At 62.3% G+C, this 115,343-nt stretch carries 91 protein-coding genes, 1 tRNA gene and 2 pseudogenes (2 of these 94 running past the window's edge); 44 read left to right on the forward strand and 50 right to left on the reverse strand.

The window, feature by feature from the left end; translation table 11 throughout:
- From METAC_RS0110845 to METAC_RS0110970, 20 genes are all read left to right on the forward strand, one after another.
- A protein-coding gene (locus tag METAC_RS0110845) for an ISL3 family transposase (protein WP_026606791.1) crosses the window boundary here: on the forward strand, positions 1-1,056 show its 3' portion. Its footprint begins 498 nt before the window's first position; only the last 1,056 of its 1,554 coding nucleotides appear in the window; its start codon lies beyond the left edge, outside the window; it ends in the stop codon at positions 1,054-1,056.
- 434 nt (positions 1,057-1,490) lie between these two features.
- Positions 1,491-3,218 (forward strand): hypothetical protein, encoded by a 1,728-nt coding sequence (locus tag METAC_RS0110850; protein ID WP_051335521.1) that lies wholly within the window; start codon positions 1,491-1,493, stop codon positions 3,216-3,218.
- Between the two features lie 50 nt (positions 3,219-3,268).
- Positions 3,269-3,970 (forward strand): response regulator transcription factor, encoded by a 702-nt coding sequence (locus METAC_RS0110855; RefSeq protein WP_026607051.1) that lies wholly within the window; start codon positions 3,269-3,271, stop codon positions 3,968-3,970.
- Positions 3,963-5,318, forward strand: coding sequence for a sensor histidine kinase (locus METAC_RS23240; RefSeq protein ID WP_036255470.1), 1,356 nt, complete (start codon positions 3,963-3,965; stop codon positions 5,316-5,318). Before METAC_RS0110855 ends, METAC_RS23240 begins: the two co-directional genes overlap by 8 nt.
- Before the next feature lie 364 nt (positions 5,319-5,682).
- Positions 5,683-5,964: a hypothetical protein gene (locus METAC_RS0110865; protein WP_026607052.1), complete on the forward strand. Its 282-nt coding sequence runs from the start codon at positions 5,683-5,685 to the stop codon at positions 5,962-5,964.
- A gap of 1,445 nt (positions 5,965-7,409) precedes the next feature.
- Complete coding sequence (locus tag METAC_RS0110875; RefSeq protein WP_156898185.1) at positions 7,410-8,117, forward strand: hypothetical protein; 708 nt, start codon at positions 7,410-7,412, stop codon at positions 8,115-8,117.
- Between the two features lie 135 nt (positions 8,118-8,252).
- Positions 8,253-9,218 (forward strand): hypothetical protein, encoded by a 966-nt coding sequence (locus METAC_RS0110880; protein WP_026607055.1) that lies wholly within the window; start codon positions 8,253-8,255, stop codon positions 9,216-9,218.
- A gap of 1,506 nt (positions 9,219-10,724) precedes the next feature.
- Positions 10,725-13,919: an efflux RND transporter permease subunit gene (locus METAC_RS23245; RefSeq protein WP_051335522.1), complete on the forward strand. Its 3,195-nt coding sequence runs from the start codon at positions 10,725-10,727 to the stop codon at positions 13,917-13,919.
- Between the two features lie 9 nt (positions 13,920-13,928).
- Positions 13,929-15,143 carry an efflux RND transporter periplasmic adaptor subunit gene (locus tag METAC_RS0110895; protein ID WP_051335523.1) on the forward strand — a complete coding sequence of 405 codons (1,215 nt, stop codon included), beginning with the start codon at positions 13,929-13,931 and terminating at the stop codon, positions 15,141-15,143.
- Between the two features lie 590 nt (positions 15,144-15,733).
- Entirely contained in the window at positions 15,734-16,591 is an 858-nt protein-coding gene (dapD, locus tag METAC_RS0110905) for a 2,3,4,5-tetrahydropyridine-2,6-dicarboxylate N-succinyltransferase (RefSeq protein ID WP_026607057.1), read from the forward strand.
- Complete coding sequence (locus tag METAC_RS0110910) at positions 16,591-17,070, forward strand: hypothetical protein (protein ID WP_026607058.1); 480 nt, start codon at positions 16,591-16,593, stop codon at positions 17,068-17,070. The genes dapD and METAC_RS0110910 overlap by 1 nt, the downstream gene beginning before the upstream one ends.
- Positions 17,071-17,149: 79 nt before the next feature.
- Positions 17,150-18,019 (forward strand): chorismate mutase, encoded by an 870-nt coding sequence (locus METAC_RS0110915; RefSeq protein WP_026607059.1) that lies wholly within the window; start codon positions 17,150-17,152, stop codon positions 18,017-18,019.
- A gap of 165 nt (positions 18,020-18,184) precedes the next feature.
- Entirely contained in the window at positions 18,185-19,294 is a 1,110-nt protein-coding gene (gene hisC / locus METAC_RS0110925) for a histidinol-phosphate transaminase (protein ID WP_036256344.1), read from the forward strand.
- On the forward strand, positions 19,287-20,234 hold the full coding sequence (locus METAC_RS0110930) for a prephenate/arogenate dehydrogenase family protein (protein ID WP_026607061.1): 948 nt from the start codon (positions 19,287-19,289) through the stop codon (positions 20,232-20,234). The genes hisC and METAC_RS0110930 overlap by 8 nt, the downstream gene beginning before the upstream one ends.
- A 151-nt stretch (positions 20,235-20,385) precedes the next feature.
- Positions 20,386-23,067, forward strand: coding sequence for a magnesium-translocating P-type ATPase (gene mgtA / locus METAC_RS0110940; protein ID WP_084143581.1), 2,682 nt, complete (start codon positions 20,386-20,388; stop codon positions 23,065-23,067).
- A 108-nt stretch (positions 23,068-23,175) separates the two neighbouring features.
- Complete coding sequence (gene lptM / locus METAC_RS23250; protein ID WP_156898186.1) at positions 23,176-23,484, forward strand: LPS translocon maturation chaperone LptM; 309 nt, start codon at positions 23,176-23,178, stop codon at positions 23,482-23,484.
- A 15-nt stretch (positions 23,485-23,499) separates the two neighbouring features.
- The gene (gene lysA / locus METAC_RS0110950) at positions 23,500-24,771 is read left to right on the forward strand and encodes a diaminopimelate decarboxylase (protein WP_026607063.1); all 1,272 of its coding nucleotides are present in this window, start codon (positions 23,500-23,502) and stop codon (positions 24,769-24,771) included.
- 94 nt (positions 24,772-24,865) lie between these two features.
- A complete protein-coding gene (locus tag METAC_RS0110955) occupies positions 24,866-27,511 on the forward strand; it encodes a TIGR02302 family protein (protein ID WP_036255475.1) in 2,646 nt (881 codons plus the stop codon).
- Positions 27,512-27,720: 209 nt separating this feature from the next.
- Positions 27,721-27,909, forward strand: a complete 189-nt coding sequence (locus METAC_RS0110965; protein WP_026607065.1) for a twin transmembrane helix small protein — start codon at positions 27,721-27,723, stop codon at positions 27,907-27,909.
- Between the two features lie 129 nt (positions 27,910-28,038).
- On the forward strand, positions 28,039-28,626 hold the full coding sequence (locus tag METAC_RS0110970) for a cob(I)yrinic acid a,c-diamide adenosyltransferase (protein WP_026607066.1): 588 nt from the start codon (positions 28,039-28,041) through the stop codon (positions 28,624-28,626).
- Positions 28,627-29,105: 479 nt separating this feature from the next.
- Here the strand turns inward: METAC_RS0110970 and METAC_RS0110980 are convergent, their stop codons facing one another.
- Both METAC_RS0110980 and METAC_RS0110985 read right to left on the reverse strand, forming a co-directional pair.
- Positions 29,106-30,623: a peptide ABC transporter substrate-binding protein gene (locus METAC_RS0110980; RefSeq protein ID WP_084143976.1), complete on the reverse strand. Its 1,518-nt coding sequence runs from the start codon at positions 30,621-30,623 to the stop codon at positions 29,106-29,108.
- Between the two features lie 110 nt (positions 30,624-30,733).
- Positions 30,734-31,561 carry a carbon-nitrogen hydrolase family protein gene (locus METAC_RS0110985; RefSeq protein WP_026607068.1) on the reverse strand — a complete coding sequence of 276 codons (828 nt, stop codon included), beginning with the start codon at positions 31,559-31,561 and terminating at the stop codon, positions 30,734-30,736.
- A gap of 889 nt (positions 31,562-32,450) precedes the next feature.
- On the opposite strand from METAC_RS0110985, the gene METAC_RS26470 reads away from it, so the two are divergent.
- Together METAC_RS26470 and METAC_RS23255 are read left to right on the forward strand one after the other, a co-directional pair.
- Positions 32,451-32,624: a hypothetical protein gene (locus METAC_RS26470; protein ID WP_156898187.1), complete on the forward strand. Its 174-nt coding sequence runs from the start codon at positions 32,451-32,453 to the stop codon at positions 32,622-32,624.
- Positions 32,625-32,823: 199 nt separating this feature from the next.
- Positions 32,824-33,066: a hypothetical protein gene (locus METAC_RS23255; RefSeq protein WP_156898188.1), complete on the forward strand. Its 243-nt coding sequence runs from the start codon at positions 32,824-32,826 to the stop codon at positions 33,064-33,066.
- Between the two features lie 29 nt (positions 33,067-33,095).
- On the opposite strand, the gene recN is transcribed toward METAC_RS23255, so the two are convergent.
- The 10 genes from recN to METAC_RS0111055 form a co-directional block, all read right to left on the reverse strand.
- Complete coding sequence (recN, locus tag METAC_RS0111010) at positions 33,096-34,760, reverse strand: DNA repair protein RecN (RefSeq protein WP_026607071.1); 1,665 nt, start codon at positions 34,758-34,760, stop codon at positions 33,096-33,098.
- Positions 34,761-34,801: 41 nt separating this feature from the next.
- A complete protein-coding gene (locus METAC_RS23260; protein ID WP_245257466.1) occupies positions 34,802-35,713 on the reverse strand; it encodes an outer membrane protein assembly factor BamD in 912 nt (303 codons plus the stop codon).
- Positions 35,714-35,959: 246 nt separating this feature from the next.
- On the reverse strand, positions 35,960-37,702 hold the full coding sequence (gene ftsZ / locus METAC_RS0111020) for a cell division protein FtsZ (protein WP_026607072.1): 1,743 nt from the start codon (positions 37,700-37,702) through the stop codon (positions 35,960-35,962).
- Between the two features lie 122 nt (positions 37,703-37,824).
- The gene (gene ftsA / locus METAC_RS0111025; RefSeq protein WP_026607073.1) at positions 37,825-39,135 is read right to left on the reverse strand and encodes a cell division protein FtsA; all 1,311 of its coding nucleotides are present in this window, start codon (positions 39,133-39,135) and stop codon (positions 37,825-37,827) included.
- Entirely contained in the window at positions 39,132-40,070 is a 939-nt protein-coding gene (locus METAC_RS0111030) for a cell division protein FtsQ/DivIB (RefSeq protein WP_245257467.1), read from the reverse strand. Before METAC_RS0111030 ends, ftsA begins: the two co-directional genes overlap by 4 nt.
- 5 nt (positions 40,071-40,075) lie before the next feature.
- Complete coding sequence (locus METAC_RS0111035) at positions 40,076-40,999, reverse strand: D-alanine--D-alanine ligase (protein ID WP_026607075.1); 924 nt, start codon at positions 40,997-40,999, stop codon at positions 40,076-40,078.
- A 144-nt stretch (positions 41,000-41,143) separates the two neighbouring features.
- The gene (murB, locus tag METAC_RS0111040; RefSeq protein ID WP_051335525.1) at positions 41,144-42,103 is read right to left on the reverse strand and encodes a UDP-N-acetylmuramate dehydrogenase; all 960 of its coding nucleotides are present in this window, start codon (positions 42,101-42,103) and stop codon (positions 41,144-41,146) included.
- Positions 42,100-43,509, reverse strand: coding sequence for a UDP-N-acetylmuramate--L-alanine ligase (murC, locus tag METAC_RS0111045; protein ID WP_026607077.1), 1,410 nt, complete (start codon positions 43,507-43,509; stop codon positions 42,100-42,102). Before murC ends, murB begins: the two co-directional genes overlap by 4 nt.
- Positions 43,506-44,618: a UDP-N-acetylglucosamine--N-acetylmuramyl-(pentapeptide) pyrophosphoryl-undecaprenol N-acetylglucosamine transferase gene (locus METAC_RS0111050; RefSeq protein WP_026607078.1), complete on the reverse strand. Its 1,113-nt coding sequence runs from the start codon at positions 44,616-44,618 to the stop codon at positions 43,506-43,508. The genes murC and METAC_RS0111050 overlap by 4 nt, the downstream gene beginning before the upstream one ends.
- A complete protein-coding gene (locus tag METAC_RS0111055; RefSeq protein ID WP_026607079.1) occupies positions 44,611-45,759 on the reverse strand; it encodes an FtsW/RodA/SpoVE family cell cycle protein in 1,149 nt (382 codons plus the stop codon). Before METAC_RS0111055 ends, METAC_RS0111050 begins: the two co-directional genes overlap by 8 nt.
- A gap of 78 nt (positions 45,760-45,837) precedes the next feature.
- On the opposite strand from METAC_RS0111055, the gene METAC_RS25200 reads away from it, so the two are divergent.
- The gene (locus METAC_RS25200; RefSeq protein WP_051335526.1) at positions 45,838-46,650 is read left to right on the forward strand and encodes a glutathione S-transferase family protein; all 813 of its coding nucleotides are present in this window, start codon (positions 45,838-45,840) and stop codon (positions 46,648-46,650) included.
- 167 nt (positions 46,651-46,817) lie between these two features.
- On the opposite strand, the gene murD is transcribed toward METAC_RS25200, so the two are convergent.
- The 11 genes from murD to METAC_RS0111135 form a co-directional block, all read right to left on the reverse strand.
- A complete protein-coding gene (murD, locus tag METAC_RS0111075) occupies positions 46,818-48,212 on the reverse strand; it encodes a UDP-N-acetylmuramoyl-L-alanine--D-glutamate ligase (RefSeq protein ID WP_026607081.1) in 1,395 nt (464 codons plus the stop codon).
- Positions 48,213-48,214: 2 nt separating this feature from the next.
- Positions 48,215-49,297, reverse strand: a complete 1,083-nt coding sequence (mraY, locus tag METAC_RS0111080) for a phospho-N-acetylmuramoyl-pentapeptide-transferase (RefSeq protein ID WP_026607082.1) — start codon at positions 49,295-49,297, stop codon at positions 48,215-48,217.
- Position 49,298: 1 nt separating this feature from the next.
- A complete protein-coding gene (locus tag METAC_RS0111085; RefSeq protein ID WP_026607083.1) occupies positions 49,299-50,756 on the reverse strand; it encodes a UDP-N-acetylmuramoylalanyl-D-glutamyl-2,6-diaminopimelate--D-alanyl-D-alanine ligase in 1,458 nt (485 codons plus the stop codon).
- Positions 50,753-52,210 carry a UDP-N-acetylmuramoyl-L-alanyl-D-glutamate--2,6-diaminopimelate ligase gene (locus tag METAC_RS0111090; RefSeq protein WP_026607084.1) on the reverse strand — a complete coding sequence of 486 codons (1,458 nt, stop codon included), beginning with the start codon at positions 52,208-52,210 and terminating at the stop codon, positions 50,753-50,755. The genes METAC_RS0111085 and METAC_RS0111090 overlap by 4 nt, the downstream gene beginning before the upstream one ends.
- A complete protein-coding gene (locus METAC_RS0111095; protein ID WP_026607085.1) occupies positions 52,210-54,018 on the reverse strand; it encodes a peptidoglycan D,D-transpeptidase FtsI family protein in 1,809 nt (602 codons plus the stop codon). The genes METAC_RS0111090 and METAC_RS0111095 overlap by 1 nt, the downstream gene beginning before the upstream one ends.
- 15 nt (positions 54,019-54,033) lie before the next feature.
- The gene (gene ftsL, locus METAC_RS0111100) at positions 54,034-54,423 is read right to left on the reverse strand and encodes a cell division protein FtsL (RefSeq protein WP_026607086.1); all 390 of its coding nucleotides are present in this window, start codon (positions 54,421-54,423) and stop codon (positions 54,034-54,036) included.
- A 1-nt stretch (position 54,424) separates the two neighbouring features.
- On the reverse strand, positions 54,425-55,465 hold the full coding sequence (gene rsmH, locus METAC_RS0111105) for a 16S rRNA (cytosine(1402)-N(4))-methyltransferase RsmH (RefSeq protein ID WP_026607087.1): 1,041 nt from the start codon (positions 55,463-55,465) through the stop codon (positions 54,425-54,427).
- Positions 55,462-55,953: a division/cell wall cluster transcriptional repressor MraZ gene (locus METAC_RS0111110; RefSeq protein WP_026607088.1), complete on the reverse strand. Its 492-nt coding sequence runs from the start codon at positions 55,951-55,953 to the stop codon at positions 55,462-55,464. The genes rsmH and METAC_RS0111110 overlap by 4 nt, the downstream gene beginning before the upstream one ends.
- Positions 55,954-56,654: 701 nt before the next feature.
- A complete protein-coding gene (locus METAC_RS0111125; protein WP_026607090.1) occupies positions 56,655-56,954 on the reverse strand; it encodes an ArsR/SmtB family transcription factor in 300 nt (99 codons plus the stop codon).
- Between the two features lie 87 nt (positions 56,955-57,041).
- A complete protein-coding gene (locus tag METAC_RS0111130; RefSeq protein ID WP_026607091.1) occupies positions 57,042-57,791 on the reverse strand; it encodes an SDR family NAD(P)-dependent oxidoreductase in 750 nt (249 codons plus the stop codon).
- Positions 57,792-58,064: 273 nt separating this feature from the next.
- Positions 58,065-60,791 carry an ATP-binding protein gene (locus tag METAC_RS0111135; protein WP_026607092.1) on the reverse strand — a complete coding sequence of 909 codons (2,727 nt, stop codon included), beginning with the start codon at positions 60,789-60,791 and terminating at the stop codon, positions 58,065-58,067.
- Positions 60,792-61,091: 300 nt separating this feature from the next.
- Between METAC_RS0111135 and METAC_RS0111145 the strand changes: the two genes are divergently transcribed.
- Positions 61,092-61,168 (forward strand) — tRNA-His (locus METAC_RS0111145).
- Between the two features lie 342 nt (positions 61,169-61,510).
- Here METAC_RS0111145 and METAC_RS0111155 read toward each other — a convergent pair.
- Complete coding sequence (locus METAC_RS0111155; protein WP_026607094.1) at positions 61,511-61,957, reverse strand: hypothetical protein; 447 nt, start codon at positions 61,955-61,957, stop codon at positions 61,511-61,513.
- Between the two features lie 82 nt (positions 61,958-62,039).
- Here METAC_RS0111155 and METAC_RS0111160 point away from each other — a divergent pair, with 82 nt between their 5' ends.
- Together METAC_RS0111160 and METAC_RS0111165 are read left to right on the forward strand one after the other, a co-directional pair.
- Positions 62,040-62,273 (forward strand): helix-turn-helix domain-containing protein, encoded by a 234-nt coding sequence (locus METAC_RS0111160; RefSeq protein WP_026607095.1) that lies wholly within the window; start codon positions 62,040-62,042, stop codon positions 62,271-62,273.
- Positions 62,270-62,524 carry a hypothetical protein gene (locus METAC_RS0111165; protein ID WP_026607096.1) on the forward strand — a complete coding sequence of 85 codons (255 nt, stop codon included), beginning with the start codon at positions 62,270-62,272 and terminating at the stop codon, positions 62,522-62,524. The genes METAC_RS0111160 and METAC_RS0111165 overlap by 4 nt, the downstream gene beginning before the upstream one ends.
- A gap of 518 nt (positions 62,525-63,042) precedes the next feature.
- On the opposite strand, the gene METAC_RS0111180 is transcribed toward METAC_RS0111165, so the two are convergent.
- From METAC_RS0111180 to METAC_RS0111265, 13 genes and pseudogenes are all read right to left on the reverse strand, one after another.
- A complete protein-coding gene (locus METAC_RS0111180; protein WP_026607098.1) occupies positions 63,043-65,622 on the reverse strand; it encodes a coiled-coil domain-containing protein in 2,580 nt (859 codons plus the stop codon).
- A gap of 2 nt (positions 65,623-65,624) precedes the next feature.
- A complete protein-coding gene (locus METAC_RS0111185; protein ID WP_156898189.1) occupies positions 65,625-65,903 on the reverse strand; it encodes a hypothetical protein in 279 nt (92 codons plus the stop codon).
- A 332-nt stretch (positions 65,904-66,235) separates the two neighbouring features.
- Positions 66,236-67,633 (reverse strand): phage major capsid protein, encoded by a 1,398-nt coding sequence (locus METAC_RS0111195; protein WP_026607101.1) that lies wholly within the window; start codon positions 67,631-67,633, stop codon positions 66,236-66,238.
- A gap of 16 nt (positions 67,634-67,649) precedes the next feature.
- Complete coding sequence (locus tag METAC_RS0111200) at positions 67,650-69,221, reverse strand: phage major capsid protein (protein ID WP_026607102.1); 1,572 nt, start codon at positions 69,219-69,221, stop codon at positions 67,650-67,652.
- Positions 69,218-69,985 carry a hypothetical protein gene (locus METAC_RS0111205; protein ID WP_026607103.1) on the reverse strand — a complete coding sequence of 256 codons (768 nt, stop codon included), beginning with the start codon at positions 69,983-69,985 and terminating at the stop codon, positions 69,218-69,220. The genes METAC_RS0111200 and METAC_RS0111205 overlap by 4 nt, the downstream gene beginning before the upstream one ends.
- Before the next feature lie 49 nt (positions 69,986-70,034).
- The gene (locus tag METAC_RS0111210) at positions 70,035-70,532 is read right to left on the reverse strand and encodes a hypothetical protein (protein WP_156898190.1); all 498 of its coding nucleotides are present in this window, start codon (positions 70,530-70,532) and stop codon (positions 70,035-70,037) included.
- A gap of 81 nt (positions 70,533-70,613) precedes the next feature.
- Positions 70,614-70,802: a hypothetical protein gene (locus METAC_RS26815; RefSeq protein ID WP_026607105.1), complete on the reverse strand. Its 189-nt coding sequence runs from the start codon at positions 70,800-70,802 to the stop codon at positions 70,614-70,616.
- A gap of 380 nt (positions 70,803-71,182) precedes the next feature.
- Positions 71,183-71,779: a hypothetical protein gene (locus METAC_RS26480; RefSeq protein ID WP_156898192.1), complete on the reverse strand. Its 597-nt coding sequence runs from the start codon at positions 71,777-71,779 to the stop codon at positions 71,183-71,185.
- Between the two features lie 1,638 nt (positions 71,780-73,417).
- On the reverse strand, positions 73,418-74,131 hold the full coding sequence (locus tag METAC_RS0111235; RefSeq protein ID WP_026607106.1) for a hypothetical protein: 714 nt from the start codon (positions 74,129-74,131) through the stop codon (positions 73,418-73,420).
- Complete coding sequence (locus tag METAC_RS0111240) at positions 74,128-75,000, reverse strand: tyrosine-type recombinase/integrase (RefSeq protein WP_245257558.1); 873 nt, start codon at positions 74,998-75,000, stop codon at positions 74,128-74,130. Before METAC_RS0111240 ends, METAC_RS0111235 begins: the two co-directional genes overlap by 4 nt.
- 171 nt (positions 75,001-75,171) lie before the next feature.
- Positions 75,172-75,366 (reverse strand): annotated as a pseudogene (locus METAC_RS27115) (Arm DNA-binding domain-containing protein); the annotation flags it as partial.
- A 744-nt stretch (positions 75,367-76,110) separates the two neighbouring features.
- Entirely contained in the window at positions 76,111-76,335 is a 225-nt protein-coding gene (locus METAC_RS0111245; RefSeq protein WP_026607108.1) for a hypothetical protein, read from the reverse strand.
- A gap of 1,342 nt (positions 76,336-77,677) precedes the next feature.
- A complete protein-coding gene (locus tag METAC_RS0111265) occupies positions 77,678-77,857 on the reverse strand; it encodes an HK97-gp10 family putative phage morphogenesis protein (protein ID WP_198017204.1) in 180 nt (59 codons plus the stop codon).
- A 367-nt stretch (positions 77,858-78,224) separates the two neighbouring features.
- On the opposite strand from METAC_RS0111265, the gene METAC_RS27450 reads away from it, so the two are divergent.
- The 9 genes and pseudogenes from METAC_RS27450 (at position 78,225) to METAC_RS0111310 (ending at position 87,913) form a co-directional block, all read left to right on the forward strand.
- Complete coding sequence (locus tag METAC_RS27450) at positions 78,225-78,512, forward strand: STAS domain-containing protein (protein ID WP_198017205.1); 288 nt, start codon at positions 78,225-78,227, stop codon at positions 78,510-78,512.
- Positions 78,513-78,525: 13 nt separating this feature from the next.
- Positions 78,526-78,891, forward strand: a complete 366-nt coding sequence (locus METAC_RS0111275) for a response regulator (RefSeq protein WP_026607111.1) — start codon at positions 78,526-78,528, stop codon at positions 78,889-78,891.
- Positions 78,888-80,969 (forward strand): chemotaxis protein CheA, encoded by a 2,082-nt coding sequence (locus tag METAC_RS0111280; protein ID WP_026607112.1) that lies wholly within the window; start codon positions 78,888-78,890, stop codon positions 80,967-80,969. The genes METAC_RS0111275 and METAC_RS0111280 overlap by 4 nt, the downstream gene beginning before the upstream one ends.
- Before the next feature lies 1 nt (position 80,970).
- A complete protein-coding gene (locus METAC_RS0111285) occupies positions 80,971-81,417 on the forward strand; it encodes a chemotaxis protein CheW (RefSeq protein ID WP_036255483.1) in 447 nt (148 codons plus the stop codon).
- 36 nt (positions 81,418-81,453) lie between these two features.
- The gene (locus METAC_RS0111290; RefSeq protein WP_026607114.1) at positions 81,454-83,646 is read left to right on the forward strand and encodes a HAMP domain-containing methyl-accepting chemotaxis protein; all 2,193 of its coding nucleotides are present in this window, start codon (positions 81,454-81,456) and stop codon (positions 83,644-83,646) included.
- A 66-nt stretch (positions 83,647-83,712) separates the two neighbouring features.
- Positions 83,713-84,201 (forward strand): chemotaxis protein CheW, encoded by a 489-nt coding sequence (locus tag METAC_RS23280; RefSeq protein ID WP_051335529.1) that lies wholly within the window; start codon positions 83,713-83,715, stop codon positions 84,199-84,201.
- 5 nt (positions 84,202-84,206) lie between these two features.
- Complete coding sequence (locus tag METAC_RS0111300; RefSeq protein WP_051335530.1) at positions 84,207-85,070, forward strand: CheR family methyltransferase; 864 nt, start codon at positions 84,207-84,209, stop codon at positions 85,068-85,070.
- Positions 85,071-85,085: 15 nt separating this feature from the next.
- Positions 85,086-86,182: pseudogene (locus tag METAC_RS23285) on the forward strand (protein-glutamate methylesterase/protein-glutamine glutaminase).
- A gap of 6 nt (positions 86,183-86,188) precedes the next feature.
- Positions 86,189-87,913, forward strand: coding sequence for a methyl-accepting chemotaxis domain-containing protein (locus METAC_RS0111310; protein WP_026607116.1), 1,725 nt, complete (start codon positions 86,189-86,191; stop codon positions 87,911-87,913).
- A gap of 84 nt (positions 87,914-87,997) precedes the next feature.
- On the opposite strand, the gene METAC_RS0111315 is transcribed toward METAC_RS0111310, so the two are convergent.
- Both METAC_RS0111315 and METAC_RS0111325 read right to left on the reverse strand, forming a co-directional pair.
- On the reverse strand, positions 87,998-88,504 hold the full coding sequence (locus METAC_RS0111315; protein WP_026607117.1) for a hypothetical protein: 507 nt from the start codon (positions 88,502-88,504) through the stop codon (positions 87,998-88,000).
- Positions 88,505-88,630: 126 nt separating this feature from the next.
- Positions 88,631-89,266, reverse strand: a complete 636-nt coding sequence (locus tag METAC_RS0111325) for a hypothetical protein (RefSeq protein ID WP_156898193.1) — start codon at positions 89,264-89,266, stop codon at positions 88,631-88,633.
- Between the two features lie 350 nt (positions 89,267-89,616).
- Between METAC_RS0111325 and ppc the strand changes: the two genes are divergently transcribed.
- On the forward strand, positions 89,617-92,388 hold the full coding sequence (gene ppc, locus METAC_RS0111335; protein ID WP_156898194.1) for a phosphoenolpyruvate carboxylase: 2,772 nt from the start codon (positions 89,617-89,619) through the stop codon (positions 92,386-92,388).
- Between the two features lie 23 nt (positions 92,389-92,411).
- On the opposite strand, the gene METAC_RS0111340 is transcribed toward ppc, so the two are convergent.
- The gene (locus METAC_RS0111340; RefSeq protein ID WP_026607120.1) at positions 92,412-95,816 is read right to left on the reverse strand and encodes an acyl-[ACP]--phospholipid O-acyltransferase; all 3,405 of its coding nucleotides are present in this window, start codon (positions 95,814-95,816) and stop codon (positions 92,412-92,414) included.
- A gap of 152 nt (positions 95,817-95,968) precedes the next feature.
- Here METAC_RS0111340 and METAC_RS0111345 point away from each other — a divergent pair, with 152 nt between their 5' ends.
- Positions 95,969-96,592: a TetR/AcrR family transcriptional regulator gene (locus tag METAC_RS0111345; protein ID WP_026607121.1), complete on the forward strand. Its 624-nt coding sequence runs from the start codon at positions 95,969-95,971 to the stop codon at positions 96,590-96,592.
- Here the strand turns inward: METAC_RS0111345 and METAC_RS23290 are convergent.
- The 7 genes from METAC_RS23290 to METAC_RS26485 all read right to left on the reverse strand — a co-directional run bounded on the left by METAC_RS23290 (position 96,554) and on the right by METAC_RS26485 (position 102,948).
- Complete coding sequence (locus METAC_RS23290; RefSeq protein ID WP_084143587.1) at positions 96,554-97,552, reverse strand: efflux RND transporter periplasmic adaptor subunit; 999 nt, start codon at positions 97,550-97,552, stop codon at positions 96,554-96,556. The genes METAC_RS0111345 and METAC_RS23290 overlap by 39 nt on opposite strands.
- Positions 97,539-97,763 carry a DUF1656 domain-containing protein gene (locus METAC_RS0111355; RefSeq protein WP_026607122.1) on the reverse strand — a complete coding sequence of 75 codons (225 nt, stop codon included), beginning with the start codon at positions 97,761-97,763 and terminating at the stop codon, positions 97,539-97,541. Before METAC_RS0111355 ends, METAC_RS23290 begins: the two co-directional genes overlap by 14 nt.
- Entirely contained in the window at positions 97,760-99,829 is a 2,070-nt protein-coding gene (locus METAC_RS0111360; RefSeq protein WP_156898195.1) for an FUSC family protein, read from the reverse strand. The genes METAC_RS0111355 and METAC_RS0111360 overlap by 4 nt, the downstream gene beginning before the upstream one ends.
- 25 nt (positions 99,830-99,854) lie before the next feature.
- Entirely contained in the window at positions 99,855-101,420 is a 1,566-nt protein-coding gene (ubiB, locus tag METAC_RS0111365; protein WP_026607124.1) for a 2-polyprenylphenol 6-hydroxylase, read from the reverse strand.
- Between the two features lie 14 nt (positions 101,421-101,434).
- Positions 101,435-102,184 (reverse strand): bifunctional demethylmenaquinone methyltransferase/2-methoxy-6-polyprenyl-1,4-benzoquinol methylase UbiE, encoded by a 750-nt coding sequence (gene ubiE / locus METAC_RS0111370; RefSeq protein ID WP_026607125.1) that lies wholly within the window; start codon positions 102,182-102,184, stop codon positions 101,435-101,437.
- 144 nt (positions 102,185-102,328) lie between these two features.
- Positions 102,329-102,793 (reverse strand): hypothetical protein, encoded by a 465-nt coding sequence (locus METAC_RS0111375; protein WP_026607126.1) that lies wholly within the window; start codon positions 102,791-102,793, stop codon positions 102,329-102,331.
- The gene (locus METAC_RS26485; protein ID WP_156898196.1) at positions 102,790-102,948 is read right to left on the reverse strand and encodes a hypothetical protein; all 159 of its coding nucleotides are present in this window, start codon (positions 102,946-102,948) and stop codon (positions 102,790-102,792) included. The genes METAC_RS0111375 and METAC_RS26485 overlap by 4 nt, the downstream gene beginning before the upstream one ends.
- 156 nt (positions 102,949-103,104) lie before the next feature.
- Between METAC_RS26485 and METAC_RS0111385 the strand changes: the two genes are divergently transcribed.
- From METAC_RS0111385 to METAC_RS23295, 4 genes are all read left to right on the forward strand, one after another.
- Positions 103,105-104,487: a TAXI family TRAP transporter solute-binding subunit gene (locus METAC_RS0111385; protein ID WP_026607127.1), complete on the forward strand. Its 1,383-nt coding sequence runs from the start codon at positions 103,105-103,107 to the stop codon at positions 104,485-104,487.
- Between the two features lie 102 nt (positions 104,488-104,589).
- Positions 104,590-104,790, forward strand: coding sequence for a hypothetical protein (locus METAC_RS26490; RefSeq protein WP_156898197.1), 201 nt, complete (start codon positions 104,590-104,592; stop codon positions 104,788-104,790).
- Positions 104,791-104,938: 148 nt separating this feature from the next.
- Entirely contained in the window at positions 104,939-105,706 is a 768-nt protein-coding gene (locus tag METAC_RS0111395) for a DUF4339 domain-containing protein (RefSeq protein ID WP_156898198.1), read from the forward strand.
- Positions 105,707-105,992: 286 nt separating this feature from the next.
- Positions 105,993-106,568 carry a Spy/CpxP family protein refolding chaperone gene (locus tag METAC_RS23295; protein WP_051335531.1) on the forward strand — a complete coding sequence of 192 codons (576 nt, stop codon included), beginning with the start codon at positions 105,993-105,995 and terminating at the stop codon, positions 106,566-106,568.
- Positions 106,569-106,642: 74 nt separating this feature from the next.
- Here the strand turns inward: METAC_RS23295 and METAC_RS0111410 are convergent, their stop codons facing one another.
- From METAC_RS0111410 to METAC_RS23300, 3 genes are all read right to left on the reverse strand, one after another.
- Positions 106,643-107,902: an NAD(P)/FAD-dependent oxidoreductase gene (locus METAC_RS0111410; protein ID WP_036255484.1), complete on the reverse strand. Its 1,260-nt coding sequence runs from the start codon at positions 107,900-107,902 to the stop codon at positions 106,643-106,645.
- 232 nt (positions 107,903-108,134) lie between these two features.
- A complete protein-coding gene (locus METAC_RS0111415) occupies positions 108,135-108,998 on the reverse strand; it encodes an MBL fold metallo-hydrolase (RefSeq protein WP_026607131.1) in 864 nt (287 codons plus the stop codon).
- Between the two features lie 960 nt (positions 108,999-109,958).
- The gene (locus tag METAC_RS23300; RefSeq protein ID WP_245257468.1) at positions 109,959-111,044 is read right to left on the reverse strand and encodes an AI-2E family transporter; all 1,086 of its coding nucleotides are present in this window, start codon (positions 111,042-111,044) and stop codon (positions 109,959-109,961) included.
- 238 nt (positions 111,045-111,282) lie between these two features.
- Between METAC_RS23300 and METAC_RS0111430 the strand changes: the two genes are divergently transcribed.
- The 3 genes in view from METAC_RS0111430 to METAC_RS23305 are tightly spaced (each overlapping or abutting the next) and all read left to right on the forward strand, a layout consistent with a single transcriptional unit that may run on beyond the window.
- Positions 111,283-112,155: an ImuA family protein gene (locus tag METAC_RS0111430; RefSeq protein WP_026607132.1), complete on the forward strand. Its 873-nt coding sequence runs from the start codon at positions 111,283-111,285 to the stop codon at positions 112,153-112,155.
- Entirely contained in the window at positions 112,064-113,761 is a 1,698-nt protein-coding gene (locus METAC_RS0111435; RefSeq protein WP_342446949.1) for a Y-family DNA polymerase, read from the forward strand. The genes METAC_RS0111430 and METAC_RS0111435 overlap by 92 nt, the downstream gene beginning before the upstream one ends.
- On the forward strand, positions 113,758-115,343 hold the start of the coding sequence (locus tag METAC_RS23305; RefSeq protein ID WP_084143591.1) for an error-prone DNA polymerase. 1,804 nt of this gene lie beyond the right edge of the window; only the first 1,586 of its 3,390 coding nucleotides appear in the window; it begins with the start codon at positions 113,758-113,760; its stop codon lies off the right edge, out of view. The genes METAC_RS0111435 and METAC_RS23305 overlap by 4 nt, the downstream gene beginning before the upstream one ends.

Below are 115,343 nucleotides of genomic sequence, written 5' to 3' on the forward strand. Positions count from 1 at the left end.
AATCATCGCTACGGAACCATCGTGTGCGATCTTGAGAGGCGCCGTCCGGTTATCCTCCTGCCGGATCGCGAGCAGGCGACGGCCGAAGCCTGGCTTGCCGACCACTCCGGGATCGCCATCGTGGCGCGTGATCGCGGCGGCGGGTATGGCGAAGCTGTCGCCAAGGCGTTGCCCAACGCCATTCAGGTCGCCGACCGTTGGCATCTGATGTCCAACGCCAGTCAGGGCTTCCTCGCAGCCGTTCGCAAATCTATGCGCGAGATCCGCAGCGTCATTGGCGCGACCACGATCAATCCCGAGCTCCTGACCTGCGCCGAGCGGATCCAGTACGAAGGTTATCTACGTCGCGAGGAGACCAACGCAGCCATTCTGGCGCTCTCGGCAAGCGGCATGCCGCTCAAGAAGATCGCCCGTCAGACGGGCTATCATCGGCAGACGATCCGCCGCGTCGTCCGCGGCGAACGGTCGGACGTATTCAGGCCACGCCAGAGCTCGCTCGATCCGTACTTGCCGTGGCTGGACGCTCAGTGGACGACCGGCAAACACAACGCCTCGGATCTGTGGCGGCGACTTCGATCAGAAGGATATCGCGGCTCGGCGCGCATCGTCTGCGAATGGGCGACACGCCGGCGCAGGTCGGAGAAAGCCAACATCGAAAGTCTGCAGCGCTTGCCGTCAGCGCGAACGATCGCGCGACTGATGACTTCTGGCCGCGATGCGTTGTCGAAGGCGGAAACAGTCGTCATTGCCGCAATCGAAAGCGGTGTGCCCGCGCTCGTCCAGGCACGCGAGATTATTGACGCCTTTCACAGGATGCTTCGACAAAACGGGACTGCAGTTCTCACACCCTGGATCGAACGAGCGCGAGACAGCCTTGTCGCTTCATTCGCCAACGGCATCGCGCGCGACGAGCTAGCTGTCCGCGCCGCCATCTCGTCAACCTGGTCAAACGGCCAGACCGAAGGCCAGGTCACTAAACTCAAGCTCGTTAAGCGACAGATGTATGGACGCGCAAAGATCGATCTTCTCCAGGCGCGCCTGATCGGCGCAGATTGAAACAGCCATCATCAAATTTGCGTCAGACCCAAAATTCCAAGCCGATTGACACGTCGAGCATTCTCGCACGGCCTCTTAGGCATCGCTTCAAGCAGCCCGCGACGACAATCGCGCAAGCAACGACCTTTTATAAAATTACTTTTATAAAATATATTTTAGAGTACTGCAGAACAAATCGCGCTAAATACGTCAAACGGCCACAGTTCCAGGCAAATTATACGGGTTATGGTGTTATAATGTGACTTAGTAGACACATACAATATGAATATATGTTAGCATTGAATCATTCAGTTGTGGGCGACAACTTATTTTTATAGCTACATCGTAGGTCACTAGAGATGCACAAGAAATATAGCTATGTAATATATCTGTCATATAGCTAGAGTCGTTCGACGTGTTGCTCTTTATGACCAATCAAAAAAGGGGAGCCACCCATGATGTCGCAACATTACAAAGCAGCCTTGATGGCGACTGCCATGAGCGCTTTGTTCATCTTCCACGGTCCTGCGCGAGCGGATGATACGGCCGACGAAATTCGCCTGCTTAAGGCGCAGCTGCGAAAGCTCGAAGAGAAGGTCAGCGAGCAAGCGCGCAAACAGAAAGAAACCCAGGTTCAGATCCGCGCCGTCGCGGCGCAACCCGCTCCGCAAGCGCCGCCGCCTGGGTCGCCGTACGGAAACATCGGCGTGGCGATCGCGCCGCTCGGCGGCGCTCCGCAGCAGGGCCTTACCGCGACGCAATCGGCCGTGCGCGGCCTGCCGGAGGTGGGATCGCCAAGTCTTTATATAAATGGCGTCAGCATCACGCCTGGCGGGTTCCTGGCGCTAGAAAGCGTCTTCCGCAACCGCTTCGTCGGCGCCGACATCGGCACGCCCTATCAGAATATTCCCTACTACAATAACCGCGTCGGCTATTCCAACGAGTTCCGCTTCAGCGCCCGCCAAAGCCGGGCTTCACTGCTCGTCCAAGGCAATGTCTCGCCGACGCTGCATCTCGCCGGCTATGGCGAGTTCGACTTCCTCGGCGCCGCTCAAACCGCCAATTCGAACGAAAGCAATTCGTTCAATCTGCGGATTCGGCACCTCTACGCGACAGCCGATGAAGATTATTTCGGCGCTCATCTTCTCGCCGGTCAAACCTGGTCCTTGTTGACCATGAATAGCAAGGGCATTATCCCTCGGAAGGAAGATATTCCGCTGTCGATCGACGCGCAATACGTGCCGGGGTTCGCATGGGCGCGCCAGCCGCAGATCCGGCTCGTGAAGGATTTCGACCAAACCTTCTGGGCCGGCATTTCGGTGGAAAACCCCCAGACGACTTTCGGCTGCTCATCAACCACATCCGGCGCCGTCGTAACAAACAATTGTACGACGGTGTCGCCCTATGTCGCAGGCGTGTTGCCTTCGTCCCTGACTTATAACGCTCCCTCCGTCGGCGGCGGCTTGTTCAACTCGGTCAATACGCTCTCGCTCAATCACGTCCCGGATGTCATCGGCAAACTCGCCTGGGACCCGAATCTCGGCGACCGCAGCATCCATATGGAAGGCTTCGGCATCTTCCGCGACTTCTATAGTCAAGTATACAACAACAATCAGGATGTCGCCGGCTGGGGCGTCGGGGGTTCGATCCTCGTGCCCGTGGTGCCGAAAACGCTTGACCTTCAGTTCTCGGGCATGACCGGGCGCGGCATCGGCCGTTACGGCAGCGCGCAACTCCCCGACGTCAGCTTCAATTGGAATGGAACAATCTCTCCCTTGCCGGAAACCATGCTGCTCGCCGGGGCCGTCTGGCATGCGCTGCCGCAGCTGGACATCTATACCTATGCCGGCGAGGAATTCCAGAAGCCGAGCTACTCCAACCTCGTGAGCTCGACCGGGGTCGTGTCCGTCTATGGCAATGGCAATCCTCTGTACAATAACTTGGGCTGCAGCACCGAAGCGGCTACGACAACCGCCGTCACGCCCACTTGCACCGGCAACATTAAATTGATCCGGCAATTCACGGCTGGTTTCTGGGATAAGCTCTATGATGGCCCCTTCGGCAGCTTGCGCGCCGGTCTCCAATATTCCTTCACGCAGAAATATTCCTTCGCCGGCATCGGCGGCGCGGCGAAGACGGAAGACAGCGCGTTCTTGACCAGCCTTCGATATTACCCATTTTAGGACGCCGATGACGGCGCCAAGCAGCAATTGAAATTTTAGGACCCAAAAAAATGTCAGCTGCGAATTCGATTGAACATCCGCGTCTGCTCCTCGTCGAAGATGAGACTAAGATGGCTTGGGAAATCGCAGCGGAGCTGAAGAGCCTCGGCTACCTCGTGCGCATAGCAGCGACCGAGGAAGCCGGGCTCGAGGCGATTCGCTCCGAACCGGCCGCGCTCCTGATCCTCGACAGAATGCTGTCCGGGGCGGATAGCTTGTCCATGATCGACACATTGCGAAGCGAATGCATTCGGATTCCGGTGCTTGTGATTAGCGCTCTCGCCGGCGTCGACGAAAGGATCCGCGGGCTTAAGGCAGGCGGCGACGACTATCTCACCAAGCCTTTCGTCATGGAAGAGCTCGCGGCGCGCGTCGAAGCCCTCCTGCGCCGGTCGAGCGACGCGCGCGCCACGAGCTTGAGAGTCGGTCCGCTCGAGATGGATCTCCTCGAGCGCAAAGCATCCCGCGGGCAGCGCGTTCTCGACCTGTTGCCCGCTGAGTTCAAGCTATTGGAATATCTTATGCGCCATCCCGGGCAGACGATAACCCGCACCATGATCCTCGAGGACGTCTGGCGCTTTCGCTCCGCGCCACAGACGAATTTGGTCGATGTGCACATCGGGAAATTGCGGCGCAAAGTGGATGAACCCGGCGAAGCGCCGCTCATTCGACGCATCCGCAGCGCTGGCTTTGTGCTTGACGTGAATGACTGAGCTTTTCAAGGCCGGGACTTTCCGTCTGGCTGTCCTGTTTGCGCTCGCCGTGACGGCCGCTACCTCCGTGGTGTTCTTGTTCATCTACTGGCGAGTAGCGACATTTGACGTCAAGCGGGTGGAAGTCCGGCTGGTTGACGAAATCACCAAGGCCATCAGCGACCCCGAAGATCGGGTCAAGCGCGAGATCGACTTGCGGCTGACGAGCGACTTGCGCCGACTCGATTACGCTGGGTTTTTCGACAAAGATGGGAAAGTGGTGACCGGCAACGTCGCCGCCTTGCCGAAGGGGCTTCCTATAGATGGCGCAGCGCATTCGATGGAGGTGCTGCCGCTTAGGCAAATGGATGCGGGAACGGAACCGGCCCTACTCGTCGCCGGCCGACGCGCGGATGGCGGCATCGTCCTCCTCGGTCGCAGCCTCTACGAAGTTTTTGCCTTAAGGCAACTAGTCGGCGAAGCGCTCCTGCTCGGCGTCGCGCCGACAATTATTCTGGCGCTCTTTACGGGGGTGATATTCAGCTTGCGCAGTGCGCGACGGCTGAAAGCAATCAACCAAACGATCATGCGCATAATGCAGGGGGATCTGAACGAGCGGCTCCCAACCCGCGGCAAGATGGACGACATTGAATTTGTAGCAGGCGCCGTCAATCTCATGCTCGACGAGATAGTCCGACTGCTTGGCCAGATCAAAAGCGTCGGCGACAACATAGCTCATGACCTACGCACGCCTCTAGCTGTCATGCAAGCCCAGTTGGAGCGAGGTCTTGCAGGAAATTCCGAGCAGGACGTACGCATCGCCGCAAAACGAGCGCTGGTGGAGCTGGACCGCGCGATGACGACTGTCACGGCTCTTCTACGAATCTCAGAGATTGAATTCGGGCGTCGGCGCAGCGAATTCACGCATATCGAACTCGACGAAATTTGTAGGAACGCCTTCGAACTCTACGCTCCTTTTGCTGAGGCCAAATCGATTGGCTTTACTCTAGAGGCGCCAACGACGGTTCCATTCTTCGGCGATTTCGACCTTTTGATGGAAGCGGTCGCGAACCTTATCGATAACGCCATCAAGTTTACGCCCAGAGGCGGCGCGGTCAAAGTCACGGTGAAAATGGCCGACGACGGACCTTTAATTCGCGTCTCTGACACGGGGCCCGGGATCCCGCCGAACGAACGAGCCGAAATATTTAAGCGCTTCTACCGATCAGAGAAATGCCGACACATTGCCGGCACCGGTCTTGGCTTGAGTATGGCGTCTACGATCACCCATCTGCATGGGCTCGATCTTCACGTCGAGGATAATAATCCGGGCTCTGTTTTCGAGATCTCATCACGTCAAATGAGCTGACTTTCAGCCTTTAGACGACACACGCCAAGAGTGACATTAAGCCAAGTTGTATTGTCTATCTAACACTTCGCCTCTCTCTGTTTAAATCCCTTCATCCAATCAAAAATGCATCTCTCAAACTCCGAAGAGGTCTATGATGCTCTCGCAAGGCGTCGTGCACATCACAGCTCCAACTATATGTACTATCAATTGTTGCTCTTGGCGTAGACGTTAGCATTTTACATAAAGCAATTTTTATAAACTCGCCGATATGAAACATATTTTAAATAAAAAGCATACCCCCACGCCTTTAAAGCTCATATATTATTGGCATATGCAACAGCATACAAATAGTTCGATATCTCGCCAAGAATAGGAGCTGCCTATGTCTAGCTCGATCCGCAATGTCGTCATCAGCCATAGGATGCAGAAAATTGGGCTTACCGTCGCGGTTTTGATCGCATCTATCGGGACGGTCTCGGCGCAAGATCATCAATCGCAATCTGCCTATCCGACTCAATATCAACGTCCTAGCGCAGCCGAAAGCCAAAACCTGGCTGTTTCGCGCTGGGACCGGGCGCGTTTCGATCATTCCGGAACGCGCGGTCGGGAAGGTCTGGGCGCCTCCCCCATGCATCCCGAAGGACCCGGCGACCCATCCTATTAAGTTAAGCCGTTGCCTGTCGCCTGCAGTAACCAAAGCATCTGTTTCGACAGCTACGAGACGACCTGCCGGTCGAACCGACAGTCCATAAATAAGCGACGGAGGCGGAAGCCGCCGTCGATCGTCTTCCACCAGCGACTCGGTCAGTTCAGCGAATCCCGGCAATCTCCAAACGTATGGAGAGCGCGATGATGAGCAAAGCGGCGGAAATCCTTCTCCTTGCAGTTTTCCTCGTGATGTCCGCGGCTAATGTCGGCATGGCGAGCGCTCTGCATGCTCCAAGCGTCAAAAATTGCTCAACACAAATGAGCCGCGCGCTCAGAATGAGGGGCTGGCACGCTTACCTCGGACCAATGCCCAGTCCGGCGCCACGCATCCCCGACTTTACTGTCCAATACGGCTATATCGCAAATCCCGAGATGGTCAGCGGGAGTCTCGGGGCCATGCTCCAGGGAAAGAATCCTGCGGCGGGAGCAATCCCATGATTGCGCAGCTGTCGTTTCAAGGCAACTGCTACCGCGCGCGCGGCCACGCTATGCTGACGACCGCGAAAGTCGCCACGCTAGTCGGCCTTATTATTCTGGCGCCAGCAGAGGCCGCCAGCGCTTGTCGCAGCAAATGTCCTGCGGCGCAGCCAGCGCACGCCTATCCGCAGTATGACCTTCCCCCGCACCTACGTCCTTGCTATTCGCTCGACGATTGCGATCGCAAAGCCTTCGACGAGTCGGGCACAAGAGGCAGAATGGGCTTAGGAGCAGATCCAGCCCATCCCGAAGGCCCCGGCAACCCTTCTTACTAGCCAACAAGTGATGCATAGGCCGCCTTGGTCCTGCGGACCTTCCGGCCTTCGACCTCACGACCGAGTCGGCTCATCCGACCAGCTTTGAACAAATGCTTAGCTCCATCGCGTTCATGGCGCTTGTCGATGCGTGTCCTCGCCTCAATTGCGAGACGCCACATACTCGCGACGGTATATAGGCGACTTTGCAGGCCTTACGTCCCTAAATACATAAATATAAATTTATTTTTCGTGACATAATCGACACTGCATCGTCAAACGTTGACCTGACAGCCCGCCGCCACTTGTCACAAGCCGTATCGTATTATTTATATCTTATCACTCGATGAGAGAAACACGTCCGCTGTGCGCCATGTTGTATGCAACACGTCGCGCATGACTCCGAATGCAAATCACAATCATCAGAAGACGCGCTAGTTCCGTCGCGCACGGAGCATAGCGGCGTGACGAAGATGCTTACTCTTTGAGGACGCCGTCGCTCGCACATCGCGTCGATCGGAAACCGGGCGTCAAGAGGATGGCGTCCAAACAACGCTGAACCTGACCGCCATGTATATCGCATATAGGAAAACAACCATCCGGCCGAGCGCAGGATTGCGCCGCTACATTGGAGGCTATCGTGACATCGCCATTTGAACGAGAGAGAGCCATGCCGCCTATAACTCGCCGTAACCCCAAATCGCTCACTCATTATTTGCCGTTGGGCCTCACGGCTAGTCTTTTGATGACCTGCTCGCCAGCAGCGCTACGCGCAGAACCCACCTTGGCGGAACTCGCTGCGGAACTCGCAGCGCTGAAGGCGGAGAATCGCGAGATGAAAGCTGAAATAAGCAACATGCGCGCCGATACGCGACGCACGCGAGAGCAGGTTCGCCAGGTCGCCGATCAGCCCAAACGCCAAACCGCCTCGGCGCCCGCTTATGTTCCGCCGCCGTCAGCGCCAGCAATCCCCGACGGAGCGACTCCAGCCTTTGTCACTGCAGATAAGAAGCTCGTGTTCGGCGGCGTCGTCCTCACGCCAGGCGGCTTTATGGCCGGCGAAAGCGTGTTTCGGTCTCGGACGACGAATTCGGACATCAATAGCGCATGGGCAAGCATTCCACTGGGCAATAATCCCATCTCGCACACAAACGAGTATAGGATGACCGGACGTCAGAGCCGCCTTTCGCTATTGGCCGAAGGCGTCATCACGCCGACAACCTTGGTGTCTGGCTATTCTGAATTTGACTTTCTGGGCGCCGGTACGCCGTCCAATGCAACAGACACAAACGGTTATGCTCCCCGTGTTCGTCAACTCTATGCAGCGCTCGATTGGAACGACTACGGTCTGCACATGATGGCCGGCCAAATGTGGTGATTAACGACGCTCAATAGCCATGGAATTACGCCGCGCAATGAGGTTCCTCCACCCACGATCGACGGCCAGTTCCTCCCCGGCTTTATTTTCGCGCGACAGGCCGGCGTCCGTCTCACAAAAGACTTCGACCGAAAATTGTGGATTTCGATCGCCGCCGAAGAGGCCGCGACGACATTCCCGGGGGGAGCGACCGCGGCGTGCCAGGGCACCGCGGCGACCCTTGGCGCAGGAGCCTCGCCAATCACCGTCCCCGTTTCATCGTATGTCAACGCCATATGCGCCGCGACCGGCAGCGGCGCGGGCTTCAGCCAATATGGTCAGCCCTATTCGTTAAACCACGCGCCAGACGTGATCGGCAAAGTCGCCTACGAGGCGGATTTGGGCGACCGCGATATCCATCTGGAGGCCATGGCTCTCTACAAGGATCTATACGACGCTTCCGCGGCAGCCGTCGGCGGCGTCTCGCTTCCAGGAAGCATATCCACGCATGACACTGCGGGATATGGCTTCGGCGGCGGCGTGATCGTGCCGATCATCCCAAAGATGCTCGACTTCCAGGGAAGCGCCATGGTGGGACGCGGAATCGGCCGGTACGGCGCAGGCCTTCTCCCCGATTCAACAATAAATTGGAACGGATCGTTGCGGCCGATCGGCGAAGTGATGGGAATGGGTGGTTTCACTTTGCATGCGACTCCAGCGTTCGATCTTTATTTGTTCGCCGGGATGGAGAAAGAGAATCCAGCCTATAGCATAGTCGGGTACACGTCCGCCGGGCCAATCTATTTTGGGTATGGGACCCCAAACGCATTGAATTCCGGCTGCGGTATCGTCAATGCGCCGTCGTCGACGTGCTCGGGTCAGACGCAAAGCCTTTGGCAGGTTACCGGCGGCTTGTGGGATAAGGTCTACAAAGGAGCGTTTGGCGAAGTGCGCGTCGGTCTGCAATACTCATTTACGCAGCGCGATGTGTTTACGACGCAGTACACGGGAGCACTCGTGTCAGGACTGGGGCAAACGCTCGCGCAGCAGCACGCCGTCTATTCTCCAAAAGCAAACGAAAGCACAATTATGACGAGCATCCGCTACTACCCCTTTCAGTAGCGATGCTCCTACGTAAGGCGCTGAAACTTGACCACGCTGGAAATTTATTAGCGTGGTCAATTTTCGTCAAAGGGCCGGCTGAAAGGAGAACTATGATTTCAAGAGCACGCAGTTCGAGCGACTTCCCGTCGAATGAATGAGCCATTTGGCTGGAAACCGGTCTAGAATGAAACCATACAACCGCATTGTTCGGGTAAAGCCGGCCGCTATGCAAGTGGCTTGACAATCTGGCTCGCCCATAGGCATGGCTAGCTCGACCTTAATGCATAGAGCGCCGACAAAACCCTCGCAGGCGAGGCGGGAAATGCGTGCAATTGACCATGATCGTCGCCATAGGCGCAATTGATCAACGGATAGACCAAAACTAACTCAATATTTAAATTGTGGGTCGGAACTTGCGCTCCGATGCAAAATTGTAATGAGGCGCAAGCCGAGAAGCTGCGACGTCGTGATTCGACATGGGAAATTTTACCATGAAAAAGGTCCTATCTCCCTCTTTGGCTCTTGCCGTTATGATATTCAGCTTTGTCCACTCTCCCGCGATCGCGGGGCCGAAGGATTACGCTAACATGTTCCAAACGCCCCCGGCGATGCCGGTAGCGCCGCCCGACAATTATCAAGGACCCGACGGCGGCTATGATAGCACGTCCGATTTCATACGGTCGCTCAATGGAACGCCTTGTGGGTTAGAATGCTCCCAGAGAGCTCAGCTTCGCTGGGGATTGTCTAGTTCCAACCGGTAGCGTTAAGGACGTCCTGCCCTACGCTTGCGATACATCAGGAAACCCGCGCCATTCAACCCCAATCCATCGCGCACCAAGACTAAACATGTTGGCGGCGGTCCACAAAAGCTCAATGGGATGAGCCGGCCTGGCCGCAGAGGACGCACAGCAAGCATCTGGCCGCCTCTGGTCGGCGACGATTTCGACCTCTTGAACAAATCGGCGGCGAACGCATCGATAACGCGGTCAAGTTCACGGCGAGTTGAGGCCCAGTCAAGCTCTTCGTGAAATTAAACGCAAATCGGGCAGTCTCTCGGAGCTCCGACGCCGAGCCGGCATCACAGTGATTGAACAGAGCGATCGAGAAATTCCGGCCTAGTACAGAGCGCGACCTTTGCGTAAACCGGTCGAACGCGATCGGCGATCTCGCCGGGGCCGCTTTTCGAGCCGAAAGCAATAATCCGGGCTCGCCTTTTAATATCTCACGTCGCCGAGCGCCCTTAATTTTGCACCCTTACGACAAAATCGGTCAATTCTGTCGTCAACGCTGCCGCATTGTCGTCGCACATAACCTCTGTATGACCTTGGTTAATAAGTAGGGCACAATAGTGTCGCGACGTCTGGCGAGCGTACGCCATTTACATAAAACTTTTTATAATATTCTCTGCGCGGCTTTTGCTGTATTCAACGATCTGGCGCGGTCGGCGATCACCGGCGCCCATGGGACATATATTACCTAGCGCCGCATCTCAGGGCGAACCACACGCATTTAAGGCCGTTGCTTATGCCGAACATTGTGGCGTTAGCGCTTCGACGCCCCTACACGTTCTTCGTTCTTGCGATCCTTATTCTAATTTTTGGATCGCTCTCCGCGATTCGCACGCCGACTGATATTTTTCCGAATATTGGCATACCGGTAATCAGCGTGATTTGGAGCTACAATGGACTGCCTCCAGACGACATGTCGGGCCGGATCGTCTATTTCTATGAGCGCGCCCTGACTGCGACGGTCAATGATATCGAACATATCGAATCCCAATCGCTGGCCGGCTACGGCATTGTGAAGATCTTCTTTCAACCCACCGTGAACATCAATGCGGCCCAGGCTCAGGTGACCGCCATATCGCAAACGGTTCTGAAAACGCTTCCGCCAGGCGTCACTCCGCCGCAAATCCTGAGCTACAACGCATCAAGCGTCCCAATTATCCAGCTGGCTCTTTCGAGCGACACGCTTTCCCAGACAAAGCTCAATGATCTGGCGAGCAATTTCATCCGGCCGAACCTCGCGACAGTCGCCGGCGCCGCGGTCCCGTCACCCTACGGCGGCATGATGCGGCAGGTTCAACTGGATCTCGATCAGCGCGCATTGCATTCCTATGGTCTATCGGCGCAGGACGTGGTCAACGCCCTTTCCGCGCAAAATCAGATCACGCCTGTGGGCACCGAGAAAATCGGCAAGTTTGAGTACACAATAAATTTAAACGATTCGCCAAAGCGCATTCGTGATTTCAATAATATGCCGATCAAAGTCGTCAATGGCGCCGTCGTTTACATGCGCGATGTCGGCTTTGTGCATGATGGAAGCCCGCCGCAAACAAACGTCGTCCAGTTGGACGGACGCAAAGGCGTGTTGATGACGGTGATGAAAGCCGGATCCGCATCGACTCTGGACGTTATCGAGGGCGTGAAGAAACGCTTGCCGACCATAGCGGCGACGCTTCCGCCGGGCGTGGATCTGAAACTTGTCGGCGATCAGTCCGACTTCGTCAATTCCTCGGTCGCCAGCGTCGTCCGCGAAGGCGTGATCGCGGCGGCGTTGACTGGCCTAATGATCCTCCTTTTTCTTGGAAGTTGGCGTTCGACGCTTATAACAACTGTATCGATTCCTCTTTCTGTGCTTGCTTCGCTAACCGTTCTTTCGACCTTGGGGCAGACAATCAACGTTATGACGCTCGGCGGCCTCGCGCTCGCCGTCGGCATCCTGGTCGACGAGGCGACAGTGACGATCGAAAACATCAACTGGCACCTTGAACATGGCAAGCCAGTGGAAACGGCGATTCTCCATGGCGCAGAACAAATCGTTGTGCCGGCCACTGTGTCGCTGCTTTGCATCTGCATCGCTTTCGTGCCGATGTTTGGACTTGGCGGCGTCGCCGGCTTTCTCTTTTGCCCGCTCGCCGAAGCCGTCGTCTTCGCGATGATCGCGTCCTACATCCTGTCCCGCACGCTTGTGCCAACAATGGCCAAATATCTCCTTCGTCCCCACGTTCACCATGCTCACGGGGCAGGTGAAGCGCCCGATGGGCCGCCGCAAATTGGAGGCTTCTTCTCGCGCTTCCAGACGGGCTTCGAGTCTTATTTCTCCAGAGTTCGCGACGCATATGTCGATCTTTTGGAGGCCGCGATCAATTGCCGTTGGCGGCTCGTTGGGGGATTCGTCGGCGTGACTGTTCTTTCGTTCAGCCTCGCGCCTTTTCTGGGCCAGACCTTCTTTCCGGATATAGACGGTCGCGCAATCAGAATTCATCTTCGCGGGCAGATCGGAACAAGAATTGAGGAGACGACGCGTCTAGCTAGTCAGGTCGAGCAAGAGATCCGCGCCATCATCTCCGCGAGCGAACTGACGAGCGTCGTCAATAACATCGGGATGCCTATCAGCGGGATCAATCTTTCCTATGGAAACTCCGGGACGATTGGCGTCGAGGACGCGGATATGTTGATCTCTCTGAAAGAGGGGCCGACGCCCACAAGCCATTATGTCGAAGTCCTACGGGGCAAATTGCCAAAGGATTTTCCGGGGACGACATTCTCATTTCTACCCGCGGATATCGTGAGCCAAATCCTGAATTTCGGGGCGCCGGCGCCCATCGACCTTCAGATCGCCGGGGTCGATCAAAACGCCGACCGAGCCTTCGCCAATAAATTGCTCGCCAAGATTCGCCATGTTCCCGGCATTGCAGACGCACGCATTCAGGAGGCATTCGGGGCGCCCGCCTTGAAAATCGACTTTAATCGCTCGCTTGCAGGCCTGGTGGGGCTCACCGAGCGCGACGCCGCTACAAGCATTCAAGACACGCTCGCAGGCAGCACCCAAACAACGCCGGCCTATTGGCTGAACCCGAAAAGCGGGGTGTCCTACCCGGTTTCGATCCAGACGCCGCAATATGACATGGACGCGCTCGACGCTTTGAAGAATATTCCCGTGGCCGCCGGTTCATCAACACAGCTTCTCGGCGGCGTCTCGACAATATCGCCCGAACCCGCCGATGCGATCGTGTCCCACTATAATATTCGGCCGACGATCAACATTTACGCGACGACGCAAAGACGAGATCTAGGCGCCGTCGCCGCCGATATTCAAATAATCATCGACGCGGCGCAGGCGGATCTGCCGAAGGGAGCGACCGCGGTGATTCGCGGGCAGGTGGTCACCATGACCAGCGCCTATCAGCAGCTCTATTTCGGCTTAGCTTTCGCCATTGTGCTGATCTACCTCCTGATCGTCGTCAACTTCCAATCCTGGTTCGACCCATTTATAATTGTAATAGCGCTGCCGACAGCTCTCGCGGGAATCGTGTGGATGCTGTTCTTGACGCATACAAATTTATCGGTGCCCGCGCTAACTGGGGCGATCATGTGCATGGGCGTCGCAACGGCGAACAGCATCCTCGTCATCAGTTTCGCCCGGGAACAGCTTGCCGATGGAAAAAATGCAAGGACCGCTGCGCTTGCAGCGGGGAGCACGCGCTTTCGGCCCGTGGTCATGACCGCTCTCGCCATGATCATCGGCATGGGGCCTATGGCTATCGAACAAGGGCAGAACGCGCCGCTTGGTCGGGCCGTTATCGGCGGCCTGATTTTCGCCACTTGCGCCACTTTGTTCTTGGTGCCGACATTATTCAGCATAGTGCATGGACGGAAGCGAAGCGAGGCCCATGACGCGGGCGCGCGGCTTTCTGATAGACCTTCCCAAGCCTGAAATGTGGAGATGATGACGTCCAAACCCAATCCAACCGCAACACGCCGGCGTGTCCTTCTCATCAGCTCCGTCATTGGGGTTGCGGCGCTGGGGCTTGCGATATCTGGCATCGTCGATCGCGCAAGGAGCAAACAGGAGCTTATCGCCCTGACCAATGAACAAGCGATTCCCACGGTCCGACTCGTGCAGCCGGCGCACGGACCGAGCGAACAGCAACTTGTTCTCCCCGGCGATGTAAGCGCCTTCAACACAGGAGCCATCTATGCGCGCGCGAGCGGCTATGTGACAGATTGGTTCCAAGATATTGGGACCCATGTAAAAAAGGGCCAAGTGCTCGCCACGATTGACTCTCCCGAGCTCGATCAACAACTCGCGCAGGCGCGCGCCGACCTAGCGAGCGCTCGGGCAAATGAAAAGCTCGCTCAGGTGACGTTGGAGCGGTGGAAAAGTCTTGCGGCGAAAAGCATCGTTTCACAACAGGCGAAGGACGAGAAGGACGGCGACGCCGTATCCAAAGCTGCCGCCGTCGCAGCGGCTGAGGCCAATGTCGCTCGTCTCGAAGCATTGACCTCGTTCAAAGCGCTCACGGCGCCTTTCGACGGGATTGTCACGGCGCGGTCCGTCGATATCGGCGATCTCGTCAGCGCGGGCGGCACAATCGGCAAAGCCTTGTTTCAAGTCTCGGACATCCACCGCGTCCGGATTTATGTCAACGTTCCGCAGGCCTATCTCCGCGAAATGAAACCCGGTCTACGGGCTGTGCTGGAACTGCCGGGGAGCGACGAAACATTCGAGGCGACTTTGACCTCTACGTCGAATTCAATCTCGGAGAATTCCCGTACGGGGCTGGTCGAACTACAGGCTGACAATCCCAACGGCAGGCTATGGCCCGGCGCATTTGCCGAGGTTCATTTTCACATTCCGTCCGATCCGAGCACGCTGCTCATACCCGCCACTGCTCTGGTCTTCAGCCCTGATGGCATGTCTGTGGCGACGGTCAGCGCGGACGGGAAAGTTATGTCGAAGAAAATACGCATTGGCCGCAATCTAGGCAATGACGTCGAGGTCATAGGCGGCCTGTCCGCGTCCGACCAAATCATCGACAGTCCGCAGGAATCGATCATCCCGGGCGACATCGTCAGGATTGCGGAGTCGAAGCGCGCGATCCCGGCAGCACAAGCTGTCAAGGAGGCTTCGGACAGCGTCGCCCGATCCGGCATTTGAACGGAAGTCAGCGTCGCTTTTCGTGATCGAAGCCTGCGAGGCTGTTAAGAAGTTGAGGGTCGATTAAGGGTCCGGTCGCCTCATATCGGCCGAGGCGCTGCGAGGGGTCGGCGGATGCGGGCCTCAGCAGCCGATTCCCTCCGGCTGCGATCCATCGCTAGCTCGGAAGCCGCGATGGCGCGTCGGCGACGGCCAAGGATCTTTCCTGCCTCGGCCTCCAAGGCCTGCCAGTCGCAGGTCTCGGCGACGATTAGGAGCCCAGCCGCCTTGCCTCCTCGGCGAGCCGGGCGAGGCTCTTCGATGGGGCGATGCGTTTCTCATGTGCGAGGATGCGGAGTTCCTCAACGGTCGTAAGCCCATAGCGGCCGATGACGACACGGCGCGACCGAGTCCAGAGGCTGCGAGAGACTGGATAACGAAGCTCAGCAGTCGGACCCAGGTTCCTGGACCGGTCGCGCGCCGCCTACCCCGCCCAAATTATGCGGTGCTCGGCTTTCTCGACGGCCAGTTGATTCCGCCGCCCGAAGCTCGTACCCCCTGACGCGCGAGCCTCCGCAGCATCGAAGAGAATTAAGACGAAAGAGCGAAACATGCCGCATACCGCACTCGAAACGATCGTCGACGCCGCCTTCGAGGATCGCATCAACGTCAATGCGCAGACCCAGGGCGACATCCGCAAGGCGGTCGACGCGACGCTTCATCTGCTCGACGCCGGCAAGCTTCGCGTCGCCGAGAAAATTCCGGGCGCCGAGGGGCCGGCCTCCTGGAAAGTCAATCAATGGCTCAAGAAGGCCGTCCTTTTGTCCTTTCGCCTGAACGACATGGCGCCGATCTCGGGCGGCCCGGGCGGCGCTTTCTGGTGGGACAAGGTGCCTTCCAAATTCGCCGGCTGGGGGGAAAAAGAGCATGCCGAGGCGGGCTTCCGCTCCGTTCCCAATTGCATCGTGCGCCGCTCGGCCTATATCGCGCCGGGCGTCGTGCTGATGCCCTCCTTCGTCAATCTCGGCGCTTATGTCGATACAGGCACCATGGTCGACACTTGGGCGACCGTCGGCTCCTGCGCCCAGATTGGCAAGAACGTCCACCTCTCGGGCGGCGTCGGCATCGGCGGGGTTCTGGAGCCGCTGCAGGCCAATCCGACCATTATCGAGGACGATTGCTTCATCGGCGCGCGCTCTGAGGTCGTCGAAGGCGTGATCGTCGGCCAGGGGGCGGTGATCGCGATGGGCACGTTCATCTCGGCCTCGACCAAGATCATCGACCGCGGGACCGGCAAGATCCATGTCGGCTATGTCCCGCCTTATTCCGTCGTGGTCTCGGGCAATTTGCCGGGCAAACCCCTGCCGGACGGCTCGCAAGGCCCCTCGCTTTATTGCGCGGTGATCGTGAAGACGGTCGACGCCCAGACGCGCTCCAAGACCGCGATCAACGAGCTTTTGAGGGATTGATGGCTCCGTTCCTGGCCGACGGCCACGCCCGCTTCCTGTTCCGCACCGATGACGGGCGCATCGACGCGAAGACCTGGCGGCGCGGCACGGGATTGCTTCTGGCTGTTCTAGCTGTCCTCACGGCGATCTGGATTCCGCTGGAGCCGCTGACCCACCGCGATCTCGCCTCTTCGCCCTTCTTTGCCTGGGCGACCATCGCCGCCTTCGTCTATCTCGTATTCTACGCCTTCGCCGTCCTCCTGATCGCGATTTGCCATTATAATTTGAGCGCCAAGCGCTGGCGCGACCGCGGCTGGCCCTCGGGCCTCGCGGGCCTCCTGCCTTTGTTCGCGCTCTTCAGCGGCGCCGTCCATTGGCTGCAACCGCGGGTCGCAGAGGACGTCCCCTATTTTTACGTGGCGGGCATAGATCTGCTGCTCGTCGGGATCATCCTCTGGAATATTTTGGAGCTCGGCGTTTTCGACGAGCGATCCTCATGATTTTCCGGCGCGAAGCAGGTCCCGCTTCGCGCGAATATGGCCTAAGACTGATTAAAAATCCTTGCGAGCTGGCGCGACCATGCCTCAACCATCCTGTCAGGAGACGCTGGCCGATCTCAGGGTCGAGATCGACCGGATCGACGCCGATCTGCATAAGCTCCTCATGGAGCGCGGCGAGATCATCCATCGCCTGATCGAAGCCAAGGCCCGGCAGGGCGGCGGCTCGGCCTTCCGGCCGGGGCGGGAAGCTGACATGATGCGCACGCTCGCCTCCCGGCACGAGGGGCTGCTCCCGCTCGACACGGTCGAAAGCATCTGGCGGATCATCATTTCGACCTTCACCTATGTTCAGGCGAATTACAGCGTTCACGCCGATATTTCCGCCGGCGACGCGGCGATGCGCGACTGCTGCCGGTTTCATTTCGGCTTCACCGTCCCCTATGTGGTCCATCAAGGCGCAAGCGCGGTGATCGACGCGGTCGCGAAATCGAACGGCGACCTCGGCCTGGCGCCGGTCAAGGGCGGCGCAGCCTCCGGCCCTTGGTGGCGCGGCCTTATCGGGCCGGGCGCGCCAAAGGTCATCGCGCGGCTTCCGTTCGTCGAGCGCCCGGACCACCCTGCCGGGACGCCGCTTTTCGTCATTGCTCAACCCCTGGCGGAAGCGGCGGCGCGCGATGTGGTCGTCTATTCCATCGCGCTCGAGCGCTGGCTCGACGAGGGGCCGACGCGCCTCGCCGCGCTTGGAGCGGAGATCCTCGACAGCGCCGCCGACGGATTTGGGCTGTCTTTGATGGTCGCGGCGAGCGGGGCGGTCGGACCCGAACAGCTGCGCGAGGCCTTGATCCAAGCCGGGGCGGTGGAGCCGAGGATCGCTGAGATCGGCAGCCATGCCGCGCGATTCGATTTTTCCTCGGCGCAGCGACCGGAAACGCAAGACGAGGCCGCCTGAGGCGCCGCTGATCCGCAGCCAAAAACAAACTCCCGAAATCAACGGGTTGAACGGAGGCGGCGCCGAGTCGAAAGCGAAAATGCCGATCAACTTTTTCGCCGATATGCTCTAAGCAATGTTGAAATTTTGGAGTTGTCTTTGGTGACGAGAACCGCCGTGACCGACATCGAGCCTATAACCCCGCGCCCGCGGGAGGGCGTTTTCCGCATCGACCCTTATGTTCCGGGCAAAAGCGCGGCGCCGGGTGTCCCCAGGATCTTCAAGCTCTCGTCGAACGAGACGCCGCTCGGCCCTTCGCCGCGCGCGCAAGAAGCCGTACGCGCCTATGCCGACCATCTCGACGCCTATCCCGACGGGGCCGCGAAAGCCTTGCGGACGGCCATCGGGGAGAGTTTTGATCTCGATCCGGCGCGGATCATCTGCGGGGCCGGATCGGACGAACTCATTCATCTCCTCGCCGCCGCCTATCTCGAGCCCGGCGACGAAGGCGTTTTCACCGAGCACGGCTTTCTGGTCTATAAAATCGCCATTCTCGCCGCCGGTGGAACGCCCGTGGTCGCGGCGGAGAAGAACCACACGGCGAATGTCGACGCGATCCTCGCAAAGGTCGGCCCGAAGACCAAAATGGTCTTCATCGCCAATCCGAACAATCCGACTGGGACCTATCTGCCGGTCGCCGAGATCGAGCGGCTGGCCGCGCGCCTGCCCGCCCATGTCATTCTCGTTCTCGACGCGGCTTATGCGGAATATGTGACCGCCCGAGATTATTCAGCCGGCGTCGAGCTCGTCGGCCCGAGCGAGAATGTGGTGATGACCCGCACATTCTCGAAGATCCACGGCCTCGCGGGCCTCCGCCTCGGCTGGTGTTACGCTCCGCTCGCGGTTGCGGATGCAATCAATCGCATCCGCCCGCCGTTCAACACCAATGGCGCGGCAATGGCCGCGGGGATCGCCTCGCTGCAGGACCAAGGCCATATCGACAAGGCGGTCGCCCACAACAAAAGCTGGCTCGATTGGCTTGCGGCGGAACTCGGCGCGCTTGGACTTGAGACAACGCCGAGCGTCGCCAATTTTCTGCTGCTGCATTTCAAGGATGCGCAGGAGGCGGCGGCCGCGGATCATTTTCTGACGAGTCGAGGCCTCATCTTGCGTGCGGTCGCCGCCTATGGCCTGCCGCATTGCCTGCGCCTCACCGTCGGCTCGGACGAGGCCAATCGCCTGGTCGTCGAGGCGCTGCGTGATTTCCTCAAGCCTACGAGCGCGGCGCGTGCCTGACCGCCTCGGAGCGCCGCTGAACGAGCCGCTCTTCGAACGGCTCGCGCTGATCGGCATTGGGCTCATCGGCTCGTCGCTCGCGCGGGTCGCCCGCAGCAAAGGGCTCGCCCGCACGATCGTCGCCGCGGACGCTTCGGGAGAGGTTCGCGCCAAGACCGCCGAACTCGCGATCGCGGACAAAGTCGCGGAGACGGCCGCAGCGGCGGTCGCGGGCGCCGATCTCGTCATCCTTTGCGCGCCTGTCGGCGCGATGGGAACGATCGCGCAGGAGATCGGCCCATATCTCGCGCCGGGGGCCATTCTGTCCGACGTCGGCTCGGTCAAGGCCTCGATCATATCGGCGGTCGCGCCGCATCTGCCGGCCGGGGTTCATTTCGTCCCGGCCCATCCGGTAGCGGGCACCGAATATTCGGGGCCGGAAGCCGGGTTCGCGACGCTTTTCCTCAATCGCTGGTGCATCCTCACGCCGCCGGACGGCGCGGATCCGAAAGCCGTGGAGCGGCTCTCAGCGTTTTGGCGCGCGGCCGGCGCCAATGTCGAGATCATGCAGCCGGCGCATCATGATCTGGTGCTCGCAATCACGAGCCATGTGCCGCATCTCATCGCCTATAACATTGTCGGGACCGCCGCCGATCTCGAGGAAGTGACGCGATCGGAGGTCATCAAATTCTCGGCCGGCGGATTTCGCGACTTCACCCGCATCGCGGCCTCCGACCCGATCATGTGGCGCGATATTTTCCTCAACAACAAGGAGGCCGTGCTCGAAATGCTCGGCCGCTTCACCGAGGATCTGACTGCGCTCCAGCGCATGATCCGGCGCGGCGACGGGCAAGGCCTGTCCGATCTCTTCACCCGGACGCGGGCGATCCGGCGCGGCATCATCGAGCAGGGCCAGGAAACCGCCGCGCCCGATTTTGGCCGGAGAGCCGGCGAGCGCTGATTTCGTTTTTGGAGGCAATCACCAGCCTTCGCAACGCCGCCGAACCCTGTTTGATCTAAAGCATCTCCTTGTCGCAATAAGTCGGCAAGATCTCGAACGCCGCAGCGACTTCGCGGCGCGACTTTGATTGCAGACCGAAAAGGCAGCTCGCATGAACGGCTCGACGCTTCTCGACCGGCTGAGTTTTCGCCATCCGAAGCCCGCGCTCCATCTCAAGACGCATGGCGCCAATATCATCCTCTCGGACGAGATCCTCGCGGTGAGCCGAGCGGAGGAAGCCGAGCTTTGGCCTCTGCTTCGGACCGCGCCCGAGGGGCTCGAGCCCTCCGAAGCGGCGACAAGGCTCGCCGCAGCCGGCCCCAATCTCGTGACCCGCGAAGGGCGGCCGAGCATCCTGCGGGAATTATGGGGACGGGCCAAGAATCCCTTGAACGCCCTGCTGCTGAGCCTCGCGGCGATTTCCTATTTTCTCGGCGACATGCGCGCGTCCGTCGTGATCGCGATCATGGTCGTCCTCGCCATCGCGACGGCCTTCGTCCAGGAACATCGCTCCAATGACGCCGCAGCCAAGCTTCGCGCCATGGTCAAGACCGCGGCCAGCGTCAAGCGCCGGGGCCTCGCCTTGGCCCAAGCCGACGATTCATCCAACGGCTTCGTTGACATTCCGATGGAGCAGCTCGTTCCGGGCGACATCGTGCGCCTTTCTGCCGGCGACATGATTCCCGCCGATCTGAGGCTCCTCAGCGCCAAGGATCTGTTCATCAATGAGTCGGCCCTCACCGGCGAGGCCATGCCCTCGGAAAAATCGCCGGGGCCAGCGGACGGCGCCATCACCGACCCCTTCGACCTTCCCAATATCTGCTTCATGGGCGGCAGCGTGGTCAGCGGATTTGGGACCGGCGCAATTGTCCATACAGGGGTGAAAACTTATTTCGGCCAGCTTGCAGATCAGATCGCCGGACGGCGCGAGCTGACGAGCTTCGACAAAGGCGTCAACCGCTTCACTTGGCTGATGATCCAGTTCATGGCCGTGATGGTTCCGGCGGTGTTCCTAATCAATGGCTTCACCAAGGGCGATTGGCTCGAAGCTCTATTGTTTGCCGTCGCCGTCGCGGTCGGCCTGACGCCGGAAATGCTGCCGATGATCGTCACCGTCAATCTCGCCAAAGGCGCGATGGCGATGGCGAAAAAACAGGTGATTGTGAAGCGACTCAACGCGATCCAAAATTTCGGCGCAATGAATGTCCTCTGCACCGACAAGACCGGCACGCTCACGCAAGATAAAATTATCTTGAAGCTCAATCTCGACATTCGCGGCGACGACAGCGAGCGCGTGCTGGAATACGCCTATCTGAACAGCCATTATCAATCCGGGTTGAAGAACCTGCTCGACCTCGCGGTCCTCGAGCATATCGAGCTCGGCAAGAACCTTCATTTGCATCATCGCTACGAGAATATCGACGAAATCCCCTTCGACTTCGTGCGCCGGCGGCTTTCCGTCATCCTATCCAGGGAAGACGGGACCCATGTGCTGATCTGCAAGGGCGCGGTGGAGGAAGTTTTCGCTGCCAGCAAATTTTACGAGATCGACAATGAAAGCGGAACCCTCGACGCCTCTCATCTCGCGAGCGTGCAGGATCAGACGCGCAAGCTCAACGAGGATGGTTTCCGCGTCGTCGCCATCGCCTACAAGGAGCTCACCGATCTCAAGCAGAAGGCCTATTCGGTCGAGGATGAACGCGACCTGACCCTGCTCGGCTTCATCGCCTTTCTCGATCCGCCGAAGGAGAGCGCCGGAGCGGCGATCGCCGCGCTCGAGCAATCTGGCGTCGCGGTCAAGATCCTGACCGGCGACAATGAAATCGTCACCCGCAAGATCTGCCACGAGGTCGGCCTCGCGGTCGATCGCATCGCGCTCGGGCCAGAGATCGAGAAGATGGACGACGCGGCATTGGCCGATCTCGCCTCTTCCGTCACCGTCTTCGCCAAGCTCTCGCCGACCCAGAAGGCGCGCGTGATCGGCGCGCTTCACGCCAGGGGCCATGTGGTCGGCTTCCTCGGCGACGGCATCAACGACAGTCCCGCGCTCAAATCCGCCGATGTCGGCATTTCAGTCGACACGGCGGTCGACATCGCCAAGGAATCCGCCGACATCATCCTGCTCGAGAAGAGCCTGATGGTGTTGCAGGAAGGCGTGATCGAGGGCCGCAAGGTCTTCGGCAACATCACGAAATACATCAAGATGGGCGCGAGCTCGAATTTCGGCAATATGTTCAGCGTGCTCGGCGCCAGCATCTTCCTGCCCTTCCTGCCGATGCTGCCGATCCAGGTGCTCACCAACAACCTGCTCTATGATTTCTCGCAGACCACTATCCCGACGGACAATGTCGACGAGGACTATCTCGAGGTCCCGCGCAAATGGGACATCGGCAATATTTTCAAATTCATGATCTTCATCGGGCCGATCAGCTCGATCTTCGATTACGCGACCTTTTTCACCATGCTTTATGTGTTCAACGCCTGGACCAATCCGACGCTCTTCCAGACCGGCTGGTTCGTCGAATCTATTCTGACCCAGACGCTCATCATTCACATCATCCGCACCGCGAAGATCCCATTTTTTCAAAGCCATGCAAGCCCGGCCCTGATCGCGACGACTGTCCTCATCTGCGCGATCAGCATCTCACTGCCCTATGTGCCGATCGTCGCGGACGCCCTGAAGTTCACGCCCTTGCCGCCGCTCTATTGGCCGATCGTCGCAAGCTTTCTCCTGAGCTATGCGGTGCTGACCCATCTCGTCAAAAGCTGGTTCGTTCGCCGCTGGGGCATGTGACCGTCGGACTCCTGCCCTTTGCGCCGGCGCGGTCGCTGCTCCGATCAAAAAATTCGCTTGGGCCAAAACCTCGTCTATAGTGGCGTTCCATCCGGGAGCCCCTTCGCGATGTTTTTTGTTCGCCCAAATTTCGGCGCCCTGCCTATTCTTGGCGCGCTAGCCCTTTGCGCGCTCTGCCTCAGCGGCTGCGGGCGGCGCGGGCCGCTCGAGCCTCCCCCGGGAGCGGCGGCCTCGAACGCGCCTTTGACCGGCACGCCGGACGCGGTCCAAGGGCCTAAAAATTCGCCCGACCCGTCGGCGCCGAACCCCGCCGTGGCCGCTGAAGCCCAAGCTGAGGGCAAGACAGAGCCTGCAAAGGCCCTTCCTCCACGCGCGACGGTCCCGCCGAAACCCTTCTTCCTCGATCCCCTGCTCTGACGCGCCGCCAACTCCATGCACCATTTTGAAATGAAGAACGGCGTGCTGCACGCCGAAGACGTCGATCTCGCCGCTCTCGCCGCCGAGGTCGGCACGCCTTTCTATTGCTATTCGCTGGCGACGATCGCCCGCCATTACGACGTCTTCAAATCCGCTTTTGCCAGCCTCGATTCGCTCGTCTGCTACGCCGTCAAGGCCAATTCCAATCAGGCGGTCCTCACCGCATTGGCGCGGCGCGGCGCCGGCATGGACGTTGTGTCGGAGGGCGAGCTGCGGCGCGCGCTCGCGGCGGGCGCGGACCCCGGCAAGATCACATTTTCCGGAGTCGGCAAGACCCAAGGGGAAATGGCCTTCGCGCTCGATCGCGGCATTTTCTGCTTCAACGTCGAATCGGAACCGGAGCTTCACGCTCTATCGAGCGTCGCGGCCGGCAAAGGCGTGGTCGCCCCGGTCGCAATCCGCCTCAATCCCGACGTCGACGCGAAGACCCACGCCAAGATCTCGACAGGAAAGGCGGAGAATAAGTTCGGCATTCCCGTGAGCCGCGCGCGGAAGGTTTTTGCCGAGGCGGCGGCGCTGCCGGGACTGGAGGTCGCCGGCGTCGATCTCCACATCGGCTCGCAAATCACCGATCTCGCCCCCTTCGACGACGCTTTCAGCCTCGTCGCCGATCTCGTGCGCGAGCTACGCGCCGACGGACGCGCGATTTCGCATGTCGACCTTGGCGGCGGCCTCGGCATTCCCTATAGCGACCGGGACGACCCGGAAACCTATCATCCCGACCGCTATGCAGCCATCGTCAAGGCAAGGCTCGGCAATCTCGGCTGCCGACTGATTTTCGAGCCCGGCCGGCTCATCGTCGGCAATGCCGGGGTTCTCGTGACCCGCGTCATTTTCGTGAAGCGCGGCGAAGCCAAGACCTTCGTGATCGTCGACGCGGCGATGAACGATCTGGTCCGCCCGACCCTTTACGAAGCGCATCACGACGTCGAATCCGTCCGCGCCGCGCCTCCGGGAACGCCAGAGATCGTTGCCGACGTCGTCGGTCCCGTCTGCGAGACCGGCGATTTCCTCGCGCTTGGGCGCAAGCTGCCGGAGCCTTCGCCGGGCGATCTTCTGGCGGTCATGTCCGCCGGCGCCTATGGCGCGGTCCAAGCCGGGACCTATAATTCACGGCTGCTCGTTCCCGAGGTTCTCGTCAGCGGAGCGCGGGCGGCCGTCGTGCGCCCGCGCAAAACATACGAGGAATTGATCGGACTCGACAGAATTCCGGCTTGGTTGGACTAAATAATCTGCGCCATTCTCTGGCGCTCTGCCGTTAAAGTGCTAGCTTTTCCGCTTTGTCGCCGCGGCCAGGTCTGAGGAGATAAGTCAGCTGGCGTTGGAACAGCCACTTTCATCGCGGTCCGAGGCCTCGCCTCAGGGTCCCGCAAGACGACGTCTCGATCGCCTCGCGGCGAGGGGCCGCCTCGTCCTTTTGCTGGAGCGCGTCTGGCGTCTCGTCACGCCGCCTCTTCTCGTGATCGGCCTGTTCATTTGCGTATCCTGGACCGGGATTTGGCTCGGAGCTCCGAGCCTCGAGCGAAGCCTCGGCGTCGGTCTCTTCGGCCTCGGATTGCTCGTTTCCCTCCTTTCCTTGCGCAAGTTCCGCTTTCCCTCGCGCGCCGAGGCTCTGGCGCGGATCGACCGAGTCTCGGGCTTCGCCCATGGTCCCGCCCGCGTCCTCGAGGACCGGCTCGGCAATGGCGAGGACGACGCAGCGACCCGCGCCTTGTGGGGCCTCCACCAGCGCCGCGCGGAGCAAAAGCTCGGCTTGCTTAGAACCGGCGCGCCCTCGCCGCGTCTGGTCGATCTCGATCGCTACGCCTTGCGCGCCGCCATACTCGCGAGCTTGGTCGCCATGGCCTTCGTCGCGGGCCCGGAAAGATACGCTAGGCTCGCCGCCGCTTTTGAGTGGCGCTTCGAGGGCATGTCGCGTCCGGGCGCGCGTCTCGACGCCTGGATCGATCCACCCGCCTATACAGGCAAGACGCCGATCATTCTCGATCTCGGCGCCGCTCGGGCAGAGGCTGCCCAGAAAGTCGAGGCGCCGGCCGGCTCTCTCGTCATTGTCAGTGCATCGGGCGGCGCGCCGAGGCTAGAAATAAAAGGCGCGCTCGCCGCGCCGGAGAAGGATAAAGCCGACACTGCCGTACCGCCGCCCTCTCCTCCGGCGGCAAGAAGCGGCGCGGCGACGCGGCTTGTCCTGCGCGGCGACGCCCACCTTACGCTCGGCCTGCCCGACGGGCGCACCCGCGCCTTCGATCTGATCGCAATCCCCGACCAGCCGCCGACCATCGCCCTCACCGACGTCCCCCGGACCAATGCGCGGGGTTCGCTGACGCTCGCCTACCAGCTCGCCGACGATTATGGCGTCGTCAACGCCGAGGCCGGATTCGCCCATCCGACCCTGCCGGGCGGACGGCCGGCGACGCGCTCCCTCGTCGATCCGCCGCGTATTTCGCTCACGCTGCCGCCGGGGCCCCAGTCCGGCGGCGAAGCCGAAACCACGGCTGATCTCTCCGAGCATCCCTGGGCCGGCGCGCAGGTCGAGATGACCCTGATCGCCCACGACGAAGGCGGCAATGAAGGCAAGGCTCAGCCGATCGAAATCGTCCTTCCGCAAAAGCCTTTTGTGAAGCCTCTCGCCCGCGCGCTCGCGGAACAGCGCCGCAACCTCGTTCTCGCGCCGGACGACAAGGCGAGGGTCGAAAACGCGCTCGAAGGGCTGATGATCGCGCCGGAGGCCTTCGGCACGAGCGCTAGCATCTATCTCGGATTGCGGACGGCGCTGACTCGGCTGCAAACTTCCGGCAATGACGCGGATCTCGTCGCGGTCGCGGATTTCCTCTGGGAGATGGCGCTGCGCATCGAAAACGGCGATCTCTCCGACGCCGAGCGCGATCTTCGCGCGGCCGAACAAAGCCTGCGCGAGGCCCTGGAGCGCGAGGCGCCCGAGGAGGAGATTCGCAAGCTCAGCGAAAATCTCCGCGCCGCTATGGACAAGTTCCTCAGCGAGCTCGCAGGACGGAGGCAGGAGCAGGCGGACCGGAACGATCGCGGCGGCGAGGCTGGTCGGACGATCAATCCGAAGCAATTGCAGGCCATGCTCGACAAGATGGAGCAAATGGCGCGCTCCGGCGACCTTGCCGACGCCCGGAAAATGCTGGAGCAGCTGCAAAATATTCTCGAAAATCTGCAGGCGGCGCGGCCGCACAAGGCCGATCCGCGGACGCGGGAAATGAGCCGCGCGCTCGACGAGCTTGGCGAGATGAGCCGCGACCAGCAGGATTTGCGCGACGAGACCTATCAGAACGGCGAGGAAGACAGGCGGAGGCAAAGGCGCCAGCAAGAGCAAATGGGCCTGTCCGGCCAATTCGGATCAGGCGATCGCGCCGACGACGGCGACGAGGCGGACCAGCGAAACGCCGCGCCCAAGAAATCATCGCCGCAGAGCGACGCCAAGGCGGGCGAGCTCGCCAAGCGCCAACAGGCGCTACGCGAGCGTCTCGACAAACTCGAGCAGCGGCTGCGGCAGTTGGGCCAGGACGAAAAGGATCTCGACGAGGCGCAGGACGCGATGAATGACGCCGCGAAGGCGCTGGGCCAAGGCGCGCGGAGCGGCGAGGAAGCGGTCGAGGCGCAGGGGCGCGCCGTCGACGCCTTGCGCGAAGGCGCGCAAAAGCTCGCCGACGCCATGCGACAGCAAGGTGAGGGCGGCGCTTCGGGCGAGGCGCAAGACGGCGATGGCGAAGGCGAGGAAGGCCAAGGGGGGAACGGCCGTTTCGGCCAGGAGGACTCAGACCCGCTGGGGCGGCCGACGAGCGGCGATCGGGTATTCAATCCGCGCGCTCGGTTCGATCCCATGGGGGCGCCCGCGGCGCAACGCGCCCAGCGCGTCCTCGAGGAATTGCGCCGTCGCCTAGGGGAGCCCGCGCGTCCGCAAGAGGAGCTCGATTATCTGGAGCGCCTTCTGCGGCGATATTGACCCTCGAGCGCGCTCCAATTGGACGAAATCTTCCAATCGAGAAGAACGCGCTCCGGATCAAAGAGTTGGACCATGTTCCAATCGAAAAAATCGATCAGTTTTTTCGGAACATGCCGTTATCGATCGCGCCCGCTGCGGCGTCGCGCGCCTAATGGCGAGATTTGATCACGATCTCGCCGCGCCACAGCTTTCTAGAGGAACAGCCCTTTATGAGATTAGCTTGCAATCTTCTCGTCGCGACCTCTCTGGGCGCCGTGGTCGTCGTGCTTCTGCTGGGCCTCTACAACACGTTGCGCGGCGGTCCCGCGAACCGGTCGCAGCTCTTCATGCGTTGGCGGATCGGACTTCAATTTTTCGCCATCGTCCTCATCATGGGAGTCCTCTGGCTGCGCGGCTGAAATTCAGAGCCGGCCCTTAACGACTGCTCGAACCCGCGCGACGGCACCGTTTCGGCTCGGCGCACCGCAGGCTCGCCGGCGCACGATTGAGAAAATCCAGTCGGGAATCTCCAAGACAGCGGAACAGCCATGGTCGTCTTGAACAAGATCTACACGCGGACCGGCGACAAAGGCGCGACCGCGCTCGGCACCGGCGAACGCCGCCTGAAAAACGATCTCCGGGTCGAAGCCTATGGCGCGGTCGACGAAACCAATTCGGCCATCGGCCTCGCCCGCGTCTCGACCACGATGGACCCCGAATGCGCCCGGGTCGACGCTATGCTGCTCTGCGTGCAGAATGATCTCTTCGATCTCGGCGCCGACCTTTGCGTCCCCTCGTCGGACGCTGCTCCGGGTCGCGAGCCTTTGCGCATCGTCCAATCGCAGGTCGATCGGCTCGAACGTGAGATCGACGAATTGAATGCCGATCTCACGCCTCTCTTGTCTTTTGTGCTGCCGGGCGGCTCCCCTGCGGCGGCGGCGCTTCATCTCGCCCGCGCGATCGCGCGACGCGCAGAGCGGCGGATCGTCTCCCTCGCGCAATGCCCCGGCGAGATCGTCGGCGAGCCCGCGCTCAAGTATGTCAATCGCCTGTCCGACTTTTTGTTCGTCGCCGCGCGCCACGTCAATCGCAAGGGAGAAGGCGATATTTTATGGGTGCCGGGGCAAAATCGATAAGGCGCGATCGGCTTTACGGCGGAGTTAATCTCGATCCGGCGATCCGCCGATCGGAACGCGCTCAAGATGCGCGAAGGACCCCGGCGCTTTGGAGCGGCAGCGGGGCCCTGCTTCGGCGTTCCGAAGCGATCTGTACTGTTGCAGATGATGTCGTCTGAAGGAGACGCCCGCCTTAGCGAACGCTCCAATTTGAAGATTTGGCTTGTCCGACGCTACCGATGAGGCCTAGCCTTCAGGCCTTGGCGACGTCGTGACCCTGTCGCCTCAGGGTCAAATAATCCGACCAGGTGGAGTCATGGCTCCTCGCTTGACGTGACGTTGGAGATTGACGTGACGTAGACGCGTTCCTGACGAGACCTTTCTTTGTCGATCGCCGTTCCCATTAACGGCGAAAGCAACGTTAACGTGCTCTTGTCATGCCTCTATGTCAATTGTGACACACGGTCGCTGGCCACGGGGATCGAAGCCGGCCTCGGCGCTCAATCCGGCGCGATCGAGACATAACGGCCATAATGGGCGGCGAGCGCATTCGGCTCCCAGCCGCGCAATTTCGTCGAGACGAGATACGCGGATTTATAGGTCAGGAGAACGAGATAAGGCTGTTCGTCGAGCAGCAGGGCCTCGGCCTCGCGCAGAAAGCGCCGGCGGCGCTCCGGCGAGGGCTCCGTCGTCGCCTCGCGCATCAGCGCGTCATAGGCTGCGTTGGAAAAATTCGACGAATTAAGGCTCTTATTGTCGCTCTCGGCGAGAAAGAGAAAATTCTGCGCGTCAGGATAATCGGCGAACCAACCCGACCGCGCGACGTCGAACGCGCCCTTCTCGCGCATAAACGCGTAATGGCTTGCGGCGTCGGTTCCGAGAAGCCTAGTCTCGACACCAAGCGTTTTCCACATATCGGCGATCGCGACAGCCGTCGCACGATGATTTTCCGAATTGTTGAAGCGGATCTCGACCTCGAGCTTTCGTCCGCCTTCGCCGAAGCCCGCCTCGCGCAGCAGACGTTTGGCCTCATCCTCACGATCGAAAAGGCTCGTGCTTTTCCAGGCGACGGCACAGGGCGGACCGTAGCTCGAAATGCCCGGCGGCACGAAGCCATAGGCGGGCTCCATCGCGCCGCGCCAAATTTTTTCTGCGAGAAACTCGCGATCGACGGCCATCGAGAGGGCTTGGCGAACCCTTCGATCATTGAAGGGTTCGCGGCGCGTGTCGAAAACGTAAAAATAGCTGGCGAGGCTCGGCGCGATCCGCAGTTGCGCTCCCAAATGCGCCCGTACGAAAGCCAGCTGCTCGGCCGGGACATCGTCATAGGAATAGATCTCGCCCGCCATGAAACGACGCAGGCCGGCGGCGCGGTCTTCAATGGGTATAAAGATCTCGCCGTCGAGCGCGACTTGCGCCGCATCGTGAAAATAGGGGTTTTTGGCGAGGACGAGCTGGTCGTTCGGTGTGAACGCCTTCAGCCTGAAAGGACCATTCGTCACGATATGGGCCGGCCGCACGAAATCCGCGCCATAGGCCTCGACCGAGGCGCGATGCAAAGGCAGAGCGGTCATATGGGCGAGTTGATCGATGAAATAGCGCGCCGGCCGCTCAAGCGTGATTTCGAGCGTGGCTTCTCCCAGGGCCCGCGCGCCGAGGCTCTCCACCGGCAATCGACCCTTGTTGATTTTTTCGGCGTTCTTCAACGTGTAGAGAATATTGGCGTAGGGCGCGCCTGTCGCGGGCGCCATCAGCCGGCGGAAGGCGTAGACGAAATCCTCCGCGACGACCTTGTCGCCATTCGACCATCTCGCATCCTCGCGAAGGTGAAACGTGTAAATGGCGCCGTCGGCGCTTTCGGTCCAGCTTCGCGCGACGCCCGGAACGATCGCCCCCCGCGCGTCGCGGGTGACGAGCCCCTCGAAGAGCTCATCGAGAACATCGCTCTCGATAACCTTGGTCCCCTTATGCGGATCGAGCGATCCAGGATCGGCGAGCGCGCCGCGCCGCCAAATCATTTCCGCCCGTAATTCGTCAAACTGACTCGCGACAAGCCAAGCGGGCAAAAGAAGGAGAACGAGCCGAGCCGCGGTGCTGAAACTCCCCGTTGCGCGCATCAGACAAGGCCTCAGACGCGCGCCAAAGGAACTTTGTGCTGCGCAACCGGAATTTGCCGCCGCACCGTCTTGACCCGATCGAGATCGATCCGCGTCGAGACGACGCCCGCGCCGTCCGAGGCTTTGGCGACGACATGGCCCCAGGGGTCGACGACAAGGGAATGGCCGTAGGAATGGCGCGTCTCGTCGCCGATCTTATGCGCGCCTGTTTGGGCGGGGGCGCAAAAATAGGTTTGCGTCTCGATCGCGCGGGCGCGGCATAGAACCTCCCAATGATCCTTCCCGGTTTGCTGGGTGAAGGCGGCGGGAAGCACGATCATTTCCGCGCCTTTGGCGACGAGAACCTGAAACAAGTCGGGAAATCTGATGTCGTAGCAAATGGAGCAGCCGACGATCATGTCCTCGCAGGGATAGACCGCGACCGCCTCGCCCGGTGCGAAGGCCGCGCTCTCGCGATATTCGGTCCCGTCGGGGGCGGTAATGTCGAACATATGGATCTTGCGATAGCGCGCGATCTCGGCGCCGTCGCGGTCGAAGACAACGGTCGTGTTGCGCAGCCGCTCCTCGCCTTCGGCCTTTTCCAGGATCGATCCGGCATGGATGAAGACGCGATGGCGACGCGCGAGTTCCTGCATGGCGCGATAGGCGGGCCCCTCGGGCAGCCGCTCGGCGGCCGCTTCCTTGTCGGCGCGACGACCGCCGATGAAGTCGAAACATTCTGGCAGCCCGATCCAGTCCGGCCGCTCCTCGGCGACGGCCTGCTCGATCAGCCTGGTCGCGGCGGCGATATTCGCCGGCTTGTCGTTGATCGAATTCATCTGGATCAAGGAAATTTTCATCTCACGCTCCGCTGAGGCCGGGCGCCGTCATGATAGTCCATTTTGGACGATCGCGGATGGGTTCGATCGAGAAGTGGATGCAGGCGCGAATGGGCGGGTTTCGGGACGTTTCGAGTGCCTGCCCGGCCTCTTGGGCGCTCGCCGCGCAAGCCGAGACGAGACATAAGGCTCGATCGCGCGATTCCAATAGATGCGTTTTCGAAACCCGCGCCGAACTACCGCCGCGAACGATCGGAAACGGCGGCTGGCTCGGCCGCGGCCCATGATCGGGAAGGCTGGAAGGGCGTTCGCTCCGCCCCGGAGATGGGTTCGTTCGAACCCTCGTCGAATGATCGGAAACCGCCCGCAGGCGATGCGAACGACCCCTGCCCCTATTACGCTGAGACTGGCCTGTGCGCCCTGGGCACGCTCGCAGACAAAAATGCGATGCGCGCCAGCGCATCTAGCAACAATGAACCGGTCAGACCATTCGCGATGTGCGCCAGCGCACATATTGATGAAAGCGACGCACCTATTGTGCAAACACTTCAGCACGCAGATCTTAATCCAAAAATTTTAGCACGTACCTAATTTTGATCCAGGGCGGCGCCGGATCCGACTGAATGTCGGCGGCGCCGCTTTTTTGCGTTCGAGGCGATGCAAGCCGACGCAGCGCGGCGGGTCGCCCTCTTTGCGCAGCGCTCTGGACGAAACGCGGGCCAACCGATATTGGGACATTGAGCGATGGACAGGCAAGACGCTCGTCCTTGCGCGCGTCTCGATTGGACGGGGCCGTCTGATCTGAAGCATGCTCCAGGAAGTCGATCTAAATCAAGGACTTGAAGCTGGCCCGATCGCAAAGGCCTATCGCCTTTTTCGAGCGCCGCTCAAGTCAAGCACGAGGTTGATTATGAACGCATCGGCCAAGATGTCGTTGAAGCAGAAAGTCATCTTTTTCGCTGTCCTGATTATCGGCGCGATTATTTGGAAATTCGGCTCCGTCTATTTTGTAAAGTCCGAGCCGGAAGACGACTCGCCCTATGAAGTCGAGCAGATGGACGTCAAGCCGATCCAATCGCCCTGACCCGCGTCCCCATCGGACGACGCGGCGATTCAAAATTTCAGTTTCGATCGAGCCGGCGCGAATTTGGTCGCCTGCGTTGCGGCACGAGATCCGCCGGATGGTTCCGCGCCCGCCCTCGAATCAACGCGATCTTTCCACATCTTCGCGCCATGAGCGGTTCAAGACGCTCCAGACGCGTCGGACAGGAGGGAGATTCGAGTTGAAACGCGCGCTTGCAATCATGATTGCGATCATCAGCTTCTCGTGCATCTCCGCCGTCGCATCCGCGCAGGAGCGTCTCGGCGACGGCGCGATGGGAGCGCTCGCGGGCGCCGTGGTCGGCGGCCCAATCGGTCTGGTCGCCGGCGGCGTCATCGGCTATACGGCCGGCCCGGGAATCGCCAACAGCTGGGGTCTCCGTCATCACCATAAACGTCGGCATTACGCGCATCATCACGGCTAGCCGGCGCAATAGGACGAAGCAAAAGCGTTTCACCGCGTCTCTTTTATCAGACGCGTCGCCGCCGCCCTCGCCTCGTCGGTGACCGTGGCGCCGGCGAGCATGCGCGCGATTTCCTCGCGCCGCGCGTCCTTGCTGAGATCAGTCACCCGCGTTGCGACCCGACGCCCGCGCTCGGTCTGATCCTTGGCGATGCGGAAATGACCCTCCGCGCGGGCAGCGACTTGCGGCGCATGGGTCACCGCCAGCACCTGCACGCGCGATGCGAGCCGCTCCAGTCTGTGCCCGATCGCATCGGCCACGGCGCCGCCGACGCCGGTGTCGATCTCGTCAAACACGAGCGTCGGGGCGGAGCCCTTGTCCGCGAGCACCACCTTGAGCGCCAGCATGAAACGCGCGAGTTCGCCCCCCGATGCGACTTTCATCAGAGGACCCGGCCTCGTTCCCGGATTGGTCCGCACCCAGAACTCGATCTGGTCGCGCCCTTCCGCTCCGGCGGGCTCGACGCCGATCTCCGTCGAGAACTGCGCGCCTTCGAGCTTCAACGGGGCGAGCTCGGCGTTTACGGCGCGGTCGAGCGCGCCGGCGGATTTCTTTCGCGCCTCCGACAAGATCCGGGCGGCGGCCTCATAGTCTGCTTCCGCGGTCTTGACTGCCTCCTGGAGCTGGAGAAGTCTGGCTTCGCCGGCGTCGAGATCGGCCAGGCTCGCGGAAAAATTTGCGGCAAGCTCCGCCAAGGCCTCGACCGGAACCGAAAATTTACGGCCGGCCGCGCGCAAGGCGAAAAGCCGTTCCTCGGCCTGCTCCAACTCGCGCGGATCGTAATCAGCGTCGCGCAGCGCTTGCTCGAGCGTCTGGGCCGCGAGATCGAGCGCCGTCAAAGCGGCGTCGAGGGCTTGCGCAGCCGGCGCGACGAGGCCCGGCGCCAGCTCTCGCCGACGCTCGAGCCGTCGCAGCGCCGAGGAGAGGCTCGCAAGAGGCGATCCGCCGCCGGAAAGCATCTCATGCACGTCGCGCAGCTCGGCCGTCACCTTTTCGGCCTGCATCATAGCCGAGCGTCGTTGCGCCAAAGCCTCTTCCTCGCCCGGTTGCGGCGAGAGCCTGTCTAGCTCGGCGAAGGCATGGCGAAGATAATCCGCCTCGACGCGCACTTTTTCGACGCGCGCCTGTTCTCTGAGGCTTTCGGATTTCGCCTCGCCCAGCCGCGCATGTGCGGCGCGAACGGCGGCGCATTGCGGACCGAGCCCGCCATAGGCGTCGACCAGCTGCCGATGGGTGCTCGCATTGACGAGCGCGCGATCGTCATGCTGCCCATGAATTTCGACGAGCTCGCGGGCGATCGCCTTGAGCGCCTGGGTCGTGACCCGCTGATCATTGACGAAGGCCCGGGTGCGGCCGTCCGCGAGCTGAACCCGGCGCAGAATCAGGCCGCCATCAACCTCGATGTCTTGGGCTTTCGCCGCGGCGATCGCCGGATGGCGCGCGTCGAGCTCGAAGACCGCCGTCACCTGGCCTTGCGCCTCGCCATGTCGCACCAGCGCGCCGTCGCCGCGCGCGCCGAGCGTAAGGGAAAAGGCGTCAAGCAGGATCGATTTGCCGGCGCCGGTCTCGCCGGTCAGCACGGTGAGCCCCGAGCCGAGCTCGAGATCGAGCCTGTCGATGAGAACGATGTCGCGGATGGAGAGCTGAACGAGCATGGGGTCGAACTCTCCCCCCGGTCGGCCCGCGAAAGCCGCGTCTAGCCGAGACCCATTTTATGAAACGCCTTGGAGATCCAGGAGCCCTGGTCCTCGTGCGGCTCTAACCCGTCGCTCTGGAGGCGCGCATAGGCGTCCTTGTACCAGACCGAGTCCGGGAAATTATGACCGAGCACGGCGGCGGCCGTCTGCGCCTCATTGGTGATGCCGAGGGCCAAATAGGCCTCGGTCAGCCGCATCAAGGCTTCCTCGGTGTGGCGGGTCGTTTGATATTTCGCGAGAACCTCGCGGAAGCGATTGATGGCCGCAGCGTAATTATGCTGGTTAAGATAATAGCGCCCGACCAGCATTTCCTTCCCGGCGAGCTGATCGCGCGCGACTTGCAGCTTGTAGCGCGCATCTTCCGCATATTCCGATTTCGGATATTTTTCGAGGATCAAAGCGAATAATTCGGCGGCCTTCGCGGCCCGGTCCTGATCGCGGCTGATTTCCGGGATCTGATTATAATAGGACATGGCCTCGAGATAATAGGCGTAGGAGATGTCCGGCGACGAAGGATAAAGCTGAATATAGCGCTTGGCGGACGCGATCGCGTCGTCATAGCTTCCGGCTTGATATTGGCTGAAGGTGGTCATCATCAGACCTTTCCTCTGCCATTGCGAATAGGGATATTGCTTATCCAAATCGGCGAATTTCTTCGCCGCCGCCGCATAGTCCTTCTTCTGCAGACGAGCGAGGCCCTGATTGTAAAGGTCGTCCGCAGGGACGTCGGGAACGATCTCGGTCTTATATTTCTCGCCGCCGAAAATATTCAAAGGGTTGAACGAATCGGCCGACGAACAGGCCGAGGCCGACAGGGCCAAAGCCCCCGCCGCCGCCAGCCGGAAGCCGCGAGCCGCCGCGCGGGGCAGAACCGTCGCCCGCCGCTCGATCATGTTTGACGCGTCATTCATGCGTTTCGCTCGATCATCGCCAAAAAGCCAATCGGCCCGAAAGCTTCCTAACCCAACCAGCGCCATTCCGCCAGCTTCGCCCTCGTTAGGTGCGGCGACTAAACGGCATTAGTGTGGCGGCGGCCATCAAGGGTCGAAATTCGATGGCGGCGGCCGCGGCCTGCGTCTCCCCGGCCGGCTCGACGATCGCGAGCGGGACGCCGGCCGAAAGCTGGCACCCCTCTTTTCTGAAAGCGCTTTTCGTCCTTAGCTCGACTGACGACGAAGGAAGGCCGGAATCTCGAGCTGATCCTCCTCGCTCGAACGCTGCTGATAATGCCCGCGGCCCTGCTGATCATATTGCGGCTGCGGAGCCCTCTGCGGCGCCGGCGGATGGGCCCGCTTGCCGGCATATTCGGCGTGAACGGCGTTGGGAGCCGACGGCCGCTGCGCCGGCGCGGGCTGCGCTTGAAGCTGCGGCCGCGCCTGCGGCGCGGGCCTCTCGTGAGAAGCCGGGGCGCCTGACTCTTCGGCCCGACCGGCGCCGAAGGAGGCCAGTCGTTCGAGCAGCGAGCGGCGCTTGACCTCGGGATGCGGCTGCGCCTGCATCTCGCCGCGATGCGCGCGCATTTGATTTTGGCCGGGCAACGGCAAATCGTCGATCTGCGGCATTCTCTGCTGCCGGATCACCGGAGAATCTGGCGCGCTCGGGATGAAGGGACCGGATTCGAAATGGTCGTCATAGTCGCGATTTTGCTGCGGATTGCCGAAATGATGCGCTTGGGGCGCCGGCTCCTGGAGATAGACGGCGTGTTGCGGCCCGTTTGGCCCGGGGCCGAAATTCGGCTGCTGTGCGGGCGCAATGCGCTCCTCGTTCAGAAGCGAGTCCCGCCGCGCCGCGGCATGGGTCTCGATCGAGGGAACCGGATGCTGCGCCTGCAGCGGATGCGCGCCTTCGCCTGACCGCGCGGCGGTTTGCGCCCGCAAGCGGTTCGCCACCTCGGTGATGCGCGTTTCGGCGGCGTTCAGCTCATAGGCGTCCACGGGATGGTCGATTCCGGTCGCGACCACCGACACGCGGACGATGCCGTCGAGGCTTTGATCGAAGGTCGCGCCGAGAATGATGTTGGCGTCCTCGTCGACCTCCTGGCGGATCCGGCCCGCCGCTTCATCGACTTCGTAAAGGGTCAGATCGTTGCCGCCGGTGATCGAGATGAGGAGTCCGCGCGCGCCCTTCATGGAGACTTCGTCGAGCAGCGGATTGGCGATCGCGGCTTCGGCGGCAAGGATGGCCCGGCGGTCGCCGGTCGCCTCGCCCGTGCCCATCATCGCTTTGCCCATCTCGCGCATGATGGCGCGGACATCGGCGAAATCGAGATTGATGAGGCCTTCCTTCACCATCAGATCGGTGATGCAGGCGACGCCGGAGTAGAGAACCTGATCCGCCATCGCGAAAGCGTCGGCGAATGTGGTCTTCTCATTGGCGATGCGGAACAGATTCTGGTTCGGGATGATGATCAGCGTGTCGACCGCTTTTTGCAATTCGGTGATGCCGGCCTCGGCGACCCGCATCCGCCGCGCGCCTTCAAACTGGAAGGGCTTGGTCACCACGCCAACGGTCAAAATGCCCATGTCGCGGGCGCAGCGGGCGATGACCGGTGCCGCCCCGGTGCCCGTGCCGCCGCCCATGCCGGCGGTGACGAAGACCATATGCGCCCCGGCGAGGTGATCGCGGATCTCCTCGATCGCCTCCTCGGCCGCCGCGCGCCCCACTTCCGGCTGCGACCCGGCGCCCAATCCTTCGGTCACCTGCAGTCCCATCTGGATGATTCGCTCGGCCCGCGACGAAGTGAGCGCCTGGGCGTCGGTGTTGGCCACGATGAAATCGACGCCGACCAGACCGGATACGATCATATTGTTGACGGCGTTGCCGCCCGCGCCGCCCGTGCCGCATACCATGATGCGCGGCTTTAGCTCCCGGAGCTCCGGAGCTTTGAGATTGATCGTCATCGTCTGGCCTCTCGACGTTGGAGCGCCGGTCAGGGTCGCCCAGGGTTCACATCTTGTTATTTTCAACGAAGATGACGACGAAAATGAAGGGGTCCGCCACCCCTCCTTCACGTCGTCAACAGTTAAAAGCTATTCTTGAGCCATTGTCCGACTCGTCCAATGTAGCCGCTCGCTTCGGTAGCCGGCGCAGCGGCCCGGCCCGAGGACCGGAAATGTTCGCCGCCGCTTACCTGTGGGTAGATGAGAAGCCCGACCGCCGCCGAAAAAGCCGGGCTTTTCGCCGATTCAGGCAAGCCTTGCACGCCGAGCGGCCGCCCCATCCGAACCTGGCCGGAGATGATGCGCTTGGCCGCGTCCTGCATGCCGGTGAGTTGGCTTCCGCCGCCGGTCAACACGAGTCGGCGTCCGGCGTGAGTCGGCAATCCGGCATTTTTCAGACGATCGCGCACGATCTCCAGAATCTCCTCGGCGCGCGGCTTGATGATTCGGATCAGATGCGCCTTCGGCAAATGTCCCGGATGTTCGCCGTCCTCGCCGACCTGAACCACGGAAATCGTCTCCCGCTCGTCCGAGGCCGAGGGCAGGCAGGCGCCGTAGAGAGTCTTTAGCCGCTCCGCGTCTGCGACGCGTATGCTGAGCCCGCGCGCGACGTCAGTGGTCACATGATTTCCGCCGACGGCGAACGCATCGACATGGGTGAGATTGCCGCCGGAGAATATGCTGATCGACGTCGTGCCGGCGCCGATGTCGATCAAGGCCGCGCCGAGCTCCGCCTCATCGTCGGCGAGCGTCGCGAGCCCAGCCGCATAAGGCGTCGCCACGAGCGCGTCGACTCCCAAATGGCAGCGCTCGACCGCCAGCATGAGATTGCGGGCGACGGCCGCGTCGCAGCTCAGCAAGTGCATGTCGGCGCCAAGCTCGTCGCCGATCATGCCGCGCGGGTCGCGAATCTGGCGCGTTTCGCCGAGCGAGAAGCCGATCGGCAATCTGTGCAGCGCCGCCCGGCCCTGGCGCCCGCCGCGCGATGCGCAAGCCTCGAGCACGCGATGGACGTCGGCGTCGGTCACGGCGCGGCCCGCCATGGGCACGCGCGCGTCGAGAAGATCGGACGACAACCGGCCGCCGGTGGCGTTGACGATCACGCTTTCGACCTGCACGCCCGCCATGCGCTCGGCCGCGTCGACGGCGAGCCTGATCGCGCCTTCAAGCGCGTCCATGTCGACCACGACGCCGCTCTTGATGCCGCGTGAGCGTTGGTGCCCGATCCCGAGAATCCGGCAGCGGTGGGTGCGTCCGCGCAGCGCATCGGACGGCGCCGAGGGGTTGAGCCGCGCGATCAGGCAGACGATCTTCGAGGTCCCGATGTCGAGCACCGAGAGGATCGCGCTTTTGCGCGCCGGCAGGGGACGAAGGCGAGGCGGTTGCGAGATCATGTCTGGCCGCCTTTCGCTTTCGGTTTGCGGGCCGTCAGTTCGGCGCGCGCCGCCGCGCCGTCTTCGGTCAAGCGCGCGACGACGCGTCCAGCCTGGCGCAAGTCGAGCGAGAGAATGTCCTTATCGAGGATATGCGAGTCGCGTTGAAGCTGAACGAGAGCGGCGAGCGCCTGCGCCGGGTCGCGCTCGGGCAAGAGAATGTCGACGCCATCGGTGGTCTTCAAGGTCCAGCGCCGCTCCGCGACGAGCATGCCGGCGCGGATTCTTTCGCGCAGATCGCCGGCCGCGGCGAGCAGCGCCAGATATTCGGCGAGCCGCGCATTGGCGCCGGCGCCGACGACGAGAGGCAAATGAATGAAGCGCTGGTCGCGCATGGCGTCGAGCGGCATGCCGTCGGCCGCGACGATCTGGACATGGCCGTCCTTTTGCCACAGCGCGGAGGGCTGGCGCTCCTCGATCTCGATCAGGAGGCGATTGGGATAAAGCTTGGTGACGCTCACATCCTTGATGAGCGGAAGCTCGCGCAGCCTGTCCCTGACCCGCGCGACGTCGAGAAAGGCCAGCGAATTGCGCGGGCCTATGTCCGCTGTCGCGAGGATTTCCGCTTCACGCAGCTCGCTTTGGCCCGCGATCGTCACCGCGTCGATGCCAAAGCCGAAAACCTTCGCCATAATGTCGGCCGGAGCGCCATGCTCGGCCTTGAAGGCCTCGTAATGACCGCCCTTCACAAAGCCATAGGCGCCGGTCGCGAGAAACAGGACGGCCGCGAAGGTGATCCCCGTGCCTGGACCGGCCAGGCGCTCGAGGAGCCTGTTGCGCAAACCCGGCTTCGATTTCCGCGCGCGAATGCGCGCCGCGACCTTCGGCGCCTCGGGCTCGCGCAGGGCGATCGCCCCCGCGTAAGCAAATCGCGCCGGAGCAAAGCCGATGTCCATCGTCTTCACCGATCGCAAGAGGCGTCTTCGACCATCCATCGAACAAGCTCACCGAATGACATGCCCGCATAAGCGGCGATTTCGGGCACGAGGGAGGTCTCGGTCATGCCGGGCTGGCTGTTAACTTCCAACACGACGAGATCGCCCGTTCCATCTGGGGAATCGTCGTAACGGAAGTCGGTCCGGCTCACGCCGCGACAGCCGAGCGCCCTATGCGCCACTAGCGCCAACTCTTGAACAGTTTGGTAAATATTTCCTTTAAGATTTGCGGGCAGGACGTGAATCGAGCCGCCCGGGGCGTATTTTGCGTCATAATCGTACCATCCGCCGTCCGCCGCGAGGATCTCGATGACGGCATGAGCCTTATCGCCGATGACGGCGCAGGTGAGCTCCCGCCCGGCGACGAAGCTTTCGACCAGGACTTGCTCGCCGAAGGACCAATCCTCGCGCGTTAACTCTTGGGGCGGATGGGCCTGATCCTTTCGCACGATGATCACGCCGAATGAGGAGCCTTCGGCGACGGGCTTCACCACATAGGGCGGCGGCAGGACATGAGTCTTGGCCGCGACGAGCCTATCAATCGTCGCGCCCTTGGCGACCGGAACGCCCGCCGCGCGCAGAACATCCTTCGCGCGGTCCTTGCGCATGGCGAGCGCGGAGGCGAGCACGCCGGAATGGGTGTAGGGGATCTGCAGCAATTCGAGAATGCCCTGGATGATCCCATCCTCGCCGAAGCGGCCATGCAGCGCGTTGAAGGCGACGTCGGGACGCAGGATCGCCAGCGTCTCGGCGACGCGGCGATCGACGTCAAGCCGGGTGACGCGAAAGCCCTCGGCCTCAAGCGCCTTGGCGCAGGCCTCGCCCGAGCGCAGCGACACGTCGCGCTCCGCCGAAAGCCCGCCCATGAGCACCGCGACATGTTTGGTCATGTGGAATATCCGGCTTTGCTTGTAAGGAAATTTAAGGGAATCTTACCAAAAGGTTTCATGTGAAACGTTGCGGCGCTCTCATCCTTCGAGGCGCCATCTGCGCGCTCCTCAGGATGAGGGGTTTAATTAGGCGCAGCCTGGACGTCATGGCCGCCCCACCCGCAAAATTTCCCATTCGAGCGTCACGCCGCTCGTCTCGAGCACGCGGGCGCGAACGAGCTCGCCTAAGGCCTCGAGATCAGCCGCGCTCGCCGCGCCGCGATTGACCAGAAAATTGCAATGAAGCTCCGAGACCTGCGCGTCGCCGAGAACGAGGCCCCGGCAGCCCGCCTTGTCGATCAACTCCCAGGCCTTTTGGCCCGGCGGGTTCTTGAAGGTCGATCCCCCAGTGCGCGTGTTGACCGGCTGGCTCGCCGCGCGGGCTTTTGTGATCTCGGCCATTTCGGCGAGGATTTTCTCCGGCTCGCCGGCGGCGCCCGCGAATGTCGCCTCGGTGAAGATAATGTCCGGCGCGACGCCGCAATGGCGATAGGAAAATCCCATCTCGGCATTGGAAAAGACGTGAATGGCGCCAGCGCGGTCGACGCCACGGCAGGAGACGAAGACATCCTTGATCTCGGCGCCATAGGACCCGGCGTTCATGCGCAGCGCGCCGCCGATCGAGCCCGGAATGCCGCGCAGAAATGCAAGCCCCGCGACGCCGGCCTTGGCGGCGGCGGAGGCGAGCTTCACATCCGCGGCGCCCGCCCCGGCGATCAGCGAAAGGCCGTCGACCGAAATCTTCTGGAACGGCTTGCCGAGGCGGATGACGACGCCCGCGACGCCGCCGTCGCGGGCGAGAAGATTGGAGCCGAGCCCGAGCGCCAGAACGGGAATCTCGGGATCGAGACGAGAGAGAAAATAGGCGAGATCCTCTTCGTCCGCCGGCTCGAACAAAGCCTGCGCGGGACCGCCGGTTTTGAAATAGGACAACGGGGCGAGCGGCGCCTCGCCCGCGAGCGCCCCGCGCAGCCCCGGCGCTTTTTCGCGCAATTCCCGCACGAGATCGCCGCGAGACCCGAGCCCCGCAGCGTCCTCCGCGGCGAGGGGTCCCTCGCGCGTCACCCTTCGTCTCCCGCCGCGAGCTGGCCTGGCAGGGCATAGGCCCATTGGGTGATGTTGCCGGCGCCGAGAAAGACGACATAATCGCCTGGCTTGGCGAGGCCGCGAATGAGCTCCGGCAAATCCTCCGGCCGCTTCAACGGCAAGGCTTGGCGATGGCCATGCGCCTTCAGGGCGGTGACGAGCCCGTCGCGGTCGGCGCCCTCGATCGGCGCCTCGCCGGCCGCGTAGACATCAGCGACGATCACCACATCGGCGTCGTTGAAGCAGCTCGCGAAATCATTGAAGAGCGAATGCAGCCGCGTGTAGCGATGCGGCTGCACGATGGCGATGACCTGGTTCTTGGTCGAGGCGCGCGCGGCGCGCAGGACGGCGGCGATCTCGACGGGATGATGGCCGTAATCGTCGAAGATGAGCGCGCCATTCCATTCGCCGGTCTTGGTGAAGCGCCGCTTCACCCCGCCGAAGCCGGCGAGCGCGGCGCGGATCTGGTCGCCGCTCATGCCGAGCTGATGCGCCACGGCGAGCGCCGCCGTGGCGTTCAGCGCGTTGTGGCGCCCGGGCATGGGCATGACGATGTTTTCGAGCGTGGTTTCGCGCCCCGTCTTACGGTCTCGAATGACGACGGTGAAGCGCGAGACGCCATTGGCGAGGTCGATGTCGGCCAGCCGAACGTCGGCCTGAGGATTTTCGCCATAGGTGACGACGCGCCGGTCCTCGATCTGGCCGACGAGCTCCTGCACGGTTGGATGATCGAGGCACATCACCGCGAAGCCGTAGAAGGGGATGTTCTCGACAAAGGCGCGAAAGGCCGCCTTGATGGCGTCGAAGGTCTTGAAATGATCGAGATGCTCGGGATCGATATTGGTGACGACCGCGACGTCGGCTGGAAGCTTCAGGAAGGTGCCGTCGCTTTCATCGGCCTCGACGACCATCCAATCGCCGGCGCCGAGCCGCGCGTTGGTGCCATAGGCGTTGATGATCCCGCCATTGATCACGGTCGGATCGAACTTGCCCGCCTCGAGCAGCGTGGCGACGAGCGAGGTCGTCGTCGTCTTGCCATGGGTGCCGGCGATGGCGACGCATTGCTTGAGCCGCATCAACTCGGCAAGCATCTCGGCGCGCCGCACGACGGGCAAGCGTTTCTCGCGCGCGAGAACGAGCTCCGGGTTGTCGCGCTTGATCGCGGTCGAGACCACGACCACTTCCGCCGCTTCGAGATTCTCGGCTCGATGGCCGATATGGACCAGCGCGCCCTTGGCGCGCAGGCGCAAGACATTGGCGTTCTCGGCGGCGTCTGACCCCTGGATGCGATAGCCGAGATTGAGCAGGACCTCGGCGATGCCGGACATGCCGATGCCGCCAATGCCGATGAAATGGATGGGACCTAATTCATGCGGCAGCTTCATGGTTTGTCCTTGGAGCGGGATGCGAGGCTCAACACGAGATCGGCGAGCCGTTCGGCGGCGTCGGCGACGCCCACCTGCTTCGCCGCGGCGGCGCGGCGGGCGAGGTCCGGCAGGTCGGCCTGCGCTTCGAGCAAAGAAGTCGCCAGCCATTGCGGCGAAAATGCGCTCTGGTCCACGACGATCGCCGCGCCCGTCGCCGCGAATTGCGCGGCGTTCGCAGCCTGATCCTGGTCGAGCGCATGTGGGAGAGGAACGAGAATCGCGGGGCGCCCGATGACCGCGAGCTCGGAGACGGTCGAGGCGCCCGCCCGCGCGACGACGAGATGCGCTTTGGCGATGCGCATCGGCAGGTCCGCGAAAAAGGCGGCGACCTCGGCCTCGAGACCGAGCCGGAGATAGGTCTCCTCGACTCTCGCGATGTCTTCGGGACGCGCCTGCTGGACGATGACGAGCCTTCGCCGTTCCTCCTCCGGCATGAGCGCGACCGCGGCCGGAACCACGTCGGACATGATGCGCGCGCCCTGTGAGCCGCCGGTGACGAGGAGCCGCAGCTTGCCGTCGGCGAAATCGGGAAAGGCGATTTTCGCGGCTTCGATCACCATAGGCCGGACCGGATTGCCGGTCCGATGCGTCTTGGCGCCGATTTTCGCGCTGACCCCGCCGAGCGCGTCGAATCCCTTGGCGATGGCGTCCACGCGGTCGGCGAGAAAATGGTTCGCCTTGCCGATGACGGCGTTGCCCTCGTGCAGGATCGTCGGCACCCTGAGCCAGGAGGCGGCGAGCGCCGGCGACACGGTCGGATAGCCGCCGAAGCCCACGAAGGCCCGGGGCCGGATCTTCTTGAAAAGACGGCGCGCTTCAAGAGTCCCCCGCGCCAGCGTGAGAACCGCGCCGATGCGGGCTTGAAGCGAGCCGCCGCGCGGCGTCGCCGCGGCGATCTGATGGATGGCGCGGGCGGGAAAGGCCGCGCCATATTTCGTTGCGCGCGCGTCGGTGACGAGCTCAACGGCGACGCCGCGCGCGGCGAGCGCATTGCTCAAGGCCTCGGCCGGGAACAAATGCCCGCCCGTGCCTCCCGCCGCAACCACGACCGGACGATCATCAACCATGCGAGTAGCTCAGCGAATGAGAATTGGCGAGGATCTCCGAGCCGGGACGCTTGCGCGTGACGGCGATCAGGAATCCGATCGCGAGCGCCAGGGAGACGAGGGACGAGCCGCCATAGGAGATGAAGGGCAAGGTCATGCCCTTGGCCGGCATCAGGTGTAGATTCACCGCCATATTTATGGCGCTCTGAATGGCGAACAGCATGACGAGGCCGGCCGCGGCGAAGCGGCAGAACGGATCCTCGTTGCGCGCCGCCATCAACAGGCCGCGCAGCGCGATGAAGGTGAAAATGCCGACGAGCACGAGGCAGGCGATAATGCCGAACTCTTCTCCGGTGACGGCGAAAATGAAATCCGTATGGGCGTCGGGAAGGATGCGCTTGACCGTGCCTTCGCCGGGGCCTTTGCCGAACCATCCGCCGGCCAGGAAACTATCGAGCGCCGTATCCACCTGAAACGTGTCGACGATCCCGCCGCCGGAGGCCGGGTCGATGAATTTAAGCACGCGCGCGCGCACATGCGGCACGAATTTATAGGCGAGCAAGGCGCCGCTGACGCCGGCTCCGCCGATGCCCACGACCCAGAACCAATGCAGCCCGGCCATGAAGAAGAGCGCCGCCCAGACCAGCGAAATGAGCATCGTCTGGCCGAAGTCCGGCTGCAAGATCAGGGGAACGATCGTCGCCGGCAGCAGGAACAGCGCGATCAGATTGGCCGGGACGTCGCGCCGCTTGCCGCCTTCGGCGAAAGCCCAGGAGACGAGAATGACGAAGGCTGGCTTGAGGAATTCCGAAGGCTGGATGCCGAGGATCCAGCGCTTGGAGCCTTTGACCTCATGACCGAAAACCAGCGCAGTGAGGATGAGCGCCATAGATACGAGAAAGACGATGAGCGCCGTCCGCCGCACCTGACGCGGCGTGAGGAAGGATGTGGCGAAGAGCACGACGATCGCCGGCGCGAGATAAAGCGCCTGGCGATGCACGAAATGGAAAGACGGCAAGCCGAGGCGCTCGGCGACCGGCGGGCTGCCCGCCATAGTGAGCACGAGCCCAAGGACAATCAGCGACCCGATGGCGGCGAGCATCCATCGATCGATCGTCCACCACCAATTGGCCAAGGCCGTACGTTCCGCGCGCGAAGCCATGCGGCCTCCTTTTAGATCCAATATGAGCAATGTTGTCGAGTTTTGGTTAATGATTCCTCTTTATACAAAGGAACCACAGTGACGAAGCCCAGCGAAACCATAGGCGCAAAGCCGCACCTATATCATGCGCCTCCCTCCTATTATTCGATGATCGCGCGGCTCGCGCTCGCCGAGGGGGGCGTCGCCTATGAGCCCGTCTTCGTAGACATCCATTTCAGGCTCAACCAAGAACAGCCCGACTATGTCCGGCTCAATCCGAACATGACCGTGCCGACCCTTGTGCTGGCGGACCGTGTTCTCGATCAAAGCCGCGACATCGCCGAATATGCGTTCGGCGTCAGCGAGGCGACGTTGAGCGCGGACGCCAAATCTTGGCTCGATCTCCATTACGCCCTCCCGATCGAAGAGCTGACCTTCGGAACCTTTCTCGCCCGCAATCCCCTGGCGCGGCTCATGATCCCGAAAGTGCTGGCGAGGAGCCATCGACGATTGCTGGAGCGCGCCGTCCAGAATCCCGATCTCGCGCCGCTCTATCAGGCGCGGGCGAAGGTCTTCGCCGAGCGGCTCCGCATCTTCAGTCCTGCGGCGGCGGAGCAGCTCGCGGACCGCCGTCGCGCCCAGGCGATCGACATTTTGGACCGGATGGAGCGCGCCCTCGGAGACGGCCGCGCGACTCTGACGCCGCCCGCCTATGGCGTCGCGGACGCGGTGCTGACCGTGTTCCTCGCGCGCATCGCGTTCATCGGCCTCGGCGCGGAATTGTCGAGGCGTCCGGCGCTCGAGCGCTATTGGCGCGCCATGCAAGCCCGCCCCAGCTTCGCCGCAGCTGACATTTGGACAAAGGCGCATATTTTCCGCCTGCTCAAAGGAATTCTGCTCGATAGAGCGTGACGGCTGCGGAATCCGATACCGCCGGCCTGCGTCGCCGAAGTTCAGAGGCGTCGGCAGAGCATCTCGCGATCGTCGAATTGCGGCCGGGCGGCGGCTGATGGCTGATCAACGGCTTGACCGGGTCGGCTCCGACCGCCGCCTCCAGCGTTGACCGAACGATCATGACGTCATGTCCCCGTCGGCGCGCTGATGATCGCTTTCGCGATCTCGCGAAACCGGTCGCCGCGCTTCTCGAAATCGGAAAATTGATCGAAGGAGGCGCAGGCAGGCGATAACAGGACCACGGGTTCCGCGAGCGCGCTCGCCTCGGCGTCGGCCGAAGCGCGCGGAACCGCGGTCTCGAGCGCGCCGCAAAGCTCGAATGGAAAAGCGTCGCCGATCGTCTTCGCGAAGGCCTCGCTGGCCTCGCCGATGAGATAGGCCTTGACGACTTTCGGGAACAAGGGCCGTAGCGCCTCTATGCCGCCTTGCTTCGCCCGACCACCCAGAATCCAGAAGACTTTATCGAAAGACAAAAGCGCTTTCTCGGCGGCGTCGGCGTTGGTCGCCTTGGAATCATTGACGAAGAGAACGCGGCCTTTGCGTCCGACCTCCTCCAGGCGATGGGCGAGGCCTGGAAAGCTCCGCAGACCTTTCGCCACGCGCTCGAGCTCGAAGCCGAGCGGGCCGAGAGCGGCGACCGCCGCCGCGGCGTTCTGGCCGTTATGCGCGCCGCGCAACGAAGCGATTCCCGCGAGATCGGCGATATCGCTCGAGCGTCCCTCGGCGCGGCGCACGAGATGCGCGCCGTCGAGGACGACGCCGTTCTCGATGGTGGGACTTTCGACGGAGACGAGGGTCGGCCGCAGGCCGGCCGCGCGCAAATCGTCGGCGATCGCACGGGTGAAGCGATCGTCGGCGCCGATGACGGCCTGATCGGCCTGACGCACAAGCCGCGCCTTGATCGCGGCGTAATTTTCAATCGTCCCGTGCCGATCGAGATGGTCCGGCGTGACGTTCAGCAATATGCCGACCGTCGGATCGAGCGTCGGCGCGAGATCGATCTGGAAGGAGGAGCACTCGACCACATGGACGCGGTCCGGCGCCGGCGGGGAAAGCGCCAGGATCGGCGTGCCTATATTGCCGCCGACCGCGACCTCATAGCCAAAGCTGCGGAAAAGATGCGCGACGAGCGCGGTGGTCGTCGATTTCCCATTGGTGCCGGTGATGGCCACGAAGGGAGATTTGGGCGCGATCTTGCGCCGCTCCCGGCAAAAAAGCTCGATGTCGCCGATGATCTCGACCCCGGCGGCCTTCGCCTTCAAGACGGTCCAATGCGGCGCCGGATGGGTGAGAGGAACGCCGGGCGATAAGATCAACGAGTCGAGGCCGCTCCAATCGGCGCTCGCCAGATTTTCGATCCGGAGCCCGGCCGCCCGCGCTTTTTCCCGCGCGTGCTCATTATCGTCCCAGACGATGACCCGGGCGCCGCCGGCGACCAAGGCCTGCGCGGTGACGAATCCGGAGCCGCCGAGGCCGAAAACGGCGACATGCTTGTCCTTATAGGCGGTGACCGGCGTCATCGTCACCTCAGCTTCAGGGTGGAAAGGCCGATCAGCGCCAGGACGAAAGCGATGATCCAAAATCGGACCACGACTTGAGGCTCGGACCAGCCAAGCTGCTCAAAGTGATGATGAATGGGCGCCATCTTGAAGACGCGCTTGCCGGTCAGCTTGAACGAAGCCACTTGAATCACGACCGAAAGGGTCTCGACCACGAACAGTCCGCCGACGATGATGAGGACGATCTCATGCTTCACCGCGACCGCGATCGTGCCGAGCAGGCCGCCGAGCGCGAGCGAGCCTGTGTCGCCCATGAAGATTTGCGCCGGAGGCGCGTTGAACCAGAGAAAGCCGAGCCCCGCTCCGATCAGGCCGCCGCAGACAATCGCGAGCTCGCCCGCGCCGGGGACGAAATTGATCCCGAGATAGGTCGAGAAGATCGCATTGCCGGCGAGATAGGCGATGATTCCGAACGTCCCCGAGGCGATCATGACCGGCACGATGGCGAGGCCGTCGAGCCCGTCGGTGAGATTGACGGCGTTGCCGGCGGCGACGATGACGAAAGGCCCGAAGATGAGAAAGAACAGGCCGAGATCGGCGACAAAGCCGTTGACGGCGGGAAAGGCGAGCGCGGTCGTGTGCGGCGTTCCATATTTGATCATCGCATAGCAAGCGATCACGGCGATCGCCGCCTCGAGGCCGAGCCGCAGCCGCCCAGAGAAGCCCTTATGCGTCTGCTTCGTCACTTTCAGGAAGTCGTCGTAGAAGCCGATCAGGCCGAAGCCGATCATGACCAGGAGGACGATCCATACATAATGATTGCGGAGATTGGCCCAAAGCAGGGTCGAGACGATGAGGCCCGAGAGGATCATCAGGCCGCCCATGGTCGGCGTGCCCTTTTTGGTGAGCAGATGCGACTGAGGCCCATCGTCGCGGATCGGCTGGCCCTTGCCCTGCTTGAGGCGTAGCGCGGCGATGACCCTCGGCCCGAAGAAGAACACGAAGAACAGCGCCGTGGCGGTCGCCCCGCCGGTGCGGAAGGTGATGTAGCGAAAGAGGTTGAGCGGCCCGAAGACGCTCGAAAATTCAGCGAGCCAGGTCAGCATGTCAGTTTTCCCGCCCTGCTTGCGCCGCTCCGGGCGTGAATGGACCCTGCTTCAACGCCGCGACGATTGCGCTCATCTGGCTTCCGTTCGAGCCCTTGACGACGACCACGTCGCCGCCGCGAATGGCCGCGCAGGCGATGGGCAAAAGCTCGCTCGCGCTTTCACGCCAGGCGCCTTGAAATTGTCCGGGCAGCGCCAGGAACAAATGTTTCATTAAAGGACCCGCCGCATAGACAAGATCGATGTGATTGGCTTCGATGTCGCGTGCGAGCCCGGCGTGCATGGAGGCTTCTTCCCGCCCCAGCTCGAGCATGTCGCCCAGGATCGCGATCCGCCGGCCCGTCTCCGACGCGGGCAAGGCCCCGGCGAGCGCGAAAGCCGCGCGCATCGAGGCCGGATTGGCGTTATAGCTCTCGTCGATCAAGGTGAAGGCGCCGCCTTTCGCCTCGAGGGTCAGCTGCTGGCCCCGCCCGGCCCCCGCGGCAAAGGAAGCAAGCGCAGCCGCAGCCGCGTCGAGATCGACCCCGACCGCCTTAGCGGCGAGAAGCACGGCGAGCGAGTTCAGCGCGAGATGGCGCCCAGGCGCGCCGAGCCGATAGGTCAGCGCTCGGCCGCAAATCTCCGCCTCGATCACGGAATGATCCGCCGCGAGCGCGACATTCACGAGCCTGGCGTCCGCTTTTTCATGTTCGCCGAAGCTCGCGACATAGCCGGCGGCCGAGGCCTCCGCTTGCGCGAGAAGCCGGTCATACTGTGCGATGTCGCGATGGAGGATCACGACCCCGCCTGGCGCGAGGCCTGAGAAAATCTCCGCCTTGGCGTCGGCGATCTCGTCGAGATTCGCGAAATTCTCGAGATGGACCGGCGCGATGGTCGTGACGATCGCGACATGCGGGCGAACCATGGCGACGAGCGGCGCAATCTCGCCCTTGTGGTTCATGCCGATCTCGAAAACGCCGAACCGGCTCTGCTTCGGCATGCGCGCGAGCGTCAGCGGAACGCCAAAATGATTATTGTAGGACGCGACCGACGCATGCACGGCGCCGCCCGGGGCGAGCGCGACGCGCAAGGCCTCCTTGGTCGAGGTCTTCCCGACGGATCCGGTCACGGCGATAATGCGCGCGGCGGTGCGGTCCCGGGCGGCGACGCCGAGGCCTTCGAGGGCGCGCAGAACGTCGCGCACGACAAAAAGCGAGCCCTGCCCTGCGAGCGCGTCGGCATGGGCCTCGTCGACGACCGCCGCAAGCGCCCCTTTGTCGAAAGCCGCCGCGACATGGTCATGGCCGTCGCTGTTCTCGCCCTTGATCGCGAAAAAAAGCTCGTCCTCGCGGAGGCTGCGGGTGTCGATGGATATGCCGGTCGCACCGCGTTTCGGCATGCCGCCGCTGACCCGCGCCGCGAGGGGGGCGACGAGTCCGAGCCCGGTCCATAAAGCCTCGTTCGAGGCACCGTCGGTCATGCGGCAAATTCCTTCAATGCCGCTCGCGCGCAATCGGAATCGGAGAAAGGAAGCGTCCTGTCGCCAATGATTTGGCCGGTTTCATGGCCTTTGCCGGCGATGACGAGACCGTCGCCGGGCTCGAGCAGCGCGATCGCCTGCGAAATCGCCGCAGCTCGGTCGGCGATCTCCTGGACATTTTCCCTATTCCCCGCGCCGGCGAGGATCGCTTTGCGAATCGCCGCTGGGTCCTCGCTGCGCGGATTGTCGTCGGTGACGATGACGCGATCGGCGAGCCGCGCGGCGACCTCGCCCATGATGGGCCTTTTGCCCGCGTCGCGATCGCCGCCGCAGCCGAAGACCACGACGAGCGTCTTTGTCACAAAAGGCCGCAGCGCGCTCAAGACCTTGTCGAGCGCGTCGGGCTTATGCGCGTAATCGACAAAGACCGGAGCGCCGTTGCGGCGGCCGACGAGCTCGAGCCGGCCCAGCGCCCCTTCGAGCCGCTCCAGCGCGGCGAAAACCGACTCCGGCGGGCTTCCGCTCGCGATGCAAAGCCCGGCGGCGACAAGCGCGTTCGAGGCCTGAAAAGCCCCGGCGAGGGGCAGTCGAACCATGACCTCCCCGCCGCCATACGCGAAACGCAGCCGCGTTGAAAAATTTTCGGCCTCGGCTTCGATGAGACGCAGCGCCTCGCCTTTCCTCCCGACCGAAAAGAGACGCAGGCCACGTCTCTCGCAGGCGGCCATGACCTTGTCCGCGACATCGCTGTCGGCGTCGACGACGGCCGTCTGACCCGGACGCAGCAACGCCTCGAAGAGCCGGAGCTTGGCCGCGAGATAATCCTCGAGCGTCGCATGATAGTCGAGATGGTCGCGCGAAAGATTGGTGAAGCCTGCCGCCGCAATGCGGACGCCGTCGAGACGGCGCTGCTCGATCCCATGCGAGGAGGCTTCCAGCGCGAGATGCGTGACCCCGTCGCGCGCGAGCGCGTCGAGCGTCTTATGCAGCGTGATCGGGTCCGGCGTGGTCAAGGCGCCATAGACGGCGCCAGAAGGCGCGGCCAGGCCAAGCGTGCCGAGCGACGCCGCGCCGACGCCGAGCGTCGCCCAGATCTGGCGCGCGAAGGAGGCCACCGACGTTTTGCCGCTCGTACCCGTGATCGCAACGATTGTCTCGGGCTGGCGCGGATAGAGGAGCGCCGCGGCTTGCGCCAAGGCGGCGCGCGCGTCCTCGACCTTGATGAAGGCCGCATCGCCGATCGGCGTTTCCGGCGTGCGCTCGGCTACGATGACGACGGCGCCCCGCCGCGCCGCCTCCCCGGCGAAGGCGAGGCCGTCCGCTTTAACTCCGGGCACGGCGAAAAACACGCCGCCTTCGACCACATTGCGGCTGTCGAAGGCGATGTCTGCGACCGCGCGCCCGCGCAACGGCTCCGGCAGCTCGACGTTCGGGAAGAGCTCGGCGAGCCGCATCAATGCCCGCCTCCGCCGCTAGCCGGCGTGTTGGCTATGCCATAGCCGAGCTTCGCGAGAAGCGGAAAGGGCTGGGTCGGCAATTCGATGCGCGGCGGAATGCCGAGCAAGGGCCCGGTCCGCTCGATAATCTTGCCGGTGACCGAGCCCGCGTTATGAGCAGCCGTATGATAATAGCCGTCCTCGGGCAGGCCCTGCGGCTCGTCGAGCAGGGTGAGGTAGAGGTATTTCGGCTTATCTGACGGCAGGATCGCCATGAACGTCGTGAACACCTTGTCCGTCGCGTAGTGGCCATGCACGATCTTATCGGCCGTGCCCGTCTTTCCGCCGACGAAATAGCCTTTGATGTCGGCGATCTTCGCGGTTCCGATCTCGGCGTTGAGGCGCATGAGATAGCGCATCGATTCCGACGTCTCAGGCTTGACCACGCGGACCGCGACCTGCTTCGCCTCGGCCTCGCCGCGCTTCAGAAAGGTCGGCGCCATCAAGAGGCCGCCGTTGACGAGCGCCCCCACAGCCATCACCGCCTGCAATGGGGCGACATTGAGGCCCTGGCCGAAGGCTATGGTCATTGTGTTGAGCTCGCCCCAGTTTCTCGGAACGAGCGGATCGGCCGTTTCCGGCAATTCGGTGCGCAAGCGCGTGAGTTGCCCCATCTTGCGCAAGAACGCCTTGTGGCCTTCGACTCCGACCATCAGCGCCATGCGGGCGACGCCGATGTTGGAGGAATAGGTGAAGACCTCCGGCACGCTCAGCACCCGGTGCTGGGCGTGATAATCATGGATCGTGAAGCGGCCGTGGCGCAGTGAGTCCCGCGCGTCGATCCGCGAATGAAGATTGACCTTGCCGAGATCGAGCGCCATCGCGATGGAGATCGCCTTAAAGGTCGAGCCCATCTCATAAACGCCAACGGAAAGTCGGTTGATATGATTGGGATCGAGCGCGTCTGCCGGCGTGTTCGGATCGTAATCCGGCAGCGACGCCATGGCGACGACCTCGCCGGTGTCGACGTCGAGAATGGTCGCCGCGCCGGCTTTCGCCCTGAACTTGGCGATGCCTTTGGCGAGCTCGTCGCGAACCGCATAGGTCGCCTTGAGATCGAGAGAGGTCGTGATCGGCTTCAAATTGTCCGGTGTCAGGCTGAATCCCGCGCCGTGAAGATCGGCCAGGCCTTGACCGTCGATATATTTCTCCAGCCCGGAAATGCCGACGCCGTCGAGATTGGCGAAGCCTAAGACATGCGCGGCAAGCGGGCCGTTCGGATAGATCCGCTTATTCTCGGGGAGGAAGCCGACGCCCGGAAGGCCGAGCCTATAGACTTCCTGCTGCTGCTTCGGCGTGACCGCGCGCTTGACCCAGATAAACCCCTTGCGCGAGCCCAATCTCGTCCGCAATTCACGCGCGTCGACATCGGGCAGGACCGCCGTGAGAAGCTCAACCGCCTCATCCTTGTCGATAATGCGCCTCGGCTCGGCGAACACCGACATGACCTTGACGTCAGTGGCGAGAACCTCGCCATTGCGGTCGAGAATGTCCGGCCGCGCGGCCGCAATCACATCGGAGCCCGAGCGCTTGCCCCCTTGAGGCTGTTCCGGCTTTAGGCCGAAAAGTATGAGTCTGCCGCCAATGATCCCATAGACGGCCAGAAAAACGCAGGCGACGAGGAAAATACGGGGCCTGCTTTTGTCGAGCTTGGTCGAAAACAGGTCGCCGAGCGCCGCTTTGAGCCAGCCCGCGAAGGACCGTTTCGGGCGGCCGGGCGGGCCTTGCTCTCCCTTCCTCGCCAATGGGTCGAACCGATCGCTCATCTCGATTCCCGATCGTCAGCGCGGGGACATGGCGGGCGTCGCCGGCGCCCCAGCGCCGATGCGCGGCGTATTGGTCGGCTCGGTCAAGCCGAGCAGCTCCATCTTGCGCCCGATGGAGTCGATTTTCTGCGCCTTGGACGGCAATGCGTCCGCGCCGACGATTTGGGTCAGGGCGACGGGCTGCAGGTCGAGAAGCTTGTCGGCGAGCGCCTGGATTCGCTCCGGCCTAGTCAAATGCGCCCATTCGGCGCGCAGCATCCCGATCTGGTCCTGCTCGGCCTTGATCTCATGCTTCAGCTTAACAATCCTCTCGGCGTGATAGATCGTCTCATATTTGATCGAATAGGCGTAGATGGCGGAGCCGATGAGGGCCACGACCGCGAGAAGATTTAAAATCCGCACCATGTCAACGCCCTCCAGCCTTGGCCTGCGGCAGCTGCGCCAGAGCCAGCAATTTCTCGTCGAGGGCGCGAGCGTCCGCGCGGGTACGCACGCCATATCTGAGCTTGGCCGAGCGCGCCCTCGGATTGGCGTCGATTTCGGCCTCGGACGGAGCGATCGGCTGCTTGCCGGGCAAGAAGAAAGTCGGCTCGGGCGGCGCGGCTTCGCCCGGCAAGCGTCGCGACGCCGTTTGCCCGCGCCCCGAGCGCGCCGCGAAGAATTGCTTGACGATTCTGTCCTCGAGCGAATGAAAGGTCACGACGACGAGGCGGCCGCCCGGCTTCAACAGAGCTTCCGCCGCGACAAGCGCGTGCACGAGTTCCCCGAGTTCATCATTGACCGCAATTCTGAGCGCCTGAAAGGCGCGCGTCGCTGGATGCACGTCTCCCGGCTTGGCCGGAGCGACCCGGGCAATCATCGAGGCGAGTGCGGCGGTCGTCAAAAAGGGCGCTTTGGCGCGATCGACGACGATCGCCCGCGCAATGCGGCGCGAGGCCCGCTCCTCGCCGAAATAATAAAAAATATTCGCCAGCGTTTCCTCGTCCGCGGCATTGACAAGATCGGCTGCGCTCGGGCCCGAGCAGGCCATGCGCATGTCGAGCGGGCCTTCGGCGCGAAAGGAAAAGCCGCGCTCGGCATTGTCGAGCTGCATGGAAGACACGCCGATGTCGAACACGATGGCGTCGAAATCGGCGAGCCCAATCCGCTTCGCCGCCTGGCCGAGGCAAGAGAACCGCTCTTGCGCCAAGATAAGGCGCCCTTGGGCGCGCCGCACGAGTTCGGCGCCCTCGCGGATCGCGTTGGGATCTCGGTCCAACGCCAGAACCCTTGTTCGGGGCTTCGACAGGATCGCGCGCGCGTAGCCGCCAGCCCCGAAGGTCGCATCGAGATAAAGACCATCCTCGCGCGGGTCGAGCGCGCGCATGGCGTCCTCACGAAGCACGGGAACGTGTCGGGCCGGTCCGCCAGCGGCGAGGTCTTCCTCTTCGCCGCGGCCCGACGTCATTCCCGTGCTCCATGCGGTCGCGGCGCCAAATCCGGCGCCGCGTGTCTGGCGCTGAGCTGTTTTCGTAATTCGCGCACCCGGTTTCTGGCCTCGTCCAGATGCGCCTGAAAACGGCCCGGCTCCCAGAGCTGAAACTTGTGCCCGTGTCCCACGAAAGTCACTTCCGTCCCTATTTGGGCGTAGGATTTTAGACTTTCGGTCAGGATCACGCGCCCTTCCGAATCGACTTTCAATATTTCGCTCGTGCCGATGAGCGCGGTCGAAAACAGATCGCGCTCTTCCGAATAAGGGGAAAGCCGGCCGAGAAGCTCGTCGATTTCCCGCAATATGGCGTGACCGCCGCAATCGAGCGCCTCCTGATCGATCGAGGGATGAACGTAAAGCCCCTCGAAACCGTCACGCGCCAGCACGGCCCGAAATGGCGCTGGAATCGACACGCGTCCCTTGGCGTCGAGCCGGTTGGTGTAGTTCGAGCGATATCCGTCCACTCCCCCACCCCGAACCCGGCGCGTTGCGCCATCGGCCGATCCAGACCCCACGCAAAGGCGGCGCAGACCGACGAACAAGAACGCAACGGGATGATTTGGGATAGCATGGGATAATATGGGGGTCAATGTGAATTGCGGAGCTACAGGGGGCGCCCCGGCCCTGGCGAGGGTCGTATGTTCTTGATATGTTCAAGATGGCGCTCAAGCGCGTCGGATCGGCGCCCCCCAGCCTTGAAGACCGTCCAATCATCTCGCTTTTGTCGGAGGCGGCGAAACCGGAGGCTGAGATCAAAACCCGCGCCTCGGATGCGCCTATGCGCAAAAAACGCCGTCCCGCTCAGTTCGCGGCCTTGTCAGCTCCGCCCTGCCTCTTCGGGCGGGCATGATTCGGCCGCCCGACTTTCCCGCTCGGTTGCGTCATCGAGACCGGATCGCTAGCCGGGAAAGTATCCAAGAGGGCGTCGTCGAGCTCGTCGCTCAACGCTCGCGCCAGTTTCTCTTTCGATTTCGCCTTAGCTTCATTGGTCATCGGTCTCTCGCTCTCTTTTCGTTTAGACGCGAAAGGAACGACGCCGTTGCCCGAATGTTCCGCGACTGATTTTTGCGGCGCGGGTCAGCCGCAACCCTGAAATGCCATCAATCTTGAACGTGAGAGCAGGATTTTCCGCGAAAAACCGGTTTTCCCTTTTTCGCATCCCGCTCTAGGAGAAATCCTCCTTCAGGCGCCGCAAGAATGCGTCGATCACGTCCCGCCGCAACGCGTAGCTCGCGAATTTGCCCTCACGGAAAACCTCGACCAATCCAGCGAGTTCGAGCTCGCGCATATGATGAGACAGGGTGGCTGGACTAATTGAGAAGCAGTCGCGCATCGCGACGCAAGGAACGGCGTCCCGGCGTTTGCCGAGACGCTGCAGAATTTCATAACGGCGCCTATCGGCCAAGGCCCGAGCAATAAGGAGAAACTGATCCTCCGTCAGGGTCTTGCCGATCGAGCCAGACATTCGCCAACCTTTGCGCAAAAGCGCTTTGCCGACCTCGCGCCTCCTCGCGCGAGCCGGCCTCAGGCATTCGTCCGGCCCGACTGCGTCTTAGCGCAAGCCGCCGGAGACGGCCAGCGTCTCGCCAGTCACCCATGCGGCCTCATCCGAGGCGAGGAAGACAACCGCCGGCGATATGTCCGCCGGCAAGCCGACGCGCCCGAGCGGCGTCATCCCGACCATGGCCTTTTCGGCCTCGCTTCCGACAATGCCCATGGCGTCTGTTCCTTCGGTCGCGACCAGCCCCGGATTGATCGAGTTCACCCTGATTTTCTTCGGCCCGAGTTCCTTGGCGAGTACGCGGGTCACGCCGTTCACGGCGTGCTTGGTCGCTGTGTAGATGACCGATTCAGGCGGATTGATCGTGCTCGCCACGGAGCCAATGTTGATGACGCTGCCGCCCTCGGGACCGAACTGGCGGGCGGCCTCCTGCGTCGCAAGCAGCAAGCCGAGTACGTTGATGTTGAATTCCCGATGAAACTCTTCCTCGGTCACCGCGTCGAGCGGCAAAAACTTGTAAACGCCGGCATTGTTCACAAGTATGTCCAGCCGCCCGAAGGCTTGCTTCGCCTCGGCGAAAATTCTCTTCACGTCGCCGAGCTTGGCGACGTCGCCCTGAACGGCGATCGCCTGTCCGCCCTTGCCCTTGATCTCCGCGACAACTTTTTCCGCGCCTTGCTTGTCGGAGGCGTAATTCACAACGACAGCCGCGCCCTGGGCCGCGAATTCCCTGGCGATTCCAGCGCCAATCCCTTTCGAAGCGCCTGTGACCACCGCTGTCTTGCCCGATAATTTTGCCATGTCTGGTAACTCCGCAAATTCACGATGATTTGATATTTCGACAAGTATCGAAATATCAACCAGGCTCATCTAAGGCGCCGACGGCATTGTTTCAAGCGGCGTCGAAAGAGGCGAGAAAGCGGTCCGCCGGTCGCTCGGACATCGCCAGAAATCAAATTGAAATCTGAAGGCGCGCCGAGCGCTCGAAACAACCCCCGCGACGCGCCCCGAGTTCTCGGCTCGAGCGCATCGATCGCCCTGAAAAGCCAGTGGTTTTGTTTGGAAGCGCGAAGCTCAGTTGGCGAGGACGCGAGCCGAGGGAAAGGCGATCTCGACCAAGGTTCCTTCGTCCTTTTTGCTCTTGATCGAGAAAAAAGCCCGATTGGCCTCGACAAGGGCCTTGGTCAGGGGAAGGCCGAGCCCCGTGCCCCCCGTCGGGCGCGACACGGCGAGCTGGCGGAAGGGCTCGAGAGCGATCTCAATATCGGCCTCCGACATCCCGACGCCTGTGTCGCGGACGCGCAGTGAGACATGGCCGGCGTCGCTCAGCGCGGTCGTGACGATCACCTGGCCGCCCGGCTGATTGAACTTCACCGCATTGGAGAGGAGATTCAGCACGATCTGTCGGAGCGAGCGTTCATCGGCGAAAAGATGCGGCAAGCCGGGCGCGAGCGACAGCCTGATGACGACGCGCGCGCGGCTCGCCTGCGGCTGCATGATGGAGACGCATTGCGAGATGATGCGATTGGCGTCGACCTCACGAAAATCGAGATCCATCTTGCCGGCCTCGATCTTCGACAAGTCCAGAAGATCGTTGACGAGGCTCATGACGAGCGCGCCGGAATTATGAATATCCTTGAGATATTCCTTGTAGCGCTCATTGCCGACTGGACCGAAACGCTCGTCCATGATGACTTCGGCGAAGCCGATAATCGCATTGAGCGGCGTGCGAATCTCGTGGCTGACCCTGGCGAGGAATTCTGATTTCAGCGCGCTCGCCCGTTCGGCTTCCTTGCGCGCCTCATCGAGCTCCCGCTCAACTTTCTTCCAATGGGTAACGTCGCGCAAAAGCGCGCAAAAGCGGGTCTCGAGATCGCGCGCGCCGCCGCCCGGCGCGGCGCCGATGCTAATTCGGCCGAGCGTCATGAATATCGGGATCACGCCGCCTCTGCGGGCGAGGCCCATGACCTCGCGCCCGTCATTGAGCAGGCTGGCGACGCCGCCCGATTTGACGCCCTCGAAATAATCGTCGACGCAGGCCCGGCTTTCGGGCGCGATCAGCGTCATGAAAGGCTGGCCGATAATATCGGCCTCGTCATAGCCGAACAAAGCCTCGCCGGACCGGTTCAGGGCGAGTATGCGCCCTTGCGAATCGAAGGTCAGGACGCCGTCCATGACCGTGTCCAAAATGGCGCTGAGCTCCCGCGCCTCGCTCTTGTAACGCCGCCGCTCCCCATCGATGTCGGCGACGGGACTGGGCAGGAGACTGACCAATTCGGCCTCTCGTCCATCCCATTCGATCGCCTCGCGACGCGCGCGCATCGCCGCGTTGCCGCCAGCCGGCCCGCGCAGCTCTACGAGTTCGCCGTCGCTATTCGCGTCCAGGCGGGCGACGGACGCGAAGACGCGGGCCTCGAGCGCCGCTTCGAGGCTGGCGCAACCGACCAGGTTCAACAAAAATCGGTTGGCGAAGACAGGCGCTTCGTCGCGGCATATCAGAACGCCCATCGAGAGCTGGTCGAACCAAGCGGCTTGCCCGCCGCCGGACTGGGGCGTTTTCGCGTCCGGCTTTTGAGCCGCGGCAAGGCCCAATCGCGTCCGAGCCGCGTCGATTCCATGCGGGACCGCTTCGGCCGGCGAATCGCCCGAGCCGCTCGTCTCGCGCGCTGCCGCGGCTAATCTGGAGCCGAGCATGCTTGCGATGGCGTCGAAGGCGTCGCGCTCATCCGAGGTCAGATCCGGCCCCCGTCGGCCGCCCGTCGCGGCCCGCATCGGGCTCGATGCGCTTTTCGCAGCTTCGTCCGATGCGGGAGAGGGGCGAAGCGGGATCACATTGATCGCCTCCGCCGTCGGGAAAGCGGGTCGCCGCTCTTTCACGATCGGACTTGCCGGAACCGAGACAGGATCCTGCGCTTGCTCGCGGACGCGCTCGCTTGGCCGCGCGCCTGAACGTGACGACTGGTCCAGTTGCGTTCGGTCGATATGAATCACGCCGAAACCGCGATAGCCGACAAAGCATCGATCCCGGTCATAGGTCGGCGCCGCGCCGAAACTAATCCGAACCGCCGCGTCCGCGCCATCGATCGGCCATAAAACTTCGACGCCGCTCCATGGCTCTCGCCGCGCCATCAAATCCGCGACCCGCGGTCCCTGACGAGCGTCGAGGCCGCGCACGAGATCGACCCAATTCTGGCCGACCAGATTCCCTGCCGTCGCGCCCACGACCTCGCCGAGTTGCGGCGTGACCGCGACGATTCGATCCTCGGCGTCGGTGCGCCAGACAAATCGAACGGCGCTGATGTCGCCTTTATTCGCCGACGGGCGCTGGTCCCCGTCTTCGCCCGCTTGGGAAAGCGTTCTTGCGCCAGCCTCCGCTCCAATGCGGAAATCCTCGCGCGCGGCGTCGTCCGGTCTATCAAGAAGATCCAAGGCCGCGGCGGCGAATAGAGTAGACCCGTCCTCACGGGACATCCGGCGACATATAAGCGTGACGCTTCGCGTCGCTGGAGGCAGGACGAAGCGCAGCCTTTCGACCGAGGGGCCGCCATCGATCGGCAAGGCGCGCGCGAGATGGGCGAGACGCCTCGCGCCGGGATCGTCCGCAGAAAAAAGCCGATCCGACAGATCCTCGAGGCAGCTCGCACCGAAGAGGCGCATGAGGGATCGGCCGGCGAAAATAGCCTGCCGCGATTGCGCGCTCTCAAGGACGACGAGCCCATCCGCGCCTAGGCTCAACGGCAGATCCCGCAGGACCCTGGCGACGTCTTCCTCGTTCAAATCGGCCTCGAAACGAGATTCCAAAAATGGCTCCAATAGGCCACGTCCCCGAGCCAAGCGTCGTCGCGGCTGCGTTCGAGAAGCGTAAAAAGAATCGAGTCCACGCCGCGACCGCACGCAAAAAGTTTAATTTTTATATTATGCGCCTCATGCCTCGCCAAATCAACGACGAAGCCTCAGTTTGCCGGCGCGCGGGACCTTGCGCGTCCGAGATCGAAGGTGGCGAAATTCATTGCCCGCGGCGGGCCGCCGCCAAACCCTTGCAATCCGGCCCTTGCAATCCGGAAACGTTCCTCTTAGGGTCCCGCGCTGAAAATAGGCCGCGCCGCCATAGCTCAGTTGGTTAGAGCGCTAGATTGTGGATCTAGAGGTCCCCCGTTCGAGCCGGGGTGGCGGTACCAATAAAATCAATGGCTTACTAGATAATCCGAGCGGCTTTTCACCTCCAAAAATAAGTTTGTCGCCACCGGATAGCCACGCGAGCCGTCTTCAAGCGCCTGCATGGTCCGGCGGCCATTCGCCAGGAAACCGCCGACCTCCATCGCGATCGACCAGCAGCGGCATCCCCTTCGTCGCCCGCCAAGCAACTTCCCAGGCTCGCTGTTCCGGCGAATCGCGCTTGATCCAAACGCCCAGTAAAGAGGGCTTAGCGAGTAACGCCGCGCCGCCGCAAACGTCGGTCGGAGGCAACCCAGCTCGCGGCCGCTTTCATCCCCCATTGGCGGTGGGGAAACTCGTGGTTTTCAGATCGCGAGAAGATCTTGGAGCAGACGAGCAGCGCCGAACATGTCGCGCGTCAGTGGCCAATGATCATCCTTAAAAACATCATCGCTAACAATTTCATCCGCGCGACACCAAAGGAACGCACGCGCCTTCACCTTCAGACCAGCCAAGGTCTCGGCACGCAATTCAATAATTTGATCGACGATCTCCGAATTCTCGGACGAGATCTTCTCGAAAACCTCTTCGGTCACGAGTAGATTATCGCTCCCGTCAAAGCAGGCCTTCTCTCGCTTCCAGCCCTTCTCAAGCACGGCTCCAAGGGCCAGCAGTTCCGCATCTGCGGGAATGGTCGCTTTTCCCGCCGCTATGGCCAAAGCTCCGAAGGCGGCGCCGGCCGATCCGGCGGCGATGAAACGACGGCGATTCGGCGAGCCGGGATTACTTACTGGAATGGTGACGTCCTGCATTAGAAAGCTCCACGAATGGTTGTAATCAACAGTTTATGTTGATACCATCCGCGGAGTTATTCCGTCAATAGAAAATGTTGAAATGATACCTTCCCAATGCCGCGCGGCCCGCGCTCTGCTCGACTGGACACAACCCAAGCTGGCCGAAGCCGCGGGCCTCGGCCTCTCGACGATCGTGGATTTAGAACGCCAACGCCGCGCAGTTTCCGCGGAAACCCTTTCAACTATCCGCACTGCCCTTGAGTCCGCCGGCGTCGAGTTCATTGCCGAGAATGGCGGCGGCGCCGGCGTGCGGCTGAGGAAAAACACAACGTGAGAAGCTGGAATTATAGGATTGTCCGCTATGCGGACGGGCGGGGCTTCGGGCTCCATGAGATTTTCTACGACGAAGCCGGCGTCCCCGAAACAATGACGGCCGAGCCGATCGCGTTCACGGTCGAGGCGGAAGAAGGCCCGTCGGATCTTGTCGACATGCTCAAGGAAGCGGTTTTCGACGCGGAAAATAGCGGCGTGCTGGATGAAGCCGTTATCCTCGGCCGCGGCGCCCGCTCCGACTCGACTGGATGAACGCTCTGCGGACCACAGAGGCGGCGCAGGTGTGCGGCTGAGGAAGGGCGCAAAGTGAGCTTGATCCACAATGAACGAACCAAGCTGACGGCAGCCTGGCTTAATGCCTTGGCTGGCGCGGCATCGGCCGCCGGGGTCATAGCGCCGCTCGCCGCGGCATTCTATGGCGTCGCGAGCGCGCCGGCCAACGGCGCCCTGCTTCTCGCCGGCGTCACAATTTGGCTTTTCGCCGGGATAGGCCTACATTTTGCCGCGAGATATGTCCTTCGGAACTTAAAGCCATGACCGAGCTTCAACTCATCGGCTTTTTCGTCGCGCCGCTCGCGCTTCTCGCCGTCGGCTGGGCCGTGGCGCTCGCCGTCGATTGGCGGGCCCATCACGGCGACTGAGCATCAGCGTTACAGGCACTCCATGCACCGGTGGCCCTCAAACTTTTTCTGCTTCGGATAACGACTGGATCGAGACTCCCCGCGAGTTCGGCATGAGATTGCCGCGCCGTCAAAATATCGCGAGCCGGCCTAGAAGTCAGGCCGCAAAGACGGATTGTAGCGCAGCTCCGTCTGCAGCATTTTCGCAATCTCACGCGAGTGCTGACGAAGTTTGTCGAGCGTGGTGCCCTTCTCAGCGCTGTAATTGACCGCGATGTTGAAGGTATGGCCGCCCTGCGGCTGGGCCGCACCGCCTCCTGAAAGCGCGCCGCGTAGCGCCGCGGCCGGGCCGGCTGGCACGATCATCTCGCCCTGATGGACCTGCGCGATCATGTCGCCGGGGAGTTCCCAAGCGCCGGTGGCGAAGCCAGGAATACCGATCGCGTGTAAGATCGAGCCGAATATGCCGCTACCGCCGCCCCCACCGCCGGCGCCGCCGAGCAACGATCCGATCGCCGAATTCTGGAGCGCTGTCTTGATGGCGTTCTCCATCGAAGTCAGCAAGGAATTCCCGACATCCTCGGCAAGCTGGACCGCGAATTGTCGGCCGGCGCTCCTGTTGCCCTGAATGAGCGCCGACGTGATCGCCGAATTGAGCTGGCCCGTGACCGCGCTCCAGCCCTGATCAAAAGGCTGCTGCGCCTTCTTGGCGTTCTCTTCTTCGATCTTAGCCCTACGCGCGGCCTCTTCACTCGCGATCTCAGTTTTTTTCAATTCCGCATTGCGATATGCGTTTGTGCCTTCACCCCAGATCTGCATCAATTTGTCTTGCAGCTGCGTCTCGCGCGCGGCTCGATCCGAGGCCACGGTTTCAAGCTGTTGGGTCTCCTGCTGAACGGAGATCTTATGCTGAGCGGCCTCGGCTTTGATCAGCGCCTCCCGCAAAGCGAAGCCGTTCAAGGCGATCTGATATTGCGATTGCGCGGTCGCCGCCGCATCCTGCTGCCCCTGCCGATCGGCTGCGGCTTGCGCCGTCCTGACGCGCGTTTCAGCATCGATCCGCGCTTGCGTTCCTTGGGCATAGACCTGATTAATTGCGGTCTGATTGGCCCTGGCCTCAGTCAGGGCTGCCTTGGCGTCCGTGTCGCCGCTCTTCGCCTTGATCAAGGCGTTCTGTGACCTTACCAGGTCGAGTTCCTGTTGCCGGACACGCAATTCCTGCCGAGCAGCTTCCGTCCCGAGCTGGGTTTTGGTCGCGAGATCAGTTGCGGCGGCCTGTTGCTCACGAAGCGCGGCGAGCGTGGCGCGAGCCGTCCGCAATTGATCTTCGCCGCCCTGAATGTCTTTCTGCGCGCTGGCAAGGTCCGCGAGTTGCGTCGGCGTTCCGCCCGCAGCTTGCGCCTTGAGACCCGTCATTTCTTGCCGGAGCTTGGCGAGCGTCGTCGTCGCCTTCTCCATGTCGGCGTTCCAGGTCGAACCATCCGGCGATGTGGTGAAGCTCTGCCAATCGCTATTCAGCCCTTCGATCCGGCGCTGAACCGCATCGATCTTCCCTTGGAGCGCATCCATCTGCGTCGAAATCGGATTAGCTTCGCCCGTCACCTTGTCGGATTGAAGCTTGATCTGCTCTGGCGTTAAGGGCGTTGCGCCGATCGCTGCTTTTCGAGCATTCCATCCTTCGACGACCTTACCGATCAACTCTGTTTCACGTTCAAGTTTTGAAGCTGTAATGTCCGCAGCGATGTCGAGACCGCCCTCCGCTGCCGCCGCTTGGCCAATTGTCTCAATAAGATCACGCACTTTGGCGGCTAACCCACCGACGGCAGTGCCAGCCCTTCCCCACCTTTCAACCAACATCCCCAAAATTGCGCCGATAGCTGTCATTTGATTGCCGCTTCGCGCCGCAGCATCGGCATTAGCCAGCTCAGCCGCGGTCACATTCGGCATTTCCGCCGCGATCTGTTTGACCTTCATAAGCGGATCATCAAGTGCTTTTGCAAGCCTGCTCCAGGCTTCAGGCAACTTTTCCCCGGAAGCCTTGGCGAAGGCCGGCAGAACATCGATAAGCAGCGACTCAAGCTCAACTGAATAATTGTGAATTGAGGTGATCTGCGCCTGCATGGCCGCGGCGGTCTGCGCCGAAACGTCCGGGATTTGCTGGAACTTAGCCAACCATCGCGCCGTACCCTGGCCAGCGTAATTATAGGCCTGCTCGACCGCCGTCAGGTTCCCGGCAAATGCCGCCTGCGTGGAAACCGCCGCGATCATCGCGCTTCTGCTTTGATCAATCCCCGCGCGCCATCGCTCCGCCGAACTGATCCAACGATCAACCCCACTCGCGCCGGAATTAATGGCCGCGATATAAGCCTGAATGCTCGAAACGCCACTCCTCGCTGCGGCTGCTGCACTTCCAATCCCGGATGCAATAGATCCAAAAGCCGAGCCGACGCCGCCGCCGATCGAGCTGGTCGCATCAATGACGCCACGAAGCGCGATTGTCGTGGCGGCGGCTGTTACCGCAAAATCACGAAGACCGTGCTGATCCGGTTCGACCTTAACCGAAGCCAGTTTCGAAATCGAATCATCGAGCCGCGCAAATGTATTGTTCAGCGCAAGGACGTTGACACTCGACGCAGAGGAAAACCGTGAAATATTGGTCTGTAGCTGGGCGGTCGCGGCAACGACGCCGGCAATATCCGCGCCAAATTTGATGTCGACGCCATTCGCCATTTTTAATGATCCGCTTCGTTCGTAACGTTTGGCTTGAGAAAGCCGCCCAGCGTGAGAATTGCTGTCGCCGCCGCGTCAAGTTCCGTGAACGATCCTTCAAGCCCATCGAAATCCATGATGTTTTCGATGTGATCTCGCGCGAGAGCCGCCCGTAAGACGCCGATGCTTTTTTGCGCCGGCGGGTCATCGTTCTTGAGGACCTTCTCTACACTGATGAGTTGACGCAACGTGAGAGGCCTAATGGTCCAAGTTGACGGCCCAACTTTAATTTCAATGCTCATATGATTTTCTCCTCTATGGCCACGCGCGGCGATCGCGCGGACGCGTCTGTTGATAGGCGATCTTAAATTTCTGCTTCGCCTGGCGATCATGATCGCGTCGCAGATCGGCAAGACGTCGTTTGCCGTCGGCCCAAGTTGCGGCTGCCCGCGCCATAGCCTGCGAGGTCGTATCGTCGCGAGCGTCCTTCAACATATCCTGCCTCCCAGAAGAAAGCGCCGCGAGAGCGACAGAGCCACTAACTCTCTCGCGGCGCTCCTCCGCCGGCCGCATGTCGCAAGCCGGCAGTTATCGAGGCGGCGCGTCGGGATCACGCCCCTCAATAACTATTGAACTATTGCAGCGACGGCGCCCAACGCACGAGCTGCGCGACAGCAACAGCCGCCGGATGGCGCATCTGGAAATCATGCGCCTGGATAGCCCGGATCGCGGTAGAATCCTCTACGAAAAGAGAGTGCAGATTTCCTTGCGAATCGTATATTGAGCCTTCCCTCGAGGCCGCGAGCTCGAGCTCCATCGAATCGAGAACGATCGCTTCCGTCATCTCGGCGAGAATGACGAAGGAGCAATCCTTATTCATTCCGGCCGCATCCCAGATGTTAATCGGGATCTGATTAGACACGTAGACGGGGATGCCCCAAATTTTCCGCGTGCGAAGCAGATCTGGAAACATCGGCAAGGCGATCGAATTGTAGAGCTGCGCAAGACCAACCAGAGTGCGGCCGTGCATAAAGAAAGCGCGGCGATCATTGGGCACATTGGCGATTTCGAGCTTGGCGATTAGCCCGTACAATTCGGCGAGGATAGTCGAGAGCGTATAGTTTCCCGCCGACGTGATGAAGTTTCCACCAACCGCCGCAGTGGAATTGGCGCTGGAGGACCAAAGCCCGGCCGACCCGCCCGTGAGCATGGCCCATTGATTGGCGAAGCTGAGGAAGCCACGAGGTGTGTCTTGCGTGCCGTCGCCAACAATGAAGTGATAATCCTGCTTTAGCGCCAGTACACGAATTAGGTCATTGCGCACCATCGCATCGATGCCGGGGTCGTCGCCATACCTAAGCAGGTCATTGCTTAGGCGGACCATTCCGGTCAATTTTTTGTATTGGCCGATGATCTGACCAAACGAAGGTTGAGACTCGGCGATCGCGCCGCGCTCGCCTTGGTACGTCGCCGCCGCGACTGAGGTCTGGATCGGCAAAGTGAGCGTTCCATGCGGCATAGAAATGGTGAGCGGCTCAGCCGCTCGAACCGCGATCTTCGGATAGAGGAAATCGACGATTTCCGTAGCCTGCTCCGGCGGGACAAGAAAGCCCCCCGATGAACCAATGCCTGCGATCAACGCCTTGTTGACGGCCTCGCGCACCGGATGCCGTTCGCCGTAGAGCGATTTGACGTGCCCCTTTAACGCGACGTGCGAGCCGCCCGCTGCGGCCGCGGCGCGAACCATGGCGCCGACGACGAGACCCTTGCTCGAGCCGAGGCCGCGCTGCTGGGCCGCGGCGTCCGACGTAAAGGGATCGTCCTGGGCCTGAGCGTAGACGGTCCGGCCGGCCCTGAGCGCGGCAATATCGGCGTTGATGTCGTCGATTTCTTTGTCGATAAAGTCGTAGCTTTTCGACTCCGCCGCCGTGAGCGTCGAGCGGCCGGCAAGATAGTCGAGCCGCGACGCCTTCTCCTTGCGTCTTGCCGTCAACGCGTCGATCCGCGCCTGTTGTGCTTGTGTGGTTGGCATTCTTATAAACCTCAGATCATAGATGATAGGTCGCGCCCTGGATCATCGCGGCGGCGAGGCGAAACTTGAGGGCGAAGTCTCTCCCGGCAACACAACGCAGGAGGAGCGCGTCCTCCGCAAAGGCCGAATGCGTTCCTCCGCTATCTGTCCACAAGCCGTTTTGGGCAAGCGCAAGCTCAAATTGCGGGCCTTCAAAAATGATGGCCGTATCGGCGTCGCAAATATAGATTTCGGTCGTGTTCGAAGTCGAACCAACAGTGAGATTTGTGGGAATAGTCGTGGTCGAGAAGAACGGAAAGCCAAGCAGCGTCCCCCCCGCCATTTCGCGTCCAAACACCGGATAGCCGGACGTATCGAGCCAGGTGCGAAGAAACAATTCCGTCGCCGGATTGAAAGCCCAAGTTGGCTTAATCATCGGCACGTTTGCGGTAAGCAAAAATTGCGCGGCCGCCGCGAACTCGCTTAAGATCGAGGTCGTGCTCACCGAGGGATTTGAGGTGACGACCTGGCTAGAACCTATCGCGAAGGAGCGCAGGCCGCGCGGTTGAGATTGCATGCCATCGGATCGAATGTAGGAACTGTCCTCTGCCCATGCGATCTCGGCCGCTAGATGGGTGCCGATGATCTTATCCGTGCCCGGCCCGGCAAATCTCAAAAAATCGCCACTAAGGGGGATCAGCGCAACGAGCCGGTTCGCAGCCGCGCGGATTTGCCCGAAGGCGGGTTGCGATTGCGGAATAACGACATTGCTTTGCGAGAGCCAAGCCGTCGATGCGCCGGCCATAATGGTCGGGATGGATAAATTGCCGCGAGGAAGGTTAACGACCTGGGCGCCGGCCCGGCGCATCACAGTTCTCGGCAACAGAAGCGGAATCATATAGTCGGCGGCGAAATCATCGGGGATCAAAAAGGCACCGGAAGCGCCGTAGTTAGACGATAAAGCCTTTGCGAAAGTTTTCGGGATGAAATGGCGTTCGCCGAAGCTTTTCTCAGCGATCTCGATTTTTCTCGAGCTGTCGCGTTCATGTGCGGTCGACGCGACAAGGCGCACATAGCCGCCGAGCGCAGCGGCGGGATCATTATAAGGATCGCGGGCAATCGGCGCGGCGTAGGGCATGGGAGGATCCTGTTCAGACAATGACTTTGCAATGACCAGGGCGCTGGGATTGGCGGGGATGGCGACCCCACTTAGCTCGAGAGGCGTCCAGCGCTTGAACCGGAAGCCGCCGCCCTTTATCGGCTCCGGAGGATCGAGAGCCATAAAGCCAACCGAAACTCCGCGTAAGTGACCTGACTTGAAGAGCGCGCAAATCTCATCGCCTTTCGCCGAAACGCCCTCAGGCGCAAAAGTGATGTGAGCCTTGACGTTGGCGGCGCTGACGCTGAGCTTCGCACTCCCGAGCGGCTGCATCGGGTCATGCCCGAACAGGAAGGGGACCACGCTATCCGCCGATTCGACGACGCAGCCGAGCGGCTCGAGGATATCGCCTTGGCGATCCAAAGTCGCATCCGAAGCGATTGCGACGATCTCGCGCGGACCGAGTCCTGCGGCCTTCACAATCGGCGCGGTGAAAGTACGCTTGTTCATTCACTGGCCTCACCCGCTGGCGCGTCGACGAATTCAGCGCCGCCGGCGCGAACCAATTTTTCGGCCTCAGCGGCTGCAAGAAGAATCGTATCGCCGGCCTGATTCGCGCCGCGCCGCGTGAGTAGGAAAATCTTCACCCGGCCATTTACGTCAGGCGTTGGCGCGGGCGCTTGGCGCGGATCAGGGCCGGCGAGTTTCGGCGCCGGCTGAGCCGCTGCCGCCGGCCGCGGCGCGACGTTGAGGGCGATGAAGCTGCGCCAAGTTTCGAGGCCCGCCTCCGTCGCGGTGTTCTGAAATTCGACGCGCTCGAGCCCGAATTTGCCCGGACTGGGAAGCGAAGCTGCGACGCGTTCGTAAATCGCCCTGGCGTCGGCGTTGGCTTGAAAAAGGAAGCCCGTGGCGCTTTCGATTTTAGCGGCGGCGGCGCGAAGCTCCGCGCGCCCCGCCTCGGCGCGGGCCGTATGAACCTCGTCCGTTAATCGGCGCTCCCGGAGGCGCAGGCGCGGGATCGCCTTGAGGGCCCGATCGATTGCGAGCTGCGCACGATCGCGGCGCAAGTTTAACTCTACGAAATCAGCATCGAATACATCGTCTCGGTCAAGCAACGATTCTCGCTCGTTCGCGACCGTGGCGAGTTCGCGCCGCGCCTCGAATTCCGCGGCCTCAAGGCGCCCGATCGCCGCCGACACCTCGGCGAGCTGCGCCTCGATATTGAGCGAGGCATCCTTGAAATGGTTCAGAAGAGATTCGACGACTTTTGCCATGCCGGCGATGAAAGCATTCGCTGCTGAGCATGCACAGGGGGGTCTGTGCTCAATTCTCACCTACGGCAGAATCTCGGAGGGACGCGGGAAACCGCGCCTGCTCGCTGATGATCCGGCGTAGAGAATCCTTCTTAAGAATCCTACCGCCCATCATCCAGCGCAGTTCAAGCAACATAGCGAAACGCGGGCGATCGGAGCGTGCGCGAGAGGGCCGATGTAGATCCTTTTCCAGCTCTTCGGCCTGCGTCGACATGAAGCCCCCGTAGAAGCCGGACACCTTGCCGATCAGCGCGTCGCGATCCTGATACCATAAATCGGGCTCGAGCATGTAAATCACCGCGCGGAGACGGCGGCGCTGCGCTTCGTTGGGAAGGCCTCCGTCGCGCACGACGGTCAACGCAGATACAGTATCTGCGAGAGCCGGCCAGTCGGCGACCGCGAGGCGCAGAGACGGGACAGGCTCGAAGGAAGGAAAGGATTGTTTTTTGGCTTTCATGTTCGTTTTACCGAATATTTTGGAGTGCCAAAACAGTGCCATCAGTGCCATGATTTATGGCCGCCGAAAAAAAACCTGCGCGTGGGGGAAAATCCGGTTGCAGCGGACCGGCCGGCCGGGAAATCAAACCCCCTACCCCTCGTCGAGCCCGGCGATCTCCCGAAGCAACACCGCACGGCAATAGAACGCCCCGACGATTCGTCCGCCGCCGCCGATCTCGCCGCGTGCGACTCGCACCCAACCCGAGGCGAAGGCGTCGCGACCCGCATGACGGCCGCCGTTCCAACAGTCCGCAAACCTTGCGATAGGCCCGATCGACACGCAGAGCAGGGTCTCGCCATAACCGGCGTCTGACGCGACAACCAGAGCCCGCCGGCCATCGATCTGGAAAATTAGGTGAACCCGATCCGCAGCCCGGCCAGTCCGCTCGCCTCGTAGAGGCGTTGCGCCGCATCTAGCCAATTCACGGAGCCCTGCCCGCAACAGGTTTCGCCATGCCCGCTCCGCGAGCGTCGGCTTATGCGGCTTCGGCTTTGGCGCAGGCTTCGGCCTTTGTCGCTTTGGCGAAAACTGCGGGCAATGCGGAGCAAATGGCCTTTTTCCAACACCCCTTATATATTTTCGCATATCTATACCTTAGCTTTTGCTAAATTCTCACGCGTCTATGGAAACAAGGTCATTTGACCCGCATTGACCGCAGATCAGGCCTTGGCGATGCGCCAGCGAAAGACCTTGGCGTGATTGTCGCGCTCGCCCTTTTCAAGCTTGCGCCCCCCGATGATTCGTCCCTCGGATCGCGTGAGCCAGATGCTCAACCTCCGGCCGTTGACATTCCCCGAGCGCCCCGCGACGTTGAGCAACAGTTCCCTGAATTCGCCGCGATCTTCTTCGGAGAGCGCCGGACGCTTGCCCCAGAGCGCGGGTTCGTTATCCGCATGCGAAATCAGCCCGATCACGTCGCCGACGCTGAATTGCTCCGGGCCGAAGGCTTGCTCCAGATAGGCCAGGACGGCGCGAAGAGCTTGAAGCGCCGAATCGCCTTCACGTGCCGTCTCGATTAAACCCGCCGGATCCGCCACACCCAGCCAAACGAGTGGCTCCCGCACCATGCGGCTCCAATCGGCGAAAGAGGCGAGCGGCGGGAGATCGAGTCTATCGCTGGAAGCGAGGTAGCCTTTCACGATCACGAGAACCGCTCGGAGGTATCGCGCGCGCTCCGCAGCAACGAGAGCAACGGGGTCAAAGCTGAACTCCCGCGATTCCGGCCGCTCTATTCCAGGGTCGAGCTTTATCAGCAATGTCCTTCGGACAAGGTCACCAGAGACAGAAAGCGCGTTGCCTGTCGCAAAAAATGTGCTTGTATTCTCGATCTCTATAATAGTAGATGCCCCGAGCGCCCTCAGTTGTATAATTGGCCGCTCGATCGCCTGACAAAGCAAATTTGACTGTATTTCGCGATTTACATTGTCTAGATTTATGATCGAATAGCCTGCAAGCAACGCCCCAACAATCTGTTTTTCAGTTTCAAGATCATCCGCGCTCACGGACTGGACAGGACAGCGCCTACCCGTCGCGAGCATAGCGAAAAGATCGACCAAAAATGACTTTCCAGTTCCCGCCGAGGGCGCGCTGATCGCATGGAAGGGCGCGCAGCGGAGAGCCGGCCGGACGACGCTGGTTATCAAAGCTGACAGCGCGCCGGCGTGCGAGACGCTATCGACGAAAGGAAATTCGGAAATCAAAAACCCGATATCTTCCAACGCTGCCTCGGCGTCGGCCCGCGTCGGCTTATCTGGAATCTTGATGTCGCCGCCCGCCCAGAACGAGTAGAACCCCGATTTTGCGTCAAAGCCTGGCGCGGACAGAATAGACCCGTCTCGGCGTGCGGTTGGGCATGAGACCACGCCGATTATGTGCTCGAATGGCCAATGACCAGCCCCTCCGGCGATCATTGATGGCAGCTCTTTCGGCACATTGTCGAGACGCCATTGCCGTTCGCGGATATTGAATTTTCGAAATTGAATATGCTCGGCGCAGACCCTCATGATGGCGCGGACCTCCTGCCCATGTAAGGCAGGGGCACGCCCTTCGCTGCCGCCCGCAAATTGGACCGTGGCGAGCTCGGGCCGCACCAAGATTCCGCCGCGTTCGAATAGCGCCGCACGCGCCGCGAGATGAGATTCCACCTCGCGCAAAATCCGTCCCTGCTCGCCGCGGACGACGTCGACACAAGGTCGTCCACCGTCCGATGATGCGCCACCGCCGGGAGGGCCGCTAGGTGGATCACCGGGAGGTCCGCCCGGCGGCCGATCTCGGCTTTTTTTCGGCCGAGCCAAGATCTCAGCGTTATATATATGTTGAAGGATGATTTTATCTCCCGGCAAGGCTAATATTTCTTCGCCTTCCGAAAAATTTGCGCCCTCGAGTACCTGGACATCGACTTCGGGCTTTTTGTCGTCCGAGCTTTCCATGCGTTAGCCAACTCTACGGGAAACAGCGGCGGCCTTCGGCGGGCGGCCGCGTTGGGCGCCGCTTCGCGAAGCCGCATTAGGCGATGCGCCTGCGCTTGTGGAGGTCTGGGCCTCACCGATCTGGTTTAGAGCCCAGGCATCAAGCGCCGACGGCTCATAGAGGACGATCGATTCCCCGGCCTTTCGGAAAGGCGGCCCGCCACCTACTACCGCGTATTTGGCGAGAGACCGCTCAGATCCGAATCCAAATTTTTCGCGAAGATATTGCGCGGCCGCTTTACGGCGGAGAAATTGTGCGGGCTGCATGTCGCCGTTCCCTTCGAAACACCCGGATAAAGCCGGGAACAGCAAGAAATTTTATGCATGCTTCTTTGGTTGTCTTGCGCAAAATGCCCCGATTTAATTGTTCGGCGCTCGGCGGCCACACGGCTCAATTTTGGTTGTCGATCAATCGCGCCGTCATTTCTATCCGGCGCGGCCTTCTCGCACCCGGCGGTACAAAATCCGCAACATGAACGGCGTCCAACAGTTGAAGCGAGTTTTTTTTGACGCGATCACTAAGGCATCGAGGATAGAATGCGTGGCCAAGAGACCGTCGACGCTATCGGCGAACGCCTCAGCCGGACCAAGCATTTCGGCAAATCCGGACGCACAATCGCGTCTGATCCTGTCAATTCCACATTTGTCGAAATCCGCCGCTTCAACCATCGCGGCCTCGATCGGCTTTCGATGCCCTTGTGTGAAGAGTTCATCAGCGATAAAAAGAACGCCTTCATACGCGCCCCAAAGGGACGGCTTCTTAATCAGATCGCCAGCCCGCTGGTAAAGTCTCTTGCCCCTTAGCAAGTGAATGCGGAACTCATGAATAGCGTCGATCATACGATAGGCAGCAAGTCGCTGCGTTTCCGCACTCGTCTCACCTATACTCAACTCTGCGACCAAATCTTCACTTGGCCAGCCTTCGTCAATTTCAGGCCGCTCATATTTTTCTTTTGAATACCATGGCAGCTCCCCCGCAGGTCGACCTCGCCGATTGAATGCTACGCCGCGCGGGAGGCGACCACGCCATAGATCAGGGATCACGTAGGCGGCGTCTTTCTGCAATTGCCGCGACGCCTGGCCGCCGGCGAGCGCAATGATGATTTCCTCGAGCGACGCGGCAGGGCGAACCGCCGTCATCCGCGGACCACGCCCTTACCATCCATCGCCGCCGAGATCGTCTCCCCGATCGCGTCGGCCGCGCGGCGCAGAGGATCGGCGTCGAGATGCGCATAGCGCTGCGTCGTCGCCGCCTGCGTATGCCCGAGCAACTTTCCAATGATCGGCAAACCCATGGATGCGCCCGCGCCCACGCTCGCGAACGAATGCCGGAGATCATGAATCCGCAGGCCCTCGAGCCCCGCGGCGCGCGTCACGGCCGCCCAAGGCTTTTTCAGATCCGTTCGCGGCAGGCCAGGCTTGGCGCCGGCGATGAGGTGCGGATTGTCGACGAGGCGAGGCAAATCGTTGAGGACGTCGAACGCCGCCGTATTAAGAAAGATCGGCTTCGCGCCCGTTTTCGAATCGGGCAGAAAAAGAGTTCCACGCGCGGCGTCGACGTCGCTCCAACGCGCATTGAGAATCTCGCGAAGGCGGGCGCCTGTCAGTATCAAAAGCCTAATCGCCGCGATGGAAAAGGGGTCGACCATGACGCGTCGATTTTCCAGCTTCGCAGCGTGCTTCGCATTCGGGCCGCTCTCGTCGACCGCATAGGGCAAGCCTTCGGTCTCGGCTAGACGCAAAGCCTCGCCGAGCCGGGCGAGCTCGTCGGGCTTCAAAAAGCGCTCACGCGAGCGCTCCTTGAAATGTTCGATCCGTGCCGCCGGATTGGCGTGCGTCTCCGGCAACAATCCACGATCGATTGCCCATGAAAAGAGCTTCGAAACGATTGCGACAAAACGATTGGCGGCGATCGGATTGGCTCCCAAATGCGCGTGCATGGTGGCGACCTGGCTGCGCGAAAGCTGCGGAGCCTTGACGCCGCCATGCGCCGCGCGGAGTTTGGCCAAGGCGATTCGATAGCCGACAGCCGTTCCCACCTTCAATTTTACAGCGACATGCTCGCGATCGAAGACGTCGATCAATTCGGCAATAGTCGGGGAAGCCCGCCGGGCGATCTTGTCGCATTGAGGATCGACGCCCAAACGAACATGCGCCAAAGCCGTCAGCGCGGCTTGTCTGGCTTGCTCTACAGTCATGGCGCCGTAGCGGCCAAGAGTGAGTCGGCGCTTTGCGACGCCTCGACCGCCAGCGCCCGGTCTGTACTCGATGAGGAACGATTTGACGCCGGAAGGCATCACTCGACAGCCAAACCCTTTCACGTCGGAATCGAAAAAGATAAACGGCCGTTCGCGCGGCGCGAGCTGATCAACCATCCGCTTCGTAAGCCGTTGGGATTTTGTCGCCACCGGATAGCCACCGAAAAAGAAATCGTGGAAATTAGTGGAAATGACTATAGATCTGTTATCCTCTTAATTTCAAGTAATTAGGAATATACATAAATTTGCGTAAATTAATGGAAATAATATAAATTCAGATTGTGGATCTAGAGGTCCCCCGTTCGAGCCGGGGTGGCGGTACCAATAAAATCAAAGGCCTATGTTGCGTACCCCGATAGCCAGAACGCCGGAAAGTCCATCGAGGCAACAGGAAGCTTTCTAGGCTCCACGCTATTCACAAGCTCGCAATAATCTGTCGCTTATTTGGTCATCGGGCCCTCGCCGCCCCTTGCGCCCGATGCTCAAGCCAGTTCGGCCCCACGTCTATGGGCCGGGCGCCGAAGGCCGAGCATTTGAGCTGCTCCCGCGTCCGAGAAACCGGTAGGCCGTCAGGGAGCGTCGACACGTCCGCACGCCCGGCGTGTCCACAAGCGCATTCCGCCGCGATCGATCGCACGCCGAGCGCGCGCAGTTTCCGAAGGACATAGGTGGTCCGAGATAGCGGGACATGGCAGGAAGGCTAATCGATTGTCTGGCCGACGCCACGATATGCTTGCGGATACGATCCAAGTAGAGTCGCCGAGTCAGCGACTCTACGTCACCTCGAAGTGAAGCAAAGAAACAAGAAGCGAGACGACCCTCGGAGCGCCAGAATATATTTGAAGCTCGTCTCGCGATCTTTTAGCCGCCGGTTTTGAGATTGGTCAGCGCCTGCTGGACCGCGCTGCTCGAAATCTTAGGGGCAGAAGCGGAGGCGACGGGTTTGTAATCTCCGTCTGCGTCCTTGACCCGCCCAGCGCCCGATGTCTTGTAATCGCCGTCGGCGGCTTTGGCATTGGGGGACACTGTCTGCGTCGGCGCCGTATAATGCTGTTGCGACGTCGTGTTGATTGCAGAAATCGACATGTCGAATCTTTCCAGTTGATTCTTTCGCCAGGAAGCCGGGCGAGATCTCGACACTGGAGTGGATGGATTACGAAAGGCTACGGATTTTCGTTCAAGTTATCTGACTGAATGTCGATCCAGCTGCCGAGCTAGCTGCACACCGCCAATAGGTGGCGCAACTTGCGCCGACAGTCTATCCGTTAGCCTCACCCATTCCGCGATTTGCTGCGACCGCTCGAGCGTCGTCGGTTCCGCCCGATGTAGATTTCTTCTCCGGCGCCCGCGACGATAAAAAGCCCCTAGCGCGCGGCACACGCCGGGGGATTGAAACGCCCGATACGCCAAGCAAGTGAACCTTGGCATAATCGACTTAGCCGCTGGGCCTTGCGCCTGGCTGGCGCTTGGCGCGTTCTTGAACAAAAAGACGGCAATCACATTATGCGGATCAAGGTCGCGCGTCATTAAATTCCAACATGATCCGCGACGGGTGCCCCGCCTGCCGCCTAAAACCAGCGTCCCCGCCCGTACCAGCCGCCTCCGCCAAGGACGAGAATAATAAGGATAATGATGAGAATCGTCTGGGTATCCATGATGTCCAACCCTTTGGATAGATGGCTTTTCAGCAAGATCAGAGCCTACTTAAGCTCGTGCACGAGATGCTCGGAATGGCTCGGTTCGACGTTTGCCGCCGCAGGACCGGTTATGGCGCCAGTCTGCTGCCTGCAGACAAAGCAGCCCAAGCAGAGCGACGCGAAGCGCGAATGGCCAAGAAGTGTCCCTTACTTTCTCATGCGCCATTTACCAACCATCGAGGCGGGACATTGGTTGCGTCTCGATCCCCAATATGTAACCGGCCGCACCACCCCGGCTTTGAGTTTCCTGTTGCGGCGGGCCTCATACTGCGACTACTTGGCGTGAGCGTCGCCTGCTCCCGGGCGGTCAGGCGGCGCGCGTGATTCGGGAAGGACTGGCCTTTCTCCTCGGACTTATGATCATCGGATGACTGGTCGGACCGCCACGGCCCTAATACCGCTCCACGAATTGCAGGCTCGCCAGAGGCTTTCCCTCGCGCCGAAGGTCGGCAAGATACGCCTCGCAAGCCCTGCGGCAGGCGTTGAATTCTCGATAGTCAGATCGCCGGAGTTCCGAGTTGAATTGCGGCGTCAAAGGCTCTACGGTCCGAATTTGAGTTTCCCGTAGCGGGTGACGAGGCGGCGGGTTCGAAGCAAGGCTCCAAATGCCGTCCGACGCAAATGCTTCGACCGTCATTGGCCGCCCCTATGTTGCAGCTTGAACCGCGCCAGCCGCCAAGCCGCGACGGAGAGGTTACGGAACGCATAAGCGATATTGATCAAGCTTTGGATCATTTGGCCTCGATTGCCGTCTTGATCGAATGACCGAAAACCTCGGCGACTTCCTCGCCCTTGGCGGGGACAGCGCCGTGGAGAAAAGGCCGCGGCGGGATCTTGCTGGTTCCGAGTTCCTGATATTTGGCGATCGGGCTATTGGCGCCAACGAAACCGATCTGATGAGGTTTCGCCAAATGCGCCGGCGTTGAACGGCTTCGCAACAGGCGACGCGCCGCGCGCCTAACCCTACGGCGCAAACGCGTGGTCGAGTGCGAATCAAAGTCGATTTGCCTAGGCGAAAAACCCTCCAGCCAATCATGAGCATTGCAGGCGGCGTCGGTCAGATGAGATCGACGCTCGGAATCACGCCTGTTGCGGCTGGCGACGACCCGCCGCCCGATCCCATAACGCTTGGCCGTCGCCCCGCCTCATCTCTACTGGCTCTATCCCCAAATTGCATAGCATTCGAACATCCCCTCAAACCGACAATTTATCGGTCGTCGGCACTATTCGTCTGCTCGGCGTTCGACCGAGTCGGCCGAGTTGCCCATGGGTTCGTCGATGTCAACGAAATCAATCGTTATTCTGAAGGAAGACTGCAGCATCAAAAATGCGCGACGAATTGTTGTGACAATTCGCGAAGTCTTCGACAGAGGCGAACATGCAACTGTCGACTGCAGCGGCGTGGAACAGGCCGACATCAGCCTCATTCAGCTTCTCGTCGCTAGTCAGAGAACATTCCACAGCCGCGGCCTCCATTTCGAAATCGTCAATCCAGCCCATCCATTGCGCGCCGCCGTGGCGCGCGCGGGATTTCAGCTCGATCTCGCCGCTGGACAAATTTGCTAAAGGAAAGGCGCCGATGCCAACAATTCTCACAGTCGACGATTCTCCCAGCATTCGGACGATGATCAGATTGGCGCTCGGGCCCGCCGGGCATGTTGTCGTCGAGGCCGCCGACGGCGCGGAAGGTCTGGCGAAGGCCAAGTCGCAACCGATCGACATGGTCATCACGGATCTGAACATGCCGGGGATGAACGGCATGGCGATGATCAAAGGCCTGCGCGGCGTCCCATCCTTGGTTGGCGTGCCGATCGTTTTTCTTTCGACCGAATCCGACGATTCCATCAAACAGGAGGCGAAGGCGGCGGGAGCCACGGGCTGGCTCACGAAGCCCTTCAAGGCCGAGCAGCTCATCGCAATCGTGAACAAACTGGCGCGCAAATGACGGATAACGCGGAACTCATAGACGCATTTCGGCAAGAGGCCGCCGACCTTCTCGACGCGCTCGAAGCTGCTCTCCTGGACCTCGAAAAGGCGCCGCAAAACCGCGACCTCATCGACACGGCCTTCCGCGCCCTGCATACGATCAAAGGGTCCGGCGCGATGTTCGGCTTCGACCAGGTCGCCGCCTTCACCCATGATTTCGAATCGGCCTTTGACAAGCTGCGCAAGGGAACGGCGCAGCCGAGCGCCGATCTCGTCGCCGTGGCGCTGACGGCAAAGGATTACATCCGCGCCCTGATCAAGAATCCGGATTCGACCGACGCGATCATCGGCGCCTCGATCCTCGCCGATCTCAAGCAGGCGATCGAGGCGGATCGGACCGACATCGTCCAAATCGAGCAAAACGGCTCCGCGCCCGTGGCGACGTCGCGCGGGTGGTCGATCGACATCGCCTTCGCGGCGAGCTCTTTGCGAAACGGCGCAAATCCGCTCGCCATGCTCGATGAGCTGCGCGAACTCGGCGCCTGCGTAGCGACGCCGATCCTTGACGACCTCCCCGACCTGCCCGCGCTCGATCCCGAGACGCTTTTTCTCAAATGGCGCGTCGAGCTCGCCAGTGAATGCGCCGCCGAAGCCATAGAGGACATTTTCATTTTCGTCCGCGACGAGATGACCCTTCAATTGGCGCCGGTCGTTGAGGGACGCGAATCGACTCGCGCGAGCGTCGAAGCGCCCCCGCAAGAACTGACCTTGGACTCAGCGCCGCATGTCGCGGGAGAGACCGCGCGGGCGCATGTCGCGACCGCCGCCGTCGGGCCGGAAAGCGCTACTCTTGCCTCAGACGAGCATCGGCGCGACGGCGCCGAAAGACGGCAAGCCTCCAGGCGGGCCGAAGACAAGAGCGCGCAGACCATGCGCGTGTCAGCCGAACGGCTCGATCAACTCATGGATCGGGTCGGCGAGCTCGTCATCGCGCAGGCGCGCCTCAGCCAGATTGCGGCGTCGAGCGCGGACCTCGCGACCAAGGCGATCGCCGAAGAAATCGAGCGGCTCGCCGCCGCGCTCCGCGACACGACCATGGGCGCGCGCATGGTGCCGATAGGTTCGTTGTTCGGGCGGTTCCGGCGGCTCGTGCATGACCTATCCCGCGATCTCGGCAAGCCGGTCGAGTTCGTCGCGCTCGGAGAGGAGACTGAACTCGACAAGACCGTGATCGAGCGCCTCGCCGATCCGCTGGTGCATCTCATTCGCAACGCGATCGATCATGGAATCGAAGAACCTGCGCGCCGCGCCGCCTCGGGCAAGCCGGCGCAAGGACGGATCGAGCTCAGCGCCTCTCACGTCGGCGCGCAGGTTTTCATCTGCGTCAGCGATAATGGCGCCGGCCTCGACACGGCGCGAATCCGCGCCAAGGCGGAGGAGCAAGGCCTCGTCGCGCCTGGCGCGGCGCTGAGCGAGCAGGAGATCCATCAATTCCTGTTTCATCCTGGCTTTTCCACGGCGAAGTCGATTTCGGCCCTGTCCGGCCGCGGCGTCGGAATGGACGTGGTCAAGCAAACGATCGAGTCGATGCGCGGCTCGATCGACATCTCGACAAAGGCCGGCGAGGGCGCGCGCATAACGCTTCGCTTGCCGTTGACCCTCGCCATCATCGAAGGCCTGCTCGTGCGCGTCGGCGCCGAACGCTATGTCATCCCGCTCGCCGCGGTCGAGGAATGCGTCGAGCTTTCCCACGCGGACCAGGAGGCGAGCCGCGAACGCAGCTTTCTCAACATCCGCGGTGAGCTCGTTCCCTACATTCGACTGCGCGATATGTTTCGAGCCGACGGAGAGCCTGACCGCCATCAGAAGGTCATCGTCACGTCGACCGGAGACATGCGCCTCGGCCTCGTCGTCGATCAAATCATCGGCAGCCATCAGACCGTGATCAAATCCCTGTCGAAGCTGCACGCCAATGTGGCGATGTTCTCCGGGGCGACGATTCTCGGAGACGGTGGAGCCGCCTTGATCCTGGACGTCGCGCAGCTCCTATCAATGGGCCAGTCTCAGGCCGACGCCAATCTCTCGGAGGCCGCCTGACATGCCGATGAATTCTTCCGCCGCCCTGCAGGTGGTCATGCTGGGGCTCGGCGATGAAATATTCGCGCTGGATGCGAGTCTCGTACGCGAGATCATCGATCCGATCCCGGCGACCAGGGTCGCAGGCGCCCCCGCCTATCTTGCGCGCATCGTCAATGTGCGCGGCAATGTGATCCCGCTCGCGGACCTTCGGGTGCGTTTCGGCATGGCCCAACGCGAGAACACAGCCGACACGCGAATCATCGTTCTTGAGATCGCGCTCGACGGCGAGCCGGTGACCGTCGGGATCATCGCCGACAAGGTCTATGAAGTCACCGAGCTCTCTTGCGCCAATGCCCAACCGACGCCCCGCGTGGGCATGCGGGTGCGCCCGGAATTCGTCCGCTTCATCGCGAAGTGGAACGAGGAATTCGTCACCGTTCCCGACCTGGAGCGCATCCTGAATTAATCGCCGCGCCGCCGCGCGCCCGCCCTGGAGCAGATCATGAGAGTCACAGTCAAAGCAAAACTCGCCGGCGCCTTCGGCGTCATCATCATTCTGTCCGCCGCCGCTGGCGGCCTCGCCTACATGAAGCTCAACACGCTCGCCGATAGCGAACAGGAGCTCGTCGCCCAGGCCGAGCGAATCGCCAAGGCGGGCGAATTGCAAAATGCGCTTCAAATGCAATCTCGGATGGAAAAAAACGCGATCCTCGCAACGACGGACGCCGAGATTGACGGCTTCGCCAGGATCATCTTCGACGCCCGAGCCAAGGCGGCAACGCTGAGGGACGCGCTCGTGGCCTCGTCGAAAACCGCGGAAGGCAGGGCGCTGCTGCAGCAGGCCGGCGACAAGCTGGCCAAGGCCGCCGATCTTAGCGATCAGATCATCAAATTCGGGAAAATGAATTCCAATGCGCGCGGGGCCGAGCTGTGGGCGGCCGAAGGGCCTAAAGCCGTCCATGATTTCAACGCCGCCGCGGAGGCCCTCGCTGCCGAGGCGGCCAAGGCGCCGTTCTCCGCCAAGAGCGCGCAAGCCGCGCTGCTGCTGAAATCCGCGCAATTCACCATCGCGCGCGCAGGCCGCATGTTGGCGGAGACATTTTCGGCCTCCACGCTCGAAAGCCTCGACTCAGCGCATAAGGCGGCGACCGCCGAATTCGCGGCGGCCAAGGAGGAGGTCGCGAAAGTCACCTCGGCGGCGACCATGTTGGGCCTGTCGCCCACCTCCTTCGACGCGCAATTCGAGCGGCTGTCTGCGCTCGCGGCGCGGGTCGCTGACATCGTCCAAGAGGCCGGCAACATCAAGGCCACGACGCTTAGCATCGGCGATGGGCGCAAGGCGACGAGCGAGGCCCTGGATGCGCTCGACGCCTTCTCGACATTCGTGAACAAGCGCATGCAGGCTTTCGCCGCAATGGCCGAAAACGAAGCGGCTTTCGCCAAGAGCCTGCTGCTCGGAATTGTCGCCGCTTCCGTCGCCATCGCGATCGCCGCCGCCGTGTGGATCTCGCTCAGCATCAGCCGCGGCATCAGCCGCGCCGCCTCTCTGGCCGATGCGGTCGCGATCGGCGATCTCGATCAGACCATCAAGATCACCAGCGACGACGAGATCAGCGATCTCATCAAGTCGCTGAACCAGATGACCGCCAATCTCAGCGCCACGGCGGCGGTCGCCGATGAAATCGCCGCCGGCAATCTGACCGTCGCCGCTAAGCGGCTGTCCGACAAGGATCGGCTCGGCCTCGCGCTGGAGCGGATGGTGGAGAAGCTCCGCGCGATCGTCGCGGATGCGATTTCTGCGGCGCAGAATGTATCGGCCGGCAGCCAGGAATTATCGGCGAGCGCGGAGCAGCTTTCGCAAGGGGCGACGGAACAGGCCTCCTCGGCGGAAGAGGCCTCGGCCTCGATGGAGGAGATGGCGGCGAATGTGAAGCAGAACGCCGACAACGCCGGCCAGACCGAGGCCATCGCCCGCCAATCGGCCAAGGACGCCGAGGCGAGCGGCGCCGCGGTCGGACGCGCGGTCGACGCCATGCGGACCATCGCCGAGAAAATCACCATCGTGCAGGAAATCGCCCGCCAAACCGATCTTCTCGCGCTCAACGCGGCGGTCGAGGCGGCCCGCGCCGGCGAGCACGGCCGAGGCTTCGCGGTGGTCGCCTCCGAAGTGCGCAAGCTCGCCGAGCGCAGCCAGTCCGCCGCCGCCGAGATCAGCGCCTTGTCCTCGAACACGGTCAAGACGGCGCAGGACGCCGGCGCCATGTTGGCGAAGCTGGTGCCCGACATCAAGAAGACCGCCGAGCTCGTCGAAGAGATCACCGCCGCCTGCCGCGAGCAGGACGTAGGCTCCTCGCAGATCAACCAGGCGATCCAACAGCTCGACAAGGTGACCCAGCAGAACGCCAGCGCCTCGGAGCAGGTGTCGGCGACCTCCGAGGAATTGGCGAGCCAGGCCGAGCAGCTTCAATCCACCATCGCCTATTTCCGCATCGACGCGCATGGCGCGCAGTCGGACGCCGCCCTCGATCGCTCCTTGAGCCAACTGCGGGCGACGGCCGCCGCCATGGCGCGGCCCACAGGCGCCAAGAAGAAGGCGCAGGCCGCAGCGCCGGCGCGCGCCGCAAAGGGCGGCTTCGCCTTCGAATTGAATGCGCGCGACGACCATGACGACGGCGAGTTTCGCCGCGCCGGATAAGGCGCCGGTGCAGCGCGCCAAGCCGCCGCGCGACGACCATGCAAGTTGTTCCTTCGGGAGACGCACATGACCGAAACAGTCCAATATCTCACGCTCGGACTCGACCAGGAGACTTTCGGCATCGACATACGCAACGTGCGAGAGATCTTGGACATGCGGCCTATTTCGAAACTGCCGCAAGCCCCGCCCTTCCTCGTCGGCATGATCGACGTGCGCGGCGCCGGATATCCGATCGTCGACCTACGCATCAAGCTCGGCCTGCCCCCGGTCGAGCCGACGCCATCGACCCGCATCGTCATCCTCGACGTGCCGCTCGACGGCCGCACGATCGGGGTCGGCTTCATCGCCGACCGTGTGCTCGAAGTGGCAAGCGTCGACCAGGATCAGACCGAACCGGCGCCTGACGTCGGCGGTCGCTGGCGCGCAAAATATATCGCCGGCATCGGGCGCAAGGGCGAGAGCTTCATCATCATCTTCGATCTCGGGCGCCTCATGGCCTCCGACCAGGACGCCCTGCTCGGCGTCGCCGCCGCCACGCTGGCGGATGTGGCTTGAGCGCGATGTCGGAGCTCGCTCAACCCGCCCGCTTCGCCGCCGAACGCCTGACCGATCGCCACTACCGATCCATCGCCGAGATCGTGCAGAAGCAGACTGGGATCTGCCTGCCGCCGACAAAGCAAACCATGGTCGAAGGACGCCTGCGCAAGCGCGTCCGGGCGCTCGGACTCGCCGGGCTGAACGATTATGCCAGCCTTCTCTTCGAGCGCGGCAGGCTCGAAGAGGAGCTCGTTCACATCATCGACTGCGTCACGACAAACAAGACCGATTTTTTCCGCGAGCCCGACCATTTCGAGTTTCTGCGCGAGGTCGCCGTTCCCGCGCTCCTCGCCCAAAATGGTCGACGCCCGGCGCGACTGAAAGTCTGGAGCGCGGCCGCCTCGATCGGCGCGGAAGCCTACACGCTCGCAATGGTGCTGCAGGACATGGCCGACGCCGGACCACGCTTCACATTTTCGATTCTCGGCACCGAGGTCTCCACAGACGTCCTGACCCACGCGAGGCGCGGCGTCTACACGAAGGACATGGTCGCTCCGGTGCCGGCCGACATGGCTCTTCGCTACATCATGCCGGCGCGGGATTCGGCGCGCCCCGAAGTGCGGATCGCGCCGGAACTTCGCCGACTCACGCGGTTCGAGCAGCTGAACCTCATGGACCCGCATTATCCAGTCGACCAGGATGTCGACGTCATTTTTTGCCGCAACGTCCTGATCTATTTCGATAAGGCGACGCAAAAGCAGGTTCTGGACAGGCTCTGCAACCACCTTCGGCCCGGCGGCTACATATTCGTCGGGCATTCGGAATCAATGGCTGGCGGCGCGCGGGCCGGTCTGACGCAGGTCCTTCCTACAGTGTTCCAGGCATGAGCGGAGTTTAATCCCGTGAGCGGCAAACCCATTCGCGTCCTCATCGTTGACGATTCAGCGTCGGTGCGGCAGATCCTGACGTCTATTCTGAACGAAGATCCCGGCATCGTCGTGACCGGCGCGGCTGCGGACCCTTTCGCCGCCGCCCGGCGCCTGCAGGAAGAACTCCCCGACGTCATGATCCTGGACGTCGAAATGCCGCGCATGGACGGGGTCACGTTTCTACGCAAGATCATGTCGCAACGCCCGATCCCAGTGATCATCTGCTCGACATTGACCGAAGACGGATCGAAAGCCCTATTCGACGCGCTCGAAGCCGGCGCCGTCGACGTCGTGCCGAAGCCGCGCATCGACACGCGCCAATATCTGCAGGAATCGGCGACCCGCATGCGCGACTCGGTCAAGGCGGCGGCGCAAGCCAGGCTGCGCGGCGCGCGGCCGCGTCCGATTCAGGTCGACCGAAAGTTGACCGCCGACGTGATCCTGCCGCCCCCTGTCGCCGGACGGCTGAAGGCCGCGACCGACCGCATCGTCTGCATCGGCGTCTCGACCGGAGGAACGGAGACCCTCCGCGAGATCCTCGAAGTCCTGCCAGCGGACGCGCCCGGCGTCGTCATTGTGCAGCATATGCCGGAAAAATTCACCGCGGCCTTCGCCCGCCGCCTCGATGGGCTTTGCGCAGTCAATGTGAAGGAGGCGGAAGACGGCGACCCAGTCCTCGCCGGCGGCGTCCTCATCGCGCCCGGCGGCCGCCACCTGCTGCTCCAGCGGACCGGCGCCCATTACACACCGTCGCCATCAAGGATGGACCGCCGGTGTCGCGTCACCGGCCCTCCGTCGACGTTCTGTTTCGCTCCGCCGCCCAGAACGCCGGCGCCAATGCTCTCGGCATCATCATGACCGGCATGGGCGACGATGGAGCGAAAGGCCTTCTCGAGATGCGCAACGCCGGCGCGCGCACGGTCGCTCAAGACGAGGAAAGCTGCGTCGTCTTCGGAATGCCCCGCGAGGCCATTCAGCTCGGCGCGGCTGAAATGACCCTCCCGCTCGGCAAGATCCCCTCCTTGATCATAGGCTGGCCGAGCGCGCGGCTCGCCGCCGCAGTGGCTTGAACGTCCATGAACCACGCCGACTTTCACGACATTCTCGAACAAGTGGCTGCGACGCTGCCGAAAAGCGCGGCCGAAATCGACCACGCCTTCGCCCGGGCCGGCGAAAGGCTCGGGCGCGGCATGGACATCTTCGAAAGCCTGAATGCGGCTATGATCGGCCTTTCGACCGAGCTCTCGGCCGGCGGCATGCAGAAGTCGACCCAGGCGCTCGCCGATCTCGCCCATGAATTGCGCGCGCTCAGCGACTCGCTTCCCGCCGAAACCGCCATGCTCCAAAGCCTTTCGAAGCATAATATGGACGCCTCGTCCTTCTTGATCCGCCTCCTCGAGAATATGCGGATGATGACGGTTCTGGCGCGCGCGGCGCGCATCGAAGCGGCGGCGGTGCGGGCCGCGCCGGAAGGCTTCGCCGATTTCACGAGCGAAATCCTGCAGTTCACGCGGAACGCTCAGGACTCGATCACGTCCTGCGCGCGCCACCAAACGGAGCTCGCGGCGCTATTGCGGTCCGCCATGAAGGCGCAATCCGACTTCGAGCGCCAATATCGCGCGCAGCTTGCGAGCCTGTCGCGAGAGCTGACCGAGATTTTCGCCGCGATCCAGGAGAAACGGGGACGCAGCGGCGGCCTGGCCGACGAGGCTGCGGCGCATTCGCGGAAATTGGCGCAATCGGTCGGCGCCGCCATCACCTCGCTGCAAGGCGGCGATGCCGCCCGACAACGGCTGGAGCATGTCGGCTACGCCATCGCGACGGCGGAGCGAATGCGAGCGGAGATCGCAGACGAAAACGACGACGACTGGCCGGTCCTCGATCTCCTATGCCGGCTGCAGGCCGCGCAGCTCGACGCGGCCGCCGAGGATCTCGGCCGAGATCTCGCCGATATTGCAGATGCGCTCAGACGGCTCGGCGACGATACGACCCAGTTGACCGATCTCGGCCGCAACCTATTTGGCGCGCAGACGAAGAACGGCGCATCCTTTCTCGACGCCCTCCGCGCCAAGCTTTCAGAGGCGCTGACCCTGATCCGCAAATGTGAAAGCGCCCACGCTCTGGTCGAACGCGTGACCTCGGCCCTGGACCTCATGCTCGAGCAATTCCAAGAGACCGTGAGCGATTTGAATACGATCATTTTCGAGATCATTCGGATCGGTATCAACGCCGGCCTCAAGGCGAGCCGCTTGGGGGCGGAAGGCCGCGGACTTGTCGTCATCGCCCAGGAGTTGAAAGACGTCGCGAAGCGCGTCTCGGACGACGCGAGAGCTTTGACGCCGATTGTCGCGCTGATCCAGGCGACGGCCGGCGTGGGCCGGAAGGACATGCGCAGCGCCGGCCGGATCGAAGGGGCTGAGCATTCCCTGCGCAGCGCCATGGATCAGCTCGACGAAAGCGACCTGCGCCTCACCGAGGCGCTTTCGCGCCTGGTGAATGACGGGGTGGCCTTCGCTGACATGCTTCACAAGGCGGAGCGCGGCATCTCGAGCTTGGCGGAGACCAGCTTGCTCATAAGCGAGTCGGCCGAAGCGCTCAGGGCCTTCGCCATTGCCACGGGCGCCGCCACAGGAGCCGAACCAGACGCGCACGCTTGCCGCGCCGTCGACGCCCTCATGCGCGGCGTCTATACGATGGCGACGGAGCGTAAAATTCACGCCTCGCTCGTGGGCGAGGTCGCGCGCTTCGGGCTCGACCAAGATGAGCAAGGCGCCGGCCCTGCGCCTATGCTCGTCGCCTGATCGCCGAGCCGCCTCCCACTAGGGGCGAACTGACGGCGATCTTCGCGCCGAGAATGAGGAGACGCGTTCCTCGCCCCGCCGCGATCAAAGCCGAGGGTCCGAGGCGCCGAGCCGCCAGAGATCCCATTCCGCGATCAAATCGGCCTTGCTCATCGCCGCGCTCGGCGTGGGCTCAAGGGCGGCCCCCTCGATCAAGCTCGTTTGGCGGCTAGGTTCATCCATGGCGACGCAACGCGCGTCCTCATCGATGCGCACCGAATCTCGGCCGCGTCGAACCGAGGTCGTCGCGACCACGCTCACGGTTTGCGATCGCCTCGAACCAAATACGCCATAGCCTTGGCCGCTCCGGCTGATGGAAACCGTCATGCTCCAAGACATTCCCCAAAACAGGGAGGACGCGCCGAAAAACGCATAGAATGAATTCAAGAACGAGAAATAGGCCCGCCTCTGCATCGCCCAGAATTCCAGCGCCGGGAAAGCCGTCGGCGCAAAAGGGCCGTCACCGGGGGGACCGTCGGCGGGACGCCGCGCCGCTGCGAACCAAGGGCTCGGCATGTCGGCGCGCGCGACCTCGGGAGAGCGAACATCCATTTCAGCTCCTTTTAGACTTCCATGTTGCCGGCCGCGCCGATCGGCATGACGAGCCGAATTGCGCGAAACCGTCGTTGGGAGCGCGTCTTCTTGATCGCTCCCTAACGGCCGATCCAGGGATTTCGCCTAAATGGACGCCGCCCTTCCCCCGCGCCTCGACGACTGCAAGAACGCCGCCCACCACAAGAGCGGCCCCGCTATGGAGAGAAGGGCGAAGGGAAGATAGGATAGAATTTGGCTCGCATGCAGCGAGCCGGCGCGGATCGGCAGCACGACAAAATTGATGAAGAAAAGAATGGCGACATAATTGAGCCCGGCCGAAAAAAACAGCCGCCGTCCGCGAGCCCCGAGCGCAAGGCTCAGGCGCTCCGTCGACAAAGCGGCTATCGCGTAGATCCATAGGATTCCAATGCTTTCGGCCAGGATGATCCCATCGGTGAAGCGGGGCGGGTCCGCGGAGACGTGAAAGAGCCAGGCGATCGCCCCGACATGGACGAGTTGGGCGGAGGCGAAAGCGAGGCCGAATTCACGGCCGCGACGCCCCAGGAAGGCGAAAGCCGGCCCGAAAAGCTTCGCCGTCGCGCCGCCCGCATAGGCGATCCAAAACAAAAGAAACGATATGCGCGCCGAAAGCCGCAAAGCCGCGATCGCGCCTTTTTCATCAGATCCGACAAAAGCGAGGACGATCAGGGTCGCGGCCAGCGTCGCGGAAAAAGACGCGGCCATCCACAGCCCAGCGCTTTTATTTGATCCGCTCGACACGGGAAATCCTCCGAAGCCTGGACGGGCTCCGTACATGCTGCCTTCTTTCGACTTCGCTTACAAGCTGATGATGTCTCCTTCGAGACGCGCCTTGTCGCCATAATGAGACGAGGTCGCGGCGCGCGCGTCCCAAATCTGGCGCCTTTTCTCCCATTGCTCTAAAAACGGGGAAAGCGTAGCCCGGCCAGAAAGCTCGGCGAGTGCGCGTCAAGAGCCTATTTCGGTCGGATCAAGTCGATCCGACCCGCGAAAATGGGCTTGAGTTTGTGAAATTTGGGCGACTTTTCGATCAGATTATTCGATTTGGTCGGAAGCCGCTCTTTTGGGCCGCGAGCCGCAATGGGGGCTGAATGACGAAGACGCTTGGATCCATGTCGCCGAACGGCGGTCCCATGACGGAACAGCCGCTTATGGACGATGTTCGATTCCTCGGCCAATTGCTCGGCGACACGATCCGCGAACAGGACGGCGACGAGGCCTTCGAGCGCATCGAGAGCATCCGCCGCCTCAGCGTCGCTTTAGACCGCGCGGGCGATCCTGAAATCGGCCGGAAGCTCGACGCGATCGTGCAGAGCCTGACGGCCGAACAAGCGATGTCCGTTATTCGCGCGTTCAGCTATTTCTCTCATCTCGCCAATATCGCCGAGGATCGGCATCACATCCGGCGCCGGGCCGCGCATGAAGCAGAAAGCCAAAGGCCCGCCAATGACGGCAGCCTCGCCTCGACCTTCACGCGGCTCGCCGCGGCCGGAATTCAGCGCGAGACGATCCTCGCCGCGCTCGAGCGCAGCTCGGTCTCGCCGGTGCTCACCGCGCATCCGACTGAGGTGCAGCGCAAGAGCCTGCGCGACGCGGAGCGCTCGATCGCAAAGCTCCTCGTCGCGCGCGAAAACCTGCGCGGGGAACGCGAGAAAAAGCGGAACGAGATGCTGTTGCGGGCGCGGATCGCGCAACTTTGGCAGACGAGGCTTTTGCGTTATCAGCGCCTGAGCGTGCGCGACGAAATCGAGAACGCGCTCGGCTTTTATCAGACGACCTTCCTCCAGGAGATCCCCCGCCTTTACGAAGAACTCGAGGATAGACTCGACGGCTCCACCGTGGCGCCTTTTTTCCGCATGGGCTCATGGATCGGCGGCGATCGCGACGGCAATCCCAATGTCAATGCCCAAACTCTCTCCTTGGCGCTGCGCCGGCAATGCGAGACGGCCTTGCGTCACTATTTGCAGGAGATCCGCGAGCTCAGCGGCGAGCTCTCCATTTCGAGCCTGCTCGTCGGATGCACGCCCGACCTCCAGGCTCTCGCCGATAGGTCCGGCGACGAGAACCTGCATCGCGAGGACGAGCCTTATCGGCGCGCGCTGATCGGGGTCGACGCGCGGATCGCGGCCACTCTTTGGAAGCTCTTGGGCGTCGAAGCGGGCAAGCGCGGCGCGAAGCCCGGAGAGCCTTATCGCGACGCCAAGGAACTGCAGGCCGATCTCGCCGTCATCGAAAACTCGCTGGCGGCGAACCATGGCGCGGCCCTCGTCCCGGCGCGCCTGAAGCCGCTGCGGCGCGCCGTCGACGTGTTCGGCTTTCATCTCGCGACCGTCGATCTGCGCCAAAGCTCCGACCGGCACGAGGAGACGCTCACCGAGCTTCTGGCCACGGCTCGCGTCGCCGCCGATTACGCGAGCATTGACGAGACGCGCAAGCAGCAGGTCCTTCTTGATCTTCTCAAGGATCCGCGTCCGCTTCGCGTGCCTGGCGTCACATATTCCGCCCGCACTGAGGAAGAGCTCGAGATCTTTGCGACCGCCAAGGATCTACGCGAGCAATTCGGCGCGCAGGCGATCCGCCACTACATCGTCAGCCACACCGAGACAGTCAGCGATCTGCTCGAGCCGCTTGTCTTGCTCAAGGAATGCGCAATGGTCCATGGGGCGCTCGGCGACGCCGATTGCACCTCGGAATTGTTGGTGGTTCCGCTCTTCGAGACGATCGAGGATCTGCGCAACGCCGAAGGCATCATGCACGCCTTTTACGCGCTGCCGGGCGTGGCCGATATGATCCGCGCCTCTGGCGCCCAGCAGGAGATCATGCTCGGCTATTCCGACAGCAACAAGGACGGCGGCTTTTTCACCAGCAATTGGGAACTCTACCGCGCCTCGACCGCTCTCGCGAAATTCTTCAAGGAGCACGAGGGCGTCACGCTGCGGCTCTTTCACGGGCGCGGCGGAACCGTCGGGCGCGGCGGCGGCCCGAGCTATCAGGCGATCCTGGCGCAGCCGCCGGAAACGGTGAACGGCCAGATCAGGCTGACCGAGCAAGGCGAGGTCATCGCCTCCAAATATTCGAACCCCGAGATCGGCCGACACAATCTCGAGGCCTTCGTCGCGGCGTCGCTGGAGGCTACCCTTCTCGCCCCGTCGAGCGCGGCGCCGGAAGAGTTTCTCCAGGCTGCGGCGCGCCTTTCGCAGGCCAGCATGAGCGCCTATCGCGCCCTTGTGTATGAATGTCCCGGCTTCGTCGACTTCTTCTTCGCAGCGACGCCGATCGCGGAAATCGCCGAGCTGAACATCGGCTCGCGTCCGGCCTCGCGTAAATCGTCGCGCCGCATCGAGGATCTTCGCGCCATCCCCTGGAGCTTTTCCTGGGGCCAGGCGCGCATCGCCCTGCCCGGCTGGCTCGGCTTCGGATCGGCGGTCGCGATCTTCGTCGCGGAAGATCCCGAGGCGCGCATGGCCCTGTTGCGCCGCATGAACGACGAATGGCCATTCTTCCGCACGCTCCTATCCAATGTCGACATGGTGCTCGCCAAGGCCGACATCGTCCTCGCCAAACGCTACGCCGAACTCGTTCCCGACCATGCGCTTGCGCAAAAGATCTTCGGCGCGCTGGAAGAAGAATGGAAACGCACCACCGAGGCTCTCGACAACATAACGGGGACCACGGAGCGCCTCGCCGATAATCCGGCCTTGGCGCGGTCGATCAAATATCGCTTCCCCTATATCGCGCCGCTCAACCATCTTCAGGTCGAGCTGATCCGACGGTGGCGCAGCGGCGAGCATGGGGACAAGACGCTGCGCGGCATTCTCATCTCGATCAATGGCATCGCCGCCGGCTTGCGCAACACCGGGTGAGTCCCAAAAGGGGGTCCGAAGCGTCATGCTGCTTCGGACGCCGTCCTTCTCCGCTTTACAAGCGCCCCGGCTTGGACGAGATCGACCTTGCCCGAACCGAGCAGCGGCAGGTCCGCCGCGATCATGACTTCGGCGGGAAACATGAGTTCGGACGCTCCTTTCGCCTTCGCATAGGCTTGAAACTCGGCGCGCGTCGCCTTGGCGAATCGCGTCAGAAGGATCACTGTCTCGCCCTTGCGCGGATCGGGCTCGGCGATCGCGGCCGATTGCGCGTCCGGCCATAGCTCCGCCGCCAACGCCTCGATCGCCGCAAGCGACACCATTTCACCGCCGACCTTGGCGAATCGCTTGGTGCGTCCCTTGATCGTGACGAAACCGTCGGCGTCGATGACGACGATGTCGCCCGTGTCGTGCCAGCCGTCCGGCGGCGGCTGCAGCACGCCTGGCTGATCGGCCTTGAGATAACCGAGCATTACATTCGGGCCGCGCACAAATAGCCTGCCGCCCTCGACGATGCCCGGCGCCGGCTCGAGCCGCGCCTCCACGCCCGGCATCAGCCGCCCGACTGTTCCCGGCCGGTTGAACATGGGCGTGTTGAAGGCGAGCGCCGGCGCCGTCTCGGTCACGCCATAGCCCTCGAGAATGCGTTGGCCGAACTTGTCCATCCAGATTCGCCGCGTCGCCTCAGCCACAGGCTCCGCCCCTGCGAGCACATAGCGGAGCGAGCGGAAATCGTAAGGATTCGCGGAGCGCGCATAGCCCGCCAGGAAGGTGTTGGTCCCAAAGAGGATCGTGGCGTTGGTCTCGTAGACCAGCTCAGGGATGATGCGATAATGGAGCGGCGTCGGATAAAGATAGAGCCTAACGCCAGAGACGAGCGGCAGGACGAGACCCACCGTCAAGCCGAAGGAATGGAAGACCGGCAGGACGTTGAACACCTTGTCCGCCCCGTTGAAATCCACCCGCGCGGCCGCCTGCGCGACATTGGCCAGGATGTTGCGGTGGGACAGCGCCACGCCCTTGGGCGCGCCCTCAGTTCCCGAGGTGAATAGGATGACGGCCGCATCGTCGGCGCGCCGGCAGGCCAAGGGGCGGCGCCAGCTGATAAACGCCCTGGCCATGTCGATGCCGGAGACCGCCGCTCGCACATCCTCGAGATAGACAATCCTGACCTTGGGCTCGAGGGCGGCGACGAGCTTTTCGAGCCTGGCTTTCTCGATAAAGGCGCGCGCAGTAAGGATCGTTTCGACCCGCGCCGCGGCGCAGGCGGCGAGAATGGCGCCGGCCCCCGCCGTGAAATTGATCATGGCGGGCACAAGCCCCGCGGACGAAGCCGCCAGGAAAGTCACGGCCGCGGCGTTGGCGCTCGGCAGCATGACGCCGGTCGCCTCGCCTTCCCCGGCGAGCGGCTTAAGCTTGCGGCCAAGGACATTGGCGCCGATGAGAAGCTTGCGCGCGCTGAGCGCGCCGCCGACCGGGTCCTCGACGGCGATTCGGCCCGCGCCACAGCGGCGCGCCGAATCGGCGACGGCCGCAAAAATCGTGCGGTCGATCGGCGTCGTGCGAAAGATCGTGTCGGACATGATCTGGTAGAGCGCCGCCCCGGCCGCCTGCCTGCGCGCCTTTCCCTTGAGCTCTGGGTCGATCTCGAGCCGCGTCGGAGGCAGCGCGGTGATCGTGACTTTCGGAAACCAACGCCGCCGGACCTTGGCTTTGTCGAGCTGCGAAAAAATGGTCGACTCGAGGCCGTCGATGCGCACGGGGACAATGGCCGCGCCCGACTTGTCGGCGATGAGTCCCGCGCCGTCATAAACCTTCATAAGCGCGCCGGTGACGGTGATGCGGCCTTCAGGAAATATCACCAGGGATTCGCCAGCCTTGACCGCATGGACCAGATCGCGCGCCCCCAGCGGCCGCGTTGGATCGAGCGCGAGGACCCGGACAAAGCGGAAAAACGGCTTCACCCACCAGCGTGTCGCGATGTCCGTGTTGATCGCGAACAAGGCGTCGCGCGGCAGAATGGAGAAGGCCAACGCCGCGTCGAGAAAGCTTTGATGATTGAGGGCGATGATCGGATTTTGTCCGGCCTCGGCGAAATTCTCGAGTCCGCGGGCCTCGACGCGATAGGCGATGCGAAACAGCATAGCGACGAGATCGCGCAGCGGATTGGTCGGCAGAGTCTTGACGATCCCCCAGGCCGCGAGAATAGCGCAAAGGCCCATGCCGATGAAAAGCGCGTAGAGCGGCGCGCCGGCGGTTTGCAGCAGCGCGACGACGATCGCGCCCGCGAGCATGAAGGCCGCGTTGAGGACGCCGACGGCGGCGACGACCCGAGCGCGCCGATCCGGCGCGGCCCAAGATTGAACCGCCGCAAATGCCGGGACGATCATCAGGCCCCCAGCGATCGCCAGAATCGCCAGATCGAAGGCGCTACGCCAAGCGATTGGTCGGGCGAAAAAGGCGGCGAGCGAGAGTTTCACGCCCGATTCGGTCGCGGGAAGGCCCGCGATCGCGAGACCAAGATCGAGCGAAGCGAGGCCCGCGATCGCCGTCCCGATAGCTGCGGGCAGCAGATTGATCCGGCCGTCCACCAGAAAGGCGGCAAGGCCCGAACCGATCGCGATGGAGATCGCGAAGACAGCCAAATAAGCTGTCACGACAAGCTCGGAGCCATTGAGCGACAGCGTGACCAAGGGCGCGAGCAGCGACATGGATACCGCGCCGATCAGCCAGAACAGACTCGTGACGAGACCGCCCCAGCGCAGCCTTGCATCCGCCCATAGTTCTACGAGGAGGCGCGCGGTGGACCGGACGACATTGCGCTCGATGACGAGATCCGGCGCCGCGGCAGGCGCAGCGGGAATGAAAAGGCTCGCGATCCAGCTGAGCGCGGCGAAAAAGAGGACGCCGAGCGCGAGAAGGCCGCCGCCGCCTTCGGTCATCGCGATCCCGCCGACGATCGTTCCGGAAAGGATCGCGAGAAAGGTCGCCCCTTCGACCAGCGCATTGGCCGCCGGCAACTCCTCGGGGCGCAAGTGATCCGGCAAGATCCCATATTTGATGGGCCCAAATAGCGCGCCGATCGCGCCGTAGAGAAACAAGGCGCAAAAGAGCGGCGTCGGCGCATGCCAGATGAAGCCCCCCGCCGCGATCGCCGCGACCCCGATCTCGACGAATTTGAGTCGGCGCGCGACGAGCGCCTTGTCGAACCGGTCGGCGAGTTCTCCGCCGAGGGCTGAAAAAATGAAGAAGGGCGCGATGAGCACGCCGCCCGCGAGCGTGACGAGCGATTGCGCCCCCTGCCCGCCGATCTCGAAAAGGATCAGGAACACCAAGGCGTTCTTCAGCACATTGTCGTTGAAGGCCGAAAGAAATTGACACCAGAAGAGCGGCGCGAAGCGCTTCGAGGCGAGAAGGGCGCGGGGCATGGATAGATCTCCGATGCGAAGGCGGCGCGGAGCCGCAACTCTTGAGCATTTCCTCCGCCGTGCTATGAACGGCGTTCATTTTGCTTAACACGCGCTTGAACATCGTTCAATCCAATTTTTGAACAGCGTTCAGACGCTCCAAAGGACATCGAATGGTCGCCGATCGCCATGCCGAACTGCGGAAACGGCTGATCGAAGCGGCAGAGGCCGCGATCGCAGCAAACGGGCTCGGCGCGCTCAAGGCGCGCGATCTCGCAAAAGCCGCCGGCTGCGCCCTCGGCGCCATCTATAATGTTTTCGCCGACATGGACGAACTTATCTTCGCGGTCAACGCGCGCACCCTCGCCCGCCTCGACGCCGCGCTCGCCGAAGCGGCGGCCGAACCAGCCGGAAAACTGACTCCGCCGTCAGCGATCGCGCAGCTTCAGCGGCTCGCTTTGATCTATTTGCGATTCGCGGCGGCAAACCGACACGCCTGGACGGCCCTTTTCGAGCACCGCATGACGAGCGAAAAGCCGGCGCCGGACTGGACTCTGACGCGGCCGGTCGAACTCTTCACCCATATCGAGGGCCCTCTTGAGATCGTCTTACCGGAGCCCGACGCCCGCACGCGGAACCTGGTCGCGCGAACGCTCTTCTCGGCGATCCACGGCATTGTCTTGCTCGGCCTCGAGCAGCGCCCCGTAGCGGCGCCCCCGGACGAGCTCGAGGCGCAAATCAGCCTCTTCGTCGCCAGCCTATTGCGCGGAATGATGCGGCCCGACGCTTTTGACTGACGCTTTCTTTGGCGGCGGGGCGTCGGCGGGCTTTTGAGCCGGATCGATCTGCACGGTGGCGGTCAGGCCCGCCACGAGACGCACGCCTTCCGGAACCTGGTCGATCTGGACGCGGACCGGCACGCGCTGCGCGAGGCGAACGAAGGTGAAGATCGGATTGACCGACGCGAGGCCCGCATGGTCCGGCTGCGCGTTCGCGACATTGATGCCGCGCGCGACGCTCGCGACGCGGCCGCGCAAGATTTGATCATAGCCCATTAGCTTGATCGTCGCCCGGTCGCCCTCACGGATCGCGCCCAGCGCCGTCTCCTCGAAATAGCCGTCGACCCAAAAGGAATCGGCGTCGACAAGGGAGATCTTATTCGTCCCGACGGTCGCATAGTCGCCGAGCTGCGCTAGAAGATTGGTGACATAGCCATTGACCGGCGAGCGTATGCGGGTGCGCTCTTGGTTCACGCGGGCCAGATCGAGATTGGCGAGCGCCTGCTGGTAGGCCGCCTCCGTGCTCGCCGCGGTGCTGGCGTAGGTCTGCTGCTCCTCTACGGTCACGGCGAGAAGGCTCAATTTCTGCCGGCGTTGGGACTCGAATTGCGCGTTCTGCGCGACCGACTTCGCCTGCGCCACGGCCGCCTCGGCGAGGCGGACGGCGATGTTATAATCGGTCGGGTCGATCACCATGAGAAGATCGCCCTTGCGCACGAGCTGGTTATCGGCGACGGGCAGCTCAACGATCCGCCCGGCGACCTCGGGCGCGATGGTGACGACATAGGCGCGCACCGTTCCGTCGCGCGTCCAGGGCGCGCCCATATAGGCGTCCCAGGCCGCCCAGCCGAGCCCGCCCGCGACCGCCGCCGTCGCCAAGGTGATCAGGATCGGCTGAATATTTCGCCACGTGGCCGCCGTGACGGAAGAGGCGCGCGGCGTCCGCGCGGGTTTCGCCTGGAGCTCAGCGTCCGACATAGCGGCCCAAATGCGCGACGAGAAGAACAAGGCAAGAGAGCGCGATCAAATAGGCCGCGAACTCGAAAAAGGCCGGGTGCCAGACGCGCCCCAGCAGGCCGAAACGATTGGCGATGCCGCGCAGCGGGAGTATGAGGAGCCAGGCCGCGAGCATGATCGGCGCGATCGGCGCGACATAGACGCCGTAGAGATTGATTTCGAAAAACCTCATCTTCCCGCCTCGCCATCGAAATAATCGGCATATTCCGCAAGCGCCTCCGACATGGCAAGGACGCCGGCCCTGGCCCGGAGTCCGGCTTTTGCGCCGGGCTCCGTCGGCGGCGCGGCCGCGAGACAGACGTCGAACGCGGCGAGATGCGCGACCGCCGAGGCGCTTCGGCCGGCCACGAATTCGGCGAGCGCGGCGCCGAGCTCGCGGCTGGCTCCGAAGCGCGGGGCGACCTTGCGCAATCGGATGATCTGTCCGCCGACGGAGAGCGCCGCGGCGAGCTCGGCCCGGCGCAAAGGCTCGGCCTGTTCCGGCAGCGCGTTCAGGCGTCCGTAAACGCGGCTGTCCCAATCCTCGCGCGAAGGCGGATCAGAACATTCCGCCAGTCGGCGTAAGTCCATGAGCGTGAGGCGAAGCAACCGCCGCGTGCGGATCTCCGGCGCGAGAGGCGGCAAGAGACGAATGGCGAGCGCCGCGGCGCCAATGCCCGCTAAAATCGCCACGGCAGAATTGTAGAATTGCCCCGTGTCATAGCTCATGCGATTCGTCGGCGCGAGCAGCGGAGTGAAATTTACCGCCGCCGCGAAGAATATGGCGGTTCGCCACTGCTGGGCGACGAGGCTGCCGAGTGGGACCAGAAAGAGCCCAATGACGAGGCAGAAACCTTCGAAGGTCACGATTTGCGGCAGGATGGCGAATTTGACGATCGCGGCGAGCGCGGCCGCCAAACTGGAGCCAATGAGGAAGGAAATCGCGGACGTGTAGGCCTCCTCGGCCTGCGGCGCGAACAGAATGACGACGATCGCGGCGAACATCATGGCCTGAGCCCCACTCGGCCAGGCGGTCGCGACCCAGAACAGCTCGACCGTGATGATTGTGATAAACACCCGCGCCGCGCTGACCCAAGCCGGCGCCCAATCCGGCACGCGCAGTCGCGCGACGCCCGACGCGGCCTCGACCCGCCCCGGCTCGACAAGCAGGGCCAATCCATTGAGCGCGCGAGAGAGGCCGAGCATCGCCTCGGCAGCGCTGTCGATGAGCAGCTGAACCGACCGGCTTCCGGCCGGCGAGGCGAGGAGAGCCTTCGCCGAGGCGGCGCAGGCCTCGCGGGCTCTGGAGGGATCGCTTCTCCAGCTTCGCGCCAGCTCCGCTGCGCTCGCCGCGCGCAGACCCGGCGGAAGGCGGTCCAAGAGCGCTGCCGCCTCGCGCGACCCTTGTCCAACTGGAGCCCGTTGAAGATGCAGGCCGATCAAGCGCCAGCCCGAGAGGGCGGCGAAAAACCCGTTGACGGCGGTCTGCAGGATCCGCGAGCGATAGCGAATCTCGGAATCCTCGCCTATCGCAGCGTCGATGATCGGGTCGAGCGCGATGATGCCTCTGATCAATTCGCGCCTGGCCCCCCGCGTGTCTGGACGAACCGGCCCATTGAAGGCGAGCTCCTGCGCGATCGAGACGGCGATTTCAGCCGCGCGATCGGCGAATTTTGCCGCGAGGCTTCGTCTCGAGCGGCCGAAATCGGTTCCCGCCAGCACGACGCCCGCGCTCAAGATGCCAATACAGATTTCAGTCGCGCGGCTGACCGCGAGCAGGATGACTTGCCCGCTCGGACCGCCGGTCGCGCCGAGCTCGTCCGAGCCGATGATCGCGGCGGTGTAGCCGGCCAAGGCCGCCCCATAGGCGGCGAAATTGCGCAAGACGGTCGCCCAGAAGCCGCAGGCCGCGCCCCATAAGGCGAGACCGAGGAGAAAGCCGAGGCGGTTCTGCGGAAAGGCGGCGGTGAGGAAGACGATCGCCATCGCACCGATTAGGGTGCCGAGCATGCGGAAGGAAGCCTTGCGCAGCGACGCCCCGAGCCGCGGCTGACAGACGATCGCGGCAGACGTCCCGGCCCAAGAGGGGTTGTCGAGCTCGAGACAGAACGCGACATAGAGCGCAAGGCAAACGGACGCCCATAACCGCAGGCCAAAGAGCAGTTGGGGAGCGAACGAACGCAAGGCCGCCGCAATTCCGCCGGCCGCCGGATCCGTCGATTGTGGACTGGAGGAAGGCGCGGCGTCCGCTTGGCTCATCACAAGCTCGCCATTGCGCCACGCCTCAGCGGAAAAGGAAAAGAAGAAGGAGCGCGGCAATCAGCCAAAGCGCAACATGCCCCATCCGTGCGCCCCGCGCCTCGGCGTCCCCGATCTTTTCGACCGCGCTTTCAGAAAGCTCAAAACCATCCTCCGCCATGGCCTCGAGTCGGAGGACGATATTCTCGGCCCGAACCAGCGCCACGGGCAGATTGGCGGCGAAACGCGCGAGGGTCGAGGCCGCGCGGCCTGCGTCCTGGAGCTTGCCGAGCGGCCCGAGATTCTCCTCGATCCAGGCCCGAACCACGGGCTCGGAGGTCGACCACATGTCGAGCTTGGGGTCGAGGGTGCGCCCGACGCCTTCGACGACGACCATGGTCTTTTGCAAAAGGACAAGCTCGGTCCGCGTCTTCATATCGAACAGGCCGGTGATCTCGAACAAGAGCGTCAAAAGCTTCGCCATGGAGATCTGATCGGCGGTGCGCGAGTGAATGGGCTCGCCGATGGCGCGGATCGCCTGCGCGAAATCCTCGACTTTATGAACGCGCGGCACGTAGCCGGCCTCAAAATGCACCTCCGCCACCCGGCGATAGTCGCGCATGATGAAGCCATAAAGAATTTCTGCGAGAAATCGCCTCTCGTTGAAGCCGAGCCGGCCCATGATGCCAAAATCGACTGCGGTAAGCCGTCCATCGGCGTCCGCGAACAAATTGCCTTGGTGCATGTCGGCGTGGAAGAATCCGTCCCGCATCGCGTGGCGTAGGAAAGACTGGATGACAGCCTTGCCAAGCGCCGGCAGGTCATAGCCCTTCTCGGCCAGCGCCGCGACGTCAGACAAAGGCGTGCCATTGATCCATTCGAGGGTCAAAACCTCCTTCTCGGTCCGCTCCCAATCGACGCTCGGCACGCGGAAATCCGGGTCCCTCGCGACATTCTCGGCGAATTCGGAGGCGGCCGCGGCTTCGAGCCGGAAGTCCATCTCCATCTTCACGGTGCGGGCGAGCGTGTCGACCACTTCGACCGGCTTCAGCCGCTTCGCGTCATAGAGCCAGCGCTCGGCGAGGCGGGCGGCGAAATACATGTCGTCGAGATCGCGGCGGAAACGGCGCTCCACGCCCGGACGCAAGACCTTGACCGCGACGTCGCGCAAACCGTCGCCGTCTTTGACCCGCGCCTTGTGGACCTGGGCGATCGAAGCCGCCGCGACTGGTTCGCCGAATTCGACGAAAATATTCTTGATCGGCTGGCCGAAGGCGTCCTCGATGGTTTTGACCGCGACCTCGCGCGGAAACGGCGCCATCCGATCCTGCAAGAGCTCGAGATGCCGGACGACATCCGCGCCGACCACATCCGGACGGGTCGCGAGGAACTGACCGAGCTTCACATAGGAGGGGCCGAGCCGGCCGATTGCGCCGGGAAGATTGGCGAGGCCCGGCGTCGCGACGCCTCGCGACAGGAGCTTCGCGAGGGCGAGCGGCAATCGCGCCGCCGGCGGCAGAAGCGCGGGATCGATGTCGCTGAAGACGCCGGCGCGAGCCAGCACGAAACCGGCGCGCGCGAGGCGCGGGAGTGAGCCGAGAGAGAAATGCACGAATTCGGCCCGCCCTAAAGCTTCCAGCCCGAATGAATGGCGACGATTCCACCGGACAATCTCGTGAAAGCCGCGCGATCGAAGCCAGCGGCGGTGATTTTCGCGCGAAAGGATTCCGCATCTGGAAAGCGGGCGATCGACTCGACGAGATATTGGTAGGATTCCGCGTCCCCGGTCACGAGACGGCCGAGCAGCGGAATGGCGCGGAAGGAATAGGCCTCATAAACGCGGTCGAGGAGCGGAACGTCCACGTTCGAGAACTCGAGGCAGAGGAACTGGCCGCCGCGCTTGAGGACGCGCCGGGCCTCCGAGAGCGCCTTGTCGATGCGTGGCACGTTGCGGATGCCGAAGGCGATCGTATAGGCGTCGAAACTATCGTCGGAAAACGGAAGATCTTCCGCGTTGGCCTCTATGAAATCGAGTCGCGCCTCGAAATTGCACTTGGCGGCGCGCTGGCGTCCGACCTCCAGCATGTCGGCGTTGATGTCGAGGATAGTGATCTCGGTGCCACTCGACCCAGCCTTGGCGATCCGAAACGCTATGTCGCCGGTGCCGCCGGCCACGTCGAGATGGCGAAACCGCGCTTGCTTCGGCGGCTTGACCCGCGCGGCGAATATATCCTTCCAGACCCGATGAAGGCCGACGGACATCAAATCATTCATGAGGTCGTAGCGCGAAGCGACCTTATGGAAAACCTCGTCGACGCGCGACTGCTTTTCGCGCAGCGGCACGCTCGCGAAGCCGAAATGGGTTTCTTCCGTCATGGCGTCCAAGTTCTGGGTCCGGTCTCTTTGGCCCAACCCTATAGCCTTTGAGCCGCGCCCTGGCTACGGCGCGAAACGGGTTCCGTTTCCTGCACGAAATCGGCGCCGCCGCGCGCTGCAGGCCCAAGAGGGCCGCCTCGCGGCCTATTTTTTATCCAGCGTCGTCGGCGAGGGGACGCCGACCGATCCGCGCTGGAACATGGTCACCCCCTCGGTGCTCGAGTCGATGAGATCAATTCGGCTCGGGGTCTCGGACGAAAGAGTCGCCGTATAGACTTTCCCATTATTCAGCTTGACCCATAGGGTGCCGAAATAATCGATCGAATAGACGCCGTCGCTTGAGGCCGACGGCTCGGCGCCTTTCGGCGGGTTCGGTGGGACGAGGCTCGAAATCGTCTTGTCCGGATGGAACTCGATCCGCCAGGCTTTGCCGACGGCGCGCCATTCTCCGACGATCGGCACGCTCTTGAGCGCGAGGCCGCCGACGAGCTGCCTCGCCCCCATAAAAACGAGGCTGAGCGCGCCGACGACGCCAAAAATGACGATCATTCGGGTGACCGGCAGCGGTTTCGGTTCCTTAGGATTGGTCGTCGGTGAGCTCATCGTCATTTCTCAACAGCCGTGTGGAGCAGGCAATCTATCATGGAGCGGGCGTGGTCCGAGCTCAAGGGCTCGGGGAGAATCCGCGTCGAATGAAATAGCGTCGCGTCCGAGACGGTTCTGCGGTTCTCCTCACGGTAAAAATCCTTGAGGGATTCGAGCATTCTCAAACGGTCCCTCGACGCCCCGGCTACGCATAGATCGCGCGCACTTGACAACCAAAAATCCTTGACGCGACAAAGCTTCGTCCCTGCGTCGGAAATCGAGCCTTTCGGGTTCGCCGGACGCACGCGCCAGCCTGTTGGGGAACAAGCGAAGCCATGTTGCCGCGTCGTCGCATCGCCTTTTCGCATATGGTCTATTCATCGGGCTTCTTTTTCCTCACATTCGCCTTCGCGCTGATCGCGATCGGGGCCCTCACTCTGCGTTTTGCGGGAGGCCCGCTCGCGCTCAAAATCGCCGTCGGCCCGGCCAACGGCGATAACGCCAAGCTCATCGCGGCGATCGCCGACCGGCTTGAGGCGGACGATGCGGATATGAGATTGGTCGTCGTCCCGACCGGCGGTCCGGCGCAAAGCGCGCAAGCGCTCGAGCAAGGACGCGCCGATCTCGCCGTCATCCGCAGCGATGTCGCGATCCCGCAGAACGGCGCAACGGTGGTCGTCCTGCAAAACGACGTCGGGCTCCTCCTTGCGCCGCCTGGCTCCGCCCTCGCCAAGGTTGCCGTTCTCGTCAAGAAGCGCGTCGGCATTTTCCCGGCGCGCGAGACGAACGCCGCGCTGCTCGATTCGATCCTAGCCGAATATCAGATCGCACCCGAGTCGGTTCAGCGCGTCATGCTCGACCGCGATGAATTGGCGCCCGCCGTGGCGCAGAAGCGAGTCGACGCGGTTCTGGCGGTTGGGCCGTTGCTCGGCCCCGCGATCCAAGCCGCCGCCGCCGCTCTGTCGGCGCGAAATCGCGCCCCGACCATGATCCCGATCGACGCCGCCGAGGGCATGGCGGCCAAAAGCCCCGCCTATCAAAAAGTCGCCGTCCCGGCAGGCTTCTTTCGCGGATCGCCGCCCGAGCCCAAGGAGGAGGCCACGACGGTCGGGGTCGCCGTTCGGCTCGAAGCCAACCTAAAGCTCCCCGACGAAGTCGTCACCGACCTGACCAAACGCCTTTTCGTCATGCGTCGCGAGCTCGCGGTCAAAGTCCCGATCGCGGCGGCCATGCAGAAGCCCGACACCGACAAGGATTCGGCCGACGCGGTCCACCGCGGCGCAGCGGATTATTACGACAACAATGAAAAGAGCTTCATGGATCGATATGGCGACTGGCTCTATATCGGCGCCATGGCCTTTAGCGGTTTTGGCTCGGCGATCGCGGCCATGTTCGGATTGTCGCGGGCGCAGGCGCGCAAGGCCGCCTTGGCTCTCATCGATCAACTGATCGAGGTCAAGCAAGTCGCGCATATCACCATGGAGCTGCCCCGACTCGCGGTGTTGGACACGGAAATTGAAAACCTGTCGACGAAGGGCCTCCATTTCGCCCGCAACAATAATTTCGATGACGCCGGCCTCGCGGCTCTGCGCCTCGCGATCGACGAAGCGCGAAGAGCGGTCAGCGACCAACGCAGCGAGCTCGAGGCCAGGCCGCCGCTCCTCCTCGACGCCTCCTTGGAGCGGCCGACCACGTCGACGCCGGAAAACAAGGCGTAACGGCGCCGAGCGCCGCTCAAGACCATGGCGGGAGAGATGGCTTCGTCTATAGTGGGTCGGATCGCATCGATCGGAGCGGACTAACGTCAGCGGAGCATTTTCATGACCAAGTTTGAGAGCCCCTCGCCGGCGCCCCCGCCGGACTCATCCTCATGGCGTCGCTATTTGGATGGCCTCAAGAAGAGATTTTTCAGCCATTTCGACAGCCAGGGCGATTGGCTGGTTTTCGGCTTGGTGGCTCTGGCCGTGCTTTGGCTCTCCGCGCGAGTCCTTGGGCTTCTCCGCAAGCTGCTCGGCTGGTGAAGGCCGCAATCGCGCGGCAAGGGCTCGGCATTCGACGAGATCGCGCTCCTGAAGCGCTTCCGCTCTGATAGACTTAAATTCGATCGGGGCGCGCTCGAATTCAAAGCGTTGGAGCATGCTCCAACTAGGCGCCAAGGAGGGGAAACGCATGGAAAGCTGGAGCTATCAGCGCGACGGCGCCATTGTTGGACCGGCCAGCAAAGAAGAGCTCGCGGCTCTTTTCGAGGCGGGCGAAATTAACCGTCAAACTCTTGTTCGAAGCGTTTCGGCCGGCGGAGAATGGAAGCGCTATGGAGAGGTCCAAGGTCTCGCGCCATCGCGCTTTCCACGAACGGTCAAAAGGCTCTGGCCTTGGTTCATGCTGGGAACGCCTCTCGCCGCGGCCTTGATCGACGTCTTTCTGGTCCAGTCGACCGGAAACGCCTTCGTCGAGAAAAACGCCGCATTGCTGAGCTATGCGCCAACGGCTCTCAACATCCTGGCCGCCATTCTTTGGCTCGTCCTGATTACGCTCGAGTTTCGGAAAAAGGCGCAAAAAAGCGTCTCTGGAATGGCCGTTTGGCTCATCGCGGCGCCGCTCTACTTGACCTTCAGTTGGTGGACAACCGTATTCATATCCAACCGCATCAATGTTCCGCTCGGATTCAGGGTTCCGAGTTGTCAGGCGGATCTCGCAAAGTCGCAAGTCAAGGCTGCGTTCGAGAGGAACGCCGCAAAAGCCGGGCAGACGGACGTCAAAGCCATCGCGCTGACGGAGACGAGCCAACAATGGCTCGCCGGCAGAATTAGAATGTGCGTCGGAAAGCTCGAGACCAACGCGCAGACCTACTCGGTTCGCTACGAGATCGAAGATCACGGAAACAGGCTCTTCCTCAGAACCATGCATGGATATTTCGTGAGCCTTCTCGTGAAGTAATCCCGCCGTCGCACGCCTTGGATCACGGCCCGTTGGGCTGAAGCAAGCCCTTCGCTGTAGATGCAGCCGGCTCGCGCTCACGGTGCAGATCTTCATCCGGTCTCGGCTCGCGGGGCCTGCGTTCCGGCGTCTCCGGATCCTGCCTGCCCAAGCCCATCGCGATCGGCAGCGCCTCTGATGGCGGCGCCTGTCGGCGCTCGCGAAATGTTGCGCCAGATCAAGCCGCTGTCGCGAAACAGGCCTAGAAAATTATCCTCCATCGGGCTCCTTTTGAAGGATATTCGTCATGACGTCGAGCAACATTGAAATTCGTCGCATGAGTCTAGCTGTCGCCTTGGCCGCCCTTGTCTCGGCCGGCGCTGTCGGCGCCGCGAGAGCTCAGCAAGGGATGCCCGGAATGGAGGGCGGCGCCATGCCGATGGGCCATGACCAAATGATGGGCCATGAGGGCATGATGGGTCACGGCGGAATGATGGGCCATGAGGGCGGCCCCGACGGCGCGATGGGCGGCGGCGGGATGATGTGCCACATGGGCGAGCATGTCGAGGGCCGGATCGCCTTCCTCAAGGCGGAGCTCAAAATCACCGAAGCGCAATCGCCGCAATGGACCGCCTTCGCCGACACCTTTCGGGGCGATGCGAAGAAAATGGCCGACATGTGCATGACGATGAAAGAGCACGGCTCGGCGCATATGAGCGCGGACTATCCGGATCGGCTCGCGATGATGGAGCAACATCTCACGATGCGGCTCGACGCCTTGCGAACGTTAAAAGCCGCCGCGCAACCGCTCTTCAGCGTGTTGACCGATGAGCAGAAGAAAGCCGCCAACAAGCTGCTGCATGGCCCGATGGGCATGATGTAACCCAACGGAATAGGCGCCCGGCGCGGGAGGAAAGGGCTTCGTTTCCGTCCCGCGCCGAGCGAAGACATATCTCGTCAGCTTTTTGCGGAGATCGTTGGCCTTGCGAGCCATTCGCGTCCCTTGAGCATGGCCTTCCAATAGATCGGAGGCAGGATGCGCTCCTTGAGGAACCAGGCGAGACGACTCGGCTTCGTTCCGTCGATCAGCCATTTTGGAAAGGTCGGCAGGAGCTTTCCGCCATAGCCGAACTCGGCGAAGACAATCTTCCCGCGCTCCACGGTCAGCGGGCATGAGCCATAACCGTCATAGCTCGCATGAGCCGCATTTCCGGCGAGGAAGCACAGGACGTTTTCCGCCGCGATCGGAGCCTGCTTGCGGGCCGCGGCGGCGGTCTTGGCGTTTGGCGTCGAAGCAGCGTCGCCGAGGCCGAAGACATTGGGAAAACGCTTGTGCTGGAGCGTCGTCTGATCGACGTCGATCCAGCCGGCTGCGTCGGCCAAGGCGCTTGAGCGCACCACGTCCGGCGCGCATTGCGGCGGACAAATATGAATCATGTCGAAGCCGCGCGCCACGATTTCCTTCACATCGCCTTTCGTCACCTCGAACCAGGCGGTCTTGGCGGCGCCGTCGATCTTGACGAGGCGGCTGCCGAAATTGAGGTCGACCCCATATTTCTTGATATATTCCATCAAAGCCGGGACATATTCCTTGACTCCGAAGAGCAAGCCGCCCGCGTTATGAAATTCTACCTTCGCGTTCGCGAGGACGCCGTTGCGCAGCCAGTGATCGCAGGAGAGATAGAGCGCCTTTTGCGGCGCGCCTGCGCATTTGATCGGAAGCGGCGGCTGGGTGAATAGGGCGCGCCCGCCGCGGAACTCCTGCACCAGCCGCCATGTGTAAGGCGCGAGATCGAAGCGGTAATTCGATGTGACCCCATTCTTGCCGAGCGTTTCCGGAAGGCCCTCGACCGCGGCCCAATCGAGCTTGATCCCTGGCGCCGCGATCAGCGCGCGATAGGCGACGCGCTCGCCATTGCTCAGAATGACCTCGTCGCTTTCCGGCGCGAAGCCGGCGACGGCCTCCTTGATCCAGCGCGCGCCGCCGGGGATAAAATCGGCTTCCTCGCGTTCGGTGCTCGCGGCGTTGAAGACGCCGCCGCCGACCATCGTCCAGCCGGGCTGGTAGTAATGCTTGCTCTGCGGCTCGACAATGGCGACGTCGAGCGACGGCCGTCGCCGCAAGAGACTCGCAGCGGCCGCGATCCCCGCCGCGCCGCCGCCGACGATGACGACGTCATGAATTTCACGGCTTACGCCGGACGACGCGCTGGACATGATTTCCTCCCATCTTGCGATATTTTGCGCTGGTTTCCAATGAGCCGGCCGTCACAAAGGACGGCCTTGACCGATCATGGACGACAATGCGCTCGACGCAATTGACTGCGACGAACCTAAGCAAGATCTGCGCCCTTCATGAGCGATATGGGCAAGATCAAAGCTCTTTGGCTTCCTCGCCCCCTGCAGCGCACAGTGTTCGGACCGTGCGCATTGCTTTTCGACGCGAGAGCTAAAGCAAGTCCACGGGAATCTTGAGATAACTGACTCCGTTTTCTTCTGCCGGCGGCAGCCCTCCGGCCCGCATATTGACCTGAACCGAAGGTATAATGAGAGCCGGCATGTGCAGCACGGCGTCGCGGGTCTTGCGAATTTCGACGAATTGCTCTTCGCTTACGCCGTCGCGGATGTGAATATTATTCGCTCGCTCCGCGGAGACGGTGGTCTCCCAACAATAGGACGTGCGGCCGGCCGGCAAGTAATCATGGCAAAGGAAGAGCCGGGTCCCCGGCGGGAGCGCGAAAATCTTCTGGATCGATCGGTAGAGCTGCCGCGCGTCTCCGCCGGGAAAATCGCATCGCGCGGTCCCATAGTCCGGCATGAAAAGCGTGTCGCCCACGAAGGCCGCGTCGCCGAAGACATAGGTCATGCAGGCAGGCGTGTGCCCGGGCGTATAAATGGCGCGGCCGATGAGGCCTCCGATCGAAATTTCCGCCCCGTCGTCGAACAGGACGTCGAATTGGCCGCCGTCACGCCGAAATGCAGACTCCGCATTGAAGATTTTCGCGAAGACGTCCTGCACGATCACGACTTTTGAGCCGATGCCTGTCCGGCCGCCGAGCCTCTTCTTCAAGAATGGAGCGGCGGTCAGGTGATCGGCATGAACATGGGTCTCGAGAATCCATTCGGCGCGGAGGCCCGCGCTTTCGACAAAGGCCGCAATCGCCTCGGCAGAGCCTGTAGAAGTTCGCCCGGATGCAGGATCGTAATCGAGAACGGGATCGACGATCGCGCAGGCATTGGAGCCCGCGTCCCTTACTACATAGGTAATCGTGCTTGTAGACTTATCAAAAAACCCATGCACATCAGGCTGCATTTGCGACTCTCCTGCAGAACGACCGACTCACCCAAGCCATAACGCCACCAATCAGATTGACTCGATCTGATCGACAAAAAAAAGCCGGGCTTGCGACGTTTGAGAATTCCCAACCGCTGATTCCATACGATCAGCAACCGCTCCACATTGAGCCTCACCACAATTCGCCATCGAGTTCAAGACTTTCATACCGCGATGCGACTATCCGCCGACCTTCGGCCGGAAGCCCAATCATTGGTGTTATGGCGATATGAAAATCTACATGCTGCAACCGAGTCGGATCTTCTATTCACGCACTCATCATAGCCGACCCTAATAATTACAGAATGCGTGCGGATGAATTGATCTAACCCGAACTCGCGAAGCGCAAATGTTAAATATGGCTGGGGCGCCGCAATCGCACGCTGTCGAACTGAATATGGACGATATGTTTGATTCGATGGCCGGGATTGCACTTCCGACGTCCGAGCCGTCTCCGACGCGATGCAGAGCATCGCTCCCACAATCAACAATGGCGCCGCCGCCGTTGAAAAATATGTGTGTGATTCATCATTCTCCCCACAAACAATGCACAGAAAGAAGGGCGATGAGCGGTCGCTCGCGTACACATCATGAGGTGCGCGATAATTGTTGCACGTCCATAACGAGAGTTCGGCGCAACGCTGAAGCGCCGCGAGCATCAGACTGGCCGCTTCGATTTCCGCGATCGCGTTCCGCTATTGCCTTGTCACAGGCGGAGCAGAAGAGCCGCCACCTCCGATCGCGGTCGGATGCTCCCATGGCGCCGCAGCCGATTGCTCGGCCGCAAAATGCGATCGGTTCGACGCCGGAAGAAGCGCGCCTACATAGCCGGGGCGAAGGGTCGATCGCCGCCCGGAGCGCCCTGCCCATCCGTTTTAAAGGCGGATGGCGGGCGGTCGGCAATTTAAGGACCCAAGCGATCAAAAACGCCGAAAAGCATCAGAGCGCGGGCGCTTTGCCGCCACGACTCCAGGCGTTCAAAAGATCCCAGGCCAAGGCGAGGACGACGGGGCCGACGAACAAGCCGCCAATTCCATGGACTAAAAGGCCGCCCAGAATGCCGATGAGAGTGACCAGTGTCGGCGTCGTCAGTCCGCGCGCCAAGACGAAAGGCTTCAGAAAATTGTCGATGAAGGTGACCGTGGCCATGCCTGCCGTGAAGGCCAGCGCCGGTCCTGTGGCCATGGTGGACCAGCCCCAGATCAACAGCGGCGCGACGACGAGAAACGGGCCGATCTGAATAATTCCCAGCACGAAAATCGCGAGCGTCAGGAGGCTTGCCGCCGGGGCGCCGGCAAGCGACATGGCGACGCCGCCGACGACGGCTTGCAAAAATGAGATGCCGATCACGCCGCGCGACACGGCCCTGATCGTCGCCCCGGAGATCTCCACAAATCTCTCGCCATGCCGCGTGTCGATCCTGAGGGCGAGCGTCTTGATCGCGGCGACGAGCGAAGGGCCCGGCCGAAACAGGAATCCGGCGATGATCACGGAGACGAGAAACTGCAGGGTCCACGTCCCGGCATTGCTCGCCACGCTGAGAAGAAAGTCGCCGACCGGCTTGAGCTGCGGCAGCAGGAAGGCCAATGCGCTGCGCACATTGGTGGAGGCGAGCGTCCAAAAATCATAGAATTGAGGTCCTATCAAAGGCCAGGTTCTGACGGATTCCGACGGGGGAGGAATAGACAGGCTTCCCGAGTCGAGACGCTGGATGAGGACCTTCAGGCCGTCTACGACGCCGAGACCCAGCCAGGTGACCGGGCCGATGACGACGAGCAGCCCGATGATGGTGATGCAGAGCGCCGCCAGCCTGCGCCGTCCGCCGAGCAGGACGGCGAGCCAGTCGAAAATCGGATAAAGCGCGACCGTCAGGACCACACTCCAGACGATGATCGGGATGAAAGGTTGAACAAGGACGAAGGTCCAGAACGCCAGGAGCGCGATAAATCCGACATGGATCATCAAATCGATGAAGGTCGCGTTGAACTGGCGAAGGTTGAACGGTTCCGTGGGTTTCTCGTTCACTGAAGTCTTCCGGATTCGGCGATGCCGCGCGACGCCCGCAGCGAGGACTTTCTCTTTATCCGATATTGCGGCGCCATGAAAAATCGCCTGCTTTCAATGGAGGCGTGGGCGCAAAAAAATCGGCGGCCGGCCCGAGGGGTTGGTGCGGCCCCTTTCCGAAAACCTCCTTGACTCTGCCCCCGGAAGAAGGAATCTATGAGAACATATAAGGAACGTTTTTGAGCGTGGAGCGGAGCCGATGTCGCAAGGCGGCAAGTCGGAACGGATGAATTTTTTGCGCCGAAAGATCGCCGGGATCGAGGCCGGGGGGCTCGATCCCGAAGGAATCGAGGCTGACGCCGCGCAGGTGAGCCTCGGCGAAAATTGCAGCCTCGACCGGCCGCTGCAGGGGGGGCTTCGCCGCGGCGCCTTGCATGAGATCGCCCCGGCGCGCGCGGACGACGCCGCAGCGGCTTCGGGTTTCGCTCTGGCCCTATCGGCCCGTTTCGCCGCGCAGGCCGCGCCGCCCCAATCCAACATCGTCTGGATCATAGAGGATTTCGCCGGCGTGGAGAATGGCGCGCCCTATGGTCCGGGGCTCGCGCTCAGCGGCGTCGATCCCGCGCGGCTTCTTTTCGTTCATACGCTCAATGCGAAAGACAGCCTCTGGACCATGGAGGAGGCGTTGAAATGCCGCGCCGCGGCCGCCGTGATCGCAGAAATATGGAGCCTCGAAAAAGCCTATGGCCTCGCAGCCTCCCGCCGCCTCGTCCTGGCGGCGCAAAAGAGCGGAACGCCGGGGCTGATGCTCGCCGCCGGAATGGCGCGCCGCGCGGACCTGTTTTCGAGCAGCGCGCAAACGCGTTTCGAGATTCTGACGCGCCCGAGCCTTCATGCGCCTTCCGCACGCGGCATGCCGCTGCCTGGTCCCGCCTGCTGGTCCGTCCGCATCGTCAAGGCGCGCGCCGGGCCGGACGGCTTCGGCTTCGATCGGGAGCGGTTTTTCGCCGTCCACTGGGATCACGAGAAGGCATGTTTCCGTGACGCGTTTCCTCTCTCTCTCCCTTCCCTCTCTCGCAACCGACCGGATCATTCGGCTGATGCGCGCGCGAGGCGCAGCCAAACCGCCTGAGTCGCCGCTGGCGACGGTCACAAAGATAAAAAGCGCGCAAAGGCTCGCCGCCGTCGACGCCTGTGCCGCAGCCTTGGGCCTCAAGCCCGGCATGACGCTGCCCGACGCGCGCGCCATGCGCCCTTCCCTGATTTGCGTCGAAAGCGATGCGGAAGCCGAAGCCGAGGCGCTCGCCAATATCGCCGACTGGTGTCGCCGCTTCACGCCGCTCGCGGCGCTCGATGCGCCCGACGGACTCATGCTCGACGTGAGCGGCGCAACGCATCTCTTCGGCGGCGAGACGAAGCTTCTCGCCGAGATCGAGGCGCGGCTCGAAGATCAAGGCTTTTGCGCCCGCGCGGCCCTCGCGCCGACGCCGGAAGCAGCCTGGGCGCTCGCTCGCTACGGCGCCTTGCGCATCCTGCCGTCCGACCTCGACGAGAAAGAGATCGCACGCCGCTTCGCCGACCTGCCGCTCGCCGCCTTGCGTCTCGACGCGGCGACCCTTGCCGATCTCGCCCAAGCGGGCTTGCGCCGGATCGGCGACGTCATGATGCGGCCGCGCGCGCCAATCGCCGCCCGCTGCGGCGATTATCTCTACGCCAGGCTTGACGGACTTCTTGGCCGCGCGAAAGCCGCGATCTCCCCGCGTTTCGAAGCGCCCCCCTATCTCGCCGAGCGACGTTTTTTAGAAGGCGTCGCTCGGCGCGAGGATGTCGAGGCCACGATCCTGTCGCTGGCGCATGATCTGTCCGAATTGCTCGCCCGCCATGGCGAAGGCGCCCGCCGCCTCGAGGCGAGCCTGTTTCGCGTCGACGGCGCGGTGAAGCGTTTCGAGGTCGGCGCGAGCCGCCCCTTGCGCGAGGCGCAGCCGATCGCAAGGCTGTTTCGCGAGCGCATCGAAGCGGCCGCGGCCGCGGGCGGCGACGATCCGCTCGAGGCGGACTATGGCTTCGACGTCATTCGCCTCGCCGTTCTTTCGGCGGAGCGCAGAGACGAGGAACAAGCGGACTGGAGCGGCGGCCGAGGCGACGCCGATCTCGCCGATCTCATCGATCGGCTCGGCGCGAGGCTCGGGTTGCGACGGGTGACGCGGCTCGCCTTCAACGCCGCCCATGCGCCGGAATTCGCCGTCGCCGCGACGCCCGCCGCTCATTCCTTCGGCTCCCCTTCGAGCGTCCGGGCGCAAGCCCATCGAAAGCCGCCGGACCCGCGCGAGACGCCCCGACTGAAGGCGAGCTCAAAGTCAAAGGCGGGAGAGACGACGCTCGCCGCATTTTTAGCCCCGTCGCCGGCGGCGGCTTTCATGGAGGAGGATGCGCCGGCGATGATCCTTCCCGCGCGGCCGATTCGGCTTTTGCGCCGGCCCGAACCGATCGAAACCATCGCCTGCGCGCCCGACGGGCCGCCTTTGCGCTTCCGCTGGCGCAAGGTCACGCATGAACTCGCCGCGGTCGAAGGCCCGGAGCGGATCGCGCCTGACTGGCGCCTGAGCGAGGCCGCTCTCAGCCGCGACTATTTCCGCGCCGAGGACACCGAAGGGCGAAGATTCTGGCTCTTTCGCGAAGGCCTCTTCAATCGCGAAACGGCGCTGCCGCGCTGGTTCATGCACGGGCTTTTCGCATGAAGCCGAACCCTACGCCGCCGCGCTACGCCGAACTCGCCGTTGCGACGAATTTTTCGTTTCTGCGCGGCGCCTCGCATCCCGAAGAGCTCGTCGCTGCGGCCATGGCCTTGGGCCATGCGGGCATTGGCGTGGCCGACCGCAATTCGCTCGCCGGCGTCGTGCGGGCGCATGTTTACGCCCGCGAGAACGGGGCCGCCGCGAAAGGCTTTCGCGTCATCAGCGGCGCCAGGCTCGTCTTTTGCGACGGCGCGCCAGACATCTTGAGCTTTCCGCGCGACCGCGCCGCCTATGGCCGCCTGACGCGGCTCCTCACCCGCGGCAATGCCCGCGCGCAAAAAGGCGCCTGCCTTCTCCGCCTCGACGATCTCCTCGAGGCCGCGCAAGGCCAACAGCTCATCGTCATGCAAGGCGGCAGCTGGGACGCCGAGGACGATCGCCGACGCGCCGCGAAAATCCACGCCGATCTCGCGGAGGCGCCGCCGAGGACGACGCGCGTGGATAAAAACGCTTCAACGCCCCTCCCATCTTTGCTCGAATGTCTCGGGGAGGCCGCGCAAGGCCGCGTCTGGCTCGCCGCTTCGATGACCTATGGTCCCTTCATGCGGCGCGATCTCGCCCGCCGCCGCGCCCTTGCGCGCAAGACGGGGCTCCCGCTTCTCGCCACGAATGACGTCCTCATGCATGCGCCGGAGCGACGCCCCTTGCAGGATGTGCTGACCTGCATTCGCGAAGGCGCGACCCTCGACGACGCTGGATTCCGGCTCGAGGCCAATGCCGAGCGCCATCTCAAGGATGGCGCCGAAATGGCGCGCCTCTTCGCCGAGGCGCCGGAGGCGATCGCGCAGACCTTGCGTTTTCTCGACGGAATCGGCTTCAGCCTCGACGAGCTTCGCGGCGATTATCCTGAAGAATTGCGCGAAGGATTCGCGACCCCGCAAGACGCCCTGGAGGCTTTCGCGCGCGAGGGGGCGAGGCGGCGCTATCCCGACGGCGCGCCGCCTCATGTCCTGGCGGCGATCGCGCGCGAATTGAAGCTCGTCGCGGAGCTCGATTACGCGCCCTATTTTCTCACCGTCCACGACATCGTGCGCTTCGCCCGCGCGCGGGGGATTTTATGCCAGGGCCGCGGCTCGGCCGCCAATTCGGTCCTTTGCTTTTGTCTCGGCATAACGGAGGTCGATCCGGCCGTTCATGATCTTCTTTTCGAGCGCTTCATCTCGGCCGAACGCAAGGAGCCGCCCGACATCGACGTCGATTTCGAGCATGAGCGGCGCGAAGAGGTCATGCAATATATTTACGCCCACTATGGGCGGGCCAGGGCCGGGCTGACCGCGACCGTCGTCACCTATCGCGCGCGCTCGGCCATTCGCGAGGTCGGCAAGGCCTTCGGCCTCTCGGAAGACGTGGTCTCGGCCCTTTCCGGCACGGTCTGGGGCAGATCCTCTGCGGAAGTCGACGCGCGTGAGACGCGCCGGGCGGGCCTCGACCCGACCGACACGAGGCTCGCCCAGGCGATCCGGCTCGCCGGCGAGCTCATCGGCTTCCCGCGCCATCTCTCGCAACATACGGGCGGCTTCGTCAT

The organism is Methylocapsa acidiphila B2, from assembly GCF_000427445.1.
Taxonomy (GTDB): domain Bacteria; phylum Pseudomonadota; class Alphaproteobacteria; order Rhizobiales; family Beijerinckiaceae; genus Methylocapsa; species Methylocapsa acidiphila.

What these genes read in the sequence shown, in the direction of transcription:
- METAC_RS27450 (WP_198017205.1), top strand. Translation starts at nt 78,225, where the DNA reads ATGTCAACGAAATCAATCGTTATTCTGAAGGAAGACTGCAGCATCAAA.
- METAC_RS23260 (WP_245257466.1), bottom strand. Translation starts at nt 35,713, where the DNA reads ATGAATGACGCGTCAAACATGATCGAGCGGCGGGCGACGGTTCTGCCC.
- METAC_RS0111410 (WP_036255484.1), bottom strand. Translation starts at nt 107,902, where the DNA reads ATGTCCAGCGCGTCGTCCGGCGTAAGCCGTGAAATTCATGACGTCGTC.
- ubiE (WP_026607125.1), bottom strand. Translation starts at nt 102,184, where the DNA reads ATGACGGAAGAAACCCATTTCGGCTTCGCGAGCGTGCCGCTGCGCGAA.
- METAC_RS0110915 (WP_026607059.1), top strand. Translation starts at nt 17,150, where the DNA reads ATGCCTCAACCATCCTGTCAGGAGACGCTGGCCGATCTCAGGGTCGAG.
- METAC_RS0111395 (WP_156898198.1), top strand. Translation starts at nt 104,939, where the DNA reads ATGGAAAGCTGGAGCTATCAGCGCGACGGCGCCATTGTTGGACCGGCC.
- METAC_RS0111125 (WP_026607090.1), bottom strand. Translation starts at nt 56,954, where the DNA reads ATGTCTGGCTCGATCGGCAAGACCCTGACGGAGGATCAGTTTCTCCTT.
- METAC_RS0110970 (WP_026607066.1), top strand. Translation starts at nt 28,039, where the DNA reads ATGGTCGTCTTGAACAAGATCTACACGCGGACCGGCGACAAAGGCGCG.
- METAC_RS0111055 (WP_026607079.1), bottom strand. Translation starts at nt 45,759, where the DNA reads ATGGCTTCGCGCGCGGAACGTACGGCCTTGGCCAATTGGTGGTGGACG.
- METAC_RS0111385 (WP_026607127.1), top strand. Translation starts at nt 103,105, where the DNA reads ATGTTGCCGCGTCGTCGCATCGCCTTTTCGCATATGGTCTATTCATCG.
- METAC_RS0111290 (WP_026607114.1), top strand. Translation starts at nt 81,454, where the DNA reads ATGAGAGTCACAGTCAAAGCAAAACTCGCCGGCGCCTTCGGCGTCATC.
- METAC_RS0111375 (WP_026607126.1), bottom strand. Translation starts at nt 102,793, where the DNA reads ATGACGATGAGCTCACCGACGACCAATCCTAAGGAACCGAAACCGCTG.
- dapD (WP_026607057.1), top strand. Translation starts at nt 15,734, where the DNA reads ATGCCGCATACCGCACTCGAAACGATCGTCGACGCCGCCTTCGAGGAT.
- METAC_RS23295 (WP_051335531.1), top strand. Translation starts at nt 105,993, where the DNA reads ATGACGTCGAGCAACATTGAAATTCGTCGCATGAGTCTAGCTGTCGCC.
- METAC_RS0111235 (WP_026607106.1), bottom strand. Translation starts at nt 74,131, where the DNA reads ATGACGGCGGTTCGCCCTGCCGCGTCGCTCGAGGAAATCATCATTGCG.
- METAC_RS0110850 (WP_051335521.1), top strand. Translation starts at nt 1,491, where the DNA reads ATGATGTCGCAACATTACAAAGCAGCCTTGATGGCGACTGCCATGAGC.
- murC (WP_026607077.1), bottom strand. Translation starts at nt 43,509, where the DNA reads ATGAAGCTGCCGCATGAATTAGGTCCCATCCATTTCATCGGCATTGGC.
- METAC_RS0111160 (WP_026607095.1), top strand. Translation starts at nt 62,040, where the DNA reads ATGATACCTTCCCAATGCCGCGCGGCCCGCGCTCTGCTCGACTGGACA.
- METAC_RS0110965 (WP_026607065.1), top strand. Translation starts at nt 27,721, where the DNA reads ATGAGATTAGCTTGCAATCTTCTCGTCGCGACCTCTCTGGGCGCCGTG.
- METAC_RS0111430 (WP_026607132.1), top strand. Translation starts at nt 111,283, where the DNA reads ATGTCGCAAGGCGGCAAGTCGGAACGGATGAATTTTTTGCGCCGAAAG.
- METAC_RS0111315 (WP_026607117.1), bottom strand. Translation starts at nt 88,504, where the DNA reads ATGGATGTTCGCTCTCCCGAGGTCGCGCGCGCCGACATGCCGAGCCCT.
- METAC_RS0111130 (WP_026607091.1), bottom strand. Translation starts at nt 57,791, where the DNA reads ATGGCAAAATTATCGGGCAAGACAGCGGTGGTCACAGGCGCTTCGAAA.
- METAC_RS0110980 (WP_084143976.1), bottom strand. Translation starts at nt 30,623, where the DNA reads ATGATTTGGCGGCGCGGCGCGCTCGCCGATCCTGGATCGCTCGATCCG.
- lptM (WP_156898186.1), top strand. Translation starts at nt 23,176, where the DNA reads ATGTTTTTTGTTCGCCCAAATTTCGGCGCCCTGCCTATTCTTGGCGCG.
- METAC_RS0111205 (WP_026607103.1), bottom strand. Translation starts at nt 69,985, where the DNA reads ATGGCAAAAGTCGTCGAATCTCTTCTGAACCATTTCAAGGATGCCTCG.
- ftsL (WP_026607086.1), bottom strand. Translation starts at nt 54,423, where the DNA reads ATGGTGCGGATTTTAAATCTTCTCGCGGTCGTGGCCCTCATCGGCTCC.
- METAC_RS0110985 (WP_026607068.1), bottom strand. Translation starts at nt 31,561, where the DNA reads ATGAAAATTTCCTTGATCCAGATGAATTCGATCAACGACAAGCCGGCG.
- METAC_RS0110865 (WP_026607052.1), top strand. Translation starts at nt 5,683, where the DNA reads ATGTCTAGCTCGATCCGCAATGTCGTCATCAGCCATAGGATGCAGAAA.
- ftsZ (WP_026607072.1), bottom strand. Translation starts at nt 37,702, where the DNA reads ATGACGATCAATCTCAAAGCTCCGGAGCTCCGGGAGCTAAAGCCGCGC.
- METAC_RS0111200 (WP_026607102.1), bottom strand. Translation starts at nt 69,221, where the DNA reads ATGAACAAGCGTACTTTCACCGCGCCGATTGTGAAGGCCGCAGGACTC.
- METAC_RS0110855 (WP_026607051.1), top strand. Translation starts at nt 3,269, where the DNA reads ATGTCAGCTGCGAATTCGATTGAACATCCGCGTCTGCTCCTCGTCGAA.
- METAC_RS0111185 (WP_156898189.1), bottom strand. Translation starts at nt 65,903, where the DNA reads ATGAGCATTGAAATTAAAGTTGGGCCGTCAACTTGGACCATTAGGCCT.
- METAC_RS0111415 (WP_026607131.1), bottom strand. Translation starts at nt 108,998, where the DNA reads ATGCAGCCTGATGTGCATGGGTTTTTTGATAAGTCTACAAGCACGATT.
- METAC_RS0110875 (WP_156898185.1), top strand. Translation starts at nt 7,410, where the DNA reads ATGCCGCCTATAACTCGCCGTAACCCCAAATCGCTCACTCATTATTTG.
- ppc (WP_156898194.1), top strand. Translation starts at nt 89,617, where the DNA reads ATGACGAAGACGCTTGGATCCATGTCGCCGAACGGCGGTCCCATGACG.
- METAC_RS0111300 (WP_051335530.1), top strand. Translation starts at nt 84,207, where the DNA reads ATGTCGGAGCTCGCTCAACCCGCCCGCTTCGCCGCCGAACGCCTGACC.
- recN (WP_026607071.1), bottom strand. Translation starts at nt 34,760, where the DNA reads ATGCTCGTTCAGCTCTCCATCCGCGACATCGTTCTCATCGACAGGCTC.
- METAC_RS23280 (WP_051335529.1), top strand. Translation starts at nt 83,713, where the DNA reads ATGACCGAAACAGTCCAATATCTCACGCTCGGACTCGACCAGGAGACT.
- METAC_RS0110910 (WP_026607058.1), top strand. Translation starts at nt 16,591, where the DNA reads ATGGCTCCGTTCCTGGCCGACGGCCACGCCCGCTTCCTGTTCCGCACC.
- METAC_RS0111275 (WP_026607111.1), top strand. Translation starts at nt 78,526, where the DNA reads ATGCCAACAATTCTCACAGTCGACGATTCTCCCAGCATTCGGACGATG.
- METAC_RS26470 (WP_156898187.1), top strand. Translation starts at nt 32,451, where the DNA reads ATGAACGCATCGGCCAAGATGTCGTTGAAGCAGAAAGTCATCTTTTTC.
- METAC_RS0111210 (WP_156898190.1), bottom strand. Translation starts at nt 70,532, where the DNA reads ATGGCACTGATGGCACTGTTTTGGCACTCCAAAATATTCGGTAAAACG.
- lysA (WP_026607063.1), top strand. Translation starts at nt 23,500, where the DNA reads ATGCACCATTTTGAAATGAAGAACGGCGTGCTGCACGCCGAAGACGTC.
- METAC_RS0111035 (WP_026607075.1), bottom strand. Translation starts at nt 40,999, where the DNA reads ATGACCAAACATGTCGCGGTGCTCATGGGCGGGCTTTCGGCGGAGCGC.
- METAC_RS26490 (WP_156898197.1), top strand. Translation starts at nt 104,590, where the DNA reads ATGACCAAGTTTGAGAGCCCCTCGCCGGCGCCCCCGCCGGACTCATCC.
- METAC_RS23245 (WP_051335522.1), top strand. Translation starts at nt 10,725, where the DNA reads ATGCCGAACATTGTGGCGTTAGCGCTTCGACGCCCCTACACGTTCTTC.
- METAC_RS0110895 (WP_051335523.1), top strand. Translation starts at nt 13,929, where the DNA reads ATGATGACGTCCAAACCCAATCCAACCGCAACACGCCGGCGTGTCCTT.
- METAC_RS0111310 (WP_026607116.1), top strand. Translation starts at nt 86,189, where the DNA reads ATGAACCACGCCGACTTTCACGACATTCTCGAACAAGTGGCTGCGACG.
- METAC_RS0111195 (WP_026607101.1), bottom strand. Translation starts at nt 67,633, where the DNA reads ATGCCAACCACACAAGCACAACAGGCGCGGATCGACGCGTTGACGGCA.
- mgtA (WP_084143581.1), top strand. Translation starts at nt 20,386, where the DNA reads ATGAACGGCTCGACGCTTCTCGACCGGCTGAGTTTTCGCCATCCGAAG.
- METAC_RS26485 (WP_156898196.1), bottom strand. Translation starts at nt 102,948, where the DNA reads ATGCTCGAATCCCTCAAGGATTTTTACCGTGAGGAGAACCGCAGAACC.
- METAC_RS0111340 (WP_026607120.1), bottom strand. Translation starts at nt 95,816, where the DNA reads ATGCCCCGCGCCCTTCTCGCCTCGAAGCGCTTCGCGCCGCTCTTCTGG.
- METAC_RS0111180 (WP_026607098.1), bottom strand. Translation starts at nt 65,622, where the DNA reads ATGGCGAATGGCGTCGACATCAAATTTGGCGCGGATATTGCCGGCGTC.
- ftsA (WP_026607073.1), bottom strand. Translation starts at nt 39,135, where the DNA reads ATGATCTCGCAACCGCCTCGCCTTCGTCCCCTGCCGGCGCGCAAAAGC.
- rsmH (WP_026607087.1), bottom strand. Translation starts at nt 55,465, where the DNA reads ATGACGTCGGGCCGCGGCGAAGAGGAAGACCTCGCCGCTGGCGGACCG.
- METAC_RS0111155 (WP_026607094.1), bottom strand. Translation starts at nt 61,957, where the DNA reads ATGCAGGACGTCACCATTCCAGTAAGTAATCCCGGCTCGCCGAATCGC.
- METAC_RS0111345 (WP_026607121.1), top strand. Translation starts at nt 95,969, where the DNA reads ATGGTCGCCGATCGCCATGCCGAACTGCGGAAACGGCTGATCGAAGCG.
- murD (WP_026607081.1), bottom strand. Translation starts at nt 48,212, where the DNA reads ATGACGCCGGTCACCGCCTATAAGGACAAGCATGTCGCCGTTTTCGGC.
- METAC_RS0111030 (WP_245257467.1), bottom strand. Translation starts at nt 40,070, where the DNA reads ATGGACATCGGCTTTGCTCCGGCGCGATTTGCTTACGCGGGGGCGATC.
- METAC_RS0111245 (WP_026607108.1), bottom strand. Translation starts at nt 76,335, where the DNA reads ATGTCGATTTCTGCAATCAACACGACGTCGCAACAGCATTATACGGCG.
- METAC_RS0111360 (WP_156898195.1), bottom strand. Translation starts at nt 99,829, where the DNA reads ATGAGCCAAGCGGACGCCGCGCCTTCCTCCAGTCCACAATCGACGGAT.
- METAC_RS0111090 (WP_026607084.1), bottom strand. Translation starts at nt 52,210, where the DNA reads ATGCGGCTCGCCGAGCTCTTCCCGAACGTCGAGCTGCCGGAGCCGTTG.
- METAC_RS0111280 (WP_026607112.1), top strand. Translation starts at nt 78,888, where the DNA reads ATGACGGATAACGCGGAACTCATAGACGCATTTCGGCAAGAGGCCGCC.
- METAC_RS0111285 (WP_036255483.1), top strand. Translation starts at nt 80,971, where the DNA reads ATGCCGATGAATTCTTCCGCCGCCCTGCAGGTGGTCATGCTGGGGCTC.
- METAC_RS0111355 (WP_026607122.1), bottom strand. Translation starts at nt 97,763, where the DNA reads ATGAGGTTTTTCGAAATCAATCTCTACGGCGTCTATGTCGCGCCGATC.
- METAC_RS23290 (WP_084143587.1), bottom strand. Translation starts at nt 97,552, where the DNA reads ATGTCGGACGCTGAGCTCCAGGCGAAACCCGCGCGGACGCCGCGCGCC.
- METAC_RS0111085 (WP_026607083.1), bottom strand. Translation starts at nt 50,756, where the DNA reads ATGACCGACGGTGCCTCGAACGAGGCTTTATGGACCGGGCTCGGACTC.
- METAC_RS0111050 (WP_026607078.1), bottom strand. Translation starts at nt 44,618, where the DNA reads ATGGTTGATGATCGTCCGGTCGTGGTTGCGGCGGGAGGCACGGGCGGG.
- METAC_RS23240 (WP_036255470.1), top strand. Translation starts at nt 3,963, where the DNA reads ATGACTGAGCTTTTCAAGGCCGGGACTTTCCGTCTGGCTGTCCTGTTT.
- mraY (WP_026607082.1), bottom strand. Translation starts at nt 49,297, where the DNA reads ATGCTGACCTGGCTCGCTGAATTTTCGAGCGTCTTCGGGCCGCTCAAC.
- METAC_RS0111095 (WP_026607085.1), bottom strand. Translation starts at nt 54,018, where the DNA reads ATGAGCGATCGGTTCGACCCATTGGCGAGGAAGGGAGAGCAAGGCCCG.